Origin of the sequence: Cryobacterium sp. Hb1 (assembly GCF_004403585.1) — a bacterium.
In the GTDB taxonomy this organism is placed as follows: Bacteria; Actinomycetota; Actinomycetes; order Actinomycetales; family Microbacteriaceae; genus Cryobacterium; species Cryobacterium lyxosi.
Genome location: NZ_SOHI01000005.1, coordinates 1 through 84,100, shown reverse-complemented (window position 1 = coordinate 84,100; position 84,100 = coordinate 1). Strand labels below are relative to the sequence as shown.

Here is an 84,100-nt window from a genome sequence, read left to right as displayed (position 1 = left end):
GGGAGAGTAGGACACCGCCGGACTTAACTTAGAAACACCAGAAAAGCCATCCCTCACGGGATGGCTTTTCTGCGTTAACAACCACCCCGGGTGGTTGTTATGTGTTAAGCGAACAGAAGAGGCCACGCACGGTGTGCGTGGCCTCTTTTCGTTCAAGAACTAACGGCGGCGGAGGCCGTCCAGGGCTACGGCAAGCACGTCGTCCGCGAGGTGACCGGCGTCTTCGGGACCCTCGGGGCGATACCACTCGGCGATCGAATTGACCATGCCGAAGAGCAGTCGCGTGACGACGCGCGGGTCGATGTCCCTGCGCAATGAGCCCTCATCACGGGCTTCGATGACCAGGGCAGAGACCGCTCGGTCAAAGGCACGGCGACGGGTGAGCGCCAAGCGCTCGACCTCCGTGTTACCACGCACACGCAGCAGTAGGGTGACATACGGAAGCCGAGACGTCAAAATGTGCACGGCGCCCCGAAGCACGTAGGCCAGGCGGTCAATCGCACTACCGGTCAGCGCGCCAGACTCGAGCAGCACGCCCTCGAGACCGTTGAGGGCTTCATCAAGGGCGAGCTGGAGCACTTCATCCTTGGAGGTGAAGTGGTGATAAATAGCAGCCTTCGACAGGGCCAGCCGCGTCGCGAGCACTCCCATCGAGGTTGCGTCGTAACCGAATTCGTTGAACGCGGTCACGGCGATCTCAAGAATGGCGCGCTGGTCATAGCCGGGGCGGCCGCGTTTTGGTGGGTGTACGTCAGGCATAGGACTTGAGTCTCTCACGCAGGCGTACCCACCATGACCGGCTAGCGTAGGTCGTAGACGCGTTTGTGCTTCCCGGCACTGCGCGGCAGGGTGCCGGGTTCGACTATAAGCACGTTCACGCTCGATCCGATCCGATCCTTGATCAGGGCGATGAGCAACGCACGGGCAATGGCCGATGAGGCATCATTGGCGTGCTCGTGTCGCTCGATGCGTACGGTGAGCTCGTCCATGCGCGACGGTCGCGTCAACTCGAGTACGAAGTGCGGGGAGAGGTGCTCGATTCCGAGAACGATCTCCTCGATCTGGGTCGGGAACAGGTTCACCCCGCGCAGAATGATCATGTCGTCGTTGCGGCCGGTGATCTTTTCCATACGGCGCATTCCCGGCCGCGCGGTGCCGGGCAGTAATCGAGTCAAGTCGCGGGTGCGGTAGCGGATGACCGGAAAGGCCTCCTTGGTCAGCGACGTGAAGACGAGCTCACCGGTTTCTCCATCGGGCAGGCTGCGTCCGGTGTCACCATTGATGATCTCGGGCAGAAAGTGATCTTCCCAAAGATGTGGGCCGTCCTTGGACTCGATGCACTCATTGCCGACACCAGGCCCCATGACCTCGCTGAGGCCATAGATGTCGAGCGCATCGAAATCGAGGCGGTCCTCAAGTTCCAGACGCATCTGGTTGGTCCACGGCTCTGCACCGAGCACGCCGGCCTTCAGGCTCGAGCGGCGTGGATCAAGTCCGGCAGCAACCATGGCATCGGTGATCGTGAGTAGGTAGCTGGGCGTTGACAGGATGACATCGGGCTCGAAGTCGGTGATCATCTGGACCTGTTTGTTGGTCTGGCCGCCCGACATGGGAATGGCGCAAGCGCCTAGCGCTTCAATGCCGGCATGGGCACCGAGCCCGCCCGTGAACAAACCGTAGCCGTAGGCGTTGTGCACCTTCATTCCCGGGCGCACGCCAGACGCACGCAGGCTGCGGGCTACCAGACCAGCCCACATAGCGAGGTCGTTCTTGGTGTACCCGACCACGGTCGGCAGGCCGGTTGTCCCTGACGATGTGTGAATGCGCGCGACCCGGCCCATCGGTACCGCGAACATGCCGAATGGGTAGGAGATCCGCAGGTCGTCTTTGGTGGTGAAGGGCAAGAGCGAGATATCTTCCAAGGTGCGAATGTCGCCGGGGTGAACACCGGCAGCATCAAATTTGCGCGTATAGAGGGGTACATTCTCGTAGGCGTGCCGCACGGTGTTCTGTAACCGAATCAGTTGCAGCTCGCGGATCTCGCCCTGAGACATCCGCTCGGCCGCGTCGAGTTCGTCGAGTGCTGGTGCGTGCAGACGGGTCTTAGTCAGCGTTGACATAGTGCCTTCCAAAAGGGTTAGAGGTGGCTGCGGTCGGGAACGGGCAAGTTGGTGGTGCGGCTGTGACCGCGAAATTCGGCGATGGTCACGTCGTTGTCGACGGTGATCCGTACGTCATAGATGCCACTGCGGCCGCTCTTCACGCGCAGCAGCGCGGTCGCGGTGAGATTCTGGCCGCTCGTGGTCGACGCCAGAAATGTGATGTCCGCGCCAGCGGCCAGCGTGACGTGGTGTGAATCATTGCAGGCAATGGCGAACGCCGTATCGGCGAGGGCGAACACGAAACCGCCGTGGGTCACATCAAACCCATTGAGCATGTCGTCACGTACGACCATGGATACCACCGAGTAGCCCGGTTCGTTTTGGTGCACGATCATTCCAAGAGAAGCGGATGCCCGGTCGCGCTTCATCATCGCCTGGCTGCCGACAGAGCGCGGTTCGGTCATTCGGTTCTCCTCGTTGAGTGGCCGTTTCGGTCGGGGTTGCCCGGCCGATAATGTGACTATATACTAACTGAACGATCGGTCGGTAATAAATTGCGCATCCGTGCGCGACATTGCTAGCGTGCGCCACCGTAGCGCCGTCCGCTTGTGCACGAAACCAACCACGATCACCGCAGTCAACGCAGACCAGGAGCCGATGATGACAAGCACCATCACGCCCGATACAAGCGCAACCGCCGATATCAGCGTCGAAGAGCAGCAGTTCAACGACTTGATCGAAGCCGACTCGCGCATCGAACCGCGCGATTGGATGCCTGAGGGGTACCGTAAGTCACTCGTGCGCCAAATCTCGCAGCACGCACACTCGGAGATCATCGGCATGCAGCCCGAGTCGAACTGGATCACTCGCGCCCCGAGCCTCAAGCGCAAAGCCATTCTCATGGCCAAGGTGCAAGACGAAGCCGGCCACGGCCTCTACCTCTATTCCGCCGCGCAGACCCTCGGCGCCACCCGCGATGACATGACGGATGCCCTCATCGCTGGCAAGGCGCGATACTCGTCGATCTTCAATTACCCGACTCCGACCTGGGCCGACATGGGCTCGATCGGATGGCTGGTCGACGGTGCCGCTATCTGCAACCAAGTGCCTCTCTGCCGCGCCTCGTATGGTCCCTACGGTCGTGCGATGGTGCGCATCTGCAAGGAAGAATCCTTCCACCAGCGTCAGGGCTTCGAGATTCTGCTCGAACTTATGGCCGGTACCAAAGAGCAGCGCCAGATGGCCCAGGAGTCGGTCAACCGGTGGTACTGGCCCGCGCTCATGATGTTCGGGCCGCCCGACGACGACTCGCCCAACTCCGCGCAGTCCATGGCGTGGAAGATCAAGCGTCACTCCAACGACGAACTGCGTCAGCGCTTCGTGAACATGCTTGTTCCCCAGGCGGCCGTGCTCGGCGTCACCCTGCCCGACCCCGACCTGCACTTCAACGACCAAACCCAGCAGTGGGATCTTGGTGAGATCGACTGGACCGAGTTTCACGAGGTGCTCGCCGGTCGCGGCCCGAACAACGCCCAGCGTCTTCAGCGTCGACGCGACGCCCACGAAAACGGCGCGTGGGTGCGCGAAGCCGCCGCAGCCTATGCCATTAAACAAACCGCCCGCAAACAGTTTGCACGAACCGAAGAAACGGCATCCAAATGACCACTCCTGGCGATTCGGCTTCTGAAATCTGGCCCCTCTGGGAGGTCTTCGTGCGCTCCAACCGCGGCCTCAGCCACGTACACGTTGGCTCCCTGCACGCTCCCGACGAAACTCTCGCCGTGCGCAATGCCCGTGACCTGTACACCCGCCGCAGTGAGGGCGTCTCGGTCTGGGTCGTTCCCGCCGCGGCCATCACCACGAGTGATCCAGACGCCAAGGGCGCCTTCTTCGAATCATCCGCCGGCAAGAGCTACCGCCACGCGAGCTACTACTCCAAGAGTGAAGGCGTGAAGCACCTATGAACGAGGACACTGTGAGCATTGACAGCGCCGAAGCGGATGCCGACGACCACGGTCACGTCGCCGTCGCTGTCACCACCCTCGACGCTGAACTCATCGAGGGCACGTCGAACGCGACACCCGACATCGCGGAGTACGCCCTGTGGCTCGGCGATGACGCGCTGGTCCTGGCCCAGCAGCTTGGCGCCTGGATCTCCCGCGCACCCGAGCTTGAAGAAGACGTCGCCCTCGGCAACGTCGCCCTCGACCTGATCGGCCACGCCCGGTCCCTGCTGCACTACGCCGGAACCGCGACGAACCGCACTGAAGATGACCTCGCCTACTGGCGTACCGAGCCCGATTTTCGGTCGCTGCACATTGTCGAGCAGCCCAACGGTGACTTCGCACACACGATCGCACGCCAGTTCGTCGTGTCCCACTACGTGTTCGAGCTGTACAGCCGGCTGCGGGCATCCGCTGATCAAACGCTTGCCGCGATCGCCGCCAAGGCAGTGAAAGAGGTCGACTACCACCGCGACCACGCGACCCAATGGGTGCTGCGCCTCGCGCAGGGCACCGACGAATCGCGTCGCCGAATGATCACCGCTCTGTCCGACCTGTGGCCCTACGTCGACGAGATCTTCCGGGACGAACCACTCATCGATCGCCTCGAAGGAATCGCGGTGCGCCCGTCGAGCCTGCGCCCCGCCTTCGACGCCGCCATCGCACCGGTGTTCGCCGAAGCCGAAGTCGAACTCCCTAGCGGATTCGTCGCCTCGGGCGGAGGCCGCATCGGAAAACATTCCGAACACCTCGCTTTTCTCCTCGCCGAGATGCAGGTGCTCACCCGCGCCCACCCCGGAGCATCATGGTGACCGCCGCCGCGCGTGAGGCGATCTCGCGCCCGCGTCCCATCGATGCGGCTTCGCTCGCCGCCTGGACGATCGCCGCGCAGGTCGTCGACCCCGAGATTCCGGTACTCACCATCGAAGATCTCGGTGTGCTGCGGTCGGTCAGGGTCACCAGCGATGCTGTCGCGGTGACCCTGACGCCGACCTACAGCGGATGCCCCGCCATGGACGCCATGCGCGACGACGTCCTGGCGGTGCTTGCGAGCGCTGGCTACGAGAATGTGTCGGTGCGGCTCGTACTCAGCCCGGCCTGGACCACCGACTGGATGAGCGAGATCGGTATGAATAAACTCCGCGAATACGGCATCGCCGCCCCAACCGGGCACGCGACCGTGCGTGGTTCCGGCCCGGCTGGCCCGATTCGTCTGAAAATGGCCGTCAAGTGCCCGCGCTGCTCTTCACTCAACACCCGCGAGCTCGCGCACTTCGGTTCCACCTCCTGCAAGTCCCTCTACGAATGCCGAGACTGCCTCGAGCCGTTCGACTACTTCAAGGTGCTCTAATGGCCGCAACACGTCTCGAATCCACCACGCAGACCGCCACGACTCTGGCGCCGGTCAAGCACCGCGCCCGCTTTCACACCTTGACGGTGGCTGAAGTGCGCCCGCTCACGGCCGACAGCGTCGAAGTCACTTTCATCGTTCCCCCCAAACTGCAGGGCGCGTTCAACTACCTGCCCGGCCAGCATCTCGCCCTGCGCGCCACGATTGACGGTAAGGAGCTGCGTCGCAGCTATTCGATCTGCCGCCCCGAGACATCCGGCCAGATCAGTGTCGCGATCAAACGCGGCCTTGGCGGCGCGTTCTCCACCTGGGCCAACAGCGAGCTGCATGCCGGGGACACACTCGACGTGATGAGCCCGCAGGGCAGCTTCGTTTCCACCCTGCAGGGACGAAGTCATAAGCACATCGTTGGAGTGGCCGCCGGTTCGGGAATCACCCCGCTCATGGCGCTCGCGCACACCGTGCTCGCTGCCTCACCGACGTCGATGTTCACCCTCGTCTACACCAACCGCACCGCGCTCGACGTGATGTTCCTCGACGAACTTGCCGAGCTCAAGGACCGTTACCCGGCCCGTCTCGCGCTCTATCACGTGCTCTCTCGCGAGCAGCGCTCATCCTCGTTGCTCTCCGGCCGCATCGATGAGCAGAAATTTCGGCGCATGCTCGACACGATCCTGCGCCCCGCTACGGTCGATGAGTGGTTTCTATGTGGTCCGTTCGAATTGGTGCAGCTCTGCCGCGACACGCTTGAGAGTACCGGCGTGGATCGGTCGCACGTGCGCTTCGAGCTGTTCACCACCGGCAAACCCTCGGCCGCACACGGTGACCGCGGTCGGCCGGTCATCATCGGCACGGGGGACAAGACCTATCAGATCGAGTTCACACTCGACGGCCAGAGCAACACGGTCACCACCCCGGTAAACGCGAACGAGAGCATTCTGAATGCTGCCCTGCGGGTGCGGCCCGACGTTCCCTTCGCCTGCGCCGGAGGCGTCTGCGGAACCTGCCGCGCCAAACTGGTCAGCGGCGACGTCACCATGACCGAGAACTACGCGCTCGAGCCCGAAGAACTCGCTCGCGGCTATGTCCTGACCTGCCAGTCGCATCCGACCACCGACACCGTCGTCGTCGACTACGACACGTGACAGCACAACATCTGACAGCACAACATCTGACAGCCAGACATTCAACAGTGCAGAAAGCGGATGCCATGATTGAGCTCTCAATAGACAACGACGTCGCCCACATGGTGCTGAACGCGCCCGACAAACTCAACGCCCTCGATGAGGCCGCAATCGTCGAACTCGACGCGGCTTACCAGGAGGCTGAGCGGGCTGGCGTGCGCGCACTCGTACTGAGCGGCGTGGGCCGGGCCTTCTGCGCCGGCCGCGATATCTCGGCGGTCGACCCGGGCACCGACGACGTACTCGGCTACCTCGATGATCTGGTCACCCCGCTGCTGCAGCGCATGAGCAGGTTTCCGGCACCGACCTTCGCGGCCGCCCATGGCGCGTGTCTTGGAGTGGGCCTCGGCCTGCTCATCGCCACCGACGTCGTCTATGTCGCCGATACCGCCAAGATCGGTTCACCGTTCGCCAACCTCGGCGCCACCCTCGATTCGGGTGGACACGCCCTCTTCGTCGACCGCCTCGGCGCGCATCGCACCCTCGATCTGATCTACAGCGGACGCCTTATGTCTGGAGCCGAGGCCGTCGCCGGCGGCCTGTTCAGCCAGGTTTTTGCAGCGGCAGAGCTGAACGCGGCGACCGTGCAGGCAGCCGCGCGCGCGGCATCCGGTGCCACTCAGGCTTTTCTTGCGAGCAAGGCGCTCGTGCAATCGCTGCGCGACGAACGCCTTGGACTCTGGCAGAGCATGAGCGACGAAAACGCCGCCCAGGCCGCGCTCTGCGCCACGGGCGATTACCGCGAGGGTTTCGCCGCGTTCCAACAAAAGCGCAAGCCCGCCTTCACCGGGCGCGCCTGCCCGCACTGAGCCGAAAGTTGATGCCGACGGCCCGCTCGGTCCACGACGACTTGCCGACCGTGGTCGATCACTAGCTCCCACCAGTCTTTTTGCAAGGTCTGTCAGTTACTCTGAAGGAGATTGCTCGAAAAAGTCACCCTGGACGATACCGGAGAGGGCCGTCATGCACACACGCTGGGCCCGCTTCGCACGCGGCTGGATCGTTGCCGTGTTCTCAACCTTTGCCGCCGCCCTGTCGCACACGCTCGGTGGTGACTCAGTACCCGGTCTGCTGGCGATCGTCGTATCGCTCGCCTTCGCTGGCATGGTGTGCGTCGCTCTCTCGGGTCGTACCCTGTCATTCTGGCGTGGCACCGCATCCGTGCTGATCAGCCAGCTCATCTTTCACGGACTGTTTTCACTCGGCGCACCCGGTGGTGCGCTCGGCGCCGAAGCCCTCGCCGCTTCGGGTACCCACCAGCATGCGGCGCTGCCCGGTCTGATCGGCCCGCTCGCACCGGGCGGGGGCGCTGATGTCACGCATGACGGTGCCACCATGTGGGTCGCCCACCTCGGAGCCGCCATCATCACTATTCTGGTGCTGCGTTCTGGGGAGCGCGCGTTCTGGGGCCTCGTCGAAAGCGTTCGCCTGGGCATGCGCACCCTGTACGTCCCCACACCGGTGGTCGTGCCGGTCGCGGCGCCGCTTCGCATCGGGCACGAGGCGCCGGTGTTCGCGCCGCGCGATCTGGTTCTCGTGTTGTCGGCCATGCGGCATCGTGGCCCGCCGTCCAGCGCGTTCTTTGCCTGACACAGCCACGAACCAGACCATTTTCCCCGCCGCACCGAACGCAGAGCACAGGCCGCTCCGGCCCCGTTCGGTCAGCGCCGGGCACCCCACGCTAAAGGACAATCATGAAGTTCACGACCCCTCGCGGTGCCGCCGCTACACCGGCCGCCACCGCCCAACGCAAGCAGTCGGTCTAGCACCGTGCGCGCCAACACGACGCCTCACGGAGCGACAACGCCCCTCCCTCGAACTGTGCACCAGAAGCCGACCCGCCGGCAGACAGCTTCGGCCACCCGCAGTGCGGCCCGAGCCGTATTCGCGGTCGTCGTAGCTGCAGCGGCTCTGGGCTGGGGCGCGGCCCCGGCATCCGCTCACAACAGCGTCGTCGGTTCCTCACCGGCGGCCGACGCGGTGGTGACCGAGCAGCCCGGTGTATTCTCCGTCACCACGAGTGACCAGTTGCTCGATCTCGGCGCATCCGGCTCCGGGGCTGCGATGGTCGTCACCGGGCCGGCCAGTGCGCCGCTGTTCTACGGTGACGGGTGCGCAACGGTCTCCGGTGCCACGATCGAAACCGCGGCGCAGCTCGGTGCGGCCGGCCAATACACGGTGATCTGGCAGACGGTCTCCACCGATGGCCACTCGATCTCAGACGAGTTCACTTTCACCTGGAAGCCAACCCCGGGCCAAACACTCGCTGACGGTGCGACCGCGGCTGCCTCGTGCGGAATCGAAGCGGATGCCGCCCCCACGGACGTCACCGCGGACACCGGATCGAGTGCCGCCAGCGACAGCCCCCTGCCAACCATCGCCTGGATCGGCGGAGCCATCGGTGCGGTCCTGCTCGCTGGCGCAGTGACCCTGCTCGTCCTGCGCCGCACACGCCGTAGCTGACTCACCAGACAGCGGGTAAATGCTTGCTTCAGATACAGCGAAGCACCCAGTTACCCGCTGTCGCGGATCGGATTGGCGCGCGGAAACGTGTCAGGGGGGCCGGGTAAAGTTATGCAGGTGAGTTGGAACGCTGAGCTGCCCTGGAACCCCGACGACGTTGAACCACCCAGGAACTTCGGCGGCCCAAGTGACTTCGACGGCCCGAGCGACTCCGATGCCCCCGACGATTACGACGCTCCACCGCCAGAGTCGGACCGGGAATACGCTGCCAGCCAGCCTGTCGGGCGGCAGCCGGTCCAGCCGGCCGTAGCACCCGCTTCGAGCCAACGCAGCGGGGCTGCGGCCACCTGGTCCGCCACGCCGATGCGCGCAGCGACCCGCAAGTTCGCCACCGCAGCCGAAGCCCTGCACACCGTGTTCGGCTACGACTCGTTTCGCGGCGACCAGGCTGAGATCATTGCCCAGGTCGTCGACGGCAAGGACGCCGTCGTGCTCATGCCCACCGGCGGCGGAAAGAGCCTGTGTTACCAAATTCCCGCGCTCGTGCGACCCGGTACCGGCATCGTCGTCTCACCCCTCATCGCCCTGATGCAAGACCAGGTGGATGCCCTCACCGCCGTGGGTGTGCGCGCCGAGTTCCTCAATTCCAGCCAGGATTCGCAGACTCGCAACCAGGTCGAACGCGACTACCTGAACGGTGACCTCGACCTGCTCTACGTCGCCCCGGAGCGCCTGTCGAATGAGGCAACCAAACGGCTGCTCGAGCGCGGTACCATCGCTCTGTTCGCCATCGACGAGGCCCACTGCGTGTCGCAGTGGGGACACGATTTTCGGCCGGACTACCTCGCGCTCAGCGAACTCGCCGACCGCTGGCCGGACGTGCCGCGCATCGCCCTCACCGCCACCGCGACGGACGCCACGCACCAGGAAATCACGACCCGCCTGCAGATGGGCAACGCCAAGCATTTCGTGGCGAGCTTCGACCGGCCCAATATTCAGTACCGCATCGTCGGTAAGGCCGAGGTGCGCAAGCAACTGTTGTCTTTCCTCAAGACGGAGCACCCCGGCGACGCCGGAATCGTCTATGCGCTCAGCCGCAAGACGGTCGACCAGACCGCCGAGTTTCTGCGTCAGAACGGCGTCAATGCGCTGCCGTATCACGCCGGGCTCGACGCGGGACTGCGCGCCCGCACCCAGTCCCGGTTCCTTCGCGAAGAGGGCGTCGTCATCGTGGCCACGATCGCGTTCGGTATGGGGATCGACAAGCCCGACGTGCGCTTCGTCGCCCACATCGACCTGCCCAAATCGGTCGAGGGCTACTACCAGGAGACCGGTCGCGCCGGCCGCGACGGCGCCCCGGCCACGGCCTGGCTCGCCTACGGCCTGCAAGACGTCGTGCAACAGCGTCGCATGATCGACGAATCGCCGGGCGACCTCGGCCATCGGCGCAAACTCTCCGCCCACCTCGACGCCATGCTCGCCCTCTGCGAAACCGTGCACTGCCGCCGAGTCAACCTGCTGCGCTACTTCGGCCAGACCAGCGAACCCTGCGGCAACTGCGACACCTGCCTGGAACCCCCCGAAGCCTGGGACGGCACCATCCCCGCCCAGAAACTGCTTTCCACCATCGTTCGCCTGCACCGCGAACGCAACCAGAAGTTCGGCGCCGGCCACCTCATTGACATCCTCCGCGGCAAAGAAACCCCCCGCGCCACCCAATACCGGCATACCGAACTAAGCACCTGGGGCCTTGGCGCCGATCTCAGCGACCAGGCCTGGCGTGGCGTCGTGCGCCAAATGCTGGCCCAGGGGCTGCTCGCTACCTCCGGAGAATACGGAACCCTCGTGCTGACGGATACCGCCGCCGAAGTTCTGGGGGGCAGTCGCGATGTGCGACTGCGGCGCGAACCCGACCGCCCCGCACGTTCCAGCGCCGCCCGCCGCCCGAGCGCAGCGAAAGTCGCGGCCGCCGACCTCAGCACGGCCCAGGAGACCCTGTTCGAAGCGCTGCGCGTGTGGCGTTCGGCCGAGTCAAAGGAGCAGGGCGTTCCCGCCTACATCGTCTTCGGGGACGCGACCCTCATTGCTGTGGCCGCAGCAGGCCCCACCACGCTCGCCGCGCTCGATGGCATCACCGGTATCGGTGCTAAGAAACTCGAAGCCTACGGCGCAGCCCTGCTCGAGGTCGTCGCGACTTCCGCGTGATCGTAACGGTGCGCTATTTGTGTGGGAGCGCAGGTGTGCACGGCTCCAAGTTGTAGTAAACCTACAAAACGGATGCCGGGGCGGCATCTCTCGTTGTTGCCCCCGCACCGCGCGTTTCACGACCACGACCATGCGGCCCTAACGTTGCGATCATCACTTTCGCGCGAACAGTTAGGACCACCCATGGTTGACACGAAACAGCGCTCCAGTACCCGATCGACGACGATCGATCCCAGCCTCGATCCCAGTATTGACACGGGACCCATCAAGTCCATCGGTGATCCGACCGCCCCCGCAGTCAACGTCGAACAACTCGGGCGCCAGCTGCTCGGCACCTGGGCGGATGTGCGCCTCGCCGCCCGAGAAGTGACCGCTCGCCCCGATATGCAGCGCATCGAGGGCCTCTCCATGGCTGACCACCGGCTGCGCGTTCTCGAGCAGCTCAAGGTACTCGCAGCCAACGGCCACGTACTGCGCGCCTTTCCCAAGCACCTGGGCGGTCAGGACGACCACGGTGGAAACATTGCGGGCTTTGAAGAACTCGTCATTGCCGACCCGAGTCTGCAGATCAAGGGCGGCGTTCAGTGGGGCTTGTTCGGCGCCGCTGTGCTGCACCTCGGCACCAAGCCGCACCACGATAAGTACCTTCCCGGCATCATGGACCTGAGCGTGCCGGGCGCGTTCGCCATGACCGAAATCGGTCACGGCTCCGACGTGGCGAGCATCGCGACCACCGCGACCTTCGACGCCGCCACCGGCGAGTTCGTCGTCAACACCCCGTTTCGCGCTGCCTGGAAGGATTACCTCGGCAACGCCGCGAAGGACGGCATCGCCGCCGTCTTGTTCGCGCAACTCATCACCCAGGGCGTCAACCACGGTGTGCACGCCTTTTATTTGCCGATTCGCGATGAAAACGGCGACTTTCTGCCCGGTGTCGGCGGCGAGGACGACGGTTTGAAGGGGGGGCTCAACGGCATCGACAATGGTCGCCTGCACTTTACCGACGTGCGCATCCCGCGTGAAAACCTGCTCAACCGGTACGGCGACGTCGCCCAGGACGGTACCTACTCCAGCCCGATATCAAGCCCCGGGCGTCGTTTCTTCACGATGCTGGGCACACTGGTGCAGGGGCGCGTGTCACTCGACGGGGCCGCCACCGCGGCATCCGCTCTGGCCCTGACCATCGCAATCACCTATGGAAGCCAGCGTCGGCAGTTCACCGCCGGCAGCGACACTGACGAGGAGGTCATCCTCGACTACCAGCGGCACCAGCGCCGGTTGTTTCCGCGCCTTGCCACGACGTACGCCCAGACCTTCGCACACGACGAATTTCTGGTGAAGTTCGACGACGTGTTCAGCGGCAAAGCCGACACCGACGATGACCGGCAAGACCTCGAGACCCTCGCCGCCGCGCTCAAGCCACTCTCCACCTGGCATGCGCTCGACACCCTGCAGGAAGCCCGTGAAGCCTGCGGCGGCGCCGGCTTCATGGCCGAGAACCGCCTCGTGGGGCTGCGCGCCGACCTCGACATCTTCGCGACCTTCGAGGGCGACAACAACGTGCTGCTGCAGCTCGTCGCCAAGCGTCTGCTCACCGATTACAGCCGTAAATTCGCCACAGCGGATGCCGGCGCCCTCGCCCGCTACGTCGTGCAGCACGCCGCTGGTCGCGCCTACCACGGCACAGGCCTCCGCACTCTCGGCCAGTCCGTCGCCGACCGTGGATCAACGGCCCGCTCGGTCGGCGCCCTCCGCGAGAGTGATGTGCAGCGCGAGCTGCTCACCGATCGGGTCGAGAGCATGATCGGTGAGGTCGCCGGCAAGCTGCGCGGCGCTACCAAACTACCAAAGAAGCAGGCCGCCGACCTGTTCAACGCACACCAGAACGAGCTCATCGAAGCAGCACGCGCCCATGGCGAACTACTGCAGTGGGAGTCGTTCACCCGGGCGCTCGACGCCACAGCGGATGCCGGCACCAAGCAGGTGCTCACCTGGCTGCGCGACCTGTTCGGCCTCGGCCTGGTCGAGAAGAACCTGGCCTGGTACCTCATCCACGGACGTCTGTCTGCCCAGCGGGCCCAGGCCGTCACGGCCTACATCGACCGGCTGATCGCGCGCATCCGTCCGCATGCCCTCGATCTCGTCGACGCGTTCGGCTATTCGCCAGATCACCTGCGGGCTACGATCGCGAGCGGTATCGAACGTGAACGCCAGAACGAGGCGCGCGACTACTACGCCGACCGGCGGGCGTCGGGGGCCGCTCCCGCACCCGAAAAGTCGGTCAAACGGTAGGGCGGCGCGCGTCGTACTCAGGTACGACACCGGTGGCGCAGAACCATCCCCACGGTTGATGCGCCACATAAGGGGTAAACCATACCGTTTGGTATGGGGGCTTCAATGCAGTGAATCGGGGCCTTATCCACCAACGGAATGAGGCAGTCGTGATCCAGGCACAGTCCCTGACCAAGCACTACGGAAGCAAAACCGCGGTCGACGCGATCGACTTCACGGTGCAGCCCGGCAAGGTCACCGGGTTTCTCGGGCCGAACGGCGCGGGCAAGTCCACCACAATGCGCATGATCGTGGGTCTGGACCGACCCAGCGCCGGATCGGTCATCGTCAACGGTAAGCCGTATCACGAGCACAAGGCGCCGCTGCGTGAGGTCGGAGTGTTGCTCGACGCCAAGGCCGTGCACACCGGCCGTAGCGCGTTCAACCACCTGCGCGCCATGGCCGCAACGCATAACATCCCCACGAGCCGGGTGCACGAGGTCATCAACCTCACCGGCCTGGAGTCCGTCGCCCGTAAGCGCGTCGGCGGTTTCTCGCTCGGCATGGGCCAGCGTCTCGGCATCGCCGCCGCGTTGCTCGGCGACCCAGCCACCCTCATCCTGGACGAGCCGGTCAACGGCCTCGACCCCGAGGGCGTGCAGTGGGTGCGCAAGCTCACCAAACAGCTCGCCGCCGAGGGCCGCACCGTGCTGCTCTCCTCGCACCTGATGAGCGAGATGGCGCTCACCGCCGACCACATCATCGTCCTCGGCCGCGGTCGGGTGATAGCGGATGCCTCGGTCGCCGATATCATCGCCTCGGCCGCGCAGAACACGGTTCGCGTGCGCACACCGCACTCAGCGGCCCTCGCCGCCCTGCTGGCACAGGACGATGTCACCATCACCAACGTCGAGCAGGACGTGCTCGAGATCAGCGGACTGACCGTGACCGAGATCGGTGACCGCGCCGTTGCCGCCCAGATCTCCCTGCACGAGCTCTCGGCGGTCAATGCTTCCCTTGAGGACGCCTATATGAAACTCACGCAGAACGAAGTGGAGTATCGCACCGGCGATGCCTCTTCCCACACCGAAGTGGAGGTCGCTCGATGAGCACCCAGACCCACCAGACAACGCAATCCGCTTCTTTGGCCCCCTTCGTTTCAACCGGCTCCGGGCTCAGCTTCAGCGGCCTGCTCAAGTCTGAAACGATCAAGCTCTGGAGCCTGCGCTCCACCTACTGGACCTTTTCCCTCGTCGTCGTGGCCGCGCTCGGACTCGCCGTAGCGATGTCCTTCGCCTTGTCGCCGGAAACGGCCGGATTCGACCCGGCCACCGGTGCCGCCATGGCCGTCGATAACGCGCAGATGTATGTCATCGTCTCCACCACCGGATTGGGCCTTGGCCAAATGATCGTCGCTGTTCTTGGCGTGCTCTCGATCAGCGGCGAATACTCCACTGGCATGATCAAGTCGACGCTCACCGCGGTACCGGACCGTTTGGCCGCGCTCTGGGCCAAGGTCATCGTGGTGTTCGGGTTCACCTTCCTGGTGGGCCTGTTCAGTGTGCTCGGCTCGTTCCTCGTAGCCACCCCCATCCTGGGATCCCAGGACGTCACTGCAAGCCTGTTCGACGTCGACGTGATCATGCCATTGCTCGGCAACGTGCTGTTCCTCGCGCTCATCGCGGTGTTCTCGGTTGGTATCGGCACGATCGTGCGCAGCAGCGCTGGCGGCATCGCGACGGTGCTGGGCATCATCCTGCTCCTGCCGACGGTTGTGTCATTGTTTTCCCTACTCGTCGAGTGGGTTGCTGACATGATGCCGTTCATGCTCACCGTGGCCGGCTCCGAGATGATCGCCCCGACCATGGTGGAATCCTGGCAGGCGCTCCTGATCGTTCTCGCGTGGGTGGCAGTGAGCCTCGGGATGGCCGCGCTGTTGCTCAAACGACGCGACGCCTAACCCGTACCATCGAAGAATGAGCACCAACACCTCTTTTCCCGCGCGCGACTTCGCGCCGGGGGGAGAGGTGGCGTTGCCTACTCCATCCGGGGTGGTGCGGCGGTTTTGGAGCCGACATCCGCACGTGGCCGACGCGCTGATCGCAGCGATCTACGTGGTACCGATAGCGCTCACCCTCGTGGGCAACGGGCTGGCTGCCGAGCCTGCTCTACGCGGCGACATCGTACTGAACGGTGCCATCGCGCTGCTTCTGGCCGTCGCCCTGATCTTTCGACGACGGATGCCCCGGCTCGTTTTGGTCATCACCTGGATCAGCCTGCTCACCTTCACCGACTATGGCGAAGCGAATCTCGTCGCCCAGCTCCTCGCGCTCTACGCGGTTGCGGTGTACTCCGATGCGCGCAGCGCGTGGATCGGGTCGGGGGCGTCAACGGTGCTGGCGAGTCTGGTCGCCTGGCAGACCGATAATCCGGCCGATTTACCGTGGATTCCGGTGGCCATCCAGATCGGGATCATGATGCTGGCAACGACCCTGGTTGGCGTCAATGTGGGAAACAGCAGGCGTTACGTGATCTCGTTGGTTGATCTGGCCGGGCAGCTGACCCGTGAACGCGACCAGCAAGCTCAATTCTCACGCCTGTCCGAGCGAAACCGCATCGCTTCCGAAATGCACGACGTTGTCGCCCACAGCCTGTCCGTTATGGTGGCGCTCGCCGACGGTGCCCATGCCATCGCGCCCAAGAACGTTGAGCGCTCTCGTGCGGCGATGCTCGACATTGCCAGTACCGGGCGCCGATCGATGACCGAGATGCGGCGTCTTCTCGGCATACTCGATGTCGGTATCGAGCCGGCCCCGCGTTCGCCGCAGCCGGGAATCGACCAACTGGCTGACCTCGTCGAATCCTTCCGGTCGACCGGACTGCCCGTCGTGTTGGAACGCAGCGGCCGCGAACCGGCAAATCCGAGCGTGCAGCTGACGATTTTTCGACTGGTGCAAGAGTCGCTCACCAACGTGCTGCGATACGCGGATACACCTACACGGGTCGTAGTGGAGTTGCACTCGGCCCCCGGAACTGCCGCGGTCACCATCAGCGATAACGGTCGGAAACGCCGGGAGCCGGGCGCGCGTGCGTTCGGCCGCGGCTTGATCGGCATGCAGGAACGGGTGTCCATTTATGGCGGCGACTTTGAAGCCGGAGCAGGAATCCACGACGGATGGCGCGTGCACGCCGCGATGGCTTTCGAGGACGAACCACCATTAGTCGAGGACCATAGATGACCGTACCGGCGCCAACCCCACCGCCCGAACGCATCCGCATTATGCTCGTCGACGACCAGGCACTCCTGCGCGTGGGCTTTCGCATGGTGCTCGAGGCCGAAGACGATTTCAGCGTCGTCGCCGAAGCAGCCGACGGCGTGGGGGCGATCGCGCTCGCCACGAGTGCGCGCCCGCAGGTCATTCTGATGGACGTGCGCATGCCGGGGCTCGACGGCATTGAGGCTACGCGACAAATCATGGCGGCCCACCCGAATACCCGCATCATCATTCTCACCACCTTCGACCTCGACGAGTACGCCTTCGGCGGTCTGCGCGCCGGCGCGAGCGGCTTCCTGCTGAAAAACTCCGAACCGCGGGAGCTGATCAGTGCCATTCGCACGGTCGTCTCGGGGGAGGCATCCGTTTCACCACGGGTGACCCGCCGCCTGCTCGACCTCTTTGGTACCCACCTGCCACAGCCCGACGCCGAAAACGGATGCGCAGCCCAGGCTCTCGCGCAGCTCACTGAGCGGGAAACGGAGGTCTTTCTCGCTATCGCCGAGGGGCTGTCCAACCCGGAACTGGCCGAGCGGTTTTTTCTCTCCGAATCGACCGTGAAGACCCATGTCGGCCGAATCCTGCACAAACTCGGCCTTCGAGACCGGGTGCAAGCGGTCATTCTGGCCTACGAACGGGGCCTGGTCGGACAGTGACCGTCGGCCGGTTTCATCACCGACCGCGGCCTTCGACCAGTCTGGCGCAGTCGATGCACAGCTCCGCCGTCAGCAGGGCGGACAGTCGGGCGGCCCCGATGGGTTTACCGCATCGGATGCAGGTGCCATAACCCCCGTCAGCGATTCGGGCAAGCGAACGATCGATTGCGGCGACTTTCTCATTGAACTCGCCGTGGACACCGACAATTCGTGACCACTCACCCGAGAGAGTCGGGCCTTCTGGGTCGTGCTCGTCGTCGGCCGATCCGTCGCTGCGCGCCTCACGCACGCTCGTGAGCGATTCTGCCAGCCGGTTCAGCTCGGTCGCCGTTAAGGCGCGCTGATCCCTGAGGGCCTGGTCGAAGCGCCGGAGCTCGTCGTCCGAGAGAGAGGTGCTCGCCATGATCTATCGTTGCACGCCCCGACCGCTTAGTCCCAACGGTGGATTTGTGGAATCTATCAACCTCCGATCGGGGGAATAGGCTCGTCGCATGCGTACCTTCTATCCCGAGCTCGAACCCTACGAAACCGGCATGCTCGATGTCGGTGACAACCAGACCATCTACTGGGAAGCCTCCGGCAACCCAGACGGCAAGCCGGCGGTCTATCTGCACGGTGGCCCGGGCGGCGGGTCCGGTCCGAACCAGCGTCGGGCATTTGACCCGGCGAAGTACCGCATCATCCTATTTGATCAGCGCGGTTGCGGTCTCAGCACCCCGCACGCGAGCGAGCCCGACGTTGACCTGGGCGTCAACACCACCTGGACCCTTGTGGCCGACCTCGAGAAACTGCGCGAGCACCTCGGCATTGACCGTTGGCTGGTGTGCGGCGGATCGTGGGGCAGCACTCTCGCCCTCGCCTACGCCGAGACCCACCCGGAGAAGGTCACCGAACTCGTCGTACGCGGTATCTTCACCCTGCGCCCGGTTGAACTCGACTGGTTCTACGAGGGCGGTGCCGCCGCAATCTACCCCGACCTGTGGGAGTCCTTTGTCGCGCCCGTTCCTGAAAACGAACGCGGCCACCTGATCGAGGCCTACGGCCGGCTGCTGCACGACCCCGATCAATTCGTGCGCGAACGTGCTGGCGTGGCGTGGGCCACCTGGGAATCCTCGACCATTACCCTGCTGCAGGAACCCGACAAGATCGTCCGCTTCTCTGACCCCGCTTTTGCGGTGGCCTTCGCCCGCATCGAGAACCATTTCTTCGCCAACAAGGGCTGGTTCACGCCCAACCAGCTCATCGACAACGCCTCCCGCCTCGCCGACATCCCCGGCGTCATCGTGCAGGGCCGTTACGACATGTGCACCCCAGCGTTCACCGCGTGGGACCTGCACAAGAACTGGCCGGAAGCCGAATTCTGCCTCATTCCCGATGCCGGCCACGCCTTCGACCAGCCCGGCATTCTCGATGCCATTATTGTGGCGACCGACCGCTTCGCAACCTAATCCAGTGAGAATTTGTCAGGCAGTCCTCACGGATCTGCGATACTGACCGCATGACCGACTCGAACTTCGCTTCCCTCGCCGTGGTGGTGGTGAATTTCGGGTCGGCAGCGTTGCTCGAAGAGAATCTCCAACCGCTGTCCAGATCGGCACCGGGCCTGCACGTCGTGGTCGTCGACAATTTCACCGACGTCGCGGAGCAGGCCAGGGTGGCGGTGATCGCCGAGCGCGAGGGCTGGCAGCACGTGCTGTCGCCGACCAACCGCGGCTTCGGCGGCGGGATGAACCTCGGCGTCGCGCGGGCGCAAGAGAGTGGGCGCACCCATTTTCTCCTCTTGAATCCGGATGCCGCCATCCCCACCGACCAGGTCGCCCGCCTGCTCGAGGCCGTCACCCTGCATCCGCTCACCCTGGTCTCGCCCCGCATCCTGCGGCCGGACGGTACGGTGTGGTTCGACGGTAGCGATCTATACCTCGAAGACGGGCGCGTGCGCGCCACCCGCAAGCGAGGGGACGACCCGGGCATACGGGTCACTCCCTGGCTGAGCGGCGCGTGCCTGCTCATCAGTGATGACCTCTGGCGCCGGGTCGGCGGGTTCAGCGACGACTATTTTCTGTACTGGGAAGACGTCGAACTCTCACACCGGGTGCTGTTGGCCGGGGGAGAGGTCACGGTCTGCGCCGACGCGTACGCTACCCACGCGCAGGGCGGTACTCAGGGCGCCGGCCAGCATAGCGCCGGCCAGGCCAAGTCGTACTCCTACTACTACTACAACGTGCGCAACCGCCTGGTTTACGCGGCTCGCAACCTCACCGACGACGACCGCCGAAGATGGCGTCGACGCAGCGTGCCAGCGGCTTGGGAGGTCATTTCTCGCGGGGGACGACGGCAGCTGCTGAGCTCGCTGCAGCCGCTTCTGGCTGCGGCCCGCGGGCTGCGCGACGGCCTCGCTTACCGGCCGGTACCTGCCTCCACGCCGACGCCTGCCCCAACCAGAACGACCTAGCGCTTGCGCCGCCGAGTGAACCGCTTGGCGTACTCGAGCAGAGTCACGAAGTCGGTGCGCCGCACGCCGTAGAACTGCAGTGGGTTGATGTTGAATTTGCGATACATGAACCACAAATTCAGGTTGCTTGAAATGAGGTTGCCGGCCAGGGTCGCCAGCGCGGCTCCCATTGCGCCGAACGGCGGTGCCAAGACGATCAGCATGGTGATATTCACCAGGCAGGCGATCAGAAGCGACACGCTGCGCAGGCCTGGGCGTCCGCGGGCGCTCAAGCCGGAGCCGCCGATCGACCCGGGAGTGCCGAGCACCACAGCAGCGAGCAGCACACCGGCCACCGGCAGTGCGGGGCGAAAATCCTCGCCGAACAGAAAAGGCAGCCACCACAACATGCTGATGCCGAGGAACGCGGCGGCCAGCCCGCACAGCATGGTGCTGATGCGAGCCGAGGAGGCGAGACGCGCGTCGACGGAATCAGCAGCATCGGTCACAAAAGTCACGTCCCGCACCGCCTGGTTGATGATCAGCGGTAGTTCACTCACGCTCACCGCGACCACGTACAACCCGAGCTGATAGGTGCCGGCGAACGGTGTCATAAGCACCTGGTCGAGCCTGGACAGCAGAATTCCTGACAGCGAGCCGACCCAGATGCGCAGTCCATAGCTCAGCAGTCCGGCGGTGCGCGCCTCGCGCGGAACGTCAAAGGCTCGTGGGTCGAGGCTGCGCATGCGCCCGATGTAGACGAACAGCCCGGTCACCGGCATCGCGGCCACCGCGATCGTCGCCACGAGCGGCGTCAGGTTGCCGGTGAGCCAGAACGGAATGAGCACAGCGAGCCGCAGAGACGAGGTCACAATGCGCTCTAAGGCAACCAGCCGCCAGCTTTGGGTAGCGGATGCTACTCCCCGGAATACGCCGACGAGCAAATTGGGCACAATGGCCAGGCAGGCCACCAGAATAAGTTGCTGCACCGTCGGGTCGCCACCGCTGAGCCAGGCCGCTGACAAAGCGACGGCGCCCATGGCGAGCAGCCCCGCGATAATCAGAATGAGCACGCCCCGGTTTGAGGCGTTGCGGGCCAGGGTGGGGTTACGGGCGATCGCCCACGTGACGGCTTCGGGAACACCAAAGGTGGCTACCGTGACCACGAGGGCGAGAGGCGCGGTCGCAGCGGCCACAGCACCACGACCGTCGACCCCGAGTGCCTGGGCCAGGATCGGACCGGAAAACAGCGCGACAAGGGGGGGGAAGGCGTTTCCGACCAGCGCGATCGTCATGTTGCGCGACACCGAATTCGGGGCGGCCGTCCGGCCTGGGGTGGAGCCCGCTGAAGGCTCGACCGTACGGTCGGTGGCCCGCTGGGCGGCCATCGGCCCTCGGGGTCGCCTAGGTGTCATCGCTGCTCACCACTCGAAGCGCGGGAATCGCCCGCAACACGAGCGAATCACGGGGGTCATCGCGCAGTATCCGCTCTCGTTCAACGTCGCCCACGCACGCCGCGAACTGGGCATCGTTGCCGCCCTCGGTCACATTCTGTCGGTAGAGGGTGCCCCGCTGCGAACCTGGAATGGCCGGATACTCGGCCTGAGCCTCACCCACCTGACGGGCGCGAATGCCGTGCCGAACGGCGACCGAATAGACCCACAAATCGTCCGCCCGCGGAGCGACCCGCAGAAAGGCATCACCTTCGGCGCGCAGCGCATCGAGCAGGCCGAGTGGGTAGTAGATCCCGGAGACGCCGGTGCAGAGCGTTCGATAACTCGCGGCGGTCCCGCGGGCTGCGACCCAGCGAGAGTAGAGCGCCACCCGATCGCCGTCAAAGGTGACCGTGTGGGCGCGCTGCCCGACGATCTCCAGCGGATGCCGGGCGGCCGCCTCGAGTAATTCGGCCAGCCAGGTGCGCGGGTATAAGACGTCGTCGTCGGCGGCCACCAGCGGGAGCGTCGGTGTGGAAGAGGCGTATGGAAACTGTTTTTTATGCGGTCCAAAGTCGGGGCAGGATTGAATTTCCAGGCCGCGCCGCTGCAAACGACGCAGTGTGGCCGGTGGGTGCGCGAGCGCCGCGGCGTCATCGAGCCAGAGGATGAGACGCCGGGGGCGGATTCGCCCGGCGGCGATGGTCTCGAGGGCATAGTGCACAAGGGCGATCCGGTGGCCGAAGGAGGTCAGGTTTACCACCACGGCGCCCGATCCTGTCACTGATCGGCGGCTCAGCCGATTGGTCAGGCGCAGGCCCGCAAGGCGTAGCTTGACTTTGGCCCGCTGCGCGAGAGCGGCGGGGTCTCGGCGCAGATCGGTGACAAGCCGATGGATGGTGTTGATGACCACGTTATTGAAGACCACAAGCTGCTTCCGGTTGCACAATGAATATCTCTCACGAAATCGCCACTATACAGGCCGTGCCGCCCGCACCCGCCCCCCTCCTCGGGGGGATGATTTTCCCTCAGTTTGAGAGAGTTCGCCCTTGTCTCTTCCATGCTGAGCCGTCTATTGTTATGCACGATGCGGCTGCGCAACAGGGGTTGGTGCCCGAATCGTCCCTGTGCGGCCCGGGTGGTGGTTGCTATTGATCTCTCAGGTGCGCTCCAATATCGCCTCGGTGCGACCTGCTCCGGTGCCACTTAAGCGCACCCGCGCGGGCCGTTTCGTGTACCAGGCCCCGCCCCTCGTCAATAAGTTCATTGCCATTATTGTTCTGGTCGTTATCGCGCTGCGCATCGACATCGACCGAGGCGTCACTGTGGGCGCCGTGGTCTGTGTGGCACTGTTCCCTGTGTGGTTCCCGATTCTGCGCCAATACTGGGGCGCTCGGCTGCTCCTGGTCGGCGGCCTGGTCGCGATCGGCTCGGGTATCTGGCTCACCGTCCTATCCGCGCCCACGCACGAGGCGAGTCTCGGTCAGGCGTTCGGGTCGATCGCCGGTCTCGTCGGGTTGATCGCCGGCGTTGGCTTCGTGCTCTGGGCGCGCACCGTTCTGCCCGACTCCCAAATCGCCATCTGGTACGGTGCGGGAATCCTGCTCGGTGTCTCGCCGTCGAGTGAGCTGTACGCGGCGAATCCATGGCGTTTCGGCTACTCGGTCGCCTTGACGATTCTGCTGCTCGGAATCACGCTGCAGCTGCACCGCCGCTGGCTGGAGCTGGCCGTCGCGCTGGTACTCACCGTCGTGGCTACCTTGACGGATGCCCGTTCCGCGTTCGCGTTCATGCTGCTGACTGTGCTCCTAGTCGCCTGGCAAATGCGTCCGACCCGACCCACGCGCGGCAAGTCGGCGCTGCGCGCCCTCCTCGGACTCGGCGTTCTTGGTCTCATCGTCTACAACGTGATTCAGTCGCTCATTCTCGACGGCGCACTCGGTGCAGCCACCCAGCAGCGTACCCTCGCGCAGCTCAACGAGACCGGTTCGCTCATCCTCGGCGGGCGCCCCGAACTCGCGGCGACGATCGCGCTCATGCAGCATCAGCCGTGGGGGTTCGGCGTTGGCACCGTGCCTAATCCAGAAGACATACTGGCCGCGAAGACCGGCATGGCTGCGATCAACTACGAGCCGAATAACGGCTATGTCGACAACTACATGTTCGGCGGCCACATCGAACTGCACTCGGTCATCGGTGACTTCTGGGCGGCCTTCGGCATTCCCGGGCTTATGCTCGCCCTGATCATCCTCGTGCTCATCGTGCGTAGTATCGGTGTACACGTGGCAGCCAACGCCGCCAGTGCCGTGCTGCTGTACCTCGGCATCAAAGCCGTCTGGTTCATGTTCTTCGGCCCGTTTTTCAGCTCATCCGTGCTGCTCGTTCTTGTTCTCGGACTGCTCATCACCCGCAGGGTGCCGACCGAAAGGGATGCCGCGCTGCAGCGCCCCGGACCCCTTCGGCCCACGATGGCACAGCGTCGACGATGAGCGCCACCAAACCCGCGGCCGAACGCGTTGGCTGGGTGGATACCGGTCGGGGCATCGCTATCCTGCTCGTCGCCCTGTTCCACTCAGCGAACTGGCTGATTGGCGCTGGTTTCGATATTCCGTATTGGCGCGAAATCAACGAGTCACTGTCCTCGATGCGCATGCCCTTGTTCTTTGTTCTGTCGGGCCTGTTCGCCCCCAAATGGCTCCTCAAGCCGTGGCGCGATCTGTGGACGGTCAAGGTGCGCCTCTACCTCTGGGTCTTCCTGCTGTGGGAGGTGATTGGTTCGATCGTGTTTCTGATCAACCAGACCGTGACAGGCGTAGGGTTCGGCGTGCGGCACGCCGTACTGGACCTCGTGGCGTCTCCCGTGCTGCCTCGGTTCGAACTCTGGTTCATCTGGGCCCTGTCGATCTTTTTCATAGTGGCCAAGCTCTGTCGTCGCGTCAATCCACGGCTGCAACTCGTCGTTGCCGGCGCAGTTTCTGTCGTGGCACTCAGCGGACTCGATACGCCTAATGTCGGGTGGTCCGGGTCGCTCAAGTATTACTTCTTTTTTCTGGCCGGCATCTACCTGCGCAGCTGGATCATTCGCATCGGCACGGTCGATAATCGGCTGCTCGTGGGTGCCGCCATGTTCGTCTGGGTGGCCGTCACCACCACCGTCGCGCTGCTGGGGCTGCGCGATGTTTTCGGCCTGTACTTTCTGAACTGTCTGGTCGGTGTCGTCGGCGGGATTGCGTTCAGCCGCACCCTGCGCGGCGTACGCTGGCTTGGCATGATCGGGCGCATCACCCTGCCCATTTACCTGGCGCACACACCCATCGTCATCCTCATTTCCTCCGTGCTGTCGCTCCCGATCCTTTTGAGTGCGGTAGCCGTCATTGCACCTGTGATGCCTCTCATTCTTGCCGCGACGGCCGTGCTTCTCGCACTCGCGCTGAACCGGTTTGCATCGCGCAGCTGGCTGCGCTACGCCTACGAGCCGCCGCCGTTTGTCACTGAACTCGAGTGGCGCCAGCGCCGCTCAGACCGCCCCACCCGATCGGCGGAGCCAACGTGATCTCAACGAAAGCGCAATGCTAATTTGACGTAATTTCATTTTTGGGTAACACTCTAGTAGCTATCGGCGACGCCCTACAGTTGTCTCACCCGCATACCCGAACGTGCACCACCCGAAATGAATTCATGACCGACCACGTCTCACGTTCTCATCGCCGACCGCTCACCCTGACCCCGCGGTATTCTCGCGGCATGCACCAGCACCACCCCGCCGTGCATCGTTATGACCCACCTCGTCCAGACCTCGCCCGTGTCGATCTGACGAATGCAGTTCGTCTGCAACGCACTCGGATGCGGCGCAAGACCAGCACGCGACCCCCAGCTTTCGTGGCCGCAGCTACCCTCGCCGTTCTGATTCCGCTGGCCGGCTTGGCGGCCCCGGCCCCGGCCCAAGCCGGAGGCGTCGTTCGGATCGCCACCGCGAATGCCGGTAGTACCGGAGTCCCTTACGGTACGACCCTGAGGGTGCACAACGGCGATCTCAATATCACCCAGGCCGGTACCGTCATCAGTGGCTTGGACATTCGCGGCCTGGTCAAGATCAACGCGATCAACGTGACGATCAAGAACTCGATCATTCGCGGACGAAGCGTTAGCGCTCCCGCTGCGCTGGTCAATAACCTCGGTGGGCGCTCGGGTCTGAAGATTATCGACTCGGAGTTGTATCCGTCACAGCCGTCCCCTGATATCAATGGCATCTACGGCTACAACTTCACGCTGACCCGCGTTGATATCCACGGCGTCATCGATGGTGCTCACGTGACCGGCAGCAACGTCACGATCGCGAATTCCTGGCTGCACGGAAACCTGCACTACACCAGTGATCCGAATCAGGGTGGAAAGCCCAGCCATGATGACTCCATCCAGATTCAAAAGGGCAGCAACATCAAGGTGTACGGAAGTACCCTGAGCGGTTCCCACAACGCCGGAGTGCAGATCACGCAGGACACCGGTGACGTCTCGAACTTCTCCTTCACGAACAACTTCGCCGACGGCGGCGCCTGCACCATCAACGTGGCCCAGAAGTCGTATGGTCCGATCTACGGCACCGTCGTCACCGACAATAAGTTCGGACGCAATACCAGAGTGGCCAACTGCGCCATCATCTCGCCCAGTACGACCAAGATCAGTACCGCGCGCAACTACTACACGCCCGATAGCTTGACAGTCTCGGTGCATGCGGGCTAATCCGGCAAACCAAAACCAAAGCCAAAAAGCCAAAGCCCTCGCGCGCGGCCTACACAGCGCCCGCCCCAGGGTCTTCACAGCTTCTCGTTTGACCGAACCGCATCGACACGGAATGCTGTACCAATGACAGGCGGCTCCCCTCAGCTGCCCCGCCCAACACGCCCCGAAGCGTGTGCAGGACACGAAATCACCTAAATGAAACTCAACCCGAAACTGACCCACGGCTTACCCGCCGCACAGAGAACTCGTTCCCCGTTTCGCCGCGCACGCACGTCGGTAGTCGCCGCTGTGGTACTCGGATTGACCGGTGCTCTTGTGGGAATCGCTCCCGTTCAAGCTGTGGAAGAGATAGCACCCGCCTATACAATCACTCCAGGGCGGGGCGAGACCGCAGCGCCCCCCGCGGCCGGCACTGCGTTCGGAATGGGCCTGACCCCGGCGCAGTTGCGCTGGCTGCTGGCTCAACTCTTCCCGACCACTCCCGAACCGATTGTGGCACCGAGTCCTGCTCCGGCACCGAGTCCTGCTCCGGCACCGAGTCCTGCTCCGGCACCGAGGCCGGCTCCGGCACCGAGTCCTGCTCCGGCACCGAGTCCTGCTCCGGCACCGAGTCCTGCTCCGGCACCGAGTCCTGCTCCGGCACCGAGGCCGGCTCCAGCACCGAGTCCGGCACCGGCACCGGGCCCTGCTCCAGTGCCAGCGCCGCCACCTGCTCCTATTCCGGCGCCGACACTTCCCTCCACGGGAGGCACTCCGAACGGCAGTAACACCGGCGTGCCAGCGGGCACCAGGTTGACGGTGCACAACGGCGACCTCACTATCACCGAGGAGGGTGCCACCGTTGACGGATTGGACATTCGGGGCATGGTCAGGATCGCAGCCCCCAACGTCACAATCAAAAATTCGATCGTGCGCGGGCGAGACCTGAGTGGTCCGATGGCCCTTATCAGCAATCTCGGCGGCTACGAGAATCTGCGCATCATCGACACGGAGTTGTTTCCCTCCACGCCGTCACCCGATGTCCAGGGAATCTACGGCTACAACTTTGAGGCAAAACGCCTCAACATTCATGGTGTCATCGACGGTATCCACCTCACTGGCGGAAACGTCGCGATCACGGACTCCTGGGTGCACGACAACCTGCACTACGACAGAGACCCAAATCAGGGAGGCACACCGAGCCACGACGATTCCATACAAATTCAGGAAGGATCAAATATTCGCATCGACGGCAACCGATTAACCGGTGCCTGGAATGCTTCCGTGCAGGTCACTCAGGACCGCGGCGACGTGTCCAATCTCACCATCACAGATAATGTGGCCGATGGCGGCGGATGCTCGATCAACCTTGCCGAGAAATCCCACGGCCCCCTGCATGGAGTGGTCATCACTGACAATATTTTTGGTCGCAACACTCGGGTCGACGATTGCGCGGTGATTGCGCGTGCATCCACGAAGGTGAAGATGGAACACAACTACTACACGCCGGACGACACCCTGGTCGTGATTCACCCCGGATAATCGGCGCATCCAGAAATCCAGACAGGAGGGTGGGTTCCTCGTGCACTGCACGCGGAACCCGCCCTCCCGCCGTTCTGGGAGCCAATCGGCTCTAGGAGGTGCCCTCGATCGCTCGGGTCTGCCAGCGGGAAGCGGCATCCGGTCGCGTCAACGCATCCAGGGCCCGACGCAATATCGTGCTCGAGGTGTTCACTGTGTAGGGGAAATAGACCACATCAACACCGACGGCGGCGAACTCGCGCTCCAGGTGCAGACCGCGAGGGGTGCCTCGCCAGTCGTCGCCCTTGAAGAAGACGTCGAAGCGCAGCTGACGCCACGTCTCCAACTTGTCTTGCACGACTTCGGCAACGGCCTCATCGACGAATGAGATATGCCGCACAATCTCGAGGCGCTCGAACAGGGGAACAACCGGCGTGACGCCCTTGGTCAGCTCCAGCATTTCATCGGACACGACGCCAGCGATCAAGTAGTCACACTGGCTTTTAGCGTGTTTGAGGATGTTGAGGTGGCCCACGTGAAAAAGGTCGAAAGCGCCTGCGGCATAGCCGATGCGAAGAGGCCTTGTTGAGCTGGTGCCTGAATCGGGGGAAAGGGATTGTCCTGCGGCCATAAAATGCTCAGATTTCTCTCAGGCTACCCCGCGAGCGCGGCAGAATTTGAATAGAGGGAGTCAGGGGAGGTAATGAGGAATCCTAACGTCTATTGACCGGCCTGACTAGGGCGCCGCGTGACGCGTTCACGTTCGGGCTGCTGGCGATTGCGGCAACCTGCACTTTGCGGGTAGGAGGAAACAAGAAACTGAGTATAATTCACAAACTGCGGGGGTCGTCTCGAGGCCACCGAAGACTAGAAGATGAGGTTCCTCTATGTTGTGGCGTTTCCGTTCCCCTGTGCCAGCTATTGTCGCCCTCGCCGTACTCTTCGGTGCGATCCTTACCGGGGCGGGAGCGGCCCAAGCCGACACCTCACCCCCCAGCGCCTCCACTCCCAAGACCGTTGCAGCGGATGCCCTGCCTACAGCGCAAATCAACGGCGTCGTGTGGTCGCAGGTCATCGTGGGAAACACGGTCTATGTTGGTGGTGAATTCACCAAGGCCCGTCCCTCGGGAGCCCCTGCCGGAACGAGCGAGGTCTCCCGCAACAATCTCATGGCCTACAACTTGTCGACCGGGGTGATGACATCCTTCAATCCCAGTGTGAATGGTGTTGTGCGGGCGATTACCGCCTCCCCTGACGGATCCCGCATCTATGTCGGTGGCGGCTTCAGTACCGTCGGAGGCGTCGCCCGCTCGCGGCTTGCGGCCTTCAGCGCAACAACCGGTGCGCTCTTGTCCGACTGGAAGCCCACGGCGAATGGCACCGTCCGTGCCCTCGACGCCTTCGGCGGCACGGTTTACGCCGGCGGAAGCTTCACGTCGACCAGCGGCCAAAGCCGCCAGAGGGCCGCATCGTTTAATGGCCCGACCGGTGCTGTGGGGGCGTGGAAAGGCACCATTCCCAATGGTGCGGTCAACGCGCTGACGGTCTCACCCAACGGCGACCGGGTCGTTATCGGCGGGTCATTCACCTCATACAACGGAGCAACCACTCCCGGCTACGGGATGGCTGCCACGAACTCGAGCACGGGCGCCGGTGTGACTTGGAACATTGGCAAGCTGATCAAGAATGCCGGCCCCAACGGGGCTATACTCTCGCTCACCTCTGACGCTGACGGCGTCTACGGTACCGGCTACGATTTCGGGGCCGGTGCTATGTTCGAGGGAACTTTCCGGGCTAGCTGGAGCAGCGGCAACACCGTCTGGATCGAAGACTGCCATGGTGACACGTACTCGGCGGTACCGGTCGGCGACGTTGTCTACACCACCGCCCACGCCCATTTCTGCGGCAATATCGGCGGACCTCCCGAGACGACGCCGCGCAGCTACCACCGCACACTGACGTTCACCAAGGCCGTCGGCTGCACGATTGCCCCCAATCGAACGGGCAGCAGTTACTTCAACTTCGGGGGCCGGCCGTGCCCCACCCTGCTGGCGTTCTTTCCCGACATCAACACAGGCACCTACACCGGGCAGGGCCAGGGGCCGTGGAACCTCGCGGCGAATTCCCGGTACGTTCTCTACGGTGGCGAGTTCACGATCGTCAATAACAAACGCCAACAGGGGCTCGTGCGCTTCGCTGTCTCATCGATCGCGCCGAACAAGGAGGGTCCTAAGGCCACGGGTTCCAACTTTCAGCCCACGCTCAGCACCCCCAGCGCGAACTCGGTGAAGGTGACCTGGAAATCCAACTACGATCGAGACAATGCACAGCTCACCTACCAGGTGCTCCGAAACGGGGTCGTGGTGCGCACGCAAACCGGGCTGTCAGCAGACTGGATTCGGCCCAGCATTAGCTGGACCGACACTGGGCGATCGGGTGGAACGACCTACACATACCAAGTGCGGGCGACCGATCCTTTCGGCAATACTGTGACCGGATCGTCGGCAAGCATCAAAGCGACCGGCGCGGCCAACAAGACGGCTCCTGACCAGACCATCACGCCGGATGCGCCGGCGAATGCCCCCGACGCAACACTGACTCCGGATGTGGTTCCGATGCCCGACGTAGTTCCCGACGTGGTTCCCTTGCCGGATGTCGTGCCGGAACCCAAGGTGCAACAGGACCCAGGGAATAAACCGTTGCCGAATGACGCGCCTGCGCCGCTGCCCGAGGTGCCAGCCGCTTAGAGCGGTGGACTCGTCGTCCAGCACCCCTGAAGGGGCCGCCCGCTAGTCGAGTGGTCCCTTTGGGTGTGCTCTGTATCGTCGCTAACTTCTGGTGATGACCCGGGCAATGAGGTCACGACGACGATCCCGCGAAAAAAGCCTGTTGACCGCGGCTGGGTCTGGCAGCGCATGGTGCGCTTTCAGTGTCACGGACAAGTCATGGAGTGCGGTGGTGATGTCCCGGTCAGGGGAATCCGTGCGCGGCACCCCAATGCCGCCGACGACCGGAAGGACTTCTCCCGCGCCGCCGTCCGCGAAGCCAACCGATCGCAGGCCGACCCGCCAGGCTTCGATCGGTACCAACCCGAACGGCTCGGGTGTAGATGGGAAACAGGCCACGGCATCGATCTCGCTGGCGATGGCCGCCACTGAGGCAGCTTCTCCGCGGTACTCGATGCGCGGGTCACGACTGACCAGCGCCAACACGTCCTGAAGAGCATCATCCTGTCCGGGATAGGGTGCACCGAAGAGCAGGAGCCGCCAATCCTGGCCGGACAACGCCGTCGATTGAAATGCCGTGGCCACCTCCAGGTGTCCCTTGTGCCCATTGACGCGTCCGACGACGGCGAGCGTCAGTGGGTCGTGCACACCACGCACCGGTACTGCCTCAACGGCGCTGAAGACCGGAGACGTAACCGTCAGGCGGTCCCACCCAACGCCTTGGGAGTGCAGCCACTCGGCAGTGGCCCTACTGCATGCGCACACCGGAAAGGTGCCGGGTGCCAGCAATGTGCGCACAAGTAGGCCACCGACTCGCCCCAGGAGCAGTTCGTGCACCGAGACATAGAAGCGTCGGCGACGCAGGCGGAGCACGGGAATGTAGGCGCTCAGGGCCAGGGTCCACAACACCACGACGTCGGCGAGCGCCACGTCGTGCCGGAGCGTGAGCGGATGTAGCAGGTCGGTCAATTTGCTTCGGCGCAGCACTACCAGCGACGGATCGATGACGACCGAAACCGCTGCGCCGAACCGGGCCAGGTCTGTGGACAACGGACCGGTGTGTGGAACAACGATGAGCACTTCGTGCCCAAGGCTGACCAGGCACTCTACTTCCTGGCAGAGCACCTTGCTGGCACCGTAGGCATCATTGCTGCCGTGCAGAATGGCAAATTTCATGTCTGTCGCCTCGGTCGCGTGTTTGGTGTGTTACCGGGCATGCGCCGGAATTCCACACTGTACAGCCTGAGCGGGTGCCCCCGTTCGGGGTTCAGCCGCCCCCTAGGAATGAGGGTGCGTCCCGTGTATTAATAGCTGCACCGCGTTATTAGCGCACGGTGTCAGCAACTGCACCAAAGAATTCAACCCGATCGTCAGACCAGCCGAGCAACCTGGAGCTTCACCATGGCAGTGCGCCACCCCGTCGATGACAACACAGGCCCCACCGTGGGTGGGAATTCGATTTCTCGGCGGCGTGTCTGGTGGATCGTTGCATCCGCTGCGCTGGCAGTACTCATCGTCGTCCTCGTGGTCGCCGGTGTCGCCGCATCGAACAATGGCGGCCCGAACCCGGCTGCACTCAACAGCAACGGCCCTTCGTCGAGCCCGCGGATGACTGCAACGCCCACCGCGGTGCCGTCGCCCGACCCATCACCCACAGCGGTTCCGACTGCCACGACGCCCGCGCCGACCGAGGCTGTCGCTGCCGAACCTGCTCCGCCCGCCGAACCTGCTCCGCCCGTCGAGCGGGCGCCGGTGCCGCTGACCGATTCCGCCGCGGCCGTTCCGGGTCTGGTGTTCAGCATCGGCACACTCGAAGCCGTCGACGGGGTCGCGCGCGGTCCGGGCGAGGTGGGTGGGCCTTCCCTGCGTTTTGCTGTGACCGTGCGCAATGACACGGCCGACGCTGTGGCATTGACCTCAACCGTGGTCAACCTGTTTTTCGGTGCTGAGCAAGGCCCGGCGACTGAATTGACGGCGTCGGGTGGAGCGCCGCTACCGGAATCGGTCGCTGCGGGGGCGACCCAGCAGGGGGTTTTCGTTTTCGCGGTGCCGAGTGACCAGCGCGACCAGGTGCGCATCGCCGTAGATTACTCCGCGGGCGTGCCGATCGTGCTGTTTGAGGGCGCCGCCCCGCGCTGAGTGGCTATGTGGTCGTGCCCCGGATAGGGGGCAGCCGTTTGTGAAAGATTCTCACTATACTCCGAAGAATGCGGTGGCTACCCGACGGCCCGGCACCTCGTCTTGAGTAAGGAATCACCGTGCGACTTCTCCCTGCGTCTCGCCTGCACGTCAACGCGACCATGGCCACGGCCAGTGGCGCGATCCGACCGAGTGCCACTCGGTCGTTGAAAGTGGGCTGGGCCAGTCTGGTGACCATCATCACGGTGCTCGCGAGCCTCTTGACGTTGCCTCTGGTGGCGCAGGCGGACACCAGCCCGGTGGATGCTGGCACACCGCTCACCGTCGCTGCTGATGCCCTGCCCACGACCCAGATCAACGGCGTCGTCTGGTCCCAGGTCATTGTCGGCAACACTGTCTATGCCGGAGGCGAGTTCACACGGGCTCGGCCGGCCGGCTCGGCAGCCGGTGTGAACGAAGTTGTCCGCAACAACCTGCTCGCCTACAATCTGTCGACCGGCGTGCTGGTCGAGAGCTTCAATCCAGACCTGAACGGAGCCGTTCGGTCTCTCGTGGCATCGACAGATGGTACCCGGCTGTACGCCGGAGGGTTCTTCACGGCCGTTGGCGGGGTAGCCAGATACCGCCTGGCCGCGTTCGACACTGTCAGCGGCTCCCTCGTCTCCTCCTGGGCACCGACGGTGAATGCCTCGGTGAAGAGCTTGGCAACCTTCGGTGACACCGTTTACGTGGGCGGGGTGTTCACCACGGCCAGCGGCGTCGCTCGTAATCAAATCGCTGCTTTCGCCGCCTCAAATGGCGCACTGCGTGTCTGGAGTGGAGAACCGGTGGGCGGGTCGGTCAACACCATGGCGGTTTCGCCGGACGGCACCAAAGTTCTTATCGGCGGGTCGTTCACCTCGTACAACGGCAGCGGTGCCCCCGGCTACGGGATGGCCGCGACGGATGCCGTCACCGGCGCGTCCCTGCCCTGGGCCGTCAACGCCCTGATTCGCAATGCCGGCGTCAACGGGGCCATCACCAGCCTGACCTCTTCGGCCGCCGGCGCCTTCGGCACCGGCTACGACTTTGGAAGCGGGGCAAACTTCGAGGGCACCTTCCGGGTGAGCTGGAGCGACGGCTCCCTCATCTGGATGGAAGACTGTCACGGCGACACCTACTCGGCGGTGCCATTCGGCAACGTCGTTTACACCACCGGTCACACGCACTACTGCGGCAACATGGGGGGCCCGGTCGAGACCGCACCACGCTCTTATCACCGCACTCTCACCTTCTCCATGGCTGCGACCGGCACGCTCACTCCCAATGCCGTCGGTAGCTATGCCAGCTTCACCGGCAAGCCGAGTCCGAGCATCCTGACGTTCTACCCCGAGATCAACTCGGGCACGTTTACCGGTCAAGGCCAGGGACCGTGGACCATCACCGGCGACGGGCAGTACCTGCTCTATGGCGGTGAATTCACCAACGTCAACAACAAAGGCCAACAGGGCTTGGTGCGCTTCGCCAGTACGGCAATCGCGCCCAATAAGGAAGGCCCACGCGTGGCCAACGCGGCCTTCGCGTCATCCGCTTTCGTACCCACCGTGGACTCCCTTTCGGCGGGCACCGCCCGCATTGGATGGAAGGCCGCCTACGACCGGGACAACGAACAGCTCAGCTACGAGGTGCTGCGTGACGGTGTCTCCGTCGGCACTGTGACCGGTCTGTCGACCGACTGGTCCCGACCGGCGATGGGCTTCACCGATACCGGACTCACATCCGGACAGATCTACGTCTACCGCGTGCGTGTACGGGACTCCTTCGGCAATGTCAAAACCGGCGGTCCGACCAGCGTGACCGTATCGGGTTCGGGTGACTACAGCGCCTACGCCAAGACCGTGCAGAGCGATTCGCCCTCGTCATACTGGCCTCTCGGCGAATCCAGTGGTACGACAGCCTACGACTGGGCAGCAGCCTCAAACGAGACCGCAGGCACCGGCGTCATCCGCAACGTACCGGGCGCGCTTGCTGCAGACTTGGGCACAGCCTCCCGCTTCAGCGGCACGACCGTGGGCACGGCGGCATCATCCGCATTCGAGACTCCTCGCGGTGCTTTCACCCTGGAAGCCTGGGTGAAGACCACCACCACGAACGGCGGCAAAATCATCGGGCTGGGCAACAGCGCCACCGGCGCCTCGACCGCCTACGATCGCCAGATTTATATGGACAACGTCGGCCGACTCTGGTTCGGGGTGAAGCCGGGCATCTTGCGCACGGTCAACACGACCGCGGCATACAACAACGGCCAATGGCATCACATCGTCGCGTCCGTCGGCGCTGCCGGAATGTCCCTCTACGTCGACGGCGCCCTCGCCGCCCAGCGCACCGACACGACGTCGGCGGCGCCGGTCCAGGGCTACTGGCGCATAGGCGGCGACAACCTCAGCGGCTGGACCAGCCGACCGACCAGCGATTATATTGAAGCCGACATCGACGAAGTGGCCGTCTATAACACGGCCCTTGGTGCCAGCGCCATCGCCCGGCACAACTCGATCGGCCGATTCGGACCGCCCGCCAACGTGGCACCGACGGCGTCATTCAGCAGCGCGATCACGTACCGCGACCTGAGCGTTGATGCCACCGGATCGACCGACTCCGACGGCACCATCTCGGGTTACGCCTGGGACTTCGGCGATAACAGCACCACGACCGGAGCCACCGCAACGCACTCTTACGCGGCCGCCGGCAGCTACGTGGTCACCCTCATCGTCACGGACAACTCGGGCGCGAGCACGGTTACCACCCGCACGGTTGATGCCACCGAACCGCCGGCGAACGCGCTGCCGACGGCCGCATTCAGCTATCAAACCACGCCGCTTACCGTGGCGGTGGATGCCTCCACCTCCGCCGACAGCGACGGCACCATCAGCGGCTACAGCTGGGACTTCGGTGACGGGGGCTCCGGCAGCGGCGTGACCGCCTCGCACAGCTACGCGGTCGAGGGTGCCTACGACGTGACCCTTACCGTGACCGACAATTCCTTAGCCACCGCCCAAACCAGGCAGACGGTTGTCGTTCCGGCAGCCGACCCGAACACACCGCTGGCTACCGACGCGTTCTCCCGCAGCCTGGCCACCGGCCTGGGCACCGCCGACACAGGGGGAGCCTGGACGACGACCGGTACGGCATCGAATTACTCGGTCAGCGGTGGAGTTGGCCGCCTCAAGGCCGCCGCCGGAGCCACCGTCAATGCCTACCTGTCTGGCGTGTCCCTGCTCGACACCGACATGCTCGTCACAACGACCCTCCAGCAGGATGCGACCGGTTCCGGCGCGTACACCTCGCTGATCGGCCGCCGGGTCGGCACGGATGACTATCGGGTGCGCATGAAGAATCTGTCGACCGGAGTTGTGCAACTGCAACTCATGCGCGGTGCTACCAGCCTGAAGGCCCAGAACATTTCCGGCCTCACCTACACGACCGGAAGCGCGCTGCAACTGCGCGTTCAGGTCATCGGCTCCGCCCCGACGACAATTCGTGCCAAAGTTTGGGCCCTCGGCACGCCGGAACCCTCGGCGTGGCAGACCACGGTGACGGATTCGACCGCTGCGCTGCAGACATCCGGTGCCGTTGGTCTGGCCTTCTATCTGGGGTCGACCGCCACAGTGACGCCCGTCACCGCGACCTTCGACGATCTGATCGTGAAGCGAGCCAGTTGAACCGCGGCCCGGTCTCGAGCTGGTCGTTCGCGCACGGCCCGAACAGCACTTTTCTCACCGCTACAGAAGGGATTGGCCATGTCACTTGTCAATCGATCCACAGGTGACCCGCGCGTAGTGATCGCGGTGCTGACCTATCGACGCCCGGCCGACCTCGAGGAGCTCCTGCCGGAACTGCTCGACCAGGCCGGCATGGTGCTGGCACCGGTAGAGATCATCGTCATCGACAACGATCCTGATGCCGGAGCTCGCACCCTCGTCACCGACACCAGGTGGGTAGAAGCCGGGGAGCCCGCATCGACCGGGGGGACGCCCATCCGATACGTGCACGAACCCACCCCGGGTATCGCCTCGGCGCGCAATAGAGCACTGCAGGAAGGCCAGGGTGCCGACCTGCTTATCTTCATCGACGATGACGAACGACCCAGCAGCCACTGGCTCGTGCAGTTGCTCGATACCTATTCGACCTATCGGCCCGCGGCCGTCGTTGGCCCGGTACTGTCGCAGTACGACATCGAACCAGACCAGTGGATTCGAGCCGGTGGCTTCTTCGAGCGCCGCCGGTTCACCACGGGCACCCCGGTATCGCTCGCGGCAACGAATAATCTGCTGCTCGATCTGGCCCAGGTGCGTCGGTTGGAGCTCAGCTTTGACGAACGGTTCGGGCTGTCAGGCGGGTCGGACTCGTTGTTCACCCGGCAGCTGCACCAGCGCGGCGGGCAGATGATCTGGTGCGACGAAGCCATCGTCATCGATATCGTTCCGGCAGATCGTCTTACCCGGGAGTGGGTGCTGCAACGGGCATTTCGCATGGGTAACACCTGGAGTCGTATCAACCTCGACGACACTGACCGTGCCAAACGGGTGCTGGTGCGTATGAACCTGCAAGCGCGTGGCGCCGCGCGGCTGTGCGGCGGGATCGTGCGATACATCGCCGGATCCCTCGTCGGGCAGGTCCCGTTGCGCGCCCGAGGACTGCGTACAGCCGCCCGCGGTGCCGGGATGCTGGCAGGGTCCGTGGGCTCGGTCTACCACGAGTACAAGCGTGGCTAGCGGTCGAATTCTGACCGACCGGGCACGGCTGTACCGTACGCTGCGCAGCGCCCACCTGGAACGAGCACATGAGTTGCCGCCGGCCGCCATTCTGTTCCGCATCAAAAGGTACGACTTTCACGAGGAACTGGCGACGGGCCTCGTGCTCGTGCAGGCTCACCCCGTGCGCGCCGCGTGGTTGCTGGCTCACTCCACGGTCACGACGCTGGAAATTGGTGAACCGCTCATGCTCTCGAGCGTCTGGGCCAGCACGCTAGCGATCAGCGCCCTGCGCCTGCGTGCGCTGATCGGCGGTAGCCGAGCAAGCATCGTGTGTTATGCCCTGGAAAACGCGGACCCGTTCCAACGCCCGCTCGAGATCCGGGCGCGACTGCGTCGCGGTCTCAACGGCGTTGCCGCTCGCTTCGTCTGGCGTCAGACCGACCGCATCGTTTTCGGAACGGATGCGGCCCGCGTCACGTACCGCACAGCCCTGCCCGAACCTGCCCGAGAGGCCGTCTCGGTCGTTATTCCCGCGTTGCCAGCCACATGCACCTGCAGCGCTGACGGCGACCCTGAGGTGAACCGGGTGGTTTTTCTTGGAGCATTCGCCCACCGTAAAGGGTTGCCGAGTCTTCTCGCGGCTTGGCCTCTCGTGACCAAAGCGCTGCCCGAGGCCCGCCTCACCTTGATCGGTAAGGGTGCACTGGAGAATCAGGCGCGGCAGGCCGTCGCCAGCGACCCAACGATCGAGCTTGTCATCGACCCGCCGCGCAGCGAGATTCACCGACAGTTGCGTCGTGCCAGCGTGCTGGCCCTGCCCAGCCAGCCGACCGCCACTTGGCGTGAGCAGGTCGGCCTGCCGATCGTCGAGGGTCTCGCGCACGACTGCTCGATTGTGACCACGACCGAAACCGGGCTTGCGTCCTGGCTTGAGGAGCACGGCCACGAGGTGGTCGCGCCGGGCTGCACGCCGCAGCTGCTGGCGGACGCCATCGTGCGCGCACTGCAGGGTCCTCGCCCCGCAGCCGAGGATCTGCCGGCCATCGATGGCCGGCTCGCCGCCGACGCCTGGCTATTTGTTGGCGCCTGAGCGCTCAGCCGCCGATCGTGGACCAGTCGATCCCGCTCGGTTCAGCGCGAGCGGACTGACTGAATGGCCCGGCCATAGGCCTCGACGTGATCGGCGGCTCCGACCGACCAGCGGCGGCGCGAGAGGTCGGGCGCGGGGGCGCTTCGAGGCCGCCGAGCGCGCTTGAGCGCATCGGCTAGAACCTCTGCGCTCAGTGGCCCGGTGTAGGTGAGCACCCAATCAGTGCCGACCTCGTTGGCCAGCGCGGTGGTGACCGCGTTCTCTGGTACCAATACCGCCCGGTCGAGCGAGAGGGCCAGCAGCGCGGCGCCGGAGTTGTGCATCTCGGTGTAGGGCAACACGACCAGTTCGGCTGCGCGGATGGCGTCGGCCAGTTCGGCATCACTGGCGTGGCGCAGCATAAACTCGATGCGCGGGTCGCCGGCCGCCGTGCGCTGCAGCCGCTTTGCCAGGTCGCGTGTTTGGGGAGCACCGACAATATGCAGCGTCGGCAGGGGATCATTCAGGGCCGCGGTGTCCAGTTGGCGAAAGGCGTGGACCAGGGTGTCCACACCCTTGTAGGGGCGAATGAGTCCGAAGTAGAGCAACCGACCAGGCACGGCCGCGCCCGACATCAGGTCACCGTACCAGTCTCGGTAATCGCCGTGCGGGATGGTGTGTTCGAGCGCGTCAGCGGGCACCGGTGTGAATGAATTGAGCCTGATCCACAGGGTGGTGCGCTGGTCGAACCGCTCGAGTAAACGTTGGTCATGCTGCGGTGAGAGCTCATGACTCCGCACGTTGTGCAACGTTCGCACCACCGCGGTACGACGCAGGCGCAGCCGCACGAGAAACAGGCGGAATAACATGCGTCTGGCTAGCGCCCGGGCCGGTGTCCGACCCTGCACGAGAATCTCCGGCCAGTGTACGTGGAACACGTCGTAACGGCTGGTGAGCGCCCGGCGCCAGGTGAAGCCGAGCACCTCGACGTGCGGGCTGAGCGAGCGGCTCAATTGCAGCAGGTAGGGATTCGTCGTAGTGCGACCCTCCGGAAAAGATTGGAGGACCCGCACTATGACGACCGTGTCGATTCCGACGCGCGGGAGTTGCGACGGCCCGTCTCATCAAAGGTGGTGCGAGGCGCTCGAGTAGCCGTGACCCGGTTGGTCGTTTCCGGAGTCAGCGCGGCAGTGCGAGTTGTTGGGGTGAGTGGCCCGTAGTACACCTCAGCGCGACGCTCCCGCACTTGGTTGAGTACGATGCCGAGAATGCGCGCATTGACGGCTTCAAGCGACTCCAGCGTGGTGGCCAGCTGCTGGCGGGTGGTCGCCTTGTAACGGGCGACCACGATGGCACCGTCGGTGAGATGTGACAGACCGAGGGCGTCGGTGGCCGGCAGCAGTGGCGGGGAATCGACGACGATGAAGTCGTACTCGAGCAGTAGGCGCTGCATCAGGGTTTTCATTGCGGCCGAACCGAGCAACTGTCCGGGGTTGGGCGGCACAGCGCCGGAGGGCAACACGTCGATGCCATTCGACCAGCGCACGATGGCGTCGTCGGGTCCGACATCGCCGAGCAGAACAGTTGTCAGTCCGACGTCGCCTTCGAGGTCACACAGCTCGGCGATCGACGGGCGACGTAGGTCGGCATCAATCAGGAGTACGCGCGACGAGCGTTCCGCCATGGCGAGGGCAAGGTTGATCGCGGTCGTGGATTTGCCATCACGCGTCACCGCGGACGTAACCACGGCGCTGCGTGGCGGGCTGTCCACGTCGATGAATTCCAGGTTGGCCCGCACCCGCCGATACGCTTCAGCCAGGGCACTGTGTGGCATCACCCGCATGACCAGGCCTGCTGGGTCGGTGCGCTTCTTGCGACCGACCTTTCCAAGCAGGGGATCGGAGGAGACCCGATCGAGGTCCTTCTCTGTGCTCACCCGGGTATCGAACACCTCGCGGGACAGGGCGTACAGCACGCCGAGAACGAGCCCGATCAGCAATCCGGTGATGACGATCAGCTGCGTATTCGGTGCAAACGGGCTGCCCGGCAGTTGAGCCGGAGAAACCGTCTCGACCGTGATCGACGGCAAGTTGTCGGGCCCTTTCGGCGCCAGATTCCCTACCGCAGTGGCGAGGGAATCTGAGACAGCATCAGCGAGGGCCACGGCCTGCGTCGACGACAGGCTGGTAACGGTGATGTTGATAAACACCGTGTTGATAGGAATCTCCGCGGTGACGCGGGAGGCCAGGGCCTGCGTGGAAATATTCAATCCGAGCTTGCTGATCACGGGCGCCAGAACGGTTGGTGTCGTGGCGAGTTGCGCGTAGGACTGCACAAGGTTTTGAGTGAAGGTTGACGACTGCAGCAGCTCGCTGGTCGTCTCACCCCGGTCACTCGTCACGAAGACACTGTTGGTTGCCTGGTACTGCGCCGGAAGGGTGGCCGCGTAGCCCCACGCCACCGCGCCGCCGAGGAGGCCCACAATAGCGATGAGTAACCACCGCCTCGTGATGGTCCTCAGATAGTCGATTGGTTCCACAGCTTTCTCCATCCGGTTGCGCCTACACTACAATCAAGGTGATCAAAACTCACGTCTGAATGTGTGAAAAAGCATCCCCAGAACGAGGCACACGGCAAAGTCGTTACGTTGTCACCGCAGATGTCAACTACGGTCGGGCTACTTCCCGGCGTCCCAGCGCGGTCATATCGCGAAACCATTTACCCAGCGCCAGGGCGAGATAAAGCGCATTGGCCACGAAAAGCACGCTGTACAGGCCGAAAAACGCCAACGGAGCGCCTAGCAATATGAAGGCGAGACAAAGGACGCCGTAGTCGGTCGGCAGACCAAGAAATGACCGTAACGCGGAGCGGGGAGCGGTGGAAGGCGGCGCCGTCGGCGCGTGCTTGGCTTTGAGCAGGTCGTTCAGAATCATTGCGAAGAACGACACGGCAGCCACGGCCGCAAACCCGACGGGCACGAGCAGCCAAGTCGAGCTGGACAGTGGAAAGTGTGTGAACATCGTGATGAGCACCGCTAGATGCAAGGTTGAGATCTTGATGGAGTCAACGACGTGGTCGAGCCATTCCCCCGAAGGGGAACCGCCACCGCGCAACCTGGCGACCTGGCCGTCGGCCGAGTCGAAGGCATACCCGATGGCGAGCAGCAGCCACACGACGAGTCCGAGCCACCAGCTCGGCTCACCGATCGCCAGTAGTACGATCGCGCAGAATGTGAAGACCGCGCTGACGGCGGTGACGTTGTTGGGGGTCAAGCCCAGACGAAACGCGCCCGCCGCGAGGTAGCGCCCGACGCGGCGGTTCACGTAGACGGAATAGGGCGGCGCGCCGCGCGCCGCCGTCTTCTGGGCGGAGGACAGACGCCTCACTGTGTCAGAGTACGTTTCGGTCGAACGAGCGATTCGGGCCGAGGTGCTGGTCATGAGCTGATCCCCCTGGATAGTGCGGTTGACGGTTGCTTGCTCAGGCTGTCGGGAAGGCTCCACATCGACACTCCGGCCCTGCCTGTGCTTTGACGGTGGGTGCTGTAGCCGACGGCCACGCGCCGGGCGAGTTGTTCGTAACTGTCCGTGACGCTGTCCCAGTTGTAGAGTTCCTCGGCGCGTCGTTGCAGCACCGCGGCAACTTCGGCCACGCGCTCGGGGTTCAGTTCGGCATCTTCGAGCAAGGCACTCAGGGACTCCGCCCGCGCGAAGTAGGCACCGTCGACACCGAGGACCTCACGATTGAAGACGACGTCCCACGCGATGACCTTGGTGCCGGCACCCATAGCCCGCAACAGCGACGGGTTCGTTCCGCCGACCGAATGACCATGCAGGTAGGTGCTGGCATGAGTGTAGAGCTGGTCGAGCTGATCCTGGTCCCAGACACTGCCAAGCATGCGAATGCGGGAATCAGATGCGGCGAGGTCGCTGATACGGGTGATGTGGTTGGCGGCGTATGGCGCAGAGCCGACGACGACGAGTGGCAGGCGGGCAGCGCTGGCCCGATATCCTTCCACGATGACGTCGACGTGGTTTTCTGGTTCGAACCGGGCGACGACGAGATGATAGCCGCCGGGGCGAAGACCGAGTTCGGCGAGCCGATCGGTCGGGGTGTCCTGCAGGATTCGGGTGCCGTAGGAGATCAATTCGGTTGGGATGGAAAATTCGTCCCGGTAATAGTCGACGATGCCTTGTGCGTCAGCGATGAGGGCATCAGCTTCGCGCACCGATACTTCCTCGGCCCAGCGGTAGTACCGCCGTCCCGCGCCCCCCCATTTGTCGCGCTTCCATTCCAAGCCGTCCACGTGCACGACGCTGGGGATTCCGCGGAGACGCAACAGCGGCACAAATGGGGCGTTGGCGGCGTTGAAGACGAACGCGACATCGGCCGGACGGTGCAGGGTGGCGTGCAAGACCGACAGTCCGGTGTGGCTCAGGGTCTCGAGAATTTTGTGGCGCAGTGCCGGCAGCTCCACGAGTTTCATGCCGAGGTACTCTTTTGACACCGGCTGGGCGGCGCGCCGGCAGTAGACGGTGACGTCGTGGCCACGGTCGACGAGGCGGCGACCGATCTCCTCGATGGCGGTTTCAAATCCGCCGTAGGCGGCGGGCACCCCGCGGGTACCGATCATTGCGATGCTCAGACGCCGGTGGTTGGTGGGCGCAATGTGTTCGATCCCCGCGGTCATGTTAATACGCCCCTACTGGTTGAATGACGGTCTTGAAGGTGCGCCAGATGATCATCAGGTCGCCGGTGAGGGACCAATTCTCGACGTAATACAAGTCGAGTCGTACGCTGTCTTCCCAGCTGAGATTCGACCGTCCGTTGACCTGCCACATGCCGGTCAGGCCGGGCTTGATGTACAGGCGGCGATGCACGTGGGTTTCGTAGACCTGAACCTCTTCGGGCAGTGGCGGGCGGGGTCCGACCAGGCTCATCTCGCCCACGAAAATGTTCCACAGCTGGGGCAGTTCGTCGAGCGAGTACTTGCGCAGCACGCGACCGATCTTGGTGATCCGGGGGTCGTTGCGAATCTTGAACAGCACCCCGGAAGCTTCATTCTGGTCGAGCAGGCCGGCCAGATCGTCTTCCGCGGTCTGCACCATGGAGCGGAATTTGATCATGCGAAAGGTTTGTCCATTGCGGCCGCAGCGTTCCTGCCGAAATAGTACGGGGCCGGCGCTGTCCAGCTTGATAAGCACGGCAATGACCGCGAGCACCGGCAGCAGGAACACCAGGGCAAAGGACGTCGTGACGATGTCCAGGGTTCGCTTGAGGGCGTGGCGCCCCCCCTCGAATCGCGGAATTTCCACGTGGATCAGCGGGAGGCCGTCTACCGGGCGAAAGTGGATGCGGGGACCAGCAACATCCGTTAGTCGGCTGGAGAGAACCAGCTCCGCTGACGTTCCCTCGAGGTCCCAGCCGAGGTTGCGGATGTAGGAACTGCCGCCGCTGGGCTGCCCGGCCACGATGACCGTGTCGACGCCCATGGCGGCTGCCGCAGCGGCGACATGTTCGAAATCGGACACGATCGGCACCCTGCGTTCGCCGGCCGAGATCTCATCACCGATGCCGTCTTCCAGGGCAGCGCCAACGATGTAGTAGGCAGCGCCGGACTTGTTGTCGATCTGGCTGACGACATATTCCACGTCGTCGCGGTTTCCTACGACGATCACGCGAGAGAGGTAGTGGCCGAACTTGCGCTGGTGCAACAGCCATTTGCGCCACAGCCACCGTTCCAAAACCAACACGACAATGCCGAGGGGGAGCGCCAGAATAAAGTACAGCCGGGCGATGTCGATGTTGGAGATCAGAAAAACGATGGCGAGCATGCCGAAGGTCACCGCGCTGGCGTTGATGACCTGCTTGTATTCACTCGCGCCGACGCCGATGACGCGGGAATCCCTGGTGTGAAAAAGTTCGAGGGTCATGAGCCAGGTCGCCACGATCAGTAGCGACAGGAGCCAGTAATTGGCGCTGAACGATCCCGGTACGGCCGGAATGCCATCAACGCCGAACCGAAACACCAGTGCTACACCGACAGCGAAAACGATGACGGCGACATCGGTCAGTCGAAGCTTGGTGCGGTAACGTCGTGCCCAGATCAACCCCGAGGAAGCGGTGTCGACGGCGATATCGGCGTGCGCCGACGTGGCCTGGTCGACGAGCCGCAATTTCGGGGTGTGCCCAAGCGGCAGGGACTCGGCAAAGGACGCGGGAGAATCTGATTCACTCATGCGGCGTTCCTCCTGCAATCAAGCGTGGAAGCTGCGCCAGGAGTGGCCGGTGCAGGGTTGAGTAAGGGGTCGCCGAGGGGGTTCGGCGGGTTACAAGTGAAAATCACTTTTTCATTCCCTGCAGTCGGGTTTACAGGAACAGGTGGTCATGGTGACATGGTGACGATGCTGGCACTTGTCGGTGGCGGAGCGCGGCGTAGGAAATGATTCTTTCTCAGCAACTTACTGGCAGAGACTACCCCGATTCCAGTCGGTGGCGCTGTAACCTCAACTGGGGGCAAAACCCCCTGCTTGGGGAAGTTGCAGCGGCGGGTGTCCCGGCCCCATGGAATAGCCGGACTTCAACCCCGGTTTTGCGGGCATAAATTCAAAACTGAGCGCCGCAGTGCCGGGCGGCCTGGGCGCACAAAGTGCCTGGTGGTGTAGGTCCTAGGCTGGCCTGAGCGCATCGATTGCCGGGAAGAGTTCACATGACCGTAAGAAGTCCGAAATTTGCCGTTATTGATGGCCACAACGATCTTGCCTGGGCCTGCCGCGAGCATCGCCGCTACTCGGTTGCGGGGCTGGACGTCGAATACGATTCGGAGCGCAGTCAAGTCCAGACGGATGTCCCCAGGCTGCGCCTCGGCGGGGTGCAGGGCCAATTCTGGTCGGTGTGGGTGCATAGCGATTTCACGGGCGCCGATTCCGTGCAAGCCACCCTGGAACAAATCGATTTCATTGACCGCCTGATTGCGGCCTATCCCGACGATTTCGAGCGGGCCGTGACCGCCGACGACGTTCAACGCGCACAACACGCCGGAAAGGTTGCGTCGCTACTGGGGGTCGAGGGCGGCAATCAGATGAACAACTCGCTCGCGGTGCTTCGCGAGTATGCGCGGCTCGGCGTGCGCTACATGACCCTGACCTGGAACTCGACGACCGACTGGGCTGACGCGGCCGTCGATGTTGCGACTCACAACGGTCTCAACGATCGAGGCCGGGCCGTCATCGCCGAGATGAACCGCATCGGAATGATGGTCGATCTCTCGCACGTCTCCGCTGCCACCATGCAGGACGCCCTCGATGCCACAACGCTCCCCATTCTGTTCAGCCATTCCTCGTGCTTCGCCCTCAATCCGCACCCGCGCAACGTGCCCGACACGATTCTCACCCAGCTCGCCGCCAACGATGGTGTGCAGATGATCACCTTCGTGCCGGCCTTCGTTTCCGCCGACTACCGCAACTGGGAAGACCACGGTTCGGTGGGGGAGAAGCCGCAGGTTACAGTGGCGCACGTGGCTGACCACGTTGAGCATGCCCGCAATGTGGCCGGCGTCGATCACATCGGTCTCGGCGGCGACTTTGACGGCTGCCCCGACATGCCGGTCGGCCTCGCCGACGTGTCGGAATACCCCAACCTGTTTGCTGAGCTCGAACGGCGCGGCTGGAGCAACGCCGACCTCACCAAGCTTGGTTCCCAGAACGTTCTGCGCGTTCTTCGCGCAAACGACCCCGCCTACCGCGCCTTCGTAGCCTAGGGCCACTTGAATCGGGTCGCTGAACGTGGCCCCGGACGACGCAGGGCCACTCTGGCTTGGACGACATTTTGATCGGAGCGACCTGGGCCCGTCACGTGTTGCACAGCGAAGGCTCACCCGCGCTGATGCGCGGGACTTCTGGATGGGCTGTGACTGAACGGACAGGGAGACACATGGTGACGAGCGAATTGTTGCAGCGGGGCCGTCTGCTCCGCGATTTCTGTGGACCGCTGACGCGTTGCATTTTGTGCAGGATCACGTGCCGACGCTGCGGTTGCGGCGAGATTCCGTCCCGAACGGCCAACGTCTGAGCGGGATGAAACTCTTATGCCGTCGGGGAGGCAACTTCAGCTTCGCGAATTTCTTCGATTAGTGCGGTGTTCCCACCAATCTGCTCCAGCTCGTGGGCGAGCTCTTCCAGTTCCGCACCCCCTGCCATCTGCGCCGTCAGTTCGTTCAGAGTGATGTCCTTCTTCTCGTTAGTAGCCGATGGATTTGCCGCGCTTGAGCAGCAGGAATCGGTCGCCGACGTGGAATGCGTGGTGCGGGTTGTGTGTAATGGATCACGCCGAGTCCGCGGTCGCGGGCGCGGAGGATGTAGCGCAGGATAACCCCCGACTGGTTTACACCCAGGGCGGCGGCGGGCTCATCCGGAATGAGGGCTTTCGCCCCGAAGTAGACGGCGCGGGCAATTGCAACGCACAGGCGCTCACCGTTCGAGAGCTGCCCAATCGGCTGGTCCACGTCCCGCAGGTCTATGCCCATTTCGAGCAATTCCTTCTTGGTGATCCTTTTCACCTCCTCCACGTCGAGGATTTTAATCGGTCCCCAACCTCGCTTAGGTACAGAGCCGAGGAAGAAGTTGCGCCAAATGGGCATCAGTGGCACGACCGCGAGGTCCCGGTAGACGGCGGCGATCCCTCGATTCAGCGCTTCGCGGGGAGACTTCAGCCGAGGAGCGCGCAGCCAAGAGGCTCAGCAGCAGGATTGTCCGTTTCCGGCAGCTAACTCTCGACCTCTGGACGCGTTCGCTCGAGGAAGAGTCATCTCGCAGTGCGGCCCGACAGCGCGCCGCAGGCCCCCGGACGTGTAACTCGCGTGCTCGTTGATGAGATCCGAGGGTCCATGAGGGTGGGGCACTGATGGTCGTGGTCGTGGTCGTGGTCGTGGTCGTGGCCGTGGCCGTGGCCGTGGTCAACGGCACGACAGACAAGAGCCCCGTACGTGAACTGGAGTGAATCTCCCGAAGGAGGGATGAGCGGCGCGGTAGCGCAGCTATCCCTATCGACGAACTGCCCGCTTTCCTTGCCCCGGCCCGTACCGATGCAGACCTGATGAGGTAGGGCACCGTCGGGTTGATCGAGCTCATGCTTGCGTCAGGCTGGCGCGTGGCGGAGGTACGCGTCTTCGATGTCAGCTCGGTGGACTTTCCAGGCGGCACTGCCCCGTCGAGGCCACCCCTGCCCACACAGACGGTGGAGATGTTCCGCCGCCGTCATGAAGCACTGCGGCAGTTCACGACGCTCTTATTCCCTACGCCGATGGGACAGCGACTCGATGGCCTGATCTGAATGTGCGGGGTTTGTGCGGGGCCGCAGACTGAAAACTTAACCATGAATGAAAAAATCCTCGTAAGCGCATGGCTTACGAGGATTTTGGTGGCCCCGACCGGCGTCGATCCGGTGACCTTTCAATTTTCAGTCGAACGCTCTACCAACTGAGCTACAGGGCCCCGAAGCTGCGCAATAAACGCCTCTTCTAAGAAAAAAGCCCTTCCTTTCGAAAGGGTTATTTTCTTTGCGACCCTGACCGGACTTGAACCGGCGACCTCCGCCGTGACAGGGCGGCGCGCTAACCAACTGCGCTACAGGGCCTCGATGTGAAAATGTGAATCTGTGTGCGAGGCACTTGGTAAGACTATTCTATTTATTTTGCTACTTCGTGCACGTGCAGTTTGCGTAGCCCCAACGGGATTCGAACCCGTGTTAACGCCGTGAAAGGGCGCCGTCCTAGGCCGCTAAACGATGGGGCCGTGAGCCACAATGTTCATGGCTGCCGAAGAGTAAGCATACGGTCTTATGGGGCGAAGGCCAAATCGGCACGCGCAGCATTTGGTTGAACGGCAACTAATTTTTGACACCAATTCGCAGCGCGCCCGCAAATGGACGGGCCAGCGGTTATTTCGCGAGTTAGATTCGCCGGTGAGACTGGGCGAATCCTGCCCACCTTGTTACGCTGAAGAGTCTGCCTCGGCGCACGTGGCAACTGCTATAGGCCTGTTGGGAAACAATGATTCGCATGAAAACCGTGGACGGCCGCGAGACTGACCTGCCCACCCGCCGCTTGCGAGCAACCAATCGGTGGCCCAAGCACACCCTGACATTGACCAGCATCATGGCCGCCATGACTCTGTTGGTCACCCTGGTAAGCCCGATAGCTCCAGCGAGCGCCGTCGATTACCCTTCCTGGCAGGACCTGCAAAACGCCAAGGCAAACACGGCCACGGCCGCGGCGCAGGTGACCGCCATTGAGAATCTCATTGCCGGCCTACAGGCGCGGGTGCAAGAAACGCAGGCCGCTGCCGAAAAAAGCGCCAGCGAACTCGAGGTCGCGCAGCAGGAATTTGACGACGCCACCCGCCGTGCTGAAGACATCCAGGCACAGGCCGATGCGAGCAAGGCCACAGCGGATGCCGCCACCAAGCAGGCCGGCCAGCTCGCCGCCCAGCTCTACCGCACCGGCGGCACCGATCTCAGCGTGAACCTGTTCCTCGAGGGCGAAGGGGACGGGGCCGATGCTGACTTGCTGCTGGCAAAACTCGGCAACATGAGCAAGCTCGTCGAACGCAGCTCCGACGTCTACGAATCAGCACAATCGGCCACCAATAACGCACAATCGCTCGGCGACCAAGCCAAAGTCGCCCAAGCCGAACGTGAGACGCTGCGCGTCGCCGCGGAGGCTGCGCTCGCCGCGGCCCAGGCTGCGGCCGAAGCGGCAGCGAGCGCGCTTGCCGAGTCCGAAGCCAAGAGCGTCGAACTCGAACAGCAGCTGCAATTCATGCGCGACGCCCAGGCCACAACAACAGCGGGGTATGAAGCCGGAGTCGCCGAACGCGCCCGGATTGAAGCGGCCCGTATTGCAGCTGAAAAAGCGGTACAGGAAGCGGCAGCAGCGGCAGCAGCAGCAGCGCGTACCGGTAGCGGTGGTTCCGGTGGTTCCGGTGGTTCCGGTGGTTCCGGTGGTTCGGGTGGCTCGGTGAGCATGACCGGTTGGGCCGTTCCGGCCGGCGGCCGCATCACCGGTGGCTACGGCCCCCGGGCGGTCATCTGTAACGGTGGTGACTGCAGCGGAAGCTTTCACTACGCCACCGACCTCGGCACCGGCTGCGGTGCACCTATCTATGCCGCCCATGCTGGCGTCGTCACCTGGGCTGGGCGCCTCGGCACATACGGAAACTTCGTGAAGATCAGCCACGGCGACAACGTCTCCACCGGCTATGCCCACATTCGCAACGGGGGGTACAACGTGAGTGTTGGACAGTCAGTGTCGGCCGGGCAGGTCATCGCCAGTTCCGGCGACACCGGCGCAGCCAATGGCTGCCACCTGCACTTCGAGGTGTGGATTGGTGGAAACCGCATCAATCCCGTTCCATTCATGGCCGACCGGGGAGCATCACTTGGCTGAGAGCACCACCGCACAGAACAACTCCACCAACGCACAGGGCAAGTCGACCACGCGCGCACGCGTTCGAACCAAGTCGAAACGACTCCTTTCCGCCGTGGCGATCGGCGCGGTCTCGGCTGTCACAGCATCCGTTGCCGCCGCGGGCGGGGCCGCCTTCGCCGTCCCGGACTATCCGAGCTGGAACGACGTCGAGAAGGCCAAGCAGAACGAGTCGACCAAGCAAGCCGAGATCGCGACTCTCGGCGACCTGCTCGACGGTCTGGCGAGCCAGGCCGCGAAGGCCGTCACAACCGCGCAGATTGCGGCCGAGGCTTACCGTGTGACGCAGGACGCCCTCGACGCCGCCACGCTGCGCGAAACCAGCCTCAGCGAGAAGGCTGCCACCGCCGAAGCCACCGCCGCAACATCGAAGATGCGTGCCGGCCTCATCGCCGCACACCTCGCCAAATCAGGCGCCAGCGGTCTATCACTCAACCTGTTCTTGAACGGCAGCAGCGCGGATGACTTACTCAGCCAGCTGGGAACGGCCAGCAAGCTGAGCGAACAGTCCGAGCAGATCTACACCGAGGCTGTGCAGGACAAGAATGCGGCGGAGTCCCTCGGCGAGCAGGCGGCATCAGCGACCGAGCAACGCGAACGGCTCACCGAAGAGTCCAAGACCACATTCGATACGGCCACGTCGAGTTCGAACGCTGCCGAGGTCGCCTATGACTCCCAGCAGCGCAAGTCGAGTAAATTATTCGAACAACTCGCCCTGCTCAAAGACACCACGGCAGAGGCCGAGCGCAGCTTTCACGCCGGCGAAGACGCGGCCGCCGCCGCTCAAGCGTTCGCACAAGCGCAGGCATCCGCTGCTGCAATAGCGGATGCCGCACCCGCTCAACCCGCGCAACCCGCTCGTGGCGCCGGGGCAGCGGCGGGTTCAGGATCTGGTTCCGGGTCGGCTACGCCGGTGACGCCCGCTGTACCGGCCTCGCCGGCCACGCCGGTGACGCCCGCTGTACCGGCCATGCCGGTGACGCCCGCTGTACCGGCCACGCCGGTGACGCCCGCTGCGCCGGCCGCTGCACCGGCCGCGCCAGCTGCGGTAGCCAACGCAAGCATCGTCGACGCAGCGCTCGCGTTCGCCCGCGGCCAGCTCGGTGACCGCTACGTCTTCGGAGGCTCTGGCCCCGACGCGTGGGACTGCTCCGGGCTGACCAAGGCCGCCTATGCAGCCGCCGGCGTTTACATCGGCACCCACTCAGCCACGAACCAGTACAACACCATGGCCCGGCAGGGCAATCTCGTCTCTTTCGCCCAGGTTCAGGTGGGCGACCTGGTGTTCTGGGGCAGCCCGGGCAACTACTACCACGTGGCGATCTACGTCGGTAACGGCCAGGTGCTCGAAGCCCCCAACCCTTCGGCGCGCGTGCGTGTGCACAGTATCTGGTCGTCGTGGGCCGTCGCGCCGTACGTTGGCCGCCCCGCCGCCTAGCTTCGGTTTCTGACCGTCGGACGACGCGCGAGGGCGATTCAGGAGATCCGCGCGGTGGCCCCGAACCAGTGCGATAGCCGAAAGCGCCGGCAAAATTTGCTGAATTAGCCCCGTCGGCCTGACCGTAGGCAAAACGAAGGCCCCCAGGACAACCCGGGGGCCTTCAGCGGGGGTGAGGGTTAGTGGCCCTCGTCGGCCAGCTTCGCAATGCCGTCGACCACGATCTGGTTGGCTTCGGCAGCGTCGCCCCAGCCCTCCGTCTTGACCCACTTATTGGGTTCGAGGTCCTTGTAGTGCTCGAAGAAGTGCTCGATTTCCTTGCGGGTATATTCCGGAATGTCGAGGACATCCTGAATGTGATCCCAGCGGGGGTCACCGGCCGGAACAGCGATGACCTTCGCGTCGGAGCCGCCATCATCGGTCATATTGAAGACGCCCACCGGACGCACGGAGACGCCCACGCCCGGGAACAGCGGGTAGTCGAGCAGTACGAGAACGTCAACGGGGTCACCGTCGAGGCCGAGCGTGTTCTCGAAGTAGCCGTAGTCGGTGGGGTACATGAAGCTCGTGTAGAGCACTCGGTCGAGGTACACGCGACCGGTTTCGTGGTCTACCTCGTACTTATTGCGGCTCCCGCGAGGGATTTCGATGACTGCGTCATATTCGGCCATGGCTGGTTTCTCCCTTGATCAAAGTCTGCCGCTAACGTTACTGGATGGAATCTGTCCACCGTCCGCGCCTGACTCCGGCCCGGGCTGATATTCGCCGGGCCGTGCGCGAGCTGCTCCCATCGGAGGGGCTCGTTCTGGTCGGTCTGAGCGGCGGCGCCGATTCGCTCGCGCTCGCTGCCGCGACTGCCTTTGAAGCCGGTCGGGCGGGCATCCGTGCCGGAGCGGTCATCGTCGATCACAATCTGCAAACCGGATCAGCGGATGTCGCGGAGCGGGCCGCCGTGGCCGCCCGACAGCTGGGCCTCGACCCGGTACTGGTGTTGAGCGTTACGGTCGACAGCGCAGGAACGGGCCCGGAGGCGGCCGCCCGCACCGCACGGTACGCGGCTTTCGACCTGGCCCTCGAACGCACCGGGGCGAGCAGCGTGCTGCTCGGCCACACCCTCGACGATCAGGCTGAAACCGTGCTGCTCGGGCTTTCCCGTGGTTCCGGACCGACCAGCCTGCGGGGCATGGCAGCGCGAACCGGGCCGATTCTGCGACCATTGCTCGGCATCCGTCGGGCCCAAACCCGCCAATTCTGCGCCGATGCGGGCCTTGAACCGTGGAGCGACCCGCAGAATTTCGACCCGCGTTACGCTCGAGTGCGGGTGCGCGAGACGGTGCTGCCGTTGCTCGAGAACGAGCTCGGCCCTGGCGTCGGGGTGGCGCTTGCCCGCACCGCCGATGCGCTGCGGGAGGACTCCGACGCTCTCGACGAGCTGGCGCGCACGATGCTGCAGGAACATTTTGCCAACGGCAAGATTGCAACGTCCGTGCTGGCGTCTGTTCCGGCGGCGGTCAGGCAGCGAGTGATTCGGTTCGGAGTCGAGGCGATGTACGGGGTGTGGCTGAATCGAGTTCAGACCTTGGCCGTGGCGGCGCTCGTGACGCAGTGGCACGGACAGGGGGCGCTCAGCCTGCCAGGTATTAGAGTTGTACGACAGGACGGCATTTTGATTTTCTCCGCGCCTGGACTCACCTGAGACAAAGGAATGCTTTTTCCACATGGAACCTCGCGACATTGATGGCGACCTCACCGAGATCCTGATCAGCGAGGAGCAGATTCGGGCTCGCCTGGCCGAGATGTCACGCCAGATCGAAGTCGACTACGCCGGCACCGACCTGCTGCTGGTCGGAGTGCTCAAGGGTGCAGTCATGGTCATGGCCGATCTGGCTCGCGAACTGCATCACCCGGTGACCATGGACTGGATGGCTGTCAGCTCCTACGGCTCCGGCACGCAGTCCAGCGGCGTGGTGCGCATTCTCAAGGACCTCGACACCGACCTCTCCGGTCGTAACGTGCTCATCGTCGAGGACATCATCGACAGCGGGCTGACCCTGTCATGGTTGTTGGCGAACCTGAAAACTCGCGGTCCGGCATCCATAGAGATCTGCGCCTTACTGCGCAAGCCGGATGCCGCGCGCGTCGATATCGACGTGAAATACATCGGTTTCAACATTCCGAACAAGTTCGTGGTCGGCTACGGACTCGACTACGACGAGAAGTACCGCAACCTACGCTCGGTGGGTATTCTCGCCCCGCACGTCTACTCCACCGTCGCCGCGCCTGCGCTTTAATCACAGCCTGCGCACCAGTCGGAGTTTCCCCTAAAGCGAACACACGGCTTTCCCCTGTAATCGAGCGCTAGCCTGAGGTCACCATGAACGTCAAGAAGCTACTACGCGGCCCGATTCTCTACATTGTGCTCGCCGTCATCGCCGTCTGGGTGGGGTCAAGCCTCATCACCATGAGCGGATTCCGCGAGGTCAGCACGCAAGAGGGCCTCGGTTACCTCAAGTCGGGCAACGTCGCCGAAGCCACCATCGTCGACGGCGAACAACGCGTCGACCTCACGCTGACCAAGGCCAGCGGGGACCTCGGTACCCAGGTGCAGTTCTACTACGTCGCCCCGCGTGGCGAAGAGATCATCACCGCCGTGACTGCGGCGAACCCCAAGGACGGCTTCACCGACGAGGTGCCGCAGCCCAACTGGATTTTGGGCGTGCTCAGCTTCCTGCTTCCTGTCTTGCTCATCGGTGCCTTCTTCTGGCTCATGATCTCGATGCAGGGCGGTGGCAGCAAGGTCATGAAGTTTGGCAAGTCCAAGGCCAAGCTCGTCTCCAAGGAGAGCCCGCAGGTCACGTTCGCCGATGTCGCCGGTGCCGACGAAGCCATCGAAGAGCTCGAAGAGATCAAAGACTTCCTCAAGGAGCCAGCCAAGTTCCAGGCGGTCGGTGCGCGCATTCCGAAGGGCGTGCTGCTCTACGGCCCTCCCGGCACCGGTAAAACTTTGCTTGCCCGCGCGGTGGCCGGTGAGGCCAACGTGCCGTTCTACGCCATCAGCGGCTCGGACTTCGTCGAGATGTTCGTCGGAGTCGGTGCCAGCCGGGTGCGCGACCTGTTCAGCCAGGCCAAGGAAAACGCGCCCGCCATCATCTTCATCGACGAGATCGACGCAGTTGGCCGGCACCGTGGTGCCGGCATGGGCGGTGGACACGACGAACGCGAGCAGACCCTCAACCAGCTTCTGGTCGAGATGGACGGCTTCGACGTGAAGGCCAACGTCATTCTTATCGCTGCCACCAACCGCCCGGACATTCTCGACCCGGCGCTGCTGCGCCCTGGCCGGTTCGACCGCCAGATCGGCGTCGACGCACCCGACATGCTCGGCCGCAAACGGATCCTCGAAGTGCACTCCAAGGGCAAGCCCATGGCAGAAGGCGTCAACCTCGAAGTGCTCGCCCGCAAGACGCCCGGCTTCACCGGCGCTGACCTCGCCAACGTGCTCAACGAAGCCGCGCTGCTCACTGCCCGGTCCAACGCCCAACTCATCGACAACCGTGCTCTCGACGAGGCCGTCGACCGGGTCATGGCGGGACCGCAACGACGCACGCGTGTCATGCGCGACAAGGAAAAGCTCATCACCGCGTACCACGAGGGAGGACACGCCCTCGTCGCCACCGCGATGAACTTTACGGATCCGGTGACCAAAATCACGATTCTTCCGCGCGGCCGGGCCCTCGGCTACACGATGGTCATGCCGCTCGAAGACCGTTACTCGGTCACGCGTAACGAACTGCTCGACCAGTTGGCCTATGCCATGGGCGGCCGTGTCGCCGAAGAAATCATTTTTCACGACCCAACCAGTGGTGCCTCCAACGACATTGAGAAAGCCACGGCGACCGCCCGCAAGATGGTGACCGAGTTTGGCATGAGCAGCGTCGTCGGTCCGCTCAAGCTCGGTCAGGGCTCGGGCGAGGTTTTTCTCGGCCGCGACATGGGTCACCAACGCGACTACTCGGAGCGGGTCGCCGAGAGCGTCGACCGCGAGGTGCGCCAACTGCTCGAAGACGCCCACGACGAGGCCTATGAAGTACTCATCAAGAACCGCGTGATCCTAGACGAGCTCGCTACGGCCCTGCTTGAGCATGAAACGCTCGACCAGAATGCCCTCGCCGAGATCTTTGCCAATGTCGAGCAGCTGCCGCCCCGCCCGCAGTGGCTCTCCAGCGACAAACGCCCCGTCTCGGACGTGCCGCCAATCGCAATGCCCGCCCCGAAGGCCCCCATCGAAGGCGGCGCCGTTGACGGCGGCATCTCCAGCGGCGACGCGCCCCACGCCAAACCGAAACGCGCGCCGGCTCTCAACCCCCGCCCCGCGACCGCCTAGGCGCTCGTGGCTGTGGACAGGGCGCGCATCCGGGTGGCCGTCTCGGAGATTCTCGCCGCAATCGGTGAGGACCCCGAGCGGGCCGGGCTGGAGAGCACGCCACGACGCGTAGCGGATGCTTACGCCGAGTTCTTCGCGGGGCTCGATCAGAATCCGCAAGACCTGCTGCAGGACTTCGTCCCGGTCGAAGGCAGTACCGGCGAACTCGTGCTGCTGCGCGATATCGCCTTCCGCTCGATGTGTGAACACCACCTGCTGCCGTTTCTCGGCACCGCCCACGTGGCGTATCTGCCACGGGATCGCGTCGTCGGCCTCGGACGGCTGCCCGCCGTGGTGGAGACCATCGCCGCCCGGCCGCAGCTGCAGGAACGTCTGACCGAGGAGATCGCTGACGCCCTGCAGGAGGGGCTCGACCCGGTCGGCGTGTTGGTCGTGCTTGATGCCGTGCACGGCTGCGTCGGCACCCGTGGCTCGCGCCAAGCCGCGAGTTCTACCGTGACCATGGCCTCCCGCGGCACCCTGATGGAACCGACAGCCCGCGCCGAAATCATTGCGCTGATTTCGGCTGGCGGGTGACACTCATCATGGGGGTACTCAACGTCACCCCTGACTCCTTCAGTGATGGTGGCCAGTGGGAGTCAACGGATGCCGCCATCGAGCACGGACTGCTGCTGCACGCCCAGGGCGCCGACCTGATCGATGTGGGCGGCGAGTCCACCCGGCCCGGCGCCATTCGTGTCGCGCCGGAACACGAGCAGCGCCGAATCCTTCCGGTGGTCACGGAGCTCGCCAGCCAGGGGCTGCGCTTGAGCATCGACACGCTCAATGCCGCCACAGCACTCGCCGCCGCGAAAGCGGGTGCGAGCATCATCAACGATGTGTCGGGCGGGCTCGCGGACCCCGGTATGGCTGCCGTCGCCGCCGACTCCGGCCTGACCTATGTGGCCATGCACTGGCGCGCTCATGCCCAGCAGATGGACGCTCGTTCCGACTACGGTGACGTCGTCATCGATGTCATCGCCGAACTGCGCGCCCGCGTCGACGCCTTGACTGCCGCCGGAGTGGCTCGGGAGAACATCGTGCTCGACCCCGGTCTTGGATTCTCCAAAACGACTGAACACAACTGGCAACTCATCAACCGGCTCGACGCCTTCGCCGAACTGGGCCTCCCGGTCATGGTCGGGGCATCGCGCAAACGCTTTCTCGCCGGTGTGCTGCCGGTCGACGCGCCCGTGCTGGATCGTGACCTGCCAACGGCGGTGATCAGCGTGCTGGCTGCCCAGGCCGGAGCCTGGGCCGTGCGCGTGCACGACGTCGCCGCGACGCGCACAGCCCTCAACGTGCTCGCCAGCGTGCGCCAGCGGATGCCCCGGGGTACGGGGCAGGTGCCGGGCGCCGCGTCGCGTCCGTCACAATAGACCTATGACTGATTCGATCACCCTCACCGGCCTGCGGGTGAACGCCCACCACGGCGTCTACGATTTTGAGAAAGAAAACGGGCAGGACTTCGTCATCGACGTGACGGTCTGGCTCGACCTGCTCCAGGCGGCCGCCAGCGATGACGTGACCCAGACCATCCACTACGGCACCCTCGCTGAGGAGGTCACCGCGGCGGCGGCGCACAACCCGGTCGACCTCATCGAAACCGTTGCCGAACGCATCGCGAAGGTCGTGCTGGCTCACTCGCCGGCGCTGCGCGTGCAGGTTACGGTGCATAAACCACAGGCTCCGATTTCGGTTCCATTCACCGACGTTGCCGTGCAGATCACCCGGTCGCGGCCATGACCGGTCGCAGGGAACGCGTCGTACTCGCCCTGGGCAGCAATCTCGGTGACCGGACGGCCACGCTGGCCGACGCCGTGCACGATCTTGCCGGCCTGGCCGGTGCCACGCTGATTGGCATCTCACCCGTCTACGAATCCGTCGCCGTGAAACTCGACGGCGTGGACGAGACGGCTCCGCAGTACCTCAACGCGGTGCTGACCATCGACTACAGCGGCGACCCGTACACCCTGCTCGACGCTGTCAATGCCATCGAGGTGGAGCACGGCCGGGTGCGCGCTGAACGCTGGGGCGACCGCACGCTGGATATCGACCTCATCGTGTTCGGGGAGCTGAGGATCGACGACGACCGTCTGACCTTGCCGCACCCACGCGCGGCGGAACGTGATTTCGTACTCGCACCCTGGCTCGATCTCGACCCCGGGGCCGCCATCCCCGGCCGCGGGGTGGTGCGCGACCTGCTGGCCGCAACCGGCAACACGGCGCGACGAGCGCCGGATACCGCCGCTCTCGCACCGACTCTCGGAACACGGCAATGAAGCGCTCACAGGCGACCGGGTTGCTGGCCGTTCTGCTCATCGGTCTCGTCGTCGGCTTTCTCGTCGAGATCGCCTTCGCGGCCTCCGGTGCCCCGATCGTGGTCCCGCCCGTCACCCTGCCGTTGACTCTGATTCTGCTGGGCGTCGTGATCGTCAGCCTGGCGTGGCAGGTGCGCCAGGGCAGCCGTCGTAAGGCGCTGCGCCGCATCGACCCGTTCTGGGCTATGCGCGTCGCCGTATTGTCGAAGGCGACCTCGCTTTCGGCATCGCTGCTTTTTGGCGCAGCCCTCGGCATCGTGCTGTACATTCTCACCCGATCGGTCGTTCCCGCCGTCACGTCATTGTGGCTCGCGGTCGGCACGGCCATTGGCGCGGCCCTGATGCTCACGGCCGGTCTCGTGGCCGAACACTTCTGCACCCTCCCTCCCGACGACGACACCGACGACTCGGGAGGTACCCGTGCCTGATCGCGAACCCAACCCGTGCGCCGGGCAGCAGGCTGAACCGGCACCTGAATCGTCCGATCGGCTCGAACTGGCCGAGACCGGCGAATGGAAGCGGGTTTCTCCGAAGTATGTCGTGGTGGAGATCGTCGGCACCATCGTCAACGCCATCGTGGTCTGCGGCGGAGCGACCCTGCTTTGGCTGCTGCTCGATCAGACCTGGGCGATGTGGGTCGGAATCGTGGTCCTCGCCGTGTCAATCATCAACCTCGTGTTCGAGCCGCGCCGGGTGCGCTCCATCGGCTACCTGCTGCGCGCGGACGACCTGCTCTTTCGCCGGGGCATCCTCTTTCAACGTTTCGTGGCGGTGCCCTACGGGCGCATGCAACTCATCGACATCACTCGCGGCCCGGTCGCCCGCTGGCTCGGTCTGGCAGACCTCAAGTTCGTGACGGCCGCTGCGAGTGCCGGCGTGTCTATTCCCGGCCTGGCCGAGGCCGATGCGGAGAGCCTCCGTGACCGGCTGGTGGAACTGGCGGAGAGCCGCCGGGCGGGGCTGTGAACGAGGAACCGGTTGCTCGCGCACGGCCGCCCCTCGCTGCGCCGCGCACCGATCTCACCGATGGCGAATGGCACCGCCTCCACCCGGCGACACCGCTGCTGCGCGGCGGCATTTTCATGGTGGCCATCATCGGCTTCATCATCGCCAACCTGCGCGAACGCCTCATCGACCTGTTCATCGGCGAAGAGAATTACGGCGGCGATCCGATCGATACCATTTACGAGCGCGGAGCAACCGGGTGGGCTTTGCTCATCATCGCTGGCGTGCTGTTGGTGATTCTGGTGGTCTTCTATCTGTCCTGGCGCACGCATACCTTTCGCGTGACCGGAGAAATCGTTGAAGTGCGCAGTGGCCTTGTTTTTCGCAGTAATCGTAAAGCGCGCCTCGACCGAGTGCAGGGCGTCAACCTGACCCGGCCGCTGATTCCGCGGCTGTTTGGCGCTGCCCGGCTCGAAATCACCGTCGCTGGGCAGGACGGCAACGTGCAGCTCGCCTACCTCGGCTCGAAACTCGCGGATGACCTGCGCCGCGACATCCTGCATCTCGCCTCCGGCCTGCGGCAGGCCAAACAGCCCGCGGCCGCGCCGGTTGACCAAGCGCCGGTCGACCAAGTGCCGGTTGACCAAGCGCCGGTCGACCAAGTGCCGGTCGTAGACGGAGTGCCCGCTGCTCATTCCGCCCTCGGCGGCTTCGCGAGCGCGCGATTCCAGGAGTTTCGGGCACCGGAACTAGACCCGGATGCCGCTCCACCGCACTCGGTGGTGCGTATTCCACCGCGCCGCCTGATCGGGTCGGTCGTGCTCAGCGGCTTCACCGTCTTCCTGCTGCTGGCCGGTATCGGCCTGGTTATCAGCGTCGTCGCCGGAAGCAGCGGCTGGGTGCTCGTGGCCGTGCTGCCCGGCCTTATCGGTAGCGTCGGGTATTACTTCTCCCGCATTACCAAGACGCTGCGGTTCAGCATTGCGGGGACCCCTGATGGCGTGCGGGTCGGCTACGGGCTGCTCTCGACCAGCAGCCAGACCCTGCCTCCGGGGCGTATCCACGCTATCGAGGTGTCGCAGCCCATTCTCTGGCGTCGGTTCGGCTGGTGGCAGATCAGCATCAACACGGCCGGGCAGGCCTCCGGTCGCAGCTCGACCGCGGTGACGGGAACCACGCTGCTGCCGGTCGGGACCCTGGCCGACGTTGAAAAGGTACTACAACTCGCGCTGCCCGGCTTTGACACGGACACCCATCGTGCCCTGATCGAAAACGGCATGCTCGGCGGCCGCAAGAGTGACGCCGGCGTGGCCGATTTCTACAGCAATGCGCCCGCCCGGGCCGTGTGGCTGCGCCCGTTCTCCTGGTGGCGCACCGGCTGGGCGGTCTCGGGCAGCGTCGCCCTGATCCGGCGCGGCGTCCTCTCTCGCGACCTGATTCTGGTGCCCCTGGCCCGAATGCAGGGAGTGCGCATCAGCCAGGGTGCGATTCGTCGTCGCCTGCGCCTCGCGTCGGCTGCCCTGCATACGGTCGCCGGCCCGGTCACCGCCTCACTCAGCGTCATCGACGTCGATGAAGCCCTCGTGCTGTTCGAGTGGATGTCCACCGGGGCGGTACGGTCGGCGCTCGCCGACACCAGCCACCACTGGAGCCGCATCACCCCACCAACGCAGAAAGCAACGGAATGAATTCCAAACCGGGACGCCTCGGCGTCGGAATCATCGGCGCCGGCCACGTCGGCCCCATTCTCGGCGCCGCGCTCGCGGGTGCAGGCCACGCGATCGTCGGCATCTCCGCGATCTCGCAGGCCAGCCGTGATCGGGCCGAAGCCATCTTGCCGCTTGTGCCGATCCTGACGGTGCCCGAAGTCGTCGAACGCAGTGAACTGGTCATTATTGCCGTGCCCGACGCCCAGCTGGATAGCCTCGTGAAGGGGCTCGCGGCAACAAACACCTGGCAGCCCGGGCAGCTGGTGCTGCACACCTCCGCTCGCTACGGCACCACAGTGCTCGCGCCAGCGCAGGCCGCCGGCGCTATTCCGTTGGCCATCCACCCGGCCATGGCGTTCACCGGTACCAGCCTCGACCTGGCCCGACTTGCCGACAGCTACTTCGCCGTGACCGCCCCCGGCCCGGTGCTGCCGATCGGGCAGGCGCTCGCCGTGGAGATGGGCGGCGAACCGCTCATCGTCGCCGAGGCCGACCGGGCCAGCTACGCCGAAGCCATCCAGATCGCTACCGCCTTCTCCACCTCGATCGTCGAGCAGGCCACGCACCTGCTCGCCGGGATCGGCCTGGAACATCCGGGGGCTATCCTCGGTCCGCTGCTGCGTTCCGCGATGGAAAACGCTCTTGCGCGCACGAGCCCAAAACGGCTGGACCTCGCCGGGTTCGACGAAATAGAGCAGCGGCAGCAACCGCTTGACGACGACCGGGAGGTCGAATGAGCACCATCCAAGTAGTGAATACCATCGCCGAGCTGCAGGATCGTCTGGGGCGGGTCCGCGACAGCGCTGCGCTGACCGGTGGCGATACGCGCATCGTGCTCGTGCCGACAATGGGCGCCCTGCACGCCGGCCATCTCGCGCTGGTGCGACGAGCGCACGCACTGGGCGGCATCGTGGTGGTGTCGATTTTCGTCAACCCGCTGCAGTTCGGCGCCGGCGAAGACCTCGACAGTTACCCGCGCACGCTCGACGCTGACCTTGCCGCCCTCGGAGCGGAGAACGTCTCGTTTGTGTTCGCGCCGAGTGCCCGCGAGATGTTTCCGGGCGGGGGGAGCGGCATCGGCGTCACCGCCGGTCCAGTCGGCGCACTCTATGAGGGCGCCGCGCGACCAGGGCATTTCGACGGCATGCTCACCGTTGTGGCGAAATTGCTGGGCATCGTGACCCCGGATGTCGCAGTTTTCGGCCAGAAAGACGGCCAGCAGGCTTTTCTCGTGCAGCGCTTGGTAGACGAGCTCAGCGTGCGTAGCGCCATCGAAGTCGTCGAGACCGTGCGGGAGCCGGGCGGGCTGGCACTGTCCAGTCGTAATCGCTACCTCGACGAGGCGCAGCACACGGCCGCGCAGGCTTTATTCGCCGCACTCATCGCGGCCGTGGCAGCGGCAGAGGCCGGCCCCGCCGCTGCCCTCGCTGCTGCGCACGCACGCATTGCCGCCCAGCCGTTGGTTAAACTGGACTATCTCGTGATCGTGCACCCGGACACCCTGCTGGCCGTGCACGATGATTATCGCGGGCCGGCGCGGTTGCTCGTGGCCGCGCGCGTCGGCAGGACCCGGTTGATCGACAACGTGTCGCTCAACCTGGGGTGAGTCGTAGCATCCGCTTTTTTGTGAAACAACAGCACCAACGGAGAACCGCATGAGCCAGAACCCCACGCCAGCCTCGAACGACGAAGGCTTCTCCGACGCGGAGATGAACGAGCAGAAGGCCGTGCGCCTCGGCAAACGCGACCGCCTGAACGCGGCCGCCGCGAGCCCGGCCGGCGGCGCCTACCCGGTGTCGGTTCCGGTCACCCACACCATTCCGGCCGTGCGCGCCCAATACGGCCAGCTCGAAGCGGATGCCACCACCGGCGTCACCGTCGGCCTGGCCGGCCGCATCGTGCACCTGCGCAACACCGGCAAGCTCTGCTTCGCGAGCCTGCAGAGCGGCGACGGCACCCGCATCCAGGCCATGGTCTCCCTCGCCGCCGTCGGCGATGAATCCCTCACGGCCTGGAAAGACCTCGTCGACCTCGGCGATCACCTGTTCGTCAGCGGCGAAGTCATCTCGAGCCGTCGCGGCGAGCTGTCGATCATGGTCTCCGATTGGCAAGTCGCGGCGAAGGCGCTGCTGCCACTGCCCAACCTGCACTCCGAACTGAGCGAAGAGACCCGGGTGCGCAGCCGCTACCTCGATCTGATCAGCCGGGAACAAGCCCGCACCAACGTATTGTCCCGATCCAAGGCGGTGGCGAGCCTGCGCAAGACGTTCACCGACCTTGAGTTCATCGAAATCGAGACCCCGATGCTGCAAACGATGCATGGCGGGGCATCCGCGCGGCCATTCCAAACGCACAGCAACGCCTTCGACACCGAACTTTTTTTGCGGATCGCCCCCGAACTGTTCTTGAAGCGCGCGGTCGTCGGCGGCATCGACCGGGTCTACGAGATCAACCGCAACTTCCGTAACGAGGGCGCCGACTCCACTCACTCGCCCGAGTTCGCGATGCTCGAAGCGTATGAGGCGTACGGCGATTACAATTCCATCGCCGATCTCACCCAGAAGCTGATCCAGGATGCCGCGTTCGCGATCGCCGGGTCGCACGTGGTGACCTGGGCCGACGGCACCCTGTTCGACCTCGGCGGCGACTGGGACCGCATCGGCATGTACGACAGCCTGTCGGCGGCCGCCGGCATCGTGATCACGCCGGAAACGCCCCTCGTCGACCTCGTGCAACTCGCCGCACGTGAGGGCATCGAGATCGACCATCCCATTCACGGCAAGTACGTCGAAGAACTGTGGGAGCACTTCGTCAAGGGCGATCTGGTGCGCCCGACCTTCGTCATGGATTTTCCCATCGACACCAGCCCGCTCGTGCGCGGGCACCGTTCTATGGCCGGCGTGGTCGAGAAGTGGGATCTGTACGTGCGCGGCTTTGAACTGGCGACCGGCTACTCCGAACTGGTGGACCCGGTTGTGCAGCGGGAACGCTTCATCGAACAGGCGAGCCTCGCTGCCGGGGGAGACCCGGAAGCCATGCGCCTCGACGAAGAATTTCTGCGCGCGCTCGAATACGGCATGCCGCCGACCGGCGGTATGGGTATGGGCATCGACCGCATGCTCATGGCGCTGACCGGCCTCGGCATCCGTGAAACGATTCTCTTCCCCCTGGTGAAATAATGAGCTATCTGCCGGACGATCAGTTGACACCCGACAAGGGTGGGCGCAAGCCGCCATCCATGAATCGCATCGCCATCTGGGTAATCATCGGCGGCGTCGGGGTCTACTACTTAGGTAGCGGCATCATCGGTCTGCTCAGCAAGTAGCTGCCCTCCCAGCCTTTGCGCGTAAACTAAATGCGTGATTGAGAACTTTTGGGGTAACGCGGTATTTTCGGTCGTGCCCACCATTGCGCTTGGCCTGATGTTCTGGTTGATGCTGCGCTCAATCCTGCGCGCCGATCGCACCGAACGTAAGGTGTACGCCCAAATCGAAGCCGAAGAACGCGCCCGACTCGGTCTCGACAAACCGGTCACCTAAGTACCGATGCTCGGCATCGACGGCCTGACCATCACCGTTCTGTTGGCCTTGATCGTTGACTTTTCCGTTCGTGTCGTGGCTATCATCGTGGTTCCGCGCAATCGCCGTCCCATGTCGGGCATGGCGTGGTTGCTGACCATCTTTTTCATTCCGTACGTAGGCGTACTGCTTTTTTTGCTGATCGGCTACCGCGTTCTGCCCCGAAAACGCCTCGCCATGCAGGAAGAGATCAACCAGTTCATCCTGGACAGCACCGAGGGCATGGAACGCGTCCAGCACGACCACCCGTGGCCGAGCTGGTTGGAGTCCGTCGTCGAGCTTAATCGCAACCTCGGAGCGATGCCCCTGGTCGGCGACAATACGGCGAGCCTGATCGGTGAATACCAAGTGGCCTTCGACACCATGATCGCCGACATTGACCGGGCCCAAAAATACGTGCATGTCGAGTTCTACATTCTCTCGCTCGACCACACCACCGCCCCCTTCTTCGATGCCCTCGAGAATGCGCACAAGCGCGGTGTGAGCGTGCGCGTGCTCATGGACCATATCCAGTCCATGCGCAAGCCCGGTTTTCGCCAAACCAAGAAACGATTGACGGATGCCGGAATCAAGTGGGAGCTCATGCTGCCGGTGCAACCGTTCAAGGGTAAATGGCAACGGCCCGACCTGCGCAACCACCGCAAGCTGCTCATCGTCGATGGCCTGGTCGGGTTCATGGGATCGCAGAACATCATCGACCGCAGCTACAACATGAGAGGCAATATTCGTCGCGGTTTGCAGTGGAAGGACTTCATGACCCGCTTGGAGGGCCCGATCGTGTCAGGGCTCAATGCCATCTTCATCACCGACTGGTATAGCGAGACCAACGAGCTGCTCACCCGCGACATCGAGCCGGTGCATCCGCGACCGGTCACGGATGCGCTCGACTGCCAGGTCGTGCCGAGCGGCCCTGGGTTCAAGGGCGAGAACAACCTGCGACTGTTCCTCGCACTGCTCTATTACGCGCAGGATCGCATCATCATCACGAGCCCGTACTTCGTGCCGGACGAATCGATCATGTACGCCATCACGACCGCCGTGCAGCGGGGTCTTCACGTGGAGTTAATCGTGTCGGAGATCGGTGATCAGGCCGTCGTCTATCACGCCCAACGCTCCTACTACGAGGAGTTGCTGACCGCGGGAGTGCACATCTACATGTACAAGGCGCCCTATATTCTGCACGCCAAGCATTTCACCATCGACGATGAAGTCGCCGTCGTCGGGTCGAGCAATATGGACCAGCGCTCGTTCAGCCTGAACATGGAGGTATCGCTCATGGTGCGCGGGCGGTCGTTTGTGCGCAACCTGCGTGTCATGGAAGACGAGAACCGCGTGAACAGCCGCGAGCTGACCCTTGAAGAATGGCGCAAGCAGCCGCTGCGCTCCACCATTCTCGACAACCTCGCCAGGCTGACCTCCGCCGTACAGTAGTGGCGGCGGCTGGCCGTGACATTTCATGCCCCCCGTTCGGCTCGGGGAGCGCTAGGGTTCAGTGCATGATTCGCACCCTCGCTTTGAACGTGTCACTGCCCCGGAACGCCTGACATGAGCCCATCGACCGGCGTCGGCAATCTGAGGGATTCCCTGCGAACGCAACTGTGGCCCGTGCCCCTGGTTGCGGCCCTGGCTGCCATATGTCTGGGCCAGTTGGTGCCCTACCTCGACCGCCAGTTCCAGGACCACCTTCCGGTCGTCGTGGCGGGGTTTCTGTTCGGTGGAGGGCCTGAGGCGGCCCAGGCCGTGATGCAAACCATTGCCGGCTCCTTGGTCACGGTCACGTCGCTCACGTTTTCGCTCACGGTTGTGACTCTGCAGCTGGCGAGCAGCCAATTCTCTCCCCGACTGCTGCGAACCTTCTCCCGCGACGTCTTCGTGCACAACACGCTGGCGCTTTTTCTCGCGACGTTCGTGTTCTCGCTCACGGTGCTCCGGAGCATCCGCGTGGAGACGAGCGAGGGAGACGGTTTCGTTCCAAGGATCTCCATCACGGTCGGCTTCGGGCTGACTCTGGCGAGTGTGATCGCCCTGGTGTTCTTCCTGGCCCATCTGGCAATCCAGATTCGTGTTGAGACCATGTTGCGGGATGTCCACGACGAAGCGGGCCAGGCCATCGAGCGAATCTTTCCCCGGCACGGGAACGCCCGGCCGACCGGCTTGGCCGGTTCAAGGCCCGGAGCGACGCTGATTGAAAGCGACGTCTCCGGCTTTCTGCTGGGCGTCGATGCCAACGCCGTCCGTGCGGCTGCGATGAAAGCAGACTCCTTCGTCGTCATCGACGCCATGCCCGGGGATTCCCTCATCTCCGGCGTGCCGTTCGCGAGGGCGTGGCCGGCTGACGGGCGCGCCCTGGACGGCCAGCGGTTGACCGATTTGAGCGAGGGGATCACTAACAGCCTGTCGAAGGGATTCGAGCGAACATCCACCTGGGATGCCGGCTTCGGCCTCCAACAGCTGCTCGACGTCGCCAGTCGTGCCCTCTCGCCGGGAATCAACGACCCGACGACGGCCGTCCACGCCGTTGGGCACATCTCGGCAGTGCTCTGCACGCTTGCCGCCCGCCATACCGGTCCGAAGCTCCACGTCGACGAGCAAGACCAACCCCGAGTCATCCTGAACTTTCCAACGTTCGAGAACTTGTTAGACCAGGTGATGCGCCAAATGATTCGGTACGCGCTGAATGACCCTCGATCCGCGGAGCGCGTCGTGCGGATGCTGCGTGAACTCAGCTGGGTGGCCGGACCCGGACCACACAGCAGCGTGATCCAGGACAGTGTCGCCGCGGTGCAGATCGCCATCGCGGCCGCCGATCTCTCGGATGACGAGAAACGGCGGCTGCGGAGCGAGTGTGACGCCGTGGCAGCAGCGGGCAACGGTATCTGGCCTGTGCCCTGAGACAGAGGGTGTGCGTCGGCGTCGCGTGCTGGCGACGGAGCCCGTGGCTGGGGGCCGCGCGCAGCATCCGTCACGCCTAGGGCGAACAAACGCCCGGAAGCGGCGCAGGCTGACTACTCTCAATGTAACGGCACCAACTGCCCTGGCGCCAAGGGAGCGATCACATGTTTGAAAGATTTACCGACCGAGCTCGTCGCGTCGTCGTTTTGGCCCAGGAAGAGGCCAAGATGCTCAACCACAACTACATCGGTACCGAGCATATTCTGCTCGGGCTGATTCACGAGGGTGAAGGCGTCGCCGCCAAGGCTCTGGAGAGCCTCGGTATCTCGCTGGACGCCGTGCGCGAGCAGGTTCAGGACATCATCGGCCAGGGGCAGCAGCAGCCCACCGGCCACATCCCCTTCACGCCGCGGGCGAAGAAGGTTCTTGAGTTGAGCCTGCGCGAAGCGCTGCAGCTCGGCCACAACTACATCGGTACCGAGCACATTCTGCTCGGCCTCATTCGCGAGGGTGAGGGCGTCGCCGCTCAGGTTCTCGTGAAGCTCGGCGCCGACCTCAACCGCGTGCGCCAGCAGGTCATCCAGCTCCTCTCCGGTTATCAGGGGAAGGAGCAGGTGCAGGTCGGTGCCAATGAGCAGGCGGCCAACACGGCCGGCAGCCAGGTGCTCGACCAGTTCGGTCGCAACCTCACCCAGATGGCCCGCGACAACAAACTCGACCCGGTTATCGGGCGCGAGAAAGAAATCGAGCGGGTCATGCAGATCCTCTCGCGTCGCACCAAGAACAACCCCGTATTGATCGGTGAGCCTGGCGTCGGTAAGACCGCCGTCGTCGAGGGCCTCGCCCAAGCGATTGTCAAGGGAGATGTGCCCGAGACGCTTAAGGACAAGCAGCTCTACTCGCTCGACCTCGGCTCGCTCATTGCCGGCAGCCGCTACCGCGGTGACTTCGAAGAGCGCCTGAAAAAAGTCACCAAGGAGATCCGCACCCGTGGCGACATCATCGTCTTCATCGACGAGATCCACACCCTGGTCGGTGCCGGTGCCGCCGAGGGCGCCATCGATGCCGCGTCGATCTTGAAGCCGCTCCTCGCCCGTGGTGAGTTGCAGACCATCGGTGCGACCACCCTCGATGAGTACCGTAAGCACTTTGAGAAGGATGCCGCCCTCGAGCGCCGCTTCCAGTCGATTCAGGTGGATGAGCCGTCACTGCCGCACACCATCAATATCCTCAAGGGACTGCGCGACCGTTACGAGGCGCACCACAAGGTGTCCATCACCGATGGTGCACTCGTGGCTGCGGCGAACCTCGCCGACCGTTACGTCTCCGACCGGTTCCTGCCCGACAAGGCCATCGACCTGATCGACGAGGCTGGCGCCCGCCTGCGCCTGTCGATCCTCTCGAGCCCACCGGAGCTGCGCGAATTCGACGAAAAGATCGCCGTGGTGCGCGCCGCCAAGGAACTCGCCATTGAAGAGCAGGACTTTGAGAAGGCCGCCGGCCTGCGCGACGAGGAGAAGAACCTCCTCGGCGAGCGTCTGCGCCTCGAGAAGAAGTGGAAGTCCGGCGACGTCAAGACCACCGCGGTCGTCGACGAAGGCCTGATCGCCGAAGTTCTGGCCCAGGCCACCGGTATTCCCGTGTTCAAGCTCACCGAGGAAGAATCCTCGCGGCTGGTCTTCATGGAAAAGGCACTGCACCAGCGCGTCATCGGTCAGGAAGAGGCCATCTCGGCGCTCGCCAAGACCATCCGTCGCACCCGGGCCGGCTTGAAGGACCCGAAGCGTCCCTCCGGTTCGTTCGTCTTCGCCGGCCCCACCGGCGTCGGCAAGACCGAGCTCGCCAAGGCGCTCGCCGAGTTTTTGTTCGACGACGAGGCCGCCATGATCTCGCTCGACATGAGTGAGTACGGCGAGAAGCACACCGTGTCGCGCCTGTTCGGTGCGCCTCCCGGGTTCGTCGGCTTCGAAGAGGGTGGTCAGCTCACCGAGAAGGTGCGCCGCAAGCCGTTCTCCGTGGTGCTGTTCGACGAAATCGAGAAGGCTCACCCCGACATCTTCAACTCCCTGCTCCAGATTCTGGAAGAGGGGCGGTTGACGGATGGTCAGGGTCGCGTGGTCGACTTCAAGAACACCGTCATCATCATGACCACCAACCTCGGTACCAAGGACATCTCGGGCGGACCGGTCGGCTTCCAGCTGGAAGGCGACAGCACCACCGGGTATGAGCGCATGGCCGGCAAGGTGAAGGATGAGCTGAAGAAGCACTTCAAGCCCGAGTTCCTGAACCGCGTGGACGAGATCATCGTGTTCCCGCAGCTGACCAAGCCCGAGTTGCTGCAGATCGTCGACCTGTTCATCAAACGTCTTGGTGTGCGTCTGCTCGACCGTGACATGACCGTCGAGGTCACCGTTTCGGCGAAAGAACACCTGATCGAGGTCGGTTTCGACCCAACGCTCGGTGCTCGGCCGCTGCGTCGCGCGATCCAGCGCGAGGTGGAGGATCGACTGTCGGAGAAAATCCTGCAGGGCGAGCTCAATGCCGGTGACCACGTGCACGTGGATTACGTCGATGGCGCGTACGTCTTCACCACGACGACCAGGGTTGACCCGGTCGGCGTCGGAGTGAACACGTCCGCCGCGATCGGCACCGGTCCGGCCACCCCCGACCTGGCCATCACCAGCGACTAGAGGTTTCGAAGAGAAAGGCCCGTCAGATTCGTCTGCCGGGCCTTTTCTGTGCCCGGGGCGGCCCTGGCGCACAACTCCTGCAAATTGTGAAGCATCGAGTCAAGTTCCGCGTCTTTCCAAGGGTTGCCGGTCGAAGCGAACACGAATTGCAGGAGTTACGCGCGGGGAGAGTCGGTGGAAGAGGGATCAATAGACTGGAAGAGTGAATTTGGAAACGGGATACACGGTGCGCCGCGCTCGCACGAGTGACGTGCCCGGCATCGAAGCGCTCGTTGAACCGCTCGTGCAGCAGCGCATTCTGCTCGGCAAGGATCGTGTCGTGTTCTACGAGGCGGTGCAGGAATTTCGGGTGGCCGTTGATGCTTCCGGCGCTCTGATCGGCTGCGGCGCCCTCCACGTCATGTGGGAGGATCTCGGCGAGGTGCGCACCCTTGCCGTCGACGCGAAATGGCTCGGTCGCGGCGTCGGCTACGCGATAATGCAACGCCTCGAAGCGGATGCCCAGGGCCTCGGCCTCAGCCGACTGTTCTGCCTCACCTTCGAGGTGGGCTTCTTCGCTCGCAACGGATTTAGTGACATGGGCACCGAAACCGTCGACCCGGCCGTCTACGCCGAGCTCGTGCGCTCGCCCGACGAGGGGGTGGCCGAGTTTCTCGACCTGGCCCGGGTGAAGCCGAATACTCTCGGCAACACCCGCATGGTGAAGCGCCTGAACTGACGGATTTGAGCCGGAGCGGCCGAATCGGGCACTAAACGGTGCTCATACGAGCAAAGTAGGCGGTGTTTACCCCCCGGACATGGGCCGTCGCTAGGCTGCGCTTAATTGCACCCGTCACTCCATGGGCCGGGAGATCTTTCGATCGCACGGCCCCGGGTGCGATGACACGACCTATGAATGAGGAGATCCATGTCATCCGCCGTTCGCCGCCGCTCCAGGTTGGTTTTCGCCACGCTTCTCGGGGTGAGCCTCGCGGCCGCTCCGATCATTGCCATACCGGCCAACGCCAATACCGCCGGTACCGGAGTCGTCATCAATGAGGCGTACCTGAACGGAGGAAGCTCGGGCGCGACCTACCTGAACAAGTTCGTCGAGCTTTACAATCCGACTGACGCCGATGTGTCCCTCGTCGGCACCTCGATTCAATACCGCTCAGCCGGCGGATCATCGAACCCAACCGGGGTCGTTGCCCTGACCGGCACGATCGCGGCCGGCGGCTACTATCTCGTGCAGGGCAGCTCGAACGCCGCCAATGGTGCCGTACTGCCGACGCCGGATGCCTCCATCGGCGCCTCCTTCGCCGCAGCCGCCGGCACGATCTTCTTCGCCAACCAGTCCACGGCGCTGAATGCCCCCGCCACGGGTTCGCTCACCGGTCAGGCGCAAATTCTCGACCTGATCGGCTATGGAACCTCAAACACGTTTGAGGGAACGGCCGCAGCCGCGGCATCCGTCACCACCTCGGTGAATCGCACGACATTTGTCGACACCGACGTGAACGCCGCTGATTTCCGCTCGAACGAGCCCACGCCGACGAACACGGCCGGTGACACGGGAACCCCGGTTGAACCGGGGCCAGATCCCGACCCGACCCCGGTGCCCGACGACCTGACAGCGATCGACGCGATCCAGGGCACGACCGATACGAGCCCGCTCGCCGGAACCGTCGTCAAGACCTCCGGTGTGGTCACGGCCGCCTACCCGACCGGAGGTTTCAACGGGTTCTACCTGCAGACCGCTGGTACCGGTGGTGATCTGGACCTCGCCAGCCACACTGCTTCGCACGGTGTCTTCGCGTACTCCAAATCGGCCCAAGCCAAGGTTCAGATCGGTGACTACGTGCAAGTAGTGGGCACCGTCGTAGAGTTCTTCGGCATGACCGAGGTTACCTTCGGCACAGTTGGCGACGTCACTCAACTCACCGACAGCACTGTGGCCGTGACACCCGCCACGGTCTCATTGCCGACCAACACGCAACAGCGGGAAACCCTTGAGGGTATGCTGCTTGCGCCGCAGGGCGACTTCACCGTCACCGATAACTACCGGACCAACCAGTACGCCGAGATCGGACTCGCCACCGGAACGACGGCGCTGGTCAATCCGAGCGTGACCGCACTGCCCGGATCAGCCCAGTATCAAACAGCGCTCGCGGAGAACGCCGGCCGCGCGGTCACGCTTGACGACGGGGCTACCACCAACTACCTCGCCGCCGCCAACCAGGGCAGCCCGGTTCCGTACCTGTCGACGACCGCTCCGGTGCGCATCGGCGCTGCGGTGTCGTTCCGGTCTCCGGTCGTCTTCGACTTTCGCAATGACGCCTGGAAGTTTCAGCCGACCACGGCCCTCGTCGCGGCCAATGCCGCGACCGTGCAGCCGGTGACCTTTGCCGACACCCGCACGAGCGCACCGAAAGACGTGGGTGGGGACATCCGCTTGGCTAGTTTCAACGTTCTGAACTATTTCTCGACCACCGGTGACTCGCTTGACGGCTGCCGCTACTACCGCGACCGGGCCGGCGTGCCGACCACGGTGAGTGGCGGATGCGCCGCCCGCGGCGCCGCGACCCAGATCAGTTTCGAACGCCAGCAGGCCAAGATCGTCTCGGCCATCAACGCTCTCGACGCCGACGTGGTGTCGCTTGAAGAGATCGAGAACTCGGCCGCGTTCGGCAAGGATCGCGACGATGCCCTCGCGAACCTGACCGCGGCGCTGAACGCTTCAGTGGGTAGCAACGTGTGGGCGTTCGTGGCTTCACCGACCGCACTTCCAGCCAGCGAAGATGTCATTCGCACCGCGTTTATCTACAAGCCGGCTGTCGTCGAAACGGTGGGGGATTCGGTCATCCTGACCGAGTCCGTCGCCTTCAATGGTCGTGCGCGAGAACCGCTGGCCCAGGCATTTCAGCTGATCGGCGATGACGAGAGCAGCTTCCTCGCCATCGTCAACCACTTCAAATCAAAGGGGTCGGGCACCGGGGACAACGCCGATCAGGGTGACGGCCAGGGAGCATCCAACCCGACCCGCATCGAGCAGGCCCGCGCGCTCGTGGCCTTCGCCGACGAGGTCAAGACCGATTCCGGCATCGACCGGGTCTTTCTCACCGGAGACTTCAACGCCTACGACATGGAAGACCCGATTCGGGTACTGCTCGAGGCCGGCTATATCAACCAGGGCGACAACAGCGGCGAGTACACCTATGCCTTCGGCGGCACGGTTGGCTCACTCGACCACGTCTTCGCCTCGCCCGAAGCGGATGCCGCGGTGAACGCCGTCGATGTTTGGAACATCAACTCGGTAGAGTCCGTCGCCCTCGAGTACAGCCGGTACAACAACAACGTGACCGACTTCTACGTCGCCGACGCGTTCCGCTCCTCGGATCACGACCCGGTTGTGCTTGGTCTCAACCTCACGTCACCGACTGCTGTTGAACTCAACCTGCTCAACATCAATGATTTCCACGGACGCATTGACGCGAACACCGTCAAGTTCGCGGGAACCGTCGAACAGCTTCGCGCCGAGTACGGCGACGCGAACTCGCTGTTCCTGTCGAACGGCGACAACATCGGCGCCTCGTTGTTCGCATCGGCGTCGCAAAATGACCGCCCCACCATTGACGTGCTCAACGCCCTCGACCTCGCCGCTTCCGGCGTGGGCAACCACGAATTCGACCAGGGCTTCGGCGACCTGACCGGGCGGGTGGCCGACGCGGCCGACTTCGACTATCTCGGAGCGAACGTCTACAACGTCGGCACGGAAATGCCCGCGATGAAGGAATATGCCCTGCTCGACGTGGCCGGCATCATCGTGGGTGTAATCGGCGCGGTCACCGAAGAGACCCCCGCGCTCGTGTCACCCAACGGAATCGCGACCCTGAGCTTCGGTGACCCGGTCGCGGCTGTCAACCGAGTGGCATCCCAACTGACCGATGGTGACCCGTCCAACGGCGAAGCGGATGTGCTGATCGCCGAATACCACGAGGGCGCCGGCGCGGGAATACCAGACGGTGCAACGCTCGAACAGGAACTCGCTGCTGGCGGAGCCTTTGCGAACATCGTGAATGACACGTCGGCCGCGGTCGACGCGATCTTCACCGGCCACACACACAAGCAGTACGCGTGGGACGCACAGGTCCCCGGCGCGGCCGCTGGCGTGACTCGCCCCGTGCTTCAGACCGGCAGCTACGGCGAGAACATCGGGCAGGTCGTGCTCAGCTACGATGTTGCCTCAGGTGACACGACCACCGTGACCAACCGCAACGTAGCCCGCTCCACCGCAGCCGATGCCGACCTCGCGGCCGGCTATCCGCGCGTTGCCGAAGTGCAGGCGATAACGAATGCCGCGCTGGCGGAGGCGGCGATCCAGGGCAACGTGCCCGTGGGATCGATCACCGCCGACATCACCCGGGCCTGCGTCGGCGGAGTCGCCCCGTGCGCCGAAAATCGTATGGCTCCCTCTTCCCTGGGCTCCCTCGTCGCCAACTCGCTGCGCGCATCCCTGTCTGACCCTGCCATCGGCGGCGCCGAGATCGGCATCGTCAACCCCGGTGGTATCCGTGCCGACCTCTCGCTCGCTCCCGACGGTGTCGTGACGTATGCCGAGGCGAACGCGGTGCTGCCGTTCCTGAACAACCTGTGGACGACAAGTCTCACCGGCGCACAGTTCAAGTCCGTTCTCGAACAGCAGTGGCAGACCAACGCCGATGGCACGATTCCGAGCCGTCCGTTCCTGCAACTCGGCCTGAGTGACAACGTGAATTACACCTTCGATGCCGCTCGTGCCGCGGGTGATCGCGTGACGGGCATCTGGATCGACGGGACGCAGCTCGACCCGGCACAGTCCTACCGCATCGGTTCGTTCAACTTTCTCCTCACCGGCGGCGACAATTTTCGCGAATTCACGAATGGAACGGATACCCGCGACTCCGGCCTCGTCGACCGGGACGCCTGGATTTCTTACATCCAGCACAACAGCCCGCTGTCACCGTCGTTCACGGCCAACCAGGCCTCGATCACCGGGGCCCCCACGGCAGCGGTCAACCCGGGTGACGCCCTCACCCTCACGGTCGGAAGTCTCAACCTCACCTCGCTCGGCGCCCCGAAAAACACGCAACTCGCGCTGAAGTGGTCGGGTGCCGACGTGGGTACGGCATCCGTTGATTCGACGGGTACAGCCATCGTGACCGTTACGGTACCGGCCGACGCGATCGAAAACAGCGTGCTGGAGATGACGGCCATCGAATCGGGCACCATCGTACGCCTGGCCGTCGCGGTGGCCGTCAATGCCGAACCGGGCGAGGCGCCTGCCGCTGCCTCAGCGAAAGAGCTGACGAAGAAGCTCAAGAACGCGATCGATACCGACCAGAATTCCTATCGGGCCAGTGACAGGGCTGTAGTCGAGGTCGGAATGGAGCACGCCGGAGAATATGTGTCGGTGTGGGCCTACTCCAAGAAGAAAGCCGACAACGTCGGTGGTTGGTTGCTCGTGAGCGCCGAGGGCACTGTGAGCGTCACTCTCGCCGACGACCTCAAGCATGGCCGGTACAGGGTCTCTGCGCAGAATGAGAGCGGTGACGTGATCGGTTGGACCGATGTCAAAATCGACAACCCCAGGAAGCCGCTGAAGACCGACCCCCGCTAGCCCCGCGGTTGCGCGGGCCCGTCCGCACCGCTTCGGTTGCGGGCGGGCTCTCGATTCTTCCGGCATCAATTGCTGCCGACACGCACACCATTACCGAGTTCTGGCACCGTCTTCAATAACCTTGGGGCATGTCGACGATCAAGCAATCGGTCGGCCGCCAGTCCAGCAAGGTGTACCGGCGCCGGCGTTTCGTAGTAGGGCTCGGGCTGCTAGCCGTGCTCGTCATTCTCTTCCTCATCATCGTGCGACCGGGAGCCAGCAAGGGCGACGCGGAAACCTCGAAATCACCAGCGGCCGCAGTGACCGAGTCGGCCTCACCGACGGATGCCGCCAGCACGATTCCCGAGACGGCCACCGCTGTCGACGGCGCTGCCTGCGACCCATCTGCGGTAGAGGTCGCGGCCATCACCGACGCGACGAATTACGCGGCCGACGTCCTGCCGCAGCTGTCGCTAGGCCTGACCAACATCGGAACGACCGACTGTGTGATCAATGCCGGTAACGCTAGGCAGGTGTTCACCGTGATGAGCGGGACGGACGTGTACTGGACCTCGACCGACTGCCAGACCAACCCGATCGACGCCCAGGTGACCCTCAAGCCCGGGGTTGTCATGCCACTCGCTACGCCGATCACGTGGGATCGCACCCGCTCGGCCGTTGATACCTGTGAAGCCGCAACCCGCACTGCGGTGCCGGCCGGCGGAGCATCGTATTACCTGCACGTGACCGTGGACGGCATCCAGGCGGCCACCCCGGCTCTCATGATTTTGAATTAGAGTCCGGTCTCGAAGAACGGTCCGTATGACCGGCAGAATTGAGCCGCTTCGATGCGTTCATGTCGAAATTACGGGGCGTCGCGAAATCTATCGGGCAGGGCATACCGCTGTTGGTGCCGCGGCTTTCGAATCCGTTCGCTCGTGGCGTGCGCCGCCAGTTGGGCACGCAGGGCCATGCCTGATTGAATGAATGGGTGACCGATACGACTGCCAACACCCGTTCCGAGGCTCTTGCCACCGCACTGGCGGCGCAGGACGTCGTCGCCGTCGCCTATGCGCTGCGCAACGACTATATGATCGTGCCGCAACTCGTCGTCAACGGCGAGGCGGCACAGGTGCGGGTTTTCGGCCGCGAAGGCTCCGACAAGCGCATGCTGCTGCTCTTCTCCGCGGCGGAGAACTACGTGCGTGTGGTTCCCAACGACATCAACCCGCAGGTCATGGTCTGCGATGGCCAGTGGTTGCGGGAGTTTCTCACCGTGCACGCCGCGACGCTGGAAATGGTCTTCTTCGACATCGCCGGGCCGAATGTAATGCAGGCCGCTCCAGCTGACCTCCTGAAGGCACTGAGCCCGCAGCTCGGCCGCAGCGACGACGAATAACGGCACGTGCCTAACGCGCTCGTCTGTATCGCGCGTCTTGCACGTTCCGTGGGTCGCTGAATCGCTCTGGCCTATCCCCACGCCCGATCGAGTTCAACGTCGCGTGGATTGCGGGTGGTGCCGAGCGCGAGAGCAACCGCCGCATGGATTGAGCCGCAGGCGGCGTCGATCTGGGTGGTGAACCCCAGGCGCATTGCCTCGTTCACTCGTTGCTTGGACATGAGCGCACCTCGCACCTCGCCGGCCAGGCTGATCTCGCCGAACGCGACCACGTTGTGCGCCACTGCAAGACCGGTGAACGCCGAGGCGATGGCGAGCGCAATTGCCAGATCGGCGGCCGGCTCATTCAGGCGGATGCCGCCGACCGTCGACACGTAGACATCTTTGGTCGACAGATTCATGCCCGCGCGCTCCTGCAACACCGCGAGCAACATGGCGACGCGGGCTGAATCGACGCCGCTCGTAACGCGGCGCGGGTTCGGAGCCTGCGTGTCGGTGACGAGCGCCTGCACTTCGACCGGCATGGCACGGCGGCCCTCCAGAGCGACCGTGACACAGGTGCCATCGACCGGCTCGGTGGCTCGGCTCAGGAACAACCCACTTGGGTCGGGCACCTCGGCGATGCCATCACCGGTCATCTCGAAGCAGCCGACCTCGTCGGTCGGTCCGAACCGATTTTTCAGCGCCCGAATGAATCGCAGTGACGTTTGGCGGTCCCCCTCGAACTGGCAGACCACATCGACCAAGTGCTCAAGCACCCGTGGCCCGGCGATCGAGCCGTCTTTGGTGACGTGACCGACCAGCAACACTGGCAGGTTGCGGTCCTTGGCGACCCGAATCAGAGTGGATGCCACCTCCCGCACCTGGCTGGGCATGCCCGGCGAACCGTCGGAGAGCGCACTCGACACGGTCTGCACCGAGTCGATGATTATGAGGTCGGGCTTGACCGCGTCGATTTGCCCAAGAATGACCCCGAGGTCGGTTTCGGCGGCGATGTACAGTTCGGGTTCGAGCGCGTTGGTGCGTTCGGCGCGCAATCGCACCTGGCTCACTGACTCTTCGGCGCTGACGTAGAGCACGCGGCTCTTCGCCGCCGCTGCCTTGGAGGCGACTTCGAGCAGCAGCGTAGATTTGCCGACGCCCGGCTCGCCGCTGAGCAGAACGACCGACCCGGGCACGATGCCACCGCCGAGCACCCGGTCGAACTCGTTGATACCCGTTGGCCAGTGAGCGGCGGCATCCGTTTCAACATGGGTGATGGGGCGTGCGATGCCATCGCCGACCAGCGTGATGGCCTTGAGTTTGCGGGTGATGCCGATGCTCTGGCCAGCGTCGACGACGGTGCCCCACTGCTGGCATTCGCCGCAACGACCTGCCCATTTGAGAGTGGTCCAGCCGCACTCAGAGCAGCGAAAGGAGGAGACGGATTTTGCCATATTCCGAGCCTAGCCGTGGCCGCCGACACGCGGCCGCGCACGCGGCGCGTGCACTAGTCGGCCTCGGTTGACGTGTGGCTGACCGCTGAGAAACGATGCGCAATGTCAGCGCTCATCGACGGCAGGAACGCCTCCGCCCAGGACCGGTATCCACGGTCGTTGGGGTGAAAGAGATCCTTGGCGACGTGGGTCAAGATGCTGCGAAGACCGGCCCGTTTGGTCGTTGCGTGCAGCGGAACCACCGTCAGCTTGTGCTCGGCGGCGATCCGGCGAATGATCTCGTTGGCTACCGCCACCTTGATTTCGTTGTGCGGCAGGTGAAAGCAGGGGAGGTCGGCGACGAGGGCGTCTGGCGGCAGCGCGTCGAAAACGGAGCGAATTCCGGTTTCAAAGGCCGCAGGATTCCATTGGGCGATGTCGTTGGCGCCGATCGCGACCGTGATGAGGTCGGGCTTGAGGTTGTCGAAGCGCGGAAGTTGATCGCGCACGGCCAAAGCAACCGTGGCACCCGACACGCTGAGGTTCACGACGCGGACCGTTCGTCCGGTCGCCAGCCGTACGTGATCGGCGAGAACGCCGACGTAACTCTTGTTCGGGCTCGAGGCACCGATTCCCTGGGCGGCACTGTCGCCGATCGCGACGTAGAGCAGTTCGCCCGGGCGTTTGGCGTTGTCGCGCCACCATGCCGAGTGCACCGGAAGGGTGTCGTTGAGAATGACCTTCTGTTGTTCGAGGTCACGGCGGAACCAGGTTGTGTAGAGAACTGCGCCGGTTGTGACGACGGCGGCACCGGCAGCAATAAGAGAGCGGATGCGCGGGGTCGGTGAGGTCATCCGCTGAGGCTACTCCGCGGCATCCGTGTGTCTGCTGCATGTTGGCCGATTCGCGTCAACCCCGAGTCTCTACTAGAATCAACGGCGGTACCGTGTCCGAGCGGCCGAAGGTGCGACTCTCGAAAAGTCGTGTGGGGGAGACTCCACCGTGGGTTCAAATCCCACCGGTACCGCCACGAAAAACCCCCTACAGCCCAGTGTTTTACTGGGGAGTAGGGGGTTTCGTTTTGCCGGGTGGTCATTTTGCCCACATTTTGCCCACATTTCAAAAAGTTTTGGACATAGAAAAGACTCCGCATCGTGATCACATAGAGGTTTCGGGTCGGTTCAGTTCGCGTCGATTGCGCCAGTGAACGCTCGAGAATTTGGCTTCTTCCGGTGTCCAGGATCGAGACGGCAGCCGCCCTTCATGTCGAAGGGGAATGGGTTGAAGCTAGACCGAAGCCGAACTGCTCATCGCCGTGGAACGCATGCGCGCGTCGTCGAGAGCGTTGCCAACGCGATCCAGATCATCGTCAAAGAGGTCGGCATAAGTATCCAGTGTCATCGCTGCGGAGAAATGGCCAAGCATCCGCTGCACGGCTTTCACGTTAGCGCCAGCCGAAATAGCCAGACTCGCCGCAGTGTGCCGAAGGTCATGACGGGTGATCGACGGAAAATTGGGATCGGCCATCTGACACTTCTTGAGCGCCGCCATCCACCAGCCGCGGCGGCTATCTGGCGGACGAACGAACGCGACGCCCGCGCCGAAGACTAGGCTGCTGGCCGCTTTGCCGACGCACAATTCCTTCAGGGGTGTCGAGAGAAATCCCGGGAATGGGACGCTCGGTGTCTTCTCGGATCGCTAGAACTCCGGCTTCGTTCCCGATAGAGGAATGCTGTATCGGGGTGAGACGCTCGAACGCTTCACGATGCACCTGCTCGATCTGATGCGGATCGGCCGTCTTGAGCAGGGAGTCGTAGCGCGCGATCGCCGACCGATCGGCGTCGCTAACGGTGGCTGATGGCACGGCGGCTGGTGACGCTGGAGTCTGACGCACCGGGTATAGCCGTCGGGCGAGCGGATAAAGCCGGGCGACCGTCGCCGGTCGGGGCATCCGCTGAGCTTCGAACGATGAAACGCCAGCCACAGGAGTTGGAGCCGGAGCCAGAGCTGGAGCCGCGGTCCGACGAACCGGACTTGTTCAGGGCTTCTGAGCAAGGCTGGCGAGCTTCGAGATCATGCTCTTTTGGAGTGTTCCTTCTCACAGCGTTTCTGTGCGGCATAGGGCCGATAGCTGCGCGATGCCGGGTGTGCGTTCCGGCGCAACTCCCGACTGATCGTCGACGCAGCACGCCCCAGATCCCGCGCGATCGCCCCGACACCCACACCACCCAACCTCAGATCCGCGATGCGCAGACGTTCCTCTTGACCCAGAAAACATCCCGAAGACGCAACCGTCGCAACGGGTATCCGTCCGCCAGCGGCTTTTATCCATCGATATCCCTGTTTGCGACCCATTCCTATAGATTCACACGCGGCCGCCGCCGACATGCCTTCCCGAACCCGATCCCAGAACAAGTTCTCACGAACCTTCATGACCAATCTCGACGCCGCTGACAGCACCTCGCTCAAACGGTGTTGCTACGACCCCTTGAGACTGCCCTAGGGTTTCGAGACATGAACTTTGCGCGACGCCGCATGGTTGTGATCGCGGCAACGCTATCCGCGAAGTTGGGCGTGCTCAGACGGCTGGAAATGGGATGGATCAGGCTCGCAATGCTTGAGCTCGAAAGTCCAAAACGCGGAGAGCTCAAGACGTCGACTCCAACTTGTTGGCGCGCCTGGTCAGCTCAGACCAGGGCCGAGCCGTTGGATCTTCGAGTAGAGTTCGCGGAACCTCACGTGATGCTCCTATGGTCGTCAATTGATATTTTGGACGGCTTTTTGCTCGTGGAGCCAGTCCCGGAATTGGCTCGCGAGGTTGTCGTCTCGGCTGAGTCCTCGTTCGATTCGGGAGAGGGTGCCGGGCCAGGTGTGGAAGTGTCCGGCCGCTTCGCGGAGGGTGATGTGGAGGTCTTCGCGCACGGTGCGTAGGTCGGTGATCGAGGGCGCCGCTTGTGGGTTGGTGAGTTGACGATTGAGCTCCCGGGCGACGTATCGTTTCAGGCAGCGCATGATTTCCTTTTTGGTCTTGCCTTGAGCCGTTCGTCGGGCCGCATAGTCTCTCGTGCGGGAGTCGGTCGCGAGGCGTGAGACGACGACGTGGTGGATTGCCGCGTTGGCGGCTCTGTCGCCGCCGCGGCTGAGCCTGTGCCGACTTGTCTTGCCCGATGAGGCGGGTATCGGAGCTACGCCAACGAGTGCTGCGAACTGCGCTTCCGTGGCGATGCGTTCGGGGTTGTCGCCTACGGTAACGAGGAGTTGGCTGGCTACTTCTATGCCAACACCGGGGACGTCCCGTAACAGCGGCGCGCAGTCCCGAAGAATCTCTGCCAGCGCCTTATCGGTGTCAAGAATCTCCCGCTTAAGAAATCGGTATCGGGCAGCGAGCTTCTTCACAGTGAGGGCCGTTGCGATCTCAGGGTCCGTGAGGTTTCCCATTGGACGGGAACGCTCCAACGCCGGGATGAGTTGCGCGGTGGTCAGCGGGCGGAACCTACCGCGCACGTGCTCCGGAGCGGAGACGAGTATCCCCTTGATCTGGTTGATGGCAATTGTGCGGGCCTTCATCGCTGAACTGCGGGCGGCACGGAGGACGCGGAGGCATTCAACGGGGCCGTCCTTGGTTTTCGGCGTCGACGTGCCTCGTTCGTCCAAGACCGATTCCGCTGCCTGATAGGCGTCCAAAGGATCCGATTTTCCGCGTAGGCGCCGTGCTTGACGGTTGGGTCGGTTGACTTCGTGGAAGGGGAGTCCTGCTGTTCGCAGAACTCGACTCAGTTCCGCCCCGTAACTGCCGGTTCCTTCGACGCCCACGCCGATGATCGGGCCGAAGTGGGTGATGAACGCGAGGATCTTCCGGTATCCGGAACCGACAGCCAGGAATTCTTCATCAGCGAGGTGTTTGCCGTGCTCGTCGATCATGGCGACAAAGTGAGTATCGGAGTGGGTGTCGACGCCGACGATGATATTCGGTGGGTCTGTTGCCATGATGAAGTTGCCCTTCCATTGCGTCCATCTGGGTAAAAGATGGGCACGTTGGCCAGGTGGGCAGACAAGACGGTAATGGGAATTCGCTTCAGGCTCCTATAAAGTCATGTCCGCCTGGTCAGCGCACCGTGAGCAGCCTTGAGACCGTGGACGGATCACGTAAAAGACAATCCTTTGGGACGTCAGTCAGGGTTAGGGTCACGCAGCCTCAAGACTCTTCTCATCATTACCGTCAGGGTTGAGTGAGGCCAGTAGCTCTGAGCAAGTCCGCCGTGTGACGTAGGGCGAGAATCAGGAATCATCACCATGTCCAGCCCGTCTGTTATTGCCGTGCGCGGGTCGCGGCGCTATCTCAGGGTTTTCATTCCGTTCATGCCATTCCGCTGCGTTTTCGCCCGCCTACCATCGGTGCTTTGAGTCTGTTCCGGCAGGACAAAGGGGTGTTGAGTGATGAAGACGCCATCATCGGGCAGGCGTTGGCTGATGTGGCGACCATTAGTCTCCTGCACGAACGCGAGGCTCGGGAGAGTGCGACGGTGAACGAGCAACTCCAGCGTGCGCTGAACAGTCGGGTCTTCATCGAGCAGGCCAAGGGTGTCATCGCCGAGCGCAATAGCATCAATATGGACGAGGCATTCATGCGCCTTCGGAAACATGCTCGTTCGCATCAGGAGCCGATGCATACCAGTGCCGCGAATGTCATTAACAGCCGCATCATTATCTAGTGAGCTGCCGCGGACCTATCGGTCCCCGTTCACCGACCAGATGACCATGCCGCCTACCGGAGACGTCGCGCCGCGCCCAGCCGGTAATGATCGTTTGCGCTCGACGAGCGCGCACCGCTAATTATTGCCGCTTAGACCGGTCAGAACATTTAAGTTGGCGCTATGTCACAGCATGTGCGTCACTTCATGCCTGCCGACGTCGAGGCTGCGCTGGCAGCTCGAACGCGGGCGCTGATTAAGATGATCGCCCTGCGTACCAGCGCAATGACCACCAATGGCCTCCGTCGACAGTGTTGCGGCCGCTGTCGACTTGCTTGCAGCAGACAGAGTGACCGTGCGGCTGCTGCGAGCTGCACGCTGCGTTGCTGACTGCCCTGGGTGACCGCACGGGCGGTCTTTAATCTGTAGCGCCGCCGTCCTATACCGCGTGCTGGTTCCGTGACGGAGCCGGTGGTATAGGGTTTCGCGTGACTGTGTGCGGGCCCTCATTAGCAGCGCCGAGCGCACCTACTCTACAGACCTGTCTCGTACTGACCGTACCCAGACCAAAATCGGAACGGCCCGATCACCGGAGTGTCATCAACCTGAGGGTTCGGTACGGGTAGGCCCCGTCGTGATGTCCTGCTTTCGAACATTCCACATCGGTGATTCCTCGGGCATCTCTTGCAGGCACCCCCCATTTGGGTTCCGCTGACGACCAGTTTGCCGATTCACCCAAGTACCGGCCCCGCGCCCCGCGCCCCGCACATGATCTCGGTGTCGAGGCGTGCCTTTCCCGCAAGATGGCCCCACCCCACGCACTATGCGATAGCGCGTGGAGCCATGTCACTTTCGTTTGGAGAACAACGTGCCACGATCCGATTCATCCGTAAAAAAACAACTTCGTCCGAGTAGATCCGGGCTGGCAGCCGTCGCCGTGGTGGCGCTGCTCCTCAGCGCAACCAGCGTATTCAACGCGGCATCATCACCGACGTCCGCTGCGGCTGCAAATCAAAATGGCTCCGATACGAAAGCTGATGCTGTCACCAGCCTGCCGGTTTCCTTCGAGGTGGAGAATGTCAATCGTTCTAAGGTGGCCTGCGCCAGTGACGGGGCAACTTACACCGTCCGCGGTCACATCGTCGGCCCCACACAGGTTCTCGAGCGAGAAAAGGTTACCGGCGCGACTCTGTACTTGCACGGTCTGAGTTTTGGGGAGTTC

Annotated in this window: 73 protein-coding genes, 4 tRNA genes and 1 pseudogene; 54 read left to right on the top strand and 24 right to left on the bottom strand. The window is 63.8% G+C overall.

Annotation, left to right across the window (positions count from 1 at the left end; genetic code table 11):
- Nucleotides 1-159: 159 nt before the first annotated feature.
- Genes E3T38_RS00650 through paaI form a run of 3 tightly spaced genes read right to left on the bottom strand, consistent with a single transcriptional unit; the run spans nucleotide 160 to nucleotide 2,566 of the window.
- Complete coding sequence (locus E3T38_RS00650) at nucleotides 160-759, bottom strand: TetR/AcrR family transcriptional regulator (protein WP_134545534.1); 600 nt, start codon at nucleotides 757-759, stop codon at nucleotides 160-162.
- A 41-nt stretch (nucleotides 760-800) separates the two neighbouring features.
- Nucleotides 801-2,120 (bottom strand): phenylacetate--CoA ligase PaaK, encoded by a 1,320-nt coding sequence (gene paaK, locus E3T38_RS00645; protein ID WP_134545533.1) that lies wholly within the window; start codon nucleotides 2,118-2,120, stop codon nucleotides 801-803.
- Between the two features lie 17 nt (nucleotides 2,121-2,137).
- Nucleotides 2,138-2,566 carry a hydroxyphenylacetyl-CoA thioesterase PaaI gene (paaI, locus tag E3T38_RS00640; RefSeq protein WP_134545532.1) on the bottom strand — a complete coding sequence of 143 codons (429 nt, stop codon included), beginning with the start codon at nucleotides 2,564-2,566 and terminating at the stop codon, nucleotides 2,138-2,140.
- A 193-nt stretch (nucleotides 2,567-2,759) separates the two neighbouring features.
- Between paaI and paaA the strand changes: the two genes are divergently transcribed.
- From paaA to E3T38_RS00570, 14 genes are all read left to right on the top strand, one after another.
- Complete coding sequence (gene paaA, locus E3T38_RS00635; protein ID WP_370448962.1) at nucleotides 2,760-3,764, top strand: 1,2-phenylacetyl-CoA epoxidase subunit PaaA; 1,005 nt, start codon at nucleotides 2,760-2,762, stop codon at nucleotides 3,762-3,764.
- Nucleotides 3,761-4,066: a 1,2-phenylacetyl-CoA epoxidase subunit PaaB gene (paaB, locus tag E3T38_RS00630; protein WP_134545531.1), complete on the top strand. Its 306-nt coding sequence runs from the start codon at nucleotides 3,761-3,763 to the stop codon at nucleotides 4,064-4,066. Before paaA ends, paaB begins: the two co-directional genes overlap by 4 nt.
- A complete protein-coding gene (gene paaC / locus E3T38_RS00625; protein ID WP_134545530.1) occupies nucleotides 4,063-4,917 on the top strand; it encodes a 1,2-phenylacetyl-CoA epoxidase subunit PaaC in 855 nt (284 codons plus the stop codon). The genes paaB and paaC overlap by 4 nt, the downstream gene beginning before the upstream one ends.
- Entirely contained in the window at nucleotides 4,911-5,456 is a 546-nt protein-coding gene (gene paaD / locus E3T38_RS00620; RefSeq protein ID WP_134545529.1) for a 1,2-phenylacetyl-CoA epoxidase subunit PaaD, read from the top strand. Before paaC ends, paaD begins: the two co-directional genes overlap by 7 nt.
- Entirely contained in the window at nucleotides 5,456-6,601 is a 1,146-nt protein-coding gene (gene paaE, locus E3T38_RS00615; RefSeq protein ID WP_134545528.1) for a 1,2-phenylacetyl-CoA epoxidase subunit PaaE, read from the top strand. The genes paaD and paaE overlap by 1 nt, the downstream gene beginning before the upstream one ends.
- Before the next feature lie 65 nt (nucleotides 6,602-6,666).
- Nucleotides 6,667-7,449 (top strand): enoyl-CoA hydratase/isomerase family protein, encoded by a 783-nt coding sequence (locus tag E3T38_RS00610; protein ID WP_134545527.1) that lies wholly within the window; start codon nucleotides 6,667-6,669, stop codon nucleotides 7,447-7,449.
- 154 nt (nucleotides 7,450-7,603) lie between these two features.
- Nucleotides 7,604-8,230, top strand: a complete 627-nt coding sequence (locus tag E3T38_RS00605; protein WP_134545526.1) for a hypothetical protein — start codon at nucleotides 7,604-7,606, stop codon at nucleotides 8,228-8,230.
- 231 nt (nucleotides 8,231-8,461) lie between these two features.
- Nucleotides 8,462-9,103: a copper resistance CopC family protein gene (locus E3T38_RS00600; protein WP_166805361.1), complete on the top strand. Its 642-nt coding sequence runs from the start codon at nucleotides 8,462-8,464 to the stop codon at nucleotides 9,101-9,103.
- A 363-nt stretch (nucleotides 9,104-9,466) separates the two neighbouring features.
- On the top strand, nucleotides 9,467-11,308 hold the full coding sequence (gene recQ / locus E3T38_RS00595) for a DNA helicase RecQ (RefSeq protein ID WP_241984222.1): 1,842 nt from the start codon (nucleotides 9,467-9,469) through the stop codon (nucleotides 11,306-11,308).
- A gap of 183 nt (nucleotides 11,309-11,491) precedes the next feature.
- On the top strand, nucleotides 11,492-13,600 hold the full coding sequence (locus E3T38_RS00590; RefSeq protein WP_134545523.1) for an acyl-CoA dehydrogenase: 2,109 nt from the start codon (nucleotides 11,492-11,494) through the stop codon (nucleotides 13,598-13,600).
- Between the two features lie 149 nt (nucleotides 13,601-13,749).
- Nucleotides 13,750-14,688: an ABC transporter ATP-binding protein gene (locus E3T38_RS00585; protein WP_134545522.1), complete on the top strand. Its 939-nt coding sequence runs from the start codon at nucleotides 13,750-13,752 to the stop codon at nucleotides 14,686-14,688.
- Nucleotides 14,685-15,539, top strand: a complete 855-nt coding sequence (locus E3T38_RS00580; RefSeq protein WP_134545521.1) for an ABC transporter permease — start codon at nucleotides 14,685-14,687, stop codon at nucleotides 15,537-15,539. The genes E3T38_RS00585 and E3T38_RS00580 overlap by 4 nt, the downstream gene beginning before the upstream one ends.
- Nucleotides 15,540-15,555: 16 nt before the next feature.
- Nucleotides 15,556-16,818 carry a sensor histidine kinase gene (locus E3T38_RS00575; protein ID WP_134545520.1) on the top strand — a complete coding sequence of 421 codons (1,263 nt, stop codon included), beginning with the start codon at nucleotides 15,556-15,558 and terminating at the stop codon, nucleotides 16,816-16,818.
- A complete protein-coding gene (locus E3T38_RS00570; protein WP_134545519.1) occupies nucleotides 16,815-17,510 on the top strand; it encodes a response regulator transcription factor in 696 nt (231 codons plus the stop codon). The genes E3T38_RS00575 and E3T38_RS00570 overlap by 4 nt, the downstream gene beginning before the upstream one ends.
- A gap of 16 nt (nucleotides 17,511-17,526) precedes the next feature.
- Here the strand turns inward: E3T38_RS00570 and E3T38_RS00565 are convergent, their stop codons facing one another.
- The gene (locus E3T38_RS00565; RefSeq protein ID WP_134545518.1) at nucleotides 17,527-17,913 is read right to left on the bottom strand and encodes a TraR/DksA C4-type zinc finger protein; all 387 of its coding nucleotides are present in this window, start codon (nucleotides 17,911-17,913) and stop codon (nucleotides 17,527-17,529) included.
- A gap of 88 nt (nucleotides 17,914-18,001) precedes the next feature.
- On the opposite strand from E3T38_RS00565, the gene pip reads away from it, so the two are divergent.
- Together pip and E3T38_RS00555 are read left to right on the top strand one after the other, a co-directional pair.
- Nucleotides 18,002-18,958, top strand: coding sequence for a prolyl aminopeptidase (gene pip / locus E3T38_RS00560; protein ID WP_134545517.1), 957 nt, complete (start codon nucleotides 18,002-18,004; stop codon nucleotides 18,956-18,958).
- Between the two features lie 50 nt (nucleotides 18,959-19,008).
- Nucleotides 19,009-19,962, top strand: a complete 954-nt coding sequence (locus E3T38_RS00555; RefSeq protein ID WP_134545516.1) for a glycosyltransferase family 2 protein — start codon at nucleotides 19,009-19,011, stop codon at nucleotides 19,960-19,962.
- On the opposite strand, the gene E3T38_RS00550 is transcribed toward E3T38_RS00555, so the two are convergent.
- Both E3T38_RS00550 and E3T38_RS00545 read right to left on the bottom strand, forming a co-directional pair.
- Nucleotides 19,959-21,329 (bottom strand): oligosaccharide flippase family protein, encoded by a 1,371-nt coding sequence (locus E3T38_RS00550; protein WP_166805360.1) that lies wholly within the window; start codon nucleotides 21,327-21,329, stop codon nucleotides 19,959-19,961. The genes E3T38_RS00555 and E3T38_RS00550 overlap by 4 nt on opposite strands.
- Nucleotides 21,330-21,345: 16 nt before the next feature.
- Nucleotides 21,346-22,302, bottom strand: coding sequence for a hypothetical protein (locus E3T38_RS00545; RefSeq protein WP_134545514.1), 957 nt, complete (start codon nucleotides 22,300-22,302; stop codon nucleotides 21,346-21,348).
- Between the two features lie 223 nt (nucleotides 22,303-22,525).
- On the opposite strand from E3T38_RS00545, the gene E3T38_RS00540 reads away from it, so the two are divergent.
- The 3 genes from E3T38_RS00540 to E3T38_RS00530 all read left to right on the top strand — a co-directional run bounded on the left by E3T38_RS00540 (nucleotide 22,526) and on the right by E3T38_RS00530 (nucleotide 26,114).
- On the top strand, nucleotides 22,526-23,863 hold the full coding sequence (locus tag E3T38_RS00540; RefSeq protein ID WP_134545513.1) for an O-antigen ligase family protein: 1,338 nt from the start codon (nucleotides 22,526-22,528) through the stop codon (nucleotides 23,861-23,863).
- Nucleotides 23,860-24,927 carry an acyltransferase gene (locus E3T38_RS00535; RefSeq protein ID WP_134545512.1) on the top strand — a complete coding sequence of 356 codons (1,068 nt, stop codon included), beginning with the start codon at nucleotides 23,860-23,862 and terminating at the stop codon, nucleotides 24,925-24,927. Before E3T38_RS00540 ends, E3T38_RS00535 begins: the two co-directional genes overlap by 4 nt.
- Before the next feature lie 191 nt (nucleotides 24,928-25,118).
- A complete protein-coding gene (locus tag E3T38_RS00530; protein ID WP_134545511.1) occupies nucleotides 25,119-26,114 on the top strand; it encodes a hypothetical protein in 996 nt (331 codons plus the stop codon).
- Nucleotides 26,115-26,575: 461 nt separating this feature from the next.
- Here the strand turns inward: E3T38_RS00530 and E3T38_RS00525 are convergent, their stop codons facing one another.
- Nucleotides 26,576-26,902 (bottom strand): hypothetical protein, encoded by a 327-nt coding sequence (locus E3T38_RS00525; protein ID WP_174775193.1) that lies wholly within the window; start codon nucleotides 26,900-26,902, stop codon nucleotides 26,576-26,578.
- Between E3T38_RS00525 and E3T38_RS00520 the strand changes: the two genes are divergently transcribed.
- Nucleotides 26,889-27,635 carry a right-handed parallel beta-helix repeat-containing protein gene (locus tag E3T38_RS00520; RefSeq protein ID WP_166805359.1) on the top strand — a complete coding sequence of 249 codons (747 nt, stop codon included), beginning with the start codon at nucleotides 26,889-26,891 and terminating at the stop codon, nucleotides 27,633-27,635. The two genes, E3T38_RS00525 and E3T38_RS00520, sit on opposite strands and share 14 nt — an antisense overlap.
- Before the next feature lie 91 nt (nucleotides 27,636-27,726).
- Here the strand turns inward: E3T38_RS00520 and E3T38_RS00515 are convergent, their stop codons facing one another.
- A complete protein-coding gene (locus E3T38_RS00515; protein ID WP_134545509.1) occupies nucleotides 27,727-28,245 on the bottom strand; it encodes an adenylyltransferase/cytidyltransferase family protein in 519 nt (172 codons plus the stop codon).
- A gap of 256 nt (nucleotides 28,246-28,501) precedes the next feature.
- Between E3T38_RS00515 and E3T38_RS00510 the strand changes: the two genes are divergently transcribed.
- On the top strand, nucleotides 28,502-30,361 hold the full coding sequence (locus tag E3T38_RS00510) for a hypothetical protein (RefSeq protein WP_166805358.1): 1,860 nt from the start codon (nucleotides 28,502-28,504) through the stop codon (nucleotides 30,359-30,361).
- 81 nt (nucleotides 30,362-30,442) lie between these two features.
- Here the strand turns inward: E3T38_RS00510 and E3T38_RS00505 are convergent, their stop codons facing one another.
- Entirely contained in the window at nucleotides 30,443-31,516 is a 1,074-nt protein-coding gene (locus E3T38_RS00505; protein WP_134545507.1) for a glycosyltransferase family 4 protein, read from the bottom strand.
- A 225-nt stretch (nucleotides 31,517-31,741) separates the two neighbouring features.
- Between E3T38_RS00505 and E3T38_RS00500 the strand changes: the two genes are divergently transcribed.
- The 4 genes from E3T38_RS00500 to E3T38_RS00485 all read left to right on the top strand — a co-directional run bounded on the left by E3T38_RS00500 (nucleotide 31,742) and on the right by E3T38_RS00485 (nucleotide 38,302).
- Nucleotides 31,742-32,479 (top strand): hypothetical protein, encoded by a 738-nt coding sequence (locus E3T38_RS00500; RefSeq protein WP_134545506.1) that lies wholly within the window; start codon nucleotides 31,742-31,744, stop codon nucleotides 32,477-32,479.
- A 119-nt stretch (nucleotides 32,480-32,598) separates the two neighbouring features.
- Nucleotides 32,599-36,177, top strand: a complete 3,579-nt coding sequence (locus tag E3T38_RS00495; RefSeq protein ID WP_134545505.1) for a PKD domain-containing protein — start codon at nucleotides 32,599-32,601, stop codon at nucleotides 36,175-36,177.
- Between the two features lie 78 nt (nucleotides 36,178-36,255).
- On the top strand, nucleotides 36,256-37,230 hold the full coding sequence (locus E3T38_RS00490) for a glycosyltransferase family 2 protein (RefSeq protein ID WP_134545504.1): 975 nt from the start codon (nucleotides 36,256-36,258) through the stop codon (nucleotides 37,228-37,230).
- A complete protein-coding gene (locus tag E3T38_RS00485) occupies nucleotides 37,223-38,302 on the top strand; it encodes a glycosyltransferase family 4 protein (protein ID WP_134545503.1) in 1,080 nt (359 codons plus the stop codon). Before E3T38_RS00490 ends, E3T38_RS00485 begins: the two co-directional genes overlap by 8 nt.
- A gap of 41 nt (nucleotides 38,303-38,343) precedes the next feature.
- Here E3T38_RS00485 and E3T38_RS00480 read toward each other — a convergent pair whose 3' ends face one another.
- The 5 genes from E3T38_RS00480 to E3T38_RS00460 form a co-directional block, all read right to left on the bottom strand.
- Complete coding sequence (locus E3T38_RS00480; RefSeq protein ID WP_134545502.1) at nucleotides 38,344-39,354, bottom strand: glycosyltransferase; 1,011 nt, start codon at nucleotides 39,352-39,354, stop codon at nucleotides 38,344-38,346.
- Entirely contained in the window at nucleotides 39,354-40,820 is a 1,467-nt protein-coding gene (locus E3T38_RS00475; RefSeq protein ID WP_166805357.1) for a polysaccharide biosynthesis tyrosine autokinase, read from the bottom strand. Before E3T38_RS00475 ends, E3T38_RS00480 begins: the two co-directional genes overlap by 1 nt.
- 127 nt (nucleotides 40,821-40,947) lie before the next feature.
- Nucleotides 40,948-41,721 carry a CDP-alcohol phosphatidyltransferase family protein gene (locus tag E3T38_RS00470; protein ID WP_134545500.1) on the bottom strand — a complete coding sequence of 258 codons (774 nt, stop codon included), beginning with the start codon at nucleotides 41,719-41,721 and terminating at the stop codon, nucleotides 40,948-40,950.
- Nucleotides 41,718-42,971: a DUF1972 domain-containing protein gene (locus E3T38_RS00465; protein ID WP_134545499.1), complete on the bottom strand. Its 1,254-nt coding sequence runs from the start codon at nucleotides 42,969-42,971 to the stop codon at nucleotides 41,718-41,720. Before E3T38_RS00465 ends, E3T38_RS00470 begins: the two co-directional genes overlap by 4 nt.
- Before the next feature lies 1 nt (nucleotide 42,972).
- Complete coding sequence (locus E3T38_RS00460) at nucleotides 42,973-44,520, bottom strand: sugar transferase (RefSeq protein WP_134545498.1); 1,548 nt, start codon at nucleotides 44,518-44,520, stop codon at nucleotides 42,973-42,975.
- A 470-nt stretch (nucleotides 44,521-44,990) separates the two neighbouring features.
- Here E3T38_RS00460 and E3T38_RS00455 point away from each other — a divergent pair, with 470 nt between their 5' ends.
- A complete protein-coding gene (locus tag E3T38_RS00455) occupies nucleotides 44,991-46,040 on the top strand; it encodes a dipeptidase (RefSeq protein WP_134545497.1) in 1,050 nt (349 codons plus the stop codon).
- A 325-nt stretch (nucleotides 46,041-46,365) separates the two neighbouring features.
- On the opposite strand, the pseudogene E3T38_RS00450 reads toward E3T38_RS00455, so the two are convergent.
- The 4 genes and pseudogenes from E3T38_RS00450 to E3T38_RS00430 all read right to left on the bottom strand — a co-directional run.
- Nucleotides 46,366-46,994: pseudogene (locus E3T38_RS00450) on the bottom strand (ATP-binding cassette domain-containing protein); the annotation flags it as partial.
- A 702-nt stretch (nucleotides 46,995-47,696) separates the two neighbouring features.
- A tRNA-Phe gene (locus E3T38_RS00440) sits at nucleotides 47,697-47,772 on the bottom strand.
- A gap of 68 nt (nucleotides 47,773-47,840) precedes the next feature.
- A tRNA-Asp gene (locus tag E3T38_RS00435) sits at nucleotides 47,841-47,914 on the bottom strand.
- A gap of 85 nt (nucleotides 47,915-47,999) precedes the next feature.
- Nucleotides 48,000-48,072, bottom strand: a tRNA-Glu gene (locus tag E3T38_RS00430).
- A gap of 266 nt (nucleotides 48,073-48,338) precedes the next feature.
- Here E3T38_RS00430 and E3T38_RS00425 point away from each other — a divergent pair.
- Together E3T38_RS00425 and E3T38_RS00420 are read left to right on the top strand one after the other, a co-directional pair.
- Nucleotides 48,339-49,724: a M23 family metallopeptidase gene (locus E3T38_RS00425; protein ID WP_241984221.1), complete on the top strand. Its 1,386-nt coding sequence runs from the start codon at nucleotides 48,339-48,341 to the stop codon at nucleotides 49,722-49,724.
- On the top strand, nucleotides 49,717-51,201 hold the full coding sequence (locus tag E3T38_RS00420; RefSeq protein ID WP_134545496.1) for an NlpC/P60 family protein: 1,485 nt from the start codon (nucleotides 49,717-49,719) through the stop codon (nucleotides 51,199-51,201). Before E3T38_RS00425 ends, E3T38_RS00420 begins: the two co-directional genes overlap by 8 nt.
- Before the next feature lie 179 nt (nucleotides 51,202-51,380).
- Here the strand turns inward: E3T38_RS00420 and ppa are convergent, their stop codons facing one another.
- A complete protein-coding gene (gene ppa, locus E3T38_RS00415; RefSeq protein ID WP_104126063.1) occupies nucleotides 51,381-51,872 on the bottom strand; it encodes an inorganic diphosphatase in 492 nt (163 codons plus the stop codon).
- Nucleotides 51,873-51,916: 44 nt separating this feature from the next.
- Here ppa and tilS point away from each other — a divergent pair, with 44 nt between their 5' ends.
- From tilS to E3T38_RS00310, 22 genes are all read left to right on the top strand, one after another.
- On the top strand, nucleotides 51,917-52,897 hold the full coding sequence (gene tilS / locus E3T38_RS00410; protein WP_134545495.1) for a tRNA lysidine(34) synthetase TilS: 981 nt from the start codon (nucleotides 51,917-51,919) through the stop codon (nucleotides 52,895-52,897).
- 22 nt (nucleotides 52,898-52,919) lie between these two features.
- The gene (gene hpt, locus E3T38_RS00405) at nucleotides 52,920-53,492 is read left to right on the top strand and encodes a hypoxanthine phosphoribosyltransferase (RefSeq protein WP_104195943.1); all 573 of its coding nucleotides are present in this window, start codon (nucleotides 52,920-52,922) and stop codon (nucleotides 53,490-53,492) included.
- A gap of 83 nt (nucleotides 53,493-53,575) precedes the next feature.
- Complete coding sequence (gene ftsH, locus E3T38_RS00400; protein ID WP_134545494.1) at nucleotides 53,576-55,585, top strand: ATP-dependent zinc metalloprotease FtsH; 2,010 nt, start codon at nucleotides 53,576-53,578, stop codon at nucleotides 55,583-55,585.
- A 6-nt stretch (nucleotides 55,586-55,591) separates the two neighbouring features.
- Complete coding sequence (folE, locus tag E3T38_RS00395) at nucleotides 55,592-56,161, top strand: GTP cyclohydrolase I FolE (protein WP_134545493.1); 570 nt, start codon at nucleotides 55,592-55,594, stop codon at nucleotides 56,159-56,161.
- Nucleotides 56,158-57,003 carry a dihydropteroate synthase gene (gene folP / locus E3T38_RS00390; RefSeq protein WP_134545492.1) on the top strand — a complete coding sequence of 282 codons (846 nt, stop codon included), beginning with the start codon at nucleotides 56,158-56,160 and terminating at the stop codon, nucleotides 57,001-57,003. The genes folE and folP overlap by 4 nt, the downstream gene beginning before the upstream one ends.
- A 4-nt stretch (nucleotides 57,004-57,007) precedes the next feature.
- Nucleotides 57,008-57,370: a dihydroneopterin aldolase gene (gene folB, locus E3T38_RS00385; protein WP_134545491.1), complete on the top strand. Its 363-nt coding sequence runs from the start codon at nucleotides 57,008-57,010 to the stop codon at nucleotides 57,368-57,370.
- On the top strand, nucleotides 57,367-57,906 hold the full coding sequence (folK, locus tag E3T38_RS00380) for a 2-amino-4-hydroxy-6-hydroxymethyldihydropteridine diphosphokinase (protein ID WP_134545490.1): 540 nt from the start codon (nucleotides 57,367-57,369) through the stop codon (nucleotides 57,904-57,906). Before folB ends, folK begins: the two co-directional genes overlap by 4 nt.
- Nucleotides 57,903-58,373 carry a DUF3180 domain-containing protein gene (locus E3T38_RS00375; protein WP_104195949.1) on the top strand — a complete coding sequence of 157 codons (471 nt, stop codon included), beginning with the start codon at nucleotides 57,903-57,905 and terminating at the stop codon, nucleotides 58,371-58,373. Before folK ends, E3T38_RS00375 begins: the two co-directional genes overlap by 4 nt.
- Entirely contained in the window at nucleotides 58,366-58,911 is a 546-nt protein-coding gene (locus E3T38_RS00370; RefSeq protein WP_134545489.1) for a PH domain-containing protein, read from the top strand. Before E3T38_RS00375 ends, E3T38_RS00370 begins: the two co-directional genes overlap by 8 nt.
- Nucleotides 58,908-60,578 carry a PH domain-containing protein gene (locus tag E3T38_RS00365; RefSeq protein ID WP_134545488.1) on the top strand — a complete coding sequence of 557 codons (1,671 nt, stop codon included), beginning with the start codon at nucleotides 58,908-58,910 and terminating at the stop codon, nucleotides 60,576-60,578. Before E3T38_RS00370 ends, E3T38_RS00365 begins: the two co-directional genes overlap by 4 nt.
- The gene (locus E3T38_RS00360) at nucleotides 60,575-61,336 is read left to right on the top strand and encodes a Rossmann-like and DUF2520 domain-containing protein (RefSeq protein WP_134545487.1); all 762 of its coding nucleotides are present in this window, start codon (nucleotides 60,575-60,577) and stop codon (nucleotides 61,334-61,336) included. Before E3T38_RS00365 ends, E3T38_RS00360 begins: the two co-directional genes overlap by 4 nt.
- Entirely contained in the window at nucleotides 61,333-62,205 is an 873-nt protein-coding gene (gene panC / locus E3T38_RS00355) for a pantoate--beta-alanine ligase (RefSeq protein WP_134545486.1), read from the top strand. The genes E3T38_RS00360 and panC overlap by 4 nt, the downstream gene beginning before the upstream one ends.
- Nucleotides 62,206-62,254: 49 nt before the next feature.
- A complete protein-coding gene (gene lysS, locus E3T38_RS00350) occupies nucleotides 62,255-63,778 on the top strand; it encodes a lysine--tRNA ligase (protein WP_134545485.1) in 1,524 nt (507 codons plus the stop codon).
- Complete coding sequence (locus tag E3T38_RS16545; RefSeq protein WP_166805356.1) at nucleotides 63,778-63,924, top strand: hypothetical protein; 147 nt, start codon at nucleotides 63,778-63,780, stop codon at nucleotides 63,922-63,924. Before lysS ends, E3T38_RS16545 begins: the two co-directional genes overlap by 1 nt.
- A gap of 34 nt (nucleotides 63,925-63,958) precedes the next feature.
- Nucleotides 63,959-64,138, top strand: coding sequence for a hypothetical protein (locus E3T38_RS00345; protein ID WP_104198974.1), 180 nt, complete (start codon nucleotides 63,959-63,961; stop codon nucleotides 64,136-64,138).
- Nucleotides 64,139-64,144: 6 nt separating this feature from the next.
- Nucleotides 64,145-65,608 (top strand): cardiolipin synthase, encoded by a 1,464-nt coding sequence (gene cls / locus E3T38_RS00340; RefSeq protein WP_104198973.1) that lies wholly within the window; start codon nucleotides 64,145-64,147, stop codon nucleotides 65,606-65,608.
- 114 nt (nucleotides 65,609-65,722) lie between these two features.
- Nucleotides 65,723-67,069, top strand: a complete 1,347-nt coding sequence (locus tag E3T38_RS00335) for a DUF2254 domain-containing protein (protein ID WP_134545484.1) — start codon at nucleotides 65,723-65,725, stop codon at nucleotides 67,067-67,069.
- A 164-nt stretch (nucleotides 67,070-67,233) separates the two neighbouring features.
- A complete protein-coding gene (locus E3T38_RS00330; RefSeq protein WP_104198971.1) occupies nucleotides 67,234-69,759 on the top strand; it encodes an ATP-dependent Clp protease ATP-binding subunit in 2,526 nt (841 codons plus the stop codon).
- Between the two features lie 202 nt (nucleotides 69,760-69,961).
- A complete protein-coding gene (locus tag E3T38_RS00325; RefSeq protein ID WP_104126046.1) occupies nucleotides 69,962-70,477 on the top strand; it encodes an amino-acid N-acetyltransferase in 516 nt (171 codons plus the stop codon).
- 189 nt (nucleotides 70,478-70,666) lie between these two features.
- A complete protein-coding gene (locus E3T38_RS00320) occupies nucleotides 70,667-75,394 on the top strand; it encodes an ExeM/NucH family extracellular endonuclease (RefSeq protein WP_134545483.1) in 4,728 nt (1,575 codons plus the stop codon).
- Nucleotides 75,395-75,522: 128 nt separating this feature from the next.
- Complete coding sequence (locus tag E3T38_RS00315; protein WP_134545482.1) at nucleotides 75,523-76,170, top strand: hypothetical protein; 648 nt, start codon at nucleotides 75,523-75,525, stop codon at nucleotides 76,168-76,170.
- 194 nt (nucleotides 76,171-76,364) lie between these two features.
- The gene (locus tag E3T38_RS00310) at nucleotides 76,365-76,772 is read left to right on the top strand and encodes a dehydrogenase (RefSeq protein ID WP_198417277.1); all 408 of its coding nucleotides are present in this window, start codon (nucleotides 76,365-76,367) and stop codon (nucleotides 76,770-76,772) included.
- A 71-nt stretch (nucleotides 76,773-76,843) separates the two neighbouring features.
- Here E3T38_RS00310 and radA read toward each other — a convergent pair whose 3' ends face one another.
- On the bottom strand, nucleotides 76,844-78,208 hold the full coding sequence (gene radA / locus E3T38_RS00305) for a DNA repair protein RadA (RefSeq protein ID WP_134545480.1): 1,365 nt from the start codon (nucleotides 78,206-78,208) through the stop codon (nucleotides 76,844-76,846).
- A 53-nt stretch (nucleotides 78,209-78,261) separates the two neighbouring features.
- A complete protein-coding gene (locus tag E3T38_RS00300; RefSeq protein WP_134545479.1) occupies nucleotides 78,262-79,041 on the bottom strand; it encodes an SGNH/GDSL hydrolase family protein in 780 nt (259 codons plus the stop codon).
- Nucleotides 79,042-79,127: 86 nt separating this feature from the next.
- Here E3T38_RS00300 and E3T38_RS00295 point away from each other — a divergent pair.
- Nucleotides 79,128-79,217, top strand: a tRNA-Ser gene (locus tag E3T38_RS00295).
- Between the two features lie 257 nt (nucleotides 79,218-79,474).
- Here the strand turns inward: E3T38_RS00295 and E3T38_RS00290 are convergent.
- On the bottom strand, nucleotides 79,475-79,825 hold the full coding sequence (locus tag E3T38_RS00290) for a tyrosine-type recombinase/integrase (protein ID WP_241984220.1): 351 nt from the start codon (nucleotides 79,823-79,825) through the stop codon (nucleotides 79,475-79,477).
- A 91-nt stretch (nucleotides 79,826-79,916) separates the two neighbouring features.
- Here E3T38_RS00290 and E3T38_RS17255 point away from each other — a divergent pair, with 91 nt between their 5' ends.
- Nucleotides 79,917-80,045 carry a hypothetical protein gene (locus E3T38_RS17255; protein ID WP_255452715.1) on the top strand — a complete coding sequence of 43 codons (129 nt, stop codon included), beginning with the start codon at nucleotides 79,917-79,919 and terminating at the stop codon, nucleotides 80,043-80,045.
- Nucleotides 80,046-80,260: 215 nt separating this feature from the next.
- On the opposite strand, the gene E3T38_RS17375 is transcribed toward E3T38_RS17255, so the two are convergent.
- Both E3T38_RS17375 and E3T38_RS00280 read right to left on the bottom strand, forming a co-directional pair.
- Complete coding sequence (locus E3T38_RS17375) at nucleotides 80,261-80,542, bottom strand: helix-turn-helix domain-containing protein (protein WP_370448963.1); 282 nt, start codon at nucleotides 80,540-80,542, stop codon at nucleotides 80,261-80,263.
- Nucleotides 80,543-80,944: 402 nt separating this feature from the next.
- Entirely contained in the window at nucleotides 80,945-82,174 is a 1,230-nt protein-coding gene (locus tag E3T38_RS00280) for an IS110 family transposase (protein ID WP_134545478.1), read from the bottom strand.
- A 413-nt stretch (nucleotides 82,175-82,587) separates the two neighbouring features.
- Here E3T38_RS00280 and E3T38_RS00275 point away from each other — a divergent pair, with 413 nt between their 5' ends.
- Both E3T38_RS00275 and E3T38_RS00270 read left to right on the top strand, forming a co-directional pair.
- On the top strand, nucleotides 82,588-82,899 hold the full coding sequence (locus E3T38_RS00275) for an ANTAR domain-containing protein (RefSeq protein WP_241984219.1): 312 nt from the start codon (nucleotides 82,588-82,590) through the stop codon (nucleotides 82,897-82,899).
- Between the two features lie 847 nt (nucleotides 82,900-83,746).
- On the top strand, nucleotides 83,747-84,100 hold a 354-nt coding region (locus tag E3T38_RS00270), incomplete at its 3' end, for a hypothetical protein (RefSeq protein ID WP_198417276.1).

Excerpts from the sequence above, each read along its gene's own strand:
- E3T38_RS00505 (WP_134545507.1), bottom strand. The coding sequence starts at position 31,516 with ATGAAATTTGCCATTCTGCACGGCAGCAATGATGCCTACGGTGCCAGC.
- E3T38_RS00335 (WP_134545484.1), top strand. The coding sequence starts at position 65,723 with ATGAGCCCATCGACCGGCGTCGGCAATCTGAGGGATTCCCTGCGAACG.
- ppa (WP_104126063.1), bottom strand. The coding sequence starts at position 51,872 with ATGGCCGAATATGACGCAGTCATCGAAATCCCTCGCGGGAGCCGCAAT.
- E3T38_RS00455 (WP_134545497.1), top strand. The coding sequence starts at position 44,991 with ATGACCGTAAGAAGTCCGAAATTTGCCGTTATTGATGGCCACAACGAT.
- E3T38_RS00610 (WP_134545527.1), top strand. The coding sequence starts at position 6,667 with ATGATTGAGCTCTCAATAGACAACGACGTCGCCCACATGGTGCTGAAC.
- paaA (WP_370448962.1), top strand. The coding sequence starts at position 2,760 with ATGATGACAAGCACCATCACGCCCGATACAAGCGCAACCGCCGATATC.
- E3T38_RS00375 (WP_104195949.1), top strand. The coding sequence starts at position 57,903 with ATGAAGCGCTCACAGGCGACCGGGTTGCTGGCCGTTCTGCTCATCGGT.
- E3T38_RS00535 (WP_134545512.1), top strand. The coding sequence starts at position 23,860 with ATGAGCGCCACCAAACCCGCGGCCGAACGCGTTGGCTGGGTGGATACC.
- ftsH (WP_134545494.1), top strand. The coding sequence starts at position 53,576 with ATGAACGTCAAGAAGCTACTACGCGGCCCGATTCTCTACATTGTGCTC.
- E3T38_RS00500 (WP_134545506.1), top strand. The coding sequence starts at position 31,742 with ATGGCAGTGCGCCACCCCGTCGATGACAACACAGGCCCCACCGTGGGT.
- paaD (WP_134545529.1), top strand. The coding sequence starts at position 4,911 with ATGGTGACCGCCGCCGCGCGTGAGGCGATCTCGCGCCCGCGTCCCATC.
- paaB (WP_134545531.1), top strand. The coding sequence starts at position 3,761 with ATGACCACTCCTGGCGATTCGGCTTCTGAAATCTGGCCCCTCTGGGAG.
- panC (WP_134545486.1), top strand. The coding sequence starts at position 61,333 with ATGAGCACCATCCAAGTAGTGAATACCATCGCCGAGCTGCAGGATCGT.
- folK (WP_134545490.1), top strand. The coding sequence starts at position 57,367 with ATGACCGGTCGCAGGGAACGCGTCGTACTCGCCCTGGGCAGCAATCTC.
- E3T38_RS00425 (WP_241984221.1), top strand. The coding sequence starts at position 48,339 with ATGAAAACCGTGGACGGCCGCGAGACTGACCTGCCCACCCGCCGCTTG.
- E3T38_RS00280 (WP_134545478.1), bottom strand. The coding sequence starts at position 82,174 with ATGGCAACAGACCCACCGAATATCATCGTCGGCGTCGACACCCACTCC.
- paaC (WP_134545530.1), top strand. The coding sequence starts at position 4,063 with ATGAACGAGGACACTGTGAGCATTGACAGCGCCGAAGCGGATGCCGAC.
- E3T38_RS17375 (WP_370448963.1), bottom strand. The coding sequence starts at position 80,542 with ATGGGTCGCAAACAGGGATATCGATGGATAAAAGCCGCTGGCGGACGG.
- radA (WP_134545480.1), bottom strand. The coding sequence starts at position 78,208 with ATGGCAAAATCCGTCTCCTCCTTTCGCTGCTCTGAGTGCGGCTGGACC.
- cls (WP_104198973.1), top strand. The coding sequence starts at position 64,145 with ATGCTCGGCATCGACGGCCTGACCATCACCGTTCTGTTGGCCTTGATC.
- E3T38_RS00360 (WP_134545487.1), top strand. The coding sequence starts at position 60,575 with ATGAATTCCAAACCGGGACGCCTCGGCGTCGGAATCATCGGCGCCGGC.
- recQ (WP_241984222.1), top strand. The coding sequence starts at position 9,467 with ATGCGCGCAGCGACCCGCAAGTTCGCCACCGCAGCCGAAGCCCTGCAC.
- lysS (WP_134545485.1), top strand. The coding sequence starts at position 62,255 with ATGAGCCAGAACCCCACGCCAGCCTCGAACGACGAAGGCTTCTCCGAC.
- E3T38_RS00510 (WP_166805358.1), top strand. The coding sequence starts at position 28,502 with ATGTTGTGGCGTTTCCGTTCCCCTGTGCCAGCTATTGTCGCCCTCGCC.
- paaK (WP_134545533.1), bottom strand. The coding sequence starts at position 2,120 with ATGTCAACGCTGACTAAGACCCGTCTGCACGCACCAGCACTCGACGAA.
- E3T38_RS00300 (WP_134545479.1), bottom strand. The coding sequence starts at position 79,041 with ATGACCTCACCGACCCCGCGCATCCGCTCTCTTATTGCTGCCGGTGCC.
- paaI (WP_134545532.1), bottom strand. The coding sequence starts at position 2,566 with ATGACCGAACCGCGCTCTGTCGGCAGCCAGGCGATGATGAAGCGCGAC.
- E3T38_RS00565 (WP_134545518.1), bottom strand. The coding sequence starts at position 17,913 with ATGGCGAGCACCTCTCTCTCGGACGACGAGCTCCGGCGCTTCGACCAG.
- E3T38_RS00575 (WP_134545520.1), top strand. The coding sequence starts at position 15,556 with ATGAGCACCAACACCTCTTTTCCCGCGCGCGACTTCGCGCCGGGGGGA.
- folB (WP_134545491.1), top strand. The coding sequence starts at position 57,008 with ATGACTGATTCGATCACCCTCACCGGCCTGCGGGTGAACGCCCACCAC.
- E3T38_RS00465 (WP_134545499.1), bottom strand. The coding sequence starts at position 42,971 with ATGACCGCGGGGATCGAACACATTGCGCCCACCAACCACCGGCGTCTG.
- E3T38_RS00515 (WP_134545509.1), bottom strand. The coding sequence starts at position 28,245 with ATGGCCGCAGGACAATCCCTTTCCCCCGATTCAGGCACCAGCTCAACA.
- E3T38_RS00650 (WP_134545534.1), bottom strand. The coding sequence starts at position 759 with ATGCCTGACGTACACCCACCAAAACGCGGCCGCCCCGGCTATGACCAG.
- E3T38_RS00460 (WP_134545498.1), bottom strand. The coding sequence starts at position 44,520 with ATGAGTGAATCAGATTCTCCCGCGTCCTTTGCCGAGTCCCTGCCGCTT.
- E3T38_RS00320 (WP_134545483.1), top strand. The coding sequence starts at position 70,667 with ATGTCATCCGCCGTTCGCCGCCGCTCCAGGTTGGTTTTCGCCACGCTT.
- E3T38_RS00330 (WP_104198971.1), top strand. The coding sequence starts at position 67,234 with ATGTTTGAAAGATTTACCGACCGAGCTCGTCGCGTCGTCGTTTTGGCC.
- E3T38_RS00530 (WP_134545511.1), top strand. The coding sequence starts at position 25,119 with ATGCACCAGCACCACCCCGCCGTGCATCGTTATGACCCACCTCGTCCA.
- E3T38_RS00570 (WP_134545519.1), top strand. The coding sequence starts at position 16,815 with ATGACCGTACCGGCGCCAACCCCACCGCCCGAACGCATCCGCATTATG.
- E3T38_RS00470 (WP_134545500.1), bottom strand. The coding sequence starts at position 41,721 with ATGACCAGCACCTCGGCCCGAATCGCTCGTTCGACCGAAACGTACTCT.
- paaE (WP_134545528.1), top strand. The coding sequence starts at position 5,456 with ATGGCCGCAACACGTCTCGAATCCACCACGCAGACCGCCACGACTCTG.
- E3T38_RS00605 (WP_134545526.1), top strand. The coding sequence starts at position 7,604 with ATGCACACACGCTGGGCCCGCTTCGCACGCGGCTGGATCGTTGCCGTG.
- E3T38_RS00590 (WP_134545523.1), top strand. The coding sequence starts at position 11,492 with ATGGTTGACACGAAACAGCGCTCCAGTACCCGATCGACGACGATCGAT.
- tilS (WP_134545495.1), top strand. The coding sequence starts at position 51,917 with ATGGAATCTGTCCACCGTCCGCGCCTGACTCCGGCCCGGGCTGATATT.
- pip (WP_134545517.1), top strand. The coding sequence starts at position 18,002 with ATGCGTACCTTCTATCCCGAGCTCGAACCCTACGAAACCGGCATGCTC.
- E3T38_RS00315 (WP_134545482.1), top strand. The coding sequence starts at position 75,523 with ATGTCGACGATCAAGCAATCGGTCGGCCGCCAGTCCAGCAAGGTGTAC.
- hpt (WP_104195943.1), top strand. The coding sequence starts at position 52,920 with ATGGAACCTCGCGACATTGATGGCGACCTCACCGAGATCCTGATCAGC.
- E3T38_RS00550 (WP_166805360.1), bottom strand. The coding sequence starts at position 21,329 with ATGGCCGCCCAGCGGGCCACCGACCGTACGGTCGAGCCTTCAGCGGGC.
- E3T38_RS00490 (WP_134545504.1), top strand. The coding sequence starts at position 36,256 with ATGTCACTTGTCAATCGATCCACAGGTGACCCGCGCGTAGTGATCGCG.
- E3T38_RS17255 (WP_255452715.1), top strand. The coding sequence starts at position 79,917 with ATGCTGTATCGGGGTGAGACGCTCGAACGCTTCACGATGCACCTGCTC.
- E3T38_RS00555 (WP_134545516.1), top strand. The coding sequence starts at position 19,009 with ATGACCGACTCGAACTTCGCTTCCCTCGCCGTGGTGGTGGTGAATTTC.
- E3T38_RS00580 (WP_134545521.1), top strand. The coding sequence starts at position 14,685 with ATGAGCACCCAGACCCACCAGACAACGCAATCCGCTTCTTTGGCCCCC.
- E3T38_RS16545 (WP_166805356.1), top strand. The coding sequence starts at position 63,778 with ATGAGCTATCTGCCGGACGATCAGTTGACACCCGACAAGGGTGGGCGC.